This is a genomic window from Haliea sp. E17, from assembly GCF_048323675.1.
Classification (GTDB): Bacteria; Pseudomonadota; Gammaproteobacteria; order Pseudomonadales; family Halieaceae; genus Mangrovimicrobium.
Genome location: NZ_JBLWFK010000007.1, coordinates 57,672 through 173,014 on the forward strand (window position 1 = coordinate 57,672; position 115,343 = coordinate 173,014).

The window sequence follows — 115,343 nt, forward strand, 5'->3', positions numbered from 1 at the left end:
GCCGCTGCGCGGCGCCACCCCCGAGGACGTGGAACTCGGCGTCGCCACCCGCATCGAGGAAGCGGTGCAGGACATCGAGGGCATCGACCGCATGACCAGCACCTCGGTGGAGGGCTCCACCTCGGTGCAGCTGGAGCTGGACAGCGACTACGACCCGCGCAACGTCCTCGATGACGTCAAGGCGCGGGTCGACGCCATCAACACCTTTCCCGCCGACACCGAGAAGCCGGTGATCAGCCTCGCCGTGCGCAAGCGCGCGGTGATTGACGTGGTGGTGGCCGGCGACCTCGCGGAAGACGAGTTGCTGGGTTTTGCCGAGCAGGTGCGCGACGACCTGCTGCGGCTGGAGGGCGTCACCCAGGTGGAGCTGTCCTCGGTGCGCAACTACGAGATCGCCATCGAGGCCTCCCAGGACCGACTGCGCGAGTACGGCCTGACCCTGGACCAGCTCTCCCAGGCCATCAACAACAGCTCCGTGGACCTCTCCGCCGGCAACATGCGCGCCGCTGGCGGCGATATCCTGCTGCGCTCCAAGGGCCAGGCCTACCGCCGCTCGGAGTTCGAGCGGATTCCGGTGAAGACCAATACCGACGGCACCATCGTTACCCTGGGCGATGTCGCCAGTGTCACCGACGGCTTCGAGGAAGAGGCCATGACCACCACCTTCAACGGCATGCCGGCGGCCTTCGTCAAGGTCTACCGGGTGGGCGACCAGAGTGCGCTGGATGTCGCCGGCCAGGTGAAGACCTACATCGAGCAGCGCCAGGACAGCCTGCCGGTGGGTATCGCGCTGGACTACTGGGACGACGACTCCTCGATTCTCCGCAGCCGCCTCGGCACCATGCTCAACAGTGCATTGGAGGGGGCCGTGCTGGTGATCCTGCTGCTGGCGCTGTTCCTGCGCCCGGCGATCGGTTTCTGGGTGTTCGTGGGCATCCCGGTGGCCTTCCTCGGCGGCGTTATCGCCATGGGCCTGACCGGCACAACCCTCAACGTGATGAGCGCCTACGGCTTTATTATCGCCCTGGGCCTGGTGGTGGACGACGCCATCGTCACCGGCGAGAATGTCTACACCCACATGCGCAGCAGTGAATCCAGCCTGCACGCGGCGATCCGCGGCACCGAGGAAGTGGCCCTGCCAGTGACCTTCGGGGTGCTGACGACCATCGCCGCCTTCCTGCCCATCGCCTTTATCGAGGGCCACATGGGCGCCATGTTCAGCGCCGTGCCGGCGGTGGTGATCCCGGTGCTGCTGTTCTCCCTGGTGGAATCCAAGTTTGTGCTGCCGGCCCACCTGGCGCACATCCGGCTCAACGGCGATCGCCAGTCGGACAGCGGCTGGGCGCGCTGGCAGAACCGTTTCGCCAGCGGCTTTGAAAACGCCATCCTCAGGCATTACCAGCCCCTGCTGCGGGTGGCGACGGCGCACCGCTACACCACCCTGGCGGCCTTTGTCGGGCTGCTGCTCCTGATCCTGGCGCTGATTACCAGCGGCTGGACGCGCTTCGTGTTCTTTCCCAATATCGAGGGCGAAACCGGCACCGCCACCCTGACCATGCCGGTGGGCACGCCCTTCGACGTCACCAACAGCTATATCAGCCGCATCGACGCGGCGGCCCGGGAACTGCAGGAGCGCTATCGCGATCCGGAAACCGGGGAGAGCGCCATTCGCAATATCCTCTCCGCCGCCGGTTCCGGCAGCGGCCGCGGCGCCAGCGCCAACCAGGGCCGGGTCACATTTGAGACGGTGCCGGTCCAGGATCGCCCCGAAAACCTTTCCGTGGCGGGGCTGGTGGACGAATGGCGCGAATTGGTGGGCGCCATGCCCGGCGCGGAATCGCTGACCTTCCGCTTCAGCATGTTCCGCCCCGGCGACCCGATCGATGTGCAGCTCAGCGGCAAGTCCATGGAAACCCTGTCGAGGGTGGCCGACGAGGTGAAGGCGCAGCTGGCCACCTACGACGGTGTGTTCGACATCGCCGACAGCCTTTCCGACGGCAAGGAAGAGCTCTACATCGAACTCACCGAGCAGGGCAAGGTGCTCGGGCTGACCCGCAGCGACGTGGTCGGGCAGGTCGGCAACGCCTACAAGGGCGCCCAGGCCCAGCGCATCCAGCGCGGCCGGGACGATGTCCGGGTGCTGGTGCGGCTGCCGCTGGGCGAGCGCAGTACCCTGGATACCCTCAACAACATGCTGATCGAAACGCCCGCTGGCGGCAGTGTGCCGCTCGGCCACGTGGCGCGGCTGATTCCCGGCAAGGGGCCCTCGCGCATCACCCGGGTGGACGGTTTCCGGGTGCTCAACATTACCGCCGACGTGGAAAAGGGCGCGGTGAACATGACCGCGCTGCAGTCGGACCTGACCACCTACCTCGACCAGCTGGTGCAGCAGTTCCCCGGTGTCGCCTACTCGCTGGAGGGCGAGGCCCGCCAGCAGCGTGAATCCTTCGACAGCATGGAGGCGGGCCTGCTGGCGGTGCTGTTCGGCATCTACTGCCTGCTGGCCCTGCCGCTGCGCTCCTACTTCCAGCCGCTGGTGGTGATGTCGGTGATGCCCTTCGGCCTGATCGGCGCGGTGCTCGGTCACTGGCTGCTGGGACAGCCGCTGTCCCTGCAGAGCCTGCTGGGATTGATGGCCCTGGTCGGCGTACTGGTCAACGACAGCCTGGTGCTGGTGGACTACTGCAACCAGCGCCGACGCGCCGGGGAGCAACTCCAGGTCGCGGTGATCAATGCCGGTGTCGCGCGTTTCCGGCCGGTGTTCCTGACCTCCATGACCACCTTCCTCGGCCTGCTGCCGCTGCTGCTGGAGCGCTCGATGGATGCCCAGTTCCTGGTCCCTATGGCCATATCCCTCGGCTTCGGCATTCTTTTCGCGACGGTTATTACGCTGTTCCTGATACCCACCAACCTGCTGATCGCCGAGGACATTCGCCGCTTGATCAAAGGGCAGCGGGCGGTGGAAACGGTGCCGGCGGAGGCTTCTGTTCCGCACTGAGGTCAAACCGAACGCAGTGTGGTTTTAGCGGGCTTGAACCCTGCTCCACAGGTAGAGCGTGAGACGGAACCTGCCTGCTGGAACCGTGTGGCGACATGGATGTCGCCACCCGAGCCTGCACATGGATGTGCGCTTTTTGGCGTGTTCCAGCAGGCAGGTTCCGTTTCGCGCTCGGCGACAAAGCCTGTTCACTAGCGGCCCAATCAGTCCCCTCATACAACTTTATTAACGTGATCACGTGCAAATGATAATGATTACGATTACTATAAATATCAATGCAATCTGGAATCCCGTGCGCTGAACGCAATCGTTCGCGTATGAAAATTCCCTCCCCGCTGGAACAGGAAGTTCGCGGGGTGCTATCGGGTTACGACAAGACTATGACTTCCTTCCGCGTGCCTGGCCTGTGGCTGGGCTCAGTCCGCCAGTGGCACTGGATCAGCTCCGCTCTCTGCCTGGTGGGCATGCTGCTGTTCGCAGTGACCGGCATCACCCTCAATCACGCGGGTGAGATCGAGGCGCGGCCGGTAACCCGTGCGTTCGAGCAGGCGCTGCCCGTTGAACTGGCGGCGCAACTGCGGGACTTCGCCGGCACTCCGGACGCCGCCGCTGCGCGCCTGCCGCCGGCACTGCGGCACTGGCTGGCGGAACGGGCGATACCCGTGGGCGGCCGCAAAGGGGAGTGGAGCGAGGACGAACTTTATGTCGCCATGCCCCGTCCCGGTGGCGACGCCTGGCTGGCCATTGACCTGGCGACGGGCGAATTGCTTTACGAGGATACCGACCGCGGTCTCGTGTCCTGGCTCAACGACCTGCACAAGGGGCGCAATACCGGCGTCGCCTGGCGCTGGTTTATCGATGTCTTTTCCGTCGCCTGCCTGGTGTTCTGTGCGACTGGCCTGTGGCTGCTGGCGCGGCACAGCACATCGCGGCCCGCGACCTGGCCGGTGGTCGGGCTGGGGCTGGTGTTGCCGTTGCTGTTGATCATTCTGTTTGTTCACCGTTGATTGAGGTTTACATGAACTTTCCGCTGAAACGGGCAATGGCGCTGCTGCTTGCGGGCGCCGCGAGTGGGGCGCAGGCCCAGTCCCTGGAGGTCGATCTCGGAATTCCGCGCCTGCAGGTGGCCGAGTACCACCGCCCCTATGTCGCCCTGTGGCTGGCGCGGCCGGACAACTCCGTGGCCGCGCACCTCGCGGTGCTCTACGACGTGGACATGGAAAACGACGAGGGCGAAAAGTGGTTAAAGGACCTGCGCCAGTGGTGGCGCCGCGGCGGTCGCACACTCGATATGCCGGTGGATGGTGTCAGCGCGGCGACCCGCGGGCCTGGCAGCCACCAACTGGCGTTTGCCGACACACTGGCGGACCTGCCGCCGGGAGATTACCGCCTGCTGGTGGAAGCTGCCCGTGAAGTCGGCGGGCGGGAAATGCTGGAAATTCCCTTCAGCTGGCCGGTGGCCGAACCGGTGACTGCGACAGCCGCCGGTGCCAGCGAACTGGGCACCGTCACTATCAGCCTGAAACCCTGAGTGCCGCGCACGGCAATCCGCCGGGCAATACCTGCAACCGACCAGAGGACTGACCATGAAAAAAATGACCGCGGCTTTTGCCACCGCACTGGTACTGGCTGGACTGGGCTCCGCCGCCCAGGCCCACCGGGCCTGGATACTTCCCGCCGCCACGGTGTTGTCCAGCGAGGACCCCTGGGTGACCTTCGACGCGGCGATCTCCAACGACCTGTTCCACCCGGACCATCACGCCCTGCGCCTCGACGGGGTGCAGGCCATCGGCCCGGACGGCAAGGCGGTGGAACTGCAGAACAGCAGCAGCGGCAAGTACCGCAGCACCTTTGACATCAATCTCGCCCTGCCCGGCACTTACAAGGTATACACCGCCAGCAGCGGTCTCACCGCCCGCTGGGAAACCGATGACGGTCAGCGCCGCTTCTGGCCCGGCCGCGGCGAGGCGCCGGACCCGGCGCGCTTTGCCGAGGAAGTGCCGACACAGGCCAAGAACCTGTCGATTACCCAGAGTTCCCGGCGTATCGAGACCTTCGTATCCGCCGGTGAACCCGATGGTGGGGCCATGGCGCCCAGTAACGTGGGCCTGGAGCTGGCGCCGGTGACGCACCCCAACGACCTCTACGTGGGTGAGACAGCGACCTTCCGCTTCCTGGTCGACGGCGAGCCCGCCGCCGGCGCCGAGGTCTCGATACTGCCCGGCGGCATGCGCTACCGCGACGATCCTGAGGAGATCAGCCTGGTCGCGGATGAGCAGGGCCTGGTGACAGTCGACTGGCCGCGCGCCGGCATGTACTTCATGGAGGTCAGTTACAGCGATAGCAGGGCTCCGGCTCCCGCCACCGAGCGGCGGGGCAGCTACGTGGCCACCTTCGAAGTGCTGCCGCTCTAGCTACAATTGCGTCCGCCGTGACGGCACTACCGCTACTGCAGGCCGCCGCGCTGGTCCTGGCCTACCTCGCACTGTGCTGGAGGTGCCTGGGCCGCAGGGGCGCGGCGTCGGAAGGCGCCTCCGGGGCCACCCTGCTGGTCGCCTACGCCAGCCAGGGCGGCGAGGCCGAGGCGATAGCCCGTCGCCACGGGGAAATGCTCGGCCGCACCCGGCCGGTGCGGGTGCTGCCCCTCAACCAGGTCGATGCGGCGCTGCTGCGGCAGGTGCACACCGGGCTGTTCGTCGCCAGCACCTATGGCGAGGGTGAGTCGCCGGACAACGCCCTGCGTTTCGCCCGCCAGTGGCTGCGCGCCCGGCCCGCGGCGGACCTGTCCCACCTGCACTATGCCGTGCTCGCCCTCGGCGACAGCGCCTACCGCCAGTTCTGCGCCTTTGGTGACCACCTTGACCGGGGCTTGTCGGCGCACGGAGGCCGGCAGTTATTTCCGGCGATCAAGGTGGACCGGATGGACGCCGCCGCCCTGCAGCAATGGCGACGGGAGTTACAGGCCTGCGGACTGCTGGAGGCAACTGGCGACCCGATATCGGCCACTGGCCGCGAACTGCCCCGTCTGCCCTGCAGGCTGCTGCAGCGCCGCCAGCTGAATCCCGGCTCCGCAGGCGGCCCGGTGTTCCACCTGCGCTTCGAGGCCCGCGCAGGCAATCCCTGGCAGGCGGGCGACATCGCTGTGTTCGATGTGCCCGGGCCTGCCGGGAGCAGCGAAAAGCGCGAATACTCGATCGCCTCGATTGCGGAGCACGGCTCCCTGGACCTGCTGGTGCGCCAGGTGCGCAAGGACGACGGCAGCCTGGGGCTCGGTTCCGGCTGGCTTGGCGCCACCCTGCCCCTCGGCGGGGAGGTGCTCATCGGCCTGCGTGACAACCCGGCATTCCAGCCACCGCCGGACGCGGCGCCGTTGATCCTGGTGGGCAACGGCACCGGGATCGCGGGCCTGCGCGCCCACCTGCAGGCCCGGGAGCTGGCCGGCCAGCCGCGCAACTGGCTGGTGTTTGGCGAGCGGGCAAGGGCCCACGACAGTTTCTTCGATGACGAATTGCGCGCCTGGGTAAGCGGCGGCCACCTGCAGCGTCTGGATCGCGTATTTTCCCGGGAGGGCGAGCCGCTGCGCTATGTGCAGGATCTCCTGGTGCGGCAATCCGCGCTGCTGGCCGACTGGCTGGCGCAGGGTGCCTGCATCTATGTCTGCGGCAGCGCCCGGGGCATGGCTCCCGCGGTTCACCGGGTACTGCTCGATGTTCTCGGCGAGGCAGCCCTGGAAGGCCTGCTGCTGGCGGGCCGTTACCGGCGCGACGTTTACTGACACGCGGCCTCACGCTGCGGGGTGGACGTCGGGGTTTGTGCGGCGCTACGGCGCCGGTTGCGGCCTGGCCTCAGTGAAAGATCATCGCCAGCAGCTGGTCCAGCGCCTCGCGGCTGCCGCTGCGCTGGGTGACGTAGTCCACGTGCGCTTCCTCGCCGCGTTCCGGCGACAGCTGGATACCCCACAGGGCCTGGATCTGCTGGGGCAGCAGGGAATAGCGCATGTCCACCACCCGCCAGGCGTGCTGTTCATCCAGGGCCAGGTAGCCATCGGAGAAGTGGGCGAAGCGCTGGATATCCCGCCACTGCTGGCTGTTGTCCTGCAACCAGGGCAAGTGCCGGGGCGCGTCCAGTTTCACCACCGAATCGCCGGGCCAGATCGTCTCCTGTCCCAGCCCGGGTTTCACCGCGTCGACATGGAAGGCGTCGGCGGTTTCGTAAATCACTTTCCACACCACCAGGTTGCCGAAACTCGGCTTGGCCTCCAGGCGCAGCGGCTGATCCCCGCGGCTGGCGGCAATGGCCTCGCCCATGGCGATGGCCCGCTCGTGCTGGATAAAACCGAGTCCGAGGTAGCAGGCCGACCAGGCGATGCCGGCCAGCAGCCAGGGGCGGGAACGGCGGCGGATGGCGAAACCCAGCGCCAGCAACAGCGGCAGGGTAAACAGCGGGTCGATCACCGAGATGCTGTCCCAGGCAAAGCGCCGGTCGCTCAGCGGCCACAGCAGCTGCGTGCCGTAGGAGGTGCAGCCGTCGAGCAGGCCGTGGGTGGCGTAGCCGAGGATGCTCCAGAGCACGCACTGGCGCCAGTCCAGTTGCCAGCGCCGTCCCAGCAGGCCGTACAGGGCCAGGCCGACGATGCCGCCCAGCAGCGGGATCATCAGCAGGGAGTGGGTAAACTGGCGGTGGTACTCCAGGGCGAGCAGCGGGTCGGTGCCCGAGCGGATGAAGATATCCAGGTCCGGCGCCATCCCGCCCAGCGCCCCGACCAGCGCGACTTTGGCGAAGTCGCGCGGCCTGGCTGCCAGTTGCGCGGCGGCGGCGCCCACGGCGCCCTGGGTGATCGGGTCCATATTGCTGATACTTTACATTGTCGGCAGCGGGCTGCCGAGCCGCTCAGCCGGGTCCCGCGGGACCCGCAGCAGCGGAATGCAGGCGGTCATCAGCAGCAGGAACACCGCCAGTCCCAGCAACAGGATCCGGTAGCTGCCGGTGGTGTCATAGAGCCAGCCGGCCAGCAGCGGCGCATTGGCGGCGAGCATGGAGTTGGCGAGGGTGGAGGCGCCGAGCACCTGGCCGTAGACCCGGGTATCGTAGATTTGCGCCACCATCGACGCGAATATCGGGAACACCCCGCCGCCGCCAACCCCCATGAACGCGGCGGCCAACAGCAGTACGGTGTAGGTTTCCGCACTCATGAACAGCAGGCAGGCGGCGCCCTGGCAGAGGGTCATGATCGCCACCACCAGCTTGAGGTTGATGGCATCGCAAAGCCAGCCGAGGAAGGGGCTGGCGAATACCCCGATAAAGGCCACCAGTGAAACCAGGAAGGCGCCGCGCACCACCGGCTCGCCGAGGTCGACGGCGAACAGGGACAGGTTGGCCAGCAGGGAGGTGTTGGTTGCCATACCGGCGCCGGCGATAAACACGATCAGCCAGAAATTGCGGTCCCCCAGCAATTGCCCCCAACCCAGTTTTGGCGTGGCGGGCGCGGACTCGCCGGTGGCCGTTTGCGCCGCGGGATCGGCGCTTTCGCCCAGGGGGCGCAGGCCCTTCAACGCGGGCCGGTCCACCACGAACAGCACCGTCAGCAGGGGGCCGGCGATCATGATCAGCACACCCATGCCGCCGATGGCCACCCGCCAGTCATGGGATTCCATGGTCGCGGCGAAGATCGGCGGGTAAAAGAAGCCGCCGAACTGGGTGCCCAGCGCCGCGATACCGATGGCCAGGCCCCGGTAGCGCACGAACCAGCGGGTCAGCAGGGTGGCGGCGGTGAGCAGGCTGAGGGCTGCGGCGCCGATACTGATAAACAGGATGTAGCTGGCGATCACCATCCACACGTGGCTGCTCATGGCGACCCAGAGAAAACCCGCCCCCATGACCAGTGAGCTGACGATCAGCAGGCCGCGGCTGGAAGTGCGGTCGAGCAGGCTGCCGACACTGGGCGACAGCAGGCCCATAACCAGCAACATGCCGGTGGAGCCCGCCATCAGTGCGAGGCGGCTGGCGCCGAATTCCTGCCCTACGGCGCCCGCCACCAGGCTGTACATGTACATGGTGGTGCCCATGCCGATGCTGACCAGCAGCAGTAACACTGCCACCAGAATCCAGCCGTAGAAAAAACCGGAAGTTGCCTGGGAAGCCCGGGAGATTTGCATAGTGATCGCTGCCTGTCTTGTTATTGGAATTGCGCACCCCGTCCCTGGGCACAGGCATTGTAGCGTGACCCGGGCCCCCTGCCTGCGGTGTTTTTGCAAAAAACCGCCGGGAGGACCCGTATGAATTGCCGGTGCAGGCTAGCGGGCGAAGACCTGCGTCCAGTAATTGACGTAGGTACTGCCCTGTTTGGTGTAGCGCGCCGCGCCAAGGTCGCGGAAGTTGGGGTTCATCAGGTTGGCGCAGTGGCCGTCGCTGTTGATCCAGGAGTCCATCGCGGACTGCACGGTGCTGCGATAGGTCCCCGCGCTGATGTTTTCACCGTAGGTCGACCAGTTGTAACCGGCACTGGAAATGCGCTGGCCGGGGTTGCTGCCATTCAGCCCGATGTGCGAGAAGTAGTTGTTTTCGGCCATATCCATGGAGTGGTAGTAGGCCGCGGTTTCCAACTGGCAGTTCCAGGCCAGGGGCGCGGCGGCGGGGAAGTTGCCCTCATTGCCGCATCCCTGTGGTTCGGCGCGGAAGGCGTTGACCGCGTCGAGCATGGCCTGGTCTTCCGCGGTCATGGTGCAGAGGTTGGTGCCGGCCGTGGAACCCCCGCTGCTGCCGCCGCTCCCCGCGTTGTTGTCGACGCTGTCGCAGCTGTCGCCGATACCGTCGCCGTCGCTGTCGGCCTGGCTGGGGTTGTAGACCGTGGGACAGTTGTCGGCGCTGTCCGCGATACCGTCGCGGTCGCTGTCGGTGAGGGCGTCGCAGGCGTCGCCGTAGCCATCGCGGTCGCTGTCCCGCTGGTCGGGGTTGGCGACATCGACGCAGTTGTCCGAGGCATTGCGCACATAGCCTTCCGGCGCTTCGGCGGCCTGGATAACCTGGGCGCGGTCGCCGTAGCCGTCGCCGTCGGCATCGAGGTAGTAATTGAGCAGGCGGAAACCCTCGTCGACAGTGCCATCGCAGTTGTTGTCGACGCTGTCCAGCTGCTCTTCAGCCCCGGGGTAGATGGCGCTGTTGTTGTCGTCGCAGTCGGTATCCCGGGTGACAAAACCCGCCGGCGCCTCCAGGGCTTCCATGCGCCAGTCGTGGACGCCAAAGCCGTCGCCGTCGACGTCGCGGAAGAAAATCGAGACGGCCTCGTCGATGATGCCGTCACAGTCGTTGTCGAGGCTGTCGAGCACTTCGATCGCCGCGGGATTGACCGCGGCGAGGGTGTCGTCGCAGTCGAAATTGTTGCGCACATAGTCGCGTGAGGCGTCGGCGGCAGCCACGCTGATCGCGGGGTCGCCGAAGCCGTCACCGTCGTGGTCGAGGTAGAGAAGGGCATCCCGGAAGCCCTCGTCGACCAGGCCATTGCAGTTGTTGTCCTGGCCGTCCTTACGCTCCCTGGCCCAGGGATAGGTCTCCGCGTCGCTGTCGTCGCAGTCCGTATCCAGGGCCACGAACCCTGCGGGTTGCTCGACCGATACAATGGATTCGCTGGCGCTGCCGTAGAAATCGCCGTCTTCGTCTCGGTACCAGGTACGCGTCGCGCTGAGTGGCTCAAATTCTGCCGATACCTCGATGTCCTGGGCGAAGGGCGCCCATTTTGGCGGTAGCGGGGCAAGGGTCAGCTCACAGCGCGGAATGGGAAAGCGCGCGCAGATGCCTTCCCAGCGCACGAAACGGTAGCCCTCGGCGGGTTCGGCGGTGAAGGTGTCGCTGGTGCGCTGGTCAATCTCGAAACTGCAGGTGGTTCCCGGGCAGCTGTACAGGCCGGACGCGGAGAGAATCGTGCCGCTTGCGTCATGGCTGACCACCAGGCGGCAACTGGCGACGGCCAGACAGGCGGCTGCCAGGCAGGCGGCCCTCAGTAATCGGCGGGTATACCGGGTGTGTCCCAAGATCAACCTCCGCGGAACGACAGCGTTTTCGGGCTATTGGAGTCCGCTTATTGAAGGAGATGGTCGGGGCCCGCTCAACCAAATAGTGCAGGAAACTCGAGATAGTTCCCGGCGGGGGCGTATTTCTGTGAACTGAGTCAAAGTTGCCCACAAAAGGGCGGGAAGGGGATGGCGAGGCTGGGCCGGCGCCGGGTGGATGGGGCAGGTCGCGAAGTCACGGCTCCGCGATCCTGCCACTGGGGGAAGAGCCGGCCGGGAAAGCCGGCGCAGGGCCTCAGGCCGCTTCTTCTGAACTTTCCTCGACCGGGGTTTCGCCATCGGCGAGTTTGGCCTCGAGTTCCTCGACCTTGCGCTGCAGTTCGCTGTTTTCCGCCTTGGTCTTGTTCAGGTTGCGCTGCAGGAGGTCGGCAGCCTTGGTCTTCTCGGCCAGTTTCTTCTTGCCGGCGTCGAGGTTCTTCTTCATCCGCGCGGGGTCGAACTGCTTCAGGGTTTTCAGTTCTTCGCGCTCGCTGGCCAGGTCCTTTTGCAGGCTTTTTACTCGCTGCTTGAGGGTAGTGACTTCAGCTTGCAGTTTGTCGGCGCGATTGGTGAGCTCGCGATTCAGCTGCTCGGTACGCTGGTTTGACTCGGACTTGCTGGACAGCTCGGCGATGGTTTCCAGCTGCTTGTCGATGGTGGCCTGCAGCTCTTGGCGCTGCTGCGCCATGTCCTGCTTGCACTGCTCGAGTTCAGCGGCAGCGGCATCCAGTTTGGACTGGTATTCCTTGCGCAGGGTGTCTTCGAGTTCGATGATCTTTTCGAGTTTGTTGGCTGTAAGCATGGTTTCCTTTTCGTCAGTTCGTTCGGGCACTGCTTCCTCATCCGACAGGAAGACAGAAATCCTATTAATATCAATAAGATGCCTCACCCCGCGAAAAGGCCAGGGCCATTGCGGTGCGGGATGCGGATGCCACGGTAGGGGGTGGGGCGTCGTAAGGGCGCGGATTGTAGCAGATTTTTTAGCCAGCTTGAGCAAAAAAGCGCCAGAAATTTCCCGGCTTTTTTAAGGCGCCGTTTTTCGCTCAGGGGCCGGGGTAGGCGTAGCTGGCCTGCAGGCCCAGTGGAATGCCCAGCGACCAGTAGAGCAGGAGGTAGATCGTCCACAGTAGCAGGAAGGTCAGGGCGTAGGGCAGCATCAGGGCGGTGACGGTGCCGATGCCGGTGTTTTTCAGGTAGCGCTGGCAGTAGACCACCACCAGCGGGAAGTAGGGCATCAGCGGTGTGATGATATTGGTGGTCGAGTCACCCACCCGGTAGGCCGCCTGGGTGAGGTCCGGGGAGATACCCAGTTGCATCAGCATGGGCACGAGTATTGGCGCCAGCAGCGCCCACTTGGCCGAGGCCGAGCCGACAAACAGGTTGAGCAGCCCGGTGAGCAGGATGATACCGATCACCGTCATGGCGCTGGGCAGTCCGGCCGCCTGCAGCATGGCGGCGCCTTTCAGCGCCAGCAGGATGCCGAGGTTGGACTGGGTGAAGGCGTAGATGAACTGGGCGATGAAAAACATGATCACCAGGTAGTAGGCCATGGTCTCCATGGACTTGCTCATGCCAGTGATGACGTCCTTGCTGCTCCTGACGCTGCCGGTGCAAACGCCGTAGACCACACCGGGTACCAGGAAGAAGATGAAAATCAGCGGCACGATGGAGGCCATCAGCGGCGCGCCGCGTTCGGTCAGGGAGCCGCCCGCGCCGCGCCAGGCGGAGGATTCAGGCCAGGCGGAGATCGCCAGCAGCAGGGCGGTCGCCAGCATGGCGCCAAGGGCGATGCGCAGGCCGCGCCGCTCCCCGGGGTCGAGGTCGTGTAGCTGCGGCAGGTCCTCGGCGTCGCTGTCCACCGGTTCACCGGCCAGGCGCGGCTCCACGATGCGGTCGGTGATGAACCAGCCGGCGAGGATGATCAGCACTGCCGAGGAGGCGGTGAAGTAGAAATTGTTCAGGGGGTTCAGGCTGACGCCCGGGTCGATGACCTGGGCGCCGGACTGGGTGATGCCCTGCAGCATCGGGTCGATGGCCGAGGGAATAAAGCCCGCCGAAAAACCGCCGGACACCCCGGCAAAGGCCGCCGCGATACCCGCCAGCGGATGCCGCCCGGCGGCGTAGAACATGATGCCGCCCAGCGGGATCACCAGCACGTACCCGGCGTCCGCCGCGGCGTGGCTGGCAATACCCACGGCGACCAGCAGTGGCGTGAGCAGCCAGCGGGCCGTCGCCGCGAGCATCGCGCGCAGGGCGGCGTTGATAAAACCGGTGTGTTCCGCGACGCCGATGCCCAGCATGGCCACCAGGACCACGCCGATCGGGTGGAAGTGGGCGAAGGTGCCGACCATGTCCGAGGTGAACTGGACCAATGCAGTGCCGGAGAGCTGGTTGATGATCACCAGCGGTTCGCCGTTGCGCGGGTCGATGACGCCCCAGTCGCCGTAGGAGAGCAGCCAGGAAAGCAGCCAGACGGCGACCAGCAGGCCGACAAACAGCAGGGCGGGGTCAGGCAGGCGGTTGCCGACGCGTTCCACGGTCGCGAGCGCTCTCTGCGCCAGTGTCACTGGCGCCGCTGATTCCCCGGTTGCCATTGTTCCCCCTATGATCCCGGCGCCAGTACGTCCAGCAGCGGTTGCAGTTCCGCGCGCAGCGGCCTCCAGCGCGAAATCGATTCGCTATGAATCGGCTGGCGCGCCTGCCACATGCTCGCTGTCAGCATTTCCCCCTGTCCCTGGGTGGAAGTCAAGCGGTCCAGGGGCAACTGCAGCCCCAGTTGCCTGCCGAGTCTGGCGCAGATGTTTTCCGTGTCGGTAACCAGCGCCTCGTATTCGAGTTCGATCAGGTGCTCGCCAAACAGCGTGCGCCAGTGTTGCAGCAGGTTCCGGTAGGCGTGGTAGTGGGCGCCGAGGGATTTGAGATCGTTGGCCCAGGGCCGCGCCGTGGCAAAATCCTGCTCGTAGATCGACAGGCAGGTGTCGATGGGGTGGCGGGAGAGGTGGATGATCCTGGCATTCGGCAGCATCGCGCGAATGGCACCCAGCCACATGTAGTTTTCCGGCATCTTGTCGGTAAAGTGGGGGGCGTCACCCACCAGCCGCCGGGCCCGGCGCAGGTATTCTTCCCCGGCCTGTTTCCACATGTCCGGGGGAATCCGCGGTACCGACCCGATGTCGTTCTGGTTGTCCCCGTAGTGCGCGCACAGCTCCTGTACCACCTGGTTGACCGCCTGCAGCTCACCGCCGGGGACGACGTCGGGGTGGCTGCATACGACCCTTTCCAGCAGTGTGGTGCCCGACCGCGGCATCCCGACGATGAAAATAGGCGCGTCGGAGGCGGCGCCGTGGCCATCCGCCGCATGGACAAGGTTGCAGCTGAAGGTCTGCCTGATTTCCTCGTAGAGGCGGGACACCTGTTCCGGTTGTTGCGGGAACTGGCGTTTGCGCAGCAGCTTGGCCTGTCGCAGGTAGTTGAAAGCGACCGCCGGGTGGCCGCAGTCGGATTCCGCCTTGAACAGCGCCATGTAGGCGTGCACCTGGTCCTCGGCATTGCTGAAGTCGTGGACCAGCTTGCCGCGCCCGTTGCCGAGGGCGCGGATCAGGGCGGTATCCGGGCTGTCCTCCCGCAGTTTTCCGGTACGCGACAGCAGCAGGTACAGCAGTGCGCCGTCGGGATGGCTTTCCAGTAGTTGCCGGATCAGGAGCCGGGCGGTTTCGAATTTCCCGATCCGGATCAGGGCGTCCGCATGGGTGATGCCGATATGCAGGTCGTCGGGGAGTTCCCGGCGCAGCGCCTCGAAGATGGCCAGCGCCTGGTCGATGTCGTCCCTCGCAATGGCGATTGCCGCCAGTGCGAGGCGCGAGTTTACCAGCCGGGCGTCCCGCTGCAGGGCGAAATGGGCGTGTTTCTCTGCACTGGAGTAATCGCCGGACTGCCGGTAGAGGTGAGCGAGCCGGTCGTGCGCCACGATGTGATCGGGCACCAGCGCCAGCAGTTTGCGGAAGATGATAATCGCGTCGTCAGGGCGGCGCAGGGCTATCGCGAGATGTCCATACTCGAGATTGGCTTCGATATTGCGGGGTTGCTGCTTCAGCAGTGCCAGGCATTCGCTGGCGGCTTCGGCGTGCTTCCCCTGGCTCGCCTTGCGGCGTATCACCTCAAGAGTGTTCCTAGAGCTCAATCAAGTGCTCCTGAAATGCGGGTGCGTTCAGGATGATTCTATCCCGTTGTAGCTGCAGTTCTACACTAATTCGGTGATTTGCACATTCTGTCCTGGGTGCGCTGTGCCCGGAAGGGGTCCAGGGTTGCGGGGAACAGGGGGGGCGACAAGCCCCGGCGCCTCGCGGCGCCGGCCGGGCAGGTGGCGTGAGGAAGTCTGTCAGGGACCGCCCGCTGCGCTAGCGCCGGAGTGCGGATTGGCGTTCCCAGGCGCGGTAGACGTCGTTCTGCTTGTAGGCATCCTCGGAGATCTCCTCGATACCCGATGCCGCCGCGTTGAACTGGCCGAAGGACTGCGTGGTCGTTTCCGCCGGCAGTTCGCCCGGAGTCGATGGTTGCAACTGCTGTTCACTGCTCATGACGAACGCTCCAGATGATAAACGTTTGCGGGAATTTTCAATTGCCTGGGCCCAGTATGCCCAGTGACATGGGGCAGCAGCCAGAATTGGGAAGTGAGGGAGGTCACAGTTTTACGGGAATCGCGGAATTTGCTGGTGAAAGTGTGAACCAATAGGACATTCCGGGCAGGACCGCCACTGGCCGGGGGTGTCCATGGGCTGGTCGATGCCCCGCACCCCGGCGACTCGCTGCAGCGGCGGGCAGTGCGGGATCAGGGAAGGGGCAGCGGGCTGTCAGCGGTCCTGTTGCCGGCCGAACAGCAGGATATCCGCGGTGCCGCGGTTGGCCAGGTAGATATCCGCGACCCCGTCGCGATTGAAATCGGCGAAGGCGATGTCGAAGCCGCGCCCGCTGGCACTGGCCGGCAGGATGGCCGCGCTGCGCTCCGCAAACCGCGCCCGCCCGTCGTTGAGGTAAACCCGGAACCGGGTCTGGCCGGCGAAACCGGGGCCGTTGGCGTTGCCGGTGAGGATGTCGAGATCGCCGTCGTGATCGATATCGAACAGGGTGCCGGTGAAGGAGCGGTCACTGTCCGGCGGCAGGTTGGCCGTGGCGTCGCTGAATTGACCCTTGCCGTCGTTGAGCAGCAGGCGGTTCTGGCGCAAGGCGCCCGCTACGAAGGCTTCCACGTTGGCGAAGAAGATGTCCAGGTCGCCATCGCCGTCGACATCGCCCAGCGCCACCTCGCGGGATTCCTCGGGTTCTGCCCGCAGCGGCAGGGTTGCGGGGGGCGCGTCGCGGAACCTGCCGCCGCCGTCGTTGAGCAGAATGCGGTTGGCGTCCTCGTTGGCGAATACCAGGTCGCTGTAGCCGTCGCCGTTCAGGTCGCCAGCAGCCACGCCCTGTGTGGTATCGGCGCGGGCGGGCAGCCTGGAGGCCGTCTCGTCCCTGAACATGCCACTGCCGTCATTGATGAGCAGGGTGTTCTGGCCGTTGTTGCCGATGACCATGTCGGCATCTCCGTCGCCATCCAGGTCGAGCACCAGCACGGCGTTGGATACGCCCGCCACCGGCAGGCGTTCCCCGGCGGCGTGAAAGTTGCCCCGGCCGTCATTGAGATACAACTCGTTGGTGCGGTCATCCTCGGAGACGATGACGACATCCAGGTCGCCGTCGCCGTCAAGGTCCGCCACGCCGATGTCCTCGCTGTCGTGTGCCGATCGCGGTATCCGCCCGCTCTGGTTGCTGAAATGTCCGCTGCCGTCGTTGACCAGGTAGATGTTGGGCCGGAATTCACTGGCGACCAGCAGGTCGGGATCGCCATCCCCGTCAAAGTCCGCCGCTGCGACGTCCATGCTGAGTTGCTGCAGGTCGCGCCAGGGCAGGTGTGTACGTGAAACATCCTCGTAGAGGGGCGCGACGCCGAACAGGCTGAGCCAGAAGGCGGCTGTCAGAATTTCCATCGTTTAAGCCGGAGTCTCACTGGGGGCGGGTTGCGGCAAACGCAGGATACAGGTGCCGGATACACGCGAGTATATGGCATACAGCACTGCGCAGGAGATGCTCAAGCACTCATACCTGAACCGCTGGCGGTGGTCCCCCGGGTTCTGGCCTACACTTTGTGTCAGGCGCATCGAGTATCCCCGGAGCGCTGGCCTGTTGCAAAGAAGGAATAACAACCATGACCCTTATCGAAGTGATACGCAAACACGGCAAGTCGGCCAGGTTGACCGGCATACTGCTCATCGTCGTGGGAATACTCGCGCTGCTGGCACCGCTGGCGGCCGGCTTGTCCATTACCCTGTTGATTGGCGGCCTGTTGCTGTTCGCAGGGCTTGTCCAGCTCTCCCTGGTATTCAGGACAGGTTCCTTCGGGCAGGGTCTTGTACTGGTGATCCTCGGCCTGCTGAGCCTGTTTGCCGGATTGTTTTCGATTATGCAGCCCGCCGAGGCGCTCGCCGCACTGACCCTGGTACTGGCGGCCTTCTTTGCAGCCTCCGGTGTGATCGAGGTCGCTACCGCATTCGCCGCCCGCCCGAGCCAGGGCTGGGGCTGGTTGCTGTTCAACGGTATCGTGTCACTGCTGCTCGGCTTCATCATATGGCAGCAGTTCCCGCTATCCGGTGTCTGGGCCGTCGGTGTCCTGGTGGGCGTGCGCCTGCTGACCACCGGGTGGTTGCTTGTCGCGATAGGCGGTGCCGCCGCGAATGTGGCCGATACACTGGATTCCGGCGGCGGTAATTGACAAGCGGGCACAGCTGCTGATCGCGCTGCGCAGTACCACGGCAGGCGAAATCCCGGCTCCGCTATCGGTATTTTCCCCGCTACGGCGCTTGTAGTGCGGAAGCGCTGCCAATCTGCGCGTGGCGGACTGTGGGGTATTGCCTGGGGGCTGTAGCCGGTTCCCCGTGAGTGAGTAATACACCAGGATGACTGGACAGAGAGCGTTGATGGGGGGCAGGGTGTCGGGGTGGCGAGCTGCGCTCGTGGAAAGGTTTCCTGCCTCTTTTTTGGATAATCGCGACTACCTGTTGTGGCACTCGCACCGGCCTGCTGCTGGCTGGCGGGATTCGATTGAAATAAATAGCCCGACCTGAAAAGGAGAGGAGCCATGTTGCGGAAGAACCCTTGTGCCGTAAGTGCGGCCTTCGCACCGTGTTTGCTGGCGTGGCCTTGCGCAGTCCCCAACGGTGTCATCATCAGTCCGCTGGCGCTGGCGCTGATGGACAAGGCTAATCCTGTACTCGCTCGCGCAAGCTACGGGGAGGATAACTTTCCCCGCTGGGGTGCCCGGAACCAATACGTGTAAAATTGTGTATAAATTGAGCAGGCAACCAGTTATACTGCTTCAGTACTTGCTCGATTTCTTATTTGTGTACCAAGTTTAGTGATCAGTCCCTGTGACATTCCTTCCTGGACAACATAAATAGTATTTCCTTTAAGTATCCCTTCATCAGCAAGGGTTCATTATTTTTTAGAGTTACAGGTATACAGGTATGTCCAGAGTCACTGGAAAAGTAAAGTGGTTTAACGAGACCAAAGGTTTCGGTTTCATCGAGCAGACCTCCGGTCCGGATGCGTTTGTTCATTTCAGCGCTATTCAGGGCTCCGGCTTCAAGACCCTCGCAGAGGGCCAGGAAGTCGAGTTCACCATCACCCAGGGCCAGAAAGGTCCCCAGGCTGAAAACGTCACTGTAATCTCCTGATTCGGTGCACCCGGCAGCGGCCCACGGGCTGCTGCCTTCCCCATTTCGAAGACGCGCGCAACGCGCGTTTTCTATTTAACCTGAGCGGGAAAAAGCATGGCAAAAATGCCTGAACGCAAGAGTTCTGCCAAAAAATCGGCAGCTGCTACCGAGACATCGCAGTCCATCGCGGAACAAACGCGGCAATTCCTGCAATCCGGGAAAAAGATCGAGGTGATTGCCTCGGGTATCGGTAGCCAAACCCCTAGCGGGTTAAAAAAGAAGTAGGTTTGGCCTGGGTGAGCCCCGGGCAGGGTGGTTAGGTCCATCCCGTTAAATCGGCGTTTTATACCTATTGGCCAATCGGGGTCCTTTTGGTATAGTTGCGCGCCTCAAATTTCGGTGTGTAGCGCAGCCTGGTAGCGCACTTCCTTCGGGAGGAAGGGGTCGGAGGTTCGAATCCTCTCACACCGACCATTTCACAAAGGGTGTATTCCGGAAACACCGGTCACACTCTGGCAGCATCCCCCCCATTGTTGCAGCGCAGGTCTCCATCCGGCCCCGCTTCACACCCCGCGCGGGTCTGAAATCCTGAGAAAATAGATGCATCGAGCAGGGTGTTGGACGTGCCATCCCCCGTAGCCGCAGTGCCTGCCGAGTGCACCGGCACCGGAGGTAGCGGCGTTCGCACGCTACGCCACCACCAGTTTTCCTGTCCGTCCCCTAGCCCAGTCTGGATGCCAGCCAGGCGTGTCCGGCCACCATGCGCTGGACTTCTTCCTGCCGCGGCGCCAGGTCCCAGTCGCCCTTGTCCACCGAACCGCCGAGCAGGATGCCGGTCTTGCGCGGGAACGAGTACAGCAGGCCGCGGTCCGGTGCGACGCCGGCGTAGCCGTAGTCGATATCGTTCTGCGGCAGCAGGAAGCTCAGCTGGCCGCGGGCGGGAATGATGCTTTCGTCGCCGAACACCTTGCCGGAACCCAGGCCCATGCAATTGACGATAGTCACCTGGGACAGGGCCTCGAGATCGGACTCCGTGTCGAAGGTGGCTTCCACCAGCCTGCCGCCGGCGTTCATGAAATCCCTGACCAGGGCGCGAAGGTAGATGTCGGGGTCGATCATCAGTGTGTAGTAGGCATCGTAATAGGCGAAGCCGAAGGGGCCGCCGGGCTGGTTGCGCAGCAGGCCGGGGTAGAGGTCGTCGCCCCCCGTGTAGGGGTAGGTGGTGTCCAGCGGCTTGTCGCTGAAGGAATGCTGGCGGATCCAGTAGACGCCGTAAGCGGGGTCATTGGCATAGCGAATAAAGCGGTTGAAGGCGATACGCGATGCCTGGTCGAGCATGGCGAGAGTGGCGTCGCTCACCTGGTCGCGCTCAAACAGCGTCACCGGGTGCCACATGGCGCCGGCGACATTCGACGTGGTGTAGGGCGGGAAGTCCTTCGCGTAAATTGCCACCTGTGCGCCGGAGCGCTGCAGCAGGATGGCGGTCGACAGGCCGATGACGCCGGAGCCGAGCACCGCGATGTTACTGCGACCAAAGCCTTTGGCCAGCGGCGCGGCCAACTCGGCGACGCCCCAGGAGAGCGAAACCCCACCACCGCCGTGGCCGTAGTTGTGGACCACATCCTTTGAACCCACTTTGACCGCTTCCAGGCGCGGCCCCGGTTTGCGGAAGGGGCGAAGGCCGACGATGGTGCGGGTAACCCGGTCCATGGACGACTGGATCGGCCGCATGGGTGCACCAATGGGTTGCACCAGGGCGTCGCCGGTTGCCCCGGGCAGGGGCGCCCTGGATAGCCTGCTGCCGCTTGAAGTGGCACAGCCCGCCAGGGAGGCGACTCCCAGTCCGGCTGCCGCTGTCAGAAAATGCCTGCGTTTCATTCCCGCGTATTCCTTGGTCTGGTTCAGGTTGGTAGGAGGTTTCAGTGGTATTGATAAGCTTTGTTGGAATGTCTGCGGCGCGGCCCTGCACGGGCGGTGTATCCCAATTGGGCGCCGGCGTCCGTCAGTTGCCAGGCTGCGCTATGCTTTGCTGCAAGAGCCAAAAGCAAGAATTGGGCCGTGAGGGAATCCCTGCCCCCGGCGTGGCCCCGGCCTCGCTGTCCACCGCATGAAGTAGTATTCTGCTCCGGGGCTATCGGGCCCTGAAACGCATTGGCGAGGAGGCCGTGTGCAGGAAACCAAACGAATCGCGCTGTTGATTGATTGCGACAATGTCAGCCACAAGGCCATCGAAGGTGTGCTCGAGGAACTCGCGAAGCACGGCACGGTTAACGTGCGCCACGCCCACGGTGACTGGAACAACCCCTCCTTGTCCGGCTGGGCCGAGAAACTCCACCCGCACGCGATCCGGCCCATGCAGCAGTTCGCCTATACCAAGAGCAAGAATGCCACCGATTCGGCCATGATCATCGATGCCATGGACCTCCTCTACAGCGGCAATGTGACCGCCTTCGCGCTGATGACCAGTGATTGTGACTTCACCCCGCTGGTGCTGCGTATCCTGGAAAGCGGTTTCCCCGTCTACGGCTTTGGTGAGAGAAAAACTCCGCAGCCCTTTGTCGACAGCTGTTCGCCGTTCATTTATATCGAAAACCTCATGTCAGGCGAGGGCGCGGATTCAGAAACGCCCGCCCCGGTGAAGAAGACCTCCAAGGCGAAGCTGCGGCAGGACAGCGCGCTGGTGAAACTGTTGCGCACCGCTGTCGACCAGACCGCCGGCGACGACGGCTGGGCCAATATGGGCCAGGTGGGCAGTTATATCGCCAACAACAACAGTTCCTTTTCTTCGATCAACTACGGTTACCGGAAGATCAGCGACCTGATCAAGGCGACGGAGCTGTTCAAGAGCGAGTTGCGCAACGGTACCGCGATGTACATCAGGGATCCGAAGAGCTGAGCGCCGGGAAGCCCGGCCGGTTCGGGCTGGAGCCCGGGCAATGCCGCGGGTTCTTGTAACGGTGTGGGGTTTTAGGGCTTGCTGCCGCGCGGGCCGCCCGGTCTGCTAGTCGGGCTGATCCGCATCCCGCAGGCGCTCCTGCCTGGCCTCTTCTTCGGCCAGCGCCGCCTTGATCTCGAGCAGGACCGCATCGACATCCGCCGTGTGGCTGTCGAGTTCGAACTGGCCGCTCAGGGGCTGGTCCGGGTGCAGGTTGCCCTCTTCGTAGAGGGCCCAGATCTCCTGGGCATAGTGGCTGTCGAGCAGCTCCGGGGCGAACTGGCCGTAGTACTCGGTCATGTTGTTGACGTCGCGCTCCAGCATGGCCCGGGCATTGTTGTTGGATGCGGCGTAGACCGCCTGGGGTAGGTCGATGATCACCGGTCCATCCTCGTTGACCAGCACGTTGAACTCGGACAGGTCGCCGTGGATGAGTCCCGCGCAGAGCATGCGCAGGATATAGCGCATGACCAGCGCGTGGTCCTCCCGGGCCTGCTCCGCTGGCATCGTCACATCGTTCAGCCGCGGGGCCACGTCGCCGCTGTCATCGACGATCAGCTCCATCAGCAGGACGCCGTCAAAGCATCCGTAGGGTTGCGGCACCCTGACCCCGGCCCCGGCGAGGCGATAGAGCGCGTCTACTTCGGCGTTCTGCCAGGTCTCCTCCTGTTGCCTGCGGCCAAAGCGGGAGCCCTTTTCCATGGCCCTGGCGCGCCGCGAATTGCGCACCTTGCGGCCCTCGGTGTACTGGGCCGCTTTCTTGAAACTGCGCTTGAAGGCCTCCTTGTAGATCTTCGCGCAGCGCTGCCGGGAGCCGCAGCGCACCACGAAGACATCGGCCTCCTTGCCGCTCATCAGCGGCCGCAGCACTTCATCGATAATGCCGTCGTCGATCAGGGGTTGCAGGCGTTTGGGTGTTTTCATGTCCGTAAGGGCTTCCTTGCCTGGCGTTCTCAGTTCGGCCGGGGGTGATCCAGCAGCCAGTCGACAAAGTTGTCGATGGCGGCGGGAACCCAGGGAAGGGGGATGTGCGGCCCGTCGACGATGGTCCACAGTTCGACATCGATTCCCGGCTGGCAATCGGTATAGCCAATGATCGAGGTTTCCTCCCCGGGCAGACTGTTGACGACATCGGCGGTGCCGAGTTGGGCGGGGTTGCTGTCATCGCAGCCCCCCAGCCCGGCGAAGCGCATGGCGGTTTCCTGGGCCCCGGGGAAGGCCTCGCCGAGAATTTCATCGCCGGCATAGGCGATGGTCTCGTCGAGGGTGCCGTGCAGGAGCAGCACGCTGACGGGCAGGCTGGCGGGCGCGCAGCTGGCGGCATCGGCAAAGGTCGACCCCGCCAGGCTGATGACCGCGGTGACGTAGTCGGCGGCCTCGCAAACCATGCGCAGGGCCAGGAAGCCGCCATTGGAGTGCCCGAACAGGGTGATCCGGCCGGTGTCGATGCTATAGGTGGCGGCAGCTTCCTCGATGAGGCCGCGAAGGTAGGCCACGTCGTCGATCTGCGTGTAATCCTCTCCCGAATTGTCCTCGGCGGCGGCCACCTTCGCGCAACACGCCGGCGTGGCGTTCCAGAAGCGGGTTCCGGCCAGGTTGGGGGTGCCGTCGGGCTTGACCAGCACGACCTGCTTGTCGTCCACGCGCGAATCGAGGCCAAGATAGAGGGATTCGATGCTGCCCGTTACCCCGTAACCGTGCAGTACGATCACCAGCGGGTAGCGTGTATTGAGGTCGTAGTTCGAGGGTATCTCCACCTGGGCGGGCCGTTCGCCGCCGATTTCCAGCGGTGGATTGGAGGCGCAACTGGCGGTATCCGCGCAACTGACGAGGCCCGGCTCAGGTACCGGTTCCGGGTTGTTGTCGCCGTTGTTGTTGTCGTTGTTGCTGCCACAGGCGCCCAGGCTGAGTACGAGCACAGCCACCTGGCTGTAAAGCGCGTAACCAGACTTCCTGTGCGGCGTATGTACGGCCATGATTATTGTGTGTTCCTGGTCCCGTTTGACGGGCCGCCTCGTGGGAGTAAGCAGGGTGCTGTAGCAGACCCCGCCGGCCTCGGGGCGCTTGCGGCGGAGCGCCCACTCACGCTAATCATACTGTCGGCGATGGCCGGGAAGAAAGTAGTACGGCGGGCACTATTGCCGCTTCAGCGGAGCGCTGATGCCCGTGCAGTTTGCGGTGCCCGGTATCCGTGAGGCTCGAATTTCCCGGCGCGACCTATCCCCGGCTGCGCCGGCGCCAGAAAGCGGCGGCCAGCAGTCCACTGGCGAACATTGCCAGGCCGGGCCTGTCGGATCGGCAAGGCGATTGGTCACTATCTCGACAAAATGCTTTAGAATCCATCCCTTCGGCCTGGAACGAGGGGCATCACCAACAACTGTAATCCGGTAGCTTTAGCCTGTACCCCCCGCTGTAATCCCATTGACCAATAGTGATTCACCCACCATGACAAGTCTCAAAACCGCCAATACCTTCAGGAAATACCATCGCCTGCTGGGCTTCTTCCTCGCCGGCATCATGATGATTTACGCCTGCAGCGGCGTACTCATGATCTTTCGCACCACGGATTTCCTGAAATACGAGCAGCTTGAAGAGAAACAGCTCGACCCGGCACTGACCGCCGAGGAGCTGGGGCAGGCCCTGAGAATCAAGGACTTTGCGGTACAGGAAGACACCGCGGAAGCGCTGCTGTTCAAACAGGGCAGCTACGACAAGCGCAGCGGCCTGGCCAGCGTCACCAAAAAGCAGTACCCCTGGGTCCTGCAGAAGATGGTCGGCCTGCACAAGGCGACGGTCAACAGCCCGCTGTTTTTCATGAATATCTTCTTCGGCGCTGGCCTGCTGTTCTTTGCCGTGTCGGGGTTTTTCATGTTCATACCGAAGGCGCCGGCATTCCGGTCCGGCCTCAAGTTCGCCGCGGCGGGATTTACAGTGGCGCTGGCGGTGCTTCTGCTGGGCTAGCCTCCACCTCGCGGAACTGGAGCTGGTAAAGGCGCTGGTAGAGTTCCGAGCTTTGCAGCAGCTCTTCATGCGTACCGGTGGCGACAACCCGGCCGTGATCCAGGACCGCGATGCGGTCAGCGTGCTGAATCGTGGACAGGCGGTGCGCGATGATTACCGTCGTGCGGTTGTGCATCAGTTCCGCCAGGGCCAGCTGGACCTTCTGTTCGCTCTCTGAATCCAGGGCGCTGGTGGCTTCGTCCAGGAGCAGCAGGCGGGGGTTGTTGAGTATCGCCCGGGCAATCGCGATTCGCTGGCGCTGCCCGCCGGACAAGCGCACGCCTTTCTCGCCGAGATGGCTCTGGTACTGCTGTGGCAATCGCTCGATAAACTCGTGCGCGTAGGCGGCCCTGGCCGCCGCGATGACCTCCTCGTCGCTGGCGTCGAGGCGGCCATAGCGAATGTTGTAGGCCACATCGGCGGTGAACAGGGCGGGCTGTTGCGGCACCAGGGCGATTGCCGAGCGCAGGTCCCGCAGGCGGAACTGGCGAATGTCCCTGCCGCCAAACAGGATCGCCCCTTCCTGTGGGTCATAAAAACGCAGCAGCAGTTCGAATACCGTGGACTTTCCCGCCCCGGAGGGGCCGACCAGCGCCAGGCTCTTGCCCTCTTCGATATGCAGGTTGATGGCGTGGAGTGCCGCCGTGTCCGGGCGCGAGGGGTAGTGGAAAGTGAGGTTCTGCAGGGCCATGGTAGCCGGCAGGCTGGCGACATCCGCAATGGGCTGCGCCGGCTCGGCGATGTGGGATTGCACTGCCAGCAACTCCATCAGCCGTTCGGTGGCGCCACCGGCCCGCTGCAGTTCGCCGAATACCTCGGAGAGGGTGCCGACGCCGGCCGCGACGATAATGGCGTAGAACACGAACGCACCCAGTTCACCGGCGGTCATCGTGCCCTGCAACACGTCGCTGCCGCCCACCCAGAGCATGCCGGTAATGGACGCATAGACCAGCAGGATCGCCGTCAGCATCAGCAGGGCGCGCTGCCGGATGCGCCGCCGGGCAATGTGGAAGGCCCGCTCGACATCGGCGGCAAAGGCCTGGCGCTCGGCGTCCTCGCGGGTATAGCTCTGTACGGTCTTGATGTGCTGGATGGTCTCCCCGGCGTGGCTGCCGACATCCGCCACGGAATCCTGGCTCTGCCGGGAAAGCTTGCGCACCCGGCGGCCAAACAGGATGACCGGCAGTACGATCAACGGCACACAGGTGATGACGATCAGGCTGAGCTTCAGGTTGGTTATCACCAGCATCGCCAGGCCGCCGATGGTGGTCAGGGTGCTGCGCAGCGCCATGGACGCCGTGGAGCCGATGATGTTCTGCAGCAGCGTGGTGTCGGTGGTGAGTCGCGACATGATTTCGCCGCTGCGGTTGGTTTCGAAGTAGTCCGGGTGCAGCGCGACAATATGATCGAACACCGCCTTGCGCAGGTCGGCGGTCACCCGCTCGCCGATCCAGGAAACCAGGTAGAAGCGAATAAAGGTACCTGCGGACATCAGGATGATCAGGCCGATCATCACCAGGGTGATCCTGTTGAGGTTTCCCATCGAGCCCGCGACGAAGCCCTGGTCGATGAGCGCCTTTACGCCCTGGCCCAGGGTGAGGGTGATGGCCGCGGTAAACACCAGTGCGGCGGCTGCGCCTGTGGCCTGCCGTCGATAGGGCAGTATGAAAGGCATCAGCTTCTTCAAGGATGAAAGTTTTCGGGGTTTACCGCTTGCACTCATAAGCAGGCTACTTCTCAGTTGATAGTTGTATCAGCCGGCGTGTCAAATCCAGATAACCTCGTGCTTCACTGTGCGCCGATATAATTCTGTCGGGATTGCGTCACGCGAGGATGGACTTCAAGTAATTACACGTTGTCCATGATGCCAGTACCAGTGAATAATGCACGGGTAAGTCGTCAGCGAATTGGTTATTGGCGCGCCAAAAACAGAAGGTAGTTCCAGTATATTTCTCTGAAGCATATATGGTGAGCCGCTCAATAGAGAAGCGAAGAGCCGAAAGTCTTAACTCGCAGAGTATCAACACGAATAAGATTTGAGCGGATCAGTAGGAAGAGCTGCGGGGTGCGGGTGACGCGATTTGGTTGGCCGGTTTCCCGGATATGGTCCAGTTTCCCATGAAGAGGATTATGGCGAGATGAGTCCTTGCCAGGTACGCATTGACGGAAAGAGGGTAAGCGTCGCCTCCGGTCCTGATCTTTTCAGGACTTCTTCGGTACGGACTCAGGTCTATTTCTTGACCCTGCTTATATTGCATCCAGTACGAAGCCAGGTGTCTATTGGCAGTTGTCGCTATTAAATTTTACGCTTATTCCAAAGAATCTGCCGCCGTCCGCTCCGACCCCGGATTCAGCTCCGTATCCAATTCTTTCTGTAAAGCTGTCAATAAGGGGTCTCGATCAGAAATTCTCAATCCCCGATCAAGCAGTAGTTGCGCATTGTCAAAATCCTTGCGCTTAATCGCGTCCATCACCAGCCAACCATAACGGCTCACGATATCTTTTATTCCCTGCTCGGCCGCTGCATTACCTGGGTCGATTTGCATGACTTGTTGATAGTATTTCCAAGCGCTGACCTCAAAAGGAGTCAACAAATGGTCGCGATCGAGCGAGGCATTGCCAGCGGCGAGAAGTAGATCAATACGCTGTTTCAATTCCTGACTTTTTTTTGATTCATCAGCTTCAGGGAGGTTGGTTGAGGCAGCATTCGTTTCAGGTATTACAGTAGACACCGACCTTCCCGCGACGATATTCTCTGTTGATTCAACCGCGCTAGAATCGTCAGTCTCATTTAAATTGGCGCTCGCCAGATTATCTGCATGAGACGAATTTTTTGCAGTAGAGGCGGTAGAGCCGGGAGGGGCTGCAGTTCCCTTAAGGATATCTATTGATACGTTCGGTGGGAGGGAAGGTGTGGTCAGACCAGTATTTCCAGCGGGATGATCCAACTCGAGCACAGGAGATTCCTTCACTGCACTCCCCCCGAATTGCTTTCCGGCCCAGAAAGCGACGAGCATTACTATTGGGAGAGCAAACCAAAACACAGGGGTGCGCCAGTGGAGTAAGGATGCTGGTAGGTTGTTGGTTAAAGCATTAAGCCGTCTTTTCGCGCCTTTAAAAGAAGAATCCAGCTGCGTACGTTCACTACTGGAATTTTCGTCTGAAACTCCGGGGTTGGAAGAGGATCTCTTTAGCTCAAGAAAATAGGAGTCTTGGAGTATTTTCGGTGGCAAATACGTCGCGTGCTTATCTGCGTTCTCAACTAGGTCATTTTGGCCAGCAGGATCTGATGTAGATGAATTGTCAGGTAAAGGCACGTTTTTTTTTGTGGGTTTGTGGTCGTTAACCTGCTCCTCCTGCGCAGATTCAAGATTATTCTGTGCACAGTCCACGCTATCATGGTGTTTCAATGATCCGATTGAACGGGAGGCGGATAGATTCAGATTGTATTGCGATATGCGCCATAGATGGTTCTTGGACATGGGGCATTCCGCTATCTTTTGTGGCAGCGTGTCGTCGCCTAATAGAATGAATTGTAACCTGGGCCCTTGGCCCGTACGCAGATATGAGAGGGTTTTCAAGTCGTAAAGTGAAGCCGTATCCAGCTCCTCCGCGTTCTCTATTATCAAAAATGCACGTTCATAAGAACTTAAAATACTTCCCAGTAGTTTAAGCTTGGCGTCGAAGTTGCTTGGGCATTCGGCAGCATCAAAGGCTTGAAATGTACGCTGGAACAGACTCGTCTCTGAGAGATCCATGGCATCCAGGATTACCACAGGTGCAGATTGAGCTATCTGCTGGAGTAATTGCTGAAGTTGCCCCTTGCTGGCTATGTCTGCAGGCCTGATTAATAGGAATACTTCCTCGTGGCCGAGAAAAAACCCCTTCAAATGGCGCTTCAGTTCTGTGAAATCACCGTCATCGCCTCGGTCTGCTAGACTAACCGCCGGAGGATTAGCTCCTTCGGTAGATAGAGGCTTTTGTAAGTCTTTCATCCGGAATTGTGCCGTATTGGTCAGTTGGTTGAGTGTTTACTTACGCTGGCCGCTGTGCTTGGACCAAAGTAATATCGTACACTCTATCTGGATTCACCCAAATATTTAATCATAGCCTGGTTTGAGGTTTCCTTTCTCGACTTCTCAATTGTTCGAGTTGCCAGAATCTAGCGACCAGGTTGTATTCCTCATGTCGCACTGTGCTTGTATTCCCCTCTTGCTCCAAGTTTTCTGCCAGTTGTTGAATCGGGCAAAGTAGAAGTGCCTGATATTTTGTGGCGCTTGTGAAGTTTGTTTGTACAATCGCACGATCTGGTAGAACCCTTCGGCACCAGTGGTATTGGTGGCGCTGGAACAACTGGGCTTCGATCCCTGCTATCACATGGTGGAGTGTTTCCCGCGCGGTCCGGCGCACTGGCATCAGTGGGTGGATGCGCTCGCCGGCAAACCTGACTGGGACGCCCTGTTCGAAGGCTTCGCAGGGACGGTCGACTTTCCCGCCTGTACCAGTTTCTCGGGGTGCCGATACCGGATGGGCCGTTCCCCGCAAATAACGATACCGCAGCCACCCAGGAAATCATTCGCGAGATCATTGCCAGGGGGTTCGGCGACGTATTTGGCTTTTAAGGCGCCTTTTTACCGTAGTTCATGAGGCCGGAAGTTCTGGTCCCGGGCTTTTTGCGGCATGATCGATGCATTGCTGTCAGGGGAGCGGAATAGTGAAAACAATACAAAAGCTCCTTGCTTCAGGGGTGGCCCTGTTTTCGGCCAGTTCCGCGGTAGCACAAACCAGCGCCGGCTCGCTGACCTATACGCCCTCACTGGTGGGGCTGCCGGGTGGCGCTGCAGTTGAGGCAGTACCTCTCCCGGGTATCCTGCTGGTCATTATCGGGGCGTCATTGTTGCTGCTCGGTGTTCGTGCCCTGCGCAAGTACGGGCGCCGGCATTGCCTCGGTCTCCTGCTGGCGGTCTGTGGAACCGCTACGGTTTTCGCCAGCGGCACCTATATTCAGCGCGCTGTTGCCGTCGCCGCTATCATCAACCTGGGCAATTCGGCGGGGGATACCATTGAACTCCCCACTGGCGGCTTCGAATTGCTCAACACCAGCGGCGCTGAGCTGGTGATCGATTCCATCAACGTGGCCAGTGATTGTTCCTCCAACGCCCCCGCCGGTGAATGCCTGGCGGGCACGGTACTTGCCCCGCTGGAAAGCTGCTTTACCGATTTCCAATGTACACCGGCAGTCGTCGACTCGGATGGCGACGGCTTCCTGGACAATGTCGATGCCTGCCCGGCCCAGGGCGACCAGGGTTTTGGGGTGGATGGCTTCGGTTGCCCCAATCCTCCCTGAGTGCCAAGCCTTAAAGTCAATTGGGCTTCAGTGAATAGCGGCTGAAGCCTGACTGCCGGAGTTAGCCCCCGACCTTTGGGGTAATTGGCGGACCATCTCTTCAGGCAGGGGTCCAGCCGCCCCCGTTTTCCCGGTGTAGAAACCCGGACCGCTTGAGTTCGGCCATCACCCTGCTCACTGACTCCACCCGCGCGGAGACCAGCGCCGCACAATCCGGGTTGGAGGGAAGCACGAAGGCAGTCCCCCCCTTTTTGCACAGTGCGTCGATCATAAGCAGCAATTTTCGGACGCGCTCAGCCAATTGTCCTGTAGCAAGTTCCAGAAGGTGTGTGTCGGCCTGGGCCAGTTGTTCCTGCCATTGGGTCATCAGCTGCTTGCACAGAAGCGGTTGTTCGATCGCCAGCTGGTTGACCGACCGGACCGGGATCCGGCAGATATCGGCAGGCGTCAACGCCTCGGCTGTATGCTGGTAGCGGGTTTGTGTCAGCGCCTCGAGCCCTATCGTGGTGCCCGGGCCGGCGAGGCGCACACTGCGCAATTCGCCATCGGCCGTCATCAGTGAAAGCTTCACCACGCCGCGCCGAATGGAATACACATACTGGGGATTGTCTCCCAGCAAATACAGGGCAGCTCCGGCCTGGTGCCAGGAGTGGACGACCGACTGCAGCAGGTGGGTAGCCGCATCCAGGTCAACGCCCGCGAAAAGCATCCGCTGGCGCACCACGCAACTGCCACAGTCGGCATGTCGCCAGGTGTCGGCATCACAGTGCCTTGGGGTTTCCTTGCCTTTGGAAGGCCGGTTCATGGGGTCACCCGCGGTTGACTTGCATCGGTGTTGATTCTGCCATAACGCCGTTGATCTGGATCAACGAAATCGCGAATCCCGCTCAAAAAATGATCGCCGTCATTTTCCTCCAGAGAATAAATGATAGTTTCTTATCTATTGCAAATAAATTGCATTAAAAGCCATCAGTGCTTTTTTCGATCTACCGGGGATAAGGAACCTTTCGATGAATTCTTCAGTTAAGAAGCTGGCGCGCTGCGTCAAATTGGCGGTGGCGGGCTCGGCGTGTGCGCTGGTCGTCGCCTCGCCGGTCATGGCGGGCAAGATTACTTCTGTTACCACCAATGCCAAGGGTACGGGCGGCGCGGATGCCGGTATCGCCTACGGGTTTGGCGGCTGGAATCTCGACAATGTCGAAATCTATATGAGTGACGGGGAGGGCGGTTACACGACATCCACGTTCGATGAGTCATCCGGTTCCTACGATTTCGCGCCCGGCAGCGACCATACCTATTACGCAGCAGTCTCCAACGGGAGCTCTGTGGTCGGTCGTGTGATGGCGAAGGACTGGCCCATTGGGGAGCCCTCGACTATCAAGGTGATCAACGATGACCTGGAGGTCAAAAACGGACGCCCTGCCAATTGCATTATGTCCACCGCCTATATTGATGGCGCCTATCTCGACAGCACCGAAGAACCCGACCCGGTGATCTGCAGCAGTGATTACCAGACCCATAAGCGCTTCAAGGTCGCCATGCTGCCCGAGATTCTGGAAGAGGGGAACGGCAGCGTCGACCTGGTGTTCAATGTCGAGGATGAGCCCGATGCCGCGGCGCGCCAGTACGAGGTCTTCCAGAAAATCAACAACTGGACCAATCGCCGGCTGACAGGATTCACTATCGAGGTTGGTTTTGGGGTAGGCGGTGGGTTCATTTCTGCCGGAGACGCGGACCTTCGCCTCTCGGTGCCCGACACCCTGTGGGACGCCACCCAGCTGGCGAATTTCTCCGCGGGGTTGTTCGGCCCCCTGGACAATCACGGGCAGGTCGGCTTCTACGATGACAAGACCCGTGCAGGTTTCTTCATCGATGAATATGGCACCGATGCCGGCAACTTCGGTACCACCAGCCTTAACGCAACCCGGCGTCTGGGCAGTAACTATGATGAACTGCCGCGGGGCGTAGAGGCGATGAACCAGTTTGGCTACTGGCTGCCGAATAACGCGCTGCCCTACGGCATTTTCTTCGACGACGACGGCAACCCGGACACCGACGCGGTGCTGGTGGCCTGGTACGGTTACAACCCGGCGACTGAAGACCTCGGCTGGATGCGCGGCGTCGCCGACAAGTTTGTCGCCGTCGACGACGCGGTGATCGAGGGCTACGCCAACAGCCTGCTTTACACTGTGGCTGTGATCGACGACCTGGTCAACGTGGGCCTCAACTACATCGTGACTGTAGGCGATATCGAAACATTCCCCGGCGAGGCATTTACCATCCGCATATCACCCACAGCCTTGCCTGAGGACGATCCGGAGGCGGCTTTCCCGCCCTACGTAGTTGAAGATCCGGCAGGCTCCGGGGTGTACACCCAGGTGACTCCCGAGCCCTGGTTGGCCTACGGTGCGGAAGCATCTGTCATGCTGCAACCCGGCCCGGTCTTCGAAATCGGGGAGATGCTCACAGCAAGGGTGGGTGACGCCGCTGCCGACCTCGACCCCACGGCTATCGATGAAGTGAATGTCGACATATCCGTTGGTGGGGAATTTGCGGAGACGGTAACCCTGTACGAACTGGGTGAGGATCGCGGTGTGTTTGCGGCCCTCCTGCCCTCCAGTTACGGAGAAGACGCCGAACCAGGTACAGTGATCTCCATGGCCTACACTACCTCGGACGAAGATTTGCTGACGGCGACTACGACAGCGGTAGAACCCGCAGATCCCCCGGTCTCCTACGACCTGTCAGTGCTCAGCGTTGACGCGCCGGAGTCGGTCCTCAACGGGCTGTCCAGGACCATCAAGGTACGGATCGAGAACGATCACCAGACCCTGGAATCTGCTTCCGGTGTGGTCCGCCTGACCGGACTCGCCAGTGACGGTACCGAGTACAGCTTCGCCGACGTTGCGTTCACCCTTGACCCCGGCAGCAAGGACCTGGCGACCTTCCGCTGGACCGCCAGTCTGGCCGATCCCGCGGTAGCGCAAACTGTTGAGTGGACCGCAGGCATTTACGTGGCGCCGGAACTGAATGACGGTATCCTGGTCGACGCAATGACTGCTACATCGACGGTAACACCGAAACTGCCGAAAAAAGCTGCCAAGTAGATCTACCTGGTTGAAGCCTGCGGGTCATAGCGATGGCCCGCAGGTCTTTTTCCACGGCGACTGAACTCACCCGACAGTGGTCCACTTACGATTTATGGAACCCTCACCATCACCACGCTGCCCTTGACGCCGTTGGCGCTGACCCGGTACCTGCCCGCGGCGGTGCCGCGATCCTGGGAGAATTGCACCGGGAGCTCGATACTGAAACCCTCTACTACCAGTTCTCCCTCCGCGAAACAATTCGCGGCGGTTTTGATCTGGCCGGAATCGGGTGTGGTGCTCCCGCGATCGGGGTCGTAACAGGTACTCACGCCGGCATTGATCGTGCCGTTGCTGTTCAGCTTCAGGCGGCAGGAATTGCCGTCGGAAAAGGCCAGCTCCCAGAAGCCGGTCATCTGCGGCGCTGTACAGGCGGCGTAGCCGCTCGGGCTCAGGCCCAGTGCCAGGCCAAAGAGTGATGCCAGGGTTGCTCTCTTGCAAATCATGTTCAGTACTCCTCTCGCCGTGGTTTGCGTGATAACGCCAGGTCCCTGGCGGCCAGTTCGCATTGCCGATCCCTGTCGATAGATACGATAGTGGCTTCCAGCAGCGCCCGCCTGATGGATTCAATATGTTGTCTTACGCAACCTTACGGACTATGTTTACTATAAATAACAGCAAGTTAAGGTCATTCAGGATTGCCTGACCCGATCTGCGCTGCCGCCAAAGCTTGATCAGGACAGTTGATCGATGCCCTCATCAACCGATACAAGCATTGCTTCGAGCCACGCCGCGTCCACTTTCGGTCTCGGATGCTGGCGGGTGGACCCGAATCGCAATGTGATCAGCCGGGAGGGTAGTGAAAAGCGTCTCGAGAACCGCCTGATGCAAACCCTGGTATTTCTCTGTGAGCGCCAGGGCCAGGTGATCCAGCGCGGGGATTTTTTCAATGTGGTCTGGCGGGGCCGGGTGGTCAACGACGAGGCCCTGTCGCGCGCGATATCGCTGCTGCGCACGGCGCTGGAAGACGATGCCGCCAGGCCGGAATATATCAAGACGGTACCCGGCATCGGCTACATGCTGATAGCGCCGGTGGCGGCATCCGCAAGCGCCAGCATCGCTCCCGGTTTGCCCCCTGCCGAGCCCGGCGAAGACAGTTCCATTGCTGTGCTGCCTTTCGTCAACCTCAGCAACGATCCCGGCAACGAGTATCTGTCCGATGGAATCTCCGAGGAGATTATCAACTCACTGGTGCAGATACCGGATTTCAGGGTCGTTGGCCGGACATCGTCTTTCGCATTCAAGGGCGTCAACGATGACCTGCGCAAGGTCGGGCATGCACTGGGCGTGTCGCATGTGCTGGAGGGGTCACTGCGACTGTCCGGTGACCTTATCCGGGTGACCGCACAGCTGATCAAGGCCGACGACGGTTTCCACCTGTGGTCGAAAAACTTCCAGTGCGAGCTGCAGGATATTTTCGCCATACAGGACGCAATAGCCGCCGGCGTGGCGGAGGAAATGAAGCGCAGCCTGTTGGGTGTGGCTGGCAGGGTGCGGGAAACCAGCGTCGATGCCTACTCACTGTATCTGCAGGGCGTCTACCTGCTGCGGTCGGGCGAGGTGGACAAACTGCCCAGGGCACTGGCCGTATTTCGCGAGGTCACGCAGCTGGACCCCGACTATGCGCCGGCGTGGGTCAGCCTTGCAGATACCTACTGGTACCTGACCAGCTACGGCATGGTGCCGCGGGCCGAGGCCATGGTCCTGGCGGACGCTGCCTGCGAGCGGGCGCTCTCGCTCGACGAGTCACTGGCGGAGGCGCACACCTGCAAGGCCAACCTGTGCATTGCCTTCAGCTGCGACTGGGCGCGGGCCGGGGTGGCCATCGAGCGGGCGTTGCAGCTGGCGCCGGGCCATTCCGGGGCCGCGCTGAATGCGGGCAACCTGGCGCGGACCCTGGGAGATTTCCCGAAGGCGGTGGCCTACTTCAAGCAGGCTGTCGCCAGCGACCCGCTGAACATGACCGGTCACATCTGGTTGGCCAATACTTACCTGGCCCTGGGTTCATACGCTGAGGCCAGCGCAATCATTCACAAGGCGCTGGACCTGAATCCCCGGCGCGTCGTATTGAATACGATTCTGGTGAACATCCTGCTGTGCCAGCAGCAATATGGCGCTGCCTACGAGAGAGCCCTGCTGGAACCCGAGGGGTTCTGGCACGACTTCTCCATGGTGATGTGTCTCTACCACCTGCAACGCACCGCGGAGGCCGACGCCCGCTTTGCCGCGCTGGTCGAGGCCAATGAAGATGAGGCGCCCTTCCAGATCGCCGAGATCCATTGCGTGCGAGGAGACTACGACAGGGCATTTGTTTACCTGGACCTTGCCTGCAAACTGCACGACAACGGTCTCGTGCAGATACTCGCGAGCACGTGGTTGCGGCCGTTGCACGGGGATTCCCGGTGGCCGGCGGTTCTGCGGCGCTTGAACATCCCGTGGAAGGATGGGTGCGGCAGTTAAATCTTCTTGCTTCGCGGTTCTGGTATGCTCAGGCCGCCAGTGTTGCCGAATTGAATAGCGTGTAGCCAGCCCGGTTCCGGACAGTTCGGCAACCCGTCGTCCACGACACAACGCGCATGGAGATTCGGTTCAGATGCTGAGAATTGCCCGCAAAGTCCACCGCTGGCTGTCCTACATCGTATTTATTCAGGTTTCCCTGTGGATACTGGGCGGCCTGGTCTTCGCTGCGCTCCCCTTCGACTCGCTGGTGAAAGGCGGCGCGCTGGTGTCGCCGCCGGGGAAGACTGCGCTGCCCGCGAATTGGCCTGGCCTTCTCGAACAGCCCGCAGCCGCAGCCGCTGGACCGGTATTGCGGGTGGAGGCCACCTCAAGCGCCCAGGGTGATCTCGTGATGGTTGAGGGCGAAGAGAAAACCCTATGGCTGTCCGCCGCGGATGGCCGGGAGGCGCCCGGCCCATCAGCTGAGCAGATTACCGCCTACGCTTCCTCGATTTACACTGGACACGGCCACCACAGCACAACGCAGTATGTCGACGATACCCGCTACCGGGTCCTGGGACTGGTCGATGAGCTCTATGGCCGCACCGGCGTCTGGCAGGCCAACTTCGACGACGCCTTCAATACCCGGCTCTACTTCGATGGCGCGACCGGGCGCTACCTCACCGTGCGCAACGACCTGTGGGTGCTGTACGACGCCATGTGGCGGCTGCACATCATGGATTACCGCGGCGGGGAGGACTTCAATAACAAACTGTTGCTGGTCTTCGCTGTGCTGGGTGCCGCTTTTGCGATCTCCGGGGTGGTGCTGACCTGGCAGGCATTGCGGCGCAGTACGCTACGCCGGTTACGCCCGGCCCGTTAGCCGCACAGTTGCCGGGGAGAGCAACGGAGACTCGACTGATTTCAGCCCTTTTGGACAGAAGGTTGTTATTGAATGTAAGGAGACTTAAGCAGGATTGCCCAGTAATTTTTCAAAGTCGGTTCTCCAGATCATCCCAGTGCACCTGAGCAAGGCGTAAAAAAACAGGAGTGGGATCGCAACTGATTTCAGCAGAACTGAAATCAGCAATAGCCACGCGTTCTCGGTGAAATCATCCAGTTTGCTATCCAGGCCATTGAGCTTGCTCTGGATTACACCGATATCGGGTGCGTCCGGGATGCGGTCCCACACAGTGCAAGCCTCACCCCGGGTACGCTTGTTGATACACTCAAGATTGGCGCGTTGGTCTTCCAGTTTTTCCTGATAACCAGTTATGCGCTCCTCAATATCCACCTTTTCCTGCTCCCGCATCCTCAGTTCCTGAAAATGGCTTTTGGTAGTGTCAGAACAGGTCGGAGATGCGACGGGCGCCTTCACAGAGAAGCGGCATACCGTGTCCTCACCTTCGAGTTGCTGCGCGAGTCGAGCGCGGGCATCGGAAATTTCCAGTTCCTTATCGCTGAGTTTCCCGGCGCCGGTTTCGATAAGCGCATTTAGCGCGTCTATTTGCCCTTGAGTACGTTTAGCCAGTTCAGAAAAGTCTGATTGGTTTGTGGCGATATCCTTGACCGTTCGCAAATCGCTTTCAAAGGTCTGCATCGATTCATGGCGTTGCTTGTCGATGGGGTCAAGGAGTGCAGCGTCAACCCAGCTATTGGCAATAACGACAAGGCCGAGTGCGAATCGTACAAACGCGACGATCAGGAAGGTTTTCAGTAGAGGCGCGAATGTGCGGGCTTGCAGGGTGACTATTCCAAGGCCGGTCAGGACGGCTATGCCGCTAAACACGTAGTTAAAGATGCTGCTGGAAACCAGTAGTAGCAGCACCTTCTGGGCGGCGATTGCACCAAGTGCGAATAGCACGACCGTTGAAAAGCGTTCGATCAGGTCATTGACCGGGTCGAGAACCTCGCCAATCGCGAAAGTAACGAAAGGGAGGTCGAGTTCGGTTCCCTGGAGAACAGAGACCAGGGCATTGATGCCTCTGGCGGTTGCGTAGATCGCACCGGTTGTCGCCAGTGCCCCGTCGAGATTCCCGTTTGCCAGCTTGTCGACGCCGCCAGTCAGGGCAAGGGCGGAGAGCGCAAGCAAAACAAGGATACAAAATATTTTCAGCGGTGTGAGGGAAAGCTTCATCAAGTTCCTTCTCCGGATATCACAGCGGAAGCAGTAATTTCGGTGGAGTGTTCGTAGCTAACCATAGTTCATTGGCCGGAAACCAGGTTGCCCGAAGGGGATGTGCTTCCTGTATTCGCCAGAGTGTGGTCGATAAATCTGTGGGACCCGGGTAACAAGTGACAAGTGGCTATTTTATGTTGTGGCCTGTCTTATCGGGTTGCCGGGCCTGCTTCGGGGAATCCCCTATCGCACACTGTAGTCCTTGCCTTCCAGGCAGGCTCGCATGGCGCGCTGGTAGTCATCACGCTTCTGGCTGGCCTCGGCCGCGCTGAGGTTAGTGGGCGGCTGCGTGGGGTCGTATTGGGTCTGATTGCGGCTCCAGACGTGGCACTGGTAGCGGTCCTCGGTGATCTGCTCTTCGCTCTGGCCTTTTTTCGGGTAGACGAACAATTCGTCGCTCACCGTCGGCAGTTGCTGTGACTCGGCCCCGGCGGGCGCTTGCACCACCTGGTACCCGTTACTCTGGGGCCGCCAGACATAGTAGACGTCGTTAGCGTAATAGTAGGTAGCGCCACCCAGCCAGATAGTCGTGTAGTAGGGTGGGAGGATCGGCACGAAGATGCCGATGGGCGGTGCGATGACCTGGAACTGGGCGCCGGCAGAGCGATACCAGATGCCACTGAGATAGAAATAGGGGACATCGTGGTAAACGATGCGCTGGTAGTGACCGGGGATGTATGGAGCGACATACCCGGGACGTGGATAATAACGATTGTGGTGAAAACGATCGTCGTAGCGGTAGAAATCGCCGGGTGGCTTCTGGCGCGTCTGGGCCGGGGGTGGCCTGTTGTGAACTGCACCCGGATTGTTGTTTTTCCCCGGGGACGCGCCGCCGGGATCAGCCTGGTTGTACGGGGTGTAAAGGAGCAATGCGGCAGTCAATGCTGCTACCGCGGTCCTTCCTGAGATAAACAACTGTTTCATGGCATCTATCCGATATTCTGAAACCATTGGCCGATCATCATCGGACGACGTAACCCTTGCCTTCGAGGCAGGCCGTCATGGCCCGACGATAATCCCTCGCCAGCATATCGACACGGGCGTATTTCTCGTAGTTCACCTGCTCGGTCATTTTCTCTGCCTGCGCCTGCCGGCTGGCGTCCGCGGCAGTACCGATCATGGCTCCCGCAATGGCACCCAGGATGGCGCCTTCCTCGCGGCTGCCGTGACCGGCCAGAATGGAGCCGGCTATGGCGCCGGTAACCGCTCCCGCGGCTGTGCCGGTTCCCGGCGGCGGCTCCGGCACTACCTCGACGCGCTGGTGCGGGGCCAGTTGGGCAACCGACGGATCAAACCCCGACTGCTTTACGGCCCACAGGTAACACTCGTACCGGTCCTTGTCCTGCTGTTCCTCGCTCTGGCCCCGGGTGGGGTAAAAATAGATCTTTGTGGCTTCCAGCTGGGTGGGTGCAGGCGCGGGTGCTGGTACCGTCCGGGCCGGGTAGGTGGGGGACGTGCAGCTGATCACCAGCAGGCAGGCCAGCAATGAGAGCGCCAGGCGCGTATAGATCACGTTGCGACAGCCACAGGTCGGGAGCATGGGTTCGTCCTTCAAAGCAAAGCCTAATTTGGCCTTTTTGACGTAATGGCGAAATGATCTGCGTCAATAGTTGCTCAATCAGGATAGAACAGTTCGGGATTGTCTACATAGAACCGGCACGGACAGGGGCAAGCTGAACTGAGTCGTCAAGCCGCCCCGCGCGTCTTCGGTGCCTCGCTCAGGCGCGAACTCGGCGCCGCACAACCCCCAGAAGTCCCAGCCAGGTCAGGAAGAGCCCGGCGAGTGGCGTGCTGCGCATGCTGGTAATGCGCGGGCGATTCCCCGGCTACGCCAGCCACGAGGAAATGCGCAAAATGTCCTGTTTACGCGCCCGGTACCTGCCGGTCTAGAATGGGCGGTATCTTTCCGTTTTCACGGTGCCGACCCTGCATGGGCCTCTTCTCGAAAGCCAAGCCCGCTCCCCGCCGCCGTCGTGAGGTGGTCGAGATCGGCGAATTCCCCGTGCTGGAGCCGATCAGGACGCCCCGCGCGGTAGAGTCTCCTCCAGGGGGTGTTCCCCGGAAGCCGCGCCGACGGATCAGCCTGCTGCGCATTTTTTCCACCGTGCTGGGCCTGTGCCTGCTGGTATTCGCCGCTTTTATCGTCGACGAGCTGTCTTCCAACCGCGGTATCGCCCACTGGCTGGCCGAGTTCGCCCGGAGCATCGAGTTCAAGGTCAGGGAGGGTCCTGCGCAGGAACCCCTGGTGGCGGATCAGGGCCCCTACGACCAGCGGCTCGGCTATACCGCCCTGCCGGCCTTCCGCGAAAAGCTGGAGCAGGCGGGCTACGCAGTGTCGAGCCAGGCGCGAAACTCGCCACGTATGAAGGCCCTGAAGGAACAGGGCCTGTACACAATCTACGACGAGAAGAGCCAGGCCGGGTTGCAATTGCGCGATATGCAGGACGTCGTCATCTACGAAAAACGCTATCCGACCCGTGTCTATACGGACTTCACCCAGGTGCCGTCGCTGGTGCTGACGGCGTTGCAGTACGTGGAGGATCGCCAGCTGCTGCAGCCGGACCAGCCCTTCCAGAACCCGGTGGTCGACTGGGACCGCCTGTTCAAGGCCGTGGGTGTGCAGGTGCTGAAGAAGGCGAAGCAGGACGACCGGCGCTCGATCGGCGCCAGCACCGTGGCGACCCAGCTCGAGAAGATCCGCCACTCACCGGACGGAATGACCTCGGACAGCACTGAAAAACTGCGCCAGATGCTCTCGGCGACCTTGCGAGTGTACGCACAGGGGGCCGATACCACCGGGGCGCGCGAACGCCTGGCAGTCGATTACCTCAACGCGCTGCCCCTTTCCGCCCAGGCGGGTTTCGGCGAGGTAAACGGGCTCGGCGACGGGCTGGCGGCCTGGTACGGCAGCGATTTTGCCGAGGTCAACCGCGTGTTGAGCGATCCGTCCGAGCCGACGGAAACGCGCGGGATCTACTTCAAGCAGGTCCTGAGCCTGATCCTCTCGGTGCGCCGGCCATCGTACTACCTCGGCTCCAACCAGGCCGCGCTGGAGGACTTCAGCAACAGTTACCTGCGGCGCATGGCCGCGGAGGGGGTGATCCCGGCAGCCCTGCGCGACGCGGCTATCGTCGCGCCTTTGACCAGGAACATGCGGGCAGCGCCGGCGCCCCGACAAGATTTCGTGAACCGCAAGGGCGTCAACCTGGGCCGCAACCGGCTGCGCTCGATGCTGGGGCTGAACAGCCTGTACGAACTCGATCGCCTCGACCTTTCGGCACATACCGCGCTGCACGCACAGGTGCAGGAGGCGGTTACCGGCTTTCTCGGCGAACTCGGTTCGCGCGAGCGCGTCGAGGAACTCGGGCTCACCGGTGAGCGCTTGCTGAGCGGCGCTGATCCCTCGCGAGTTATCTACAGCATGGTACTTTACGAGCAGACCCCGGTCGGCCAATTCCTGCGGGTGAATGCCGACAATCTCAACGAACCGCTCGATATCAACGCAGGCGCCCGGCTCGACCTCGGCTCGACAGCGAAACTGCGCACGCTGATCACCTGGCTGGAACTCATCGCCGACGCACGCGACAGTGCGCTTGCCGAAAGGGGAACCCCCGATGGGGATGCTGCGATTCATCCGAAGGACAGGTTGTCGCAATGGGTGGCGGACTTCCTGCGGGCGAACCCGTCCGCCGATCTGGACACAACCCTGGCCGCGGCCATGCAGAGAAAGTATTCCGCCAGTCCGGCGGCGTCTTTCTACACCGGGGGTGGGCTGCACCAGTTCGCCAATTTCGACGCGACCGACAACAACAAGGTGTTGAGTGTCGAGGAGGCTCTGCGGCGGTCCGTCAACCTGGTGTTTATCCGGATGATGCGGGAAATCGTCGACCACCTGCTGTACCGCGCGCCGGATACCAAGGCGCGGCTGCTCGAGGAGGCCGATAACCCGCAACGCGCGGACTACCTGCGCCGCTTTGCGGAGAAGGAGGGCAGGGTGTTTCTCTCGCGTTTCTACTCCCGCTATAAAGGAAAGACTGCCGAAGAGGCCGTGCGCATCAAGCTCGAAGGCATGCGTGTCTCACCGCGGGCGCTGACGGTCATCCTGCGTTCGACGGGCGTGATTTATTCCCCGGAGCAACTGGCGCAGTGGCTCGCGGTGTACGCGCCCGAACCGGCCCTGACCAGCGCGGAAACAGAAAGCCTTTACGAGCGCTACGGCCCCGAGGACTTCAACCTCAACGACCGCGGCTACCTGGCCCGCACACATCCGCTGGAGTTGTGGCTGATCGGCTATCTGGGCGTGCATCCCGACGCCAGCCTCGGAGAGGTGCAGGACGCGGGCGCGGAAGTGCGCCAGGAAGTCTACAACTGGCTGCTGAAGTCGAAGCGGCGCCAGGCGCAGAACCGCCGGATACTCGATCTGCTGGAAATCGAGGCGTTCCAGCAAATCCAGCAGGCCTGGTCGCGGTTGGGTTACCCCTTCGCCTCATTGACTCCGTCGCTCGCCAGCTCGATCGGCAGTTCTGGTGATCGGCCGGCGGCGCTGGCGCAACTGATGGGGATAATTATTGCGGGTGGGACGCAGCATCGATTGCGGCTGATCGACTATCTGAAGTTTGCCGAGGGTACGCCTTACGAGACCTCCTACGATCTGCCCGCGGATGCGCCGATACAGGTCATGCGGCCGGAGGTGGCGCGCACGGCTCGGGCGGCGCTGATCGATGTGGTCGATAATGGGACGGCGCGCTCGCTGGTCGGCAAGCTCGAACGACCGGATGGGTCGCGCCGGATAATCGGTGGCAAGACGGGAACGGGCGATCACCGGTTTGAGGTATATGCAGGCCGCGGGCAGTTGATCGAGTCGCGGGTGGTCAACCGTGTGGCGACCTTTGTGTTCCAGATCGATGACCGGTTCTTCGGGACAATAACGGCGTTTGTGCCAGGGCAGGAGGCAGCCAGCTACCGGTTTACCAGTGGCTTGCCGGTGAGGTTGCTCGGTGCGCTACTGCCGGTGCTGGGCCCGTTGATCGATACACCGGCAAGCGGTGGGCAGGCGGTTGTCGGTGAGCACGCCGCCATAGAATACGTGAGATAATCCTGGAGGATGCGCCTGGTGCGGGGTGCGGCAAATTGCGATGGCGAGCGCTGCGCTTGGCAGGGCCATTGCCGGGACTGGGGATAATCGCCAATGAGCGTAGAAGAAAACACCACGGGCATTCGTATGGACGACGTCTTGCGTGTGCTCGACATGACCCGCCTGCTCGCGGCGAACTTCGATCTCGACAGACTGCTTGAACAAGTGCTGCAGACAGGCATGCAACTCCTCGATGCGGAGATGGGGGCATTGTGGCTCTACGAGCCGGATACCCGGGAACTGGTCAGCGCGCTGCCGGTGCTGGAACCGCCCCTGCGCGTGCCTGAAGGCCTGGGACTGTGTGGCCTGTGCGCGGCCGAACGCAGGATCATCAACGTGCTGGATGCCGCCTTGGACCCGCGGTTCCGCGGCTCCATCGATAACGCGGTGGGTTTTACCACCCGATCCATGCTCAATGTACCCCTGATCGCCCGGGACGGTGCGCTGATTGGGGTGCTGCAGTTTCTTGACGAGCAACTCGCTGGCTACGACGACAAGTCCGAAACTCTGGCGACCATTCTGGCCGCACAGTGTGCACTTGCGCTGCAGCATGTGCGGCTCGCCGACAGGGTGGAGCGCAGCGAGCGGCTGGAGCGGGAGGTGGAAGTGGCCAGGGAAATCCAGCGCAGTACCCTGCCGACGCAGATGCCCGAACTGGCGGGTTATGAGGCCCACGGCCATTTCCTGCCGGCAAGCTACGCGGGTGGAGACCTGTTCGATCTGGTGGTGCTGGACGACAGGCTGTTCGTGCTACTGGGCGATGCTACCGGCCACGGCTTCGGCCCGGCGCTGTCCGCCACACAGATGCAGGCGATGATGCGCGTGGCCTTCCGCTGCGGCGCCGGTCTCGGCGAGGCCTACCGCCACGTCAACAACCAGCTGGCGGAGGACCTCCCCGCCGATCGTTTCATCACCGCATTCATGGGTTTTCTCGATCCGGGCAGCCATGAACTGCATTACCTGTCAGCCGGCCAGGGTCCCATACTGCATTATCATGCCGGCGAACAGCGCGCCGAGTGGCATCAGCCGACGACTTTCCCGGTGGGTATCCTGGACATCGACGAGGTTGGGCCGACGGATCTGCTGGCGCTATCGCCGGGGGATATCGTCGCCCTGATTTCGGATGGCCTTTATGAATACGCCAATTCCGAGGGACAGCTTTTCGGCGAGGCGCGTGTTGCCGACATTCTGGCGCGGTGTCAGAATCTGCCGATGTCGGAATTGTGCGAGGTTCTGCTGGAGGAGGCGCAAGCCTTCGGCAACGGCGCGGCACAGGCGGACGACATTACCCTGGTGTTGTTAAAGCGGCTGGTGCAGTAATTTCTGTGTGGAGCGGTGAAGAATGACGACGTCCTACCCCAGGAGTCTCGATTCGCTGGAAAGTATCGTGGCGGATACCGCCCGCAGTTTTACCGAGAATGGCATTGACGCCTCGCTGCTGCACACCGTGGACCTCGTGATCGAAGAACTGTTCGTCAACATGGTCAAGTACAACCGCGGTGCAACCCGCGATATCGCCCTGGACATCCGCCAGATCGACAGTGGTGTCGAGGTGAGCCTGACCGACTTCGACGTCGAGCGCTTCGACCCCTCGCAGCCGGTGGAGGTGGACATTTACGCGCCCGCTACCGAACGCGATGCCGGCGGGCTGGGGCTGTACCTGATCCACAAGATGGTCGATTCCATCAAGTACGAGTACTACGACCGCCAGAGCAAGGTGACCATCACCAAGAGAGTGTGCCCCGCCGATGTTTGATATTGAGACCAACGATCTGGGCCAGGTGGCTGTCGCCGGGCGCCTCGATGCAGCGCAAGCGGAGCGGGCGCAGGCCTTCCTCGATGAGGTGGGCGGTGAGTGCGTGATCGATATGAAGGCACTCGAGTATATTTCCAGTGCCGGCCTGGGCGTGCTCCTTAAAACCCATAAGCGGCTGATGGCTGGCGGCAGCGGTATCCGTCTGGTCAATGTCAGCCCCCACATCAACGACATCTTCCGTTATTCCGGATTCGACCGGCTGTTCAGCATCGAGCCCGCAGGGGGCTGACCCGGCTCCGGCATCGTTCCCGTGAAAAAATATTTTCCACAGGCACCAACTTTTGCCGGCGCCGGCGGTATTCGGTAATGAATGCTGAAGACGCTGCACTGGTCGAGCGTTGTCGCTGCGGTGACAGGCACGCGGTGCAGGCGCTGGTAGATCGCTATCAACGCCCGGTCTTCAATGCGGCTTACCGCATACTCGGCAATCGCGAGGATGCGGCGGATGCGACCCAGACCGCCTTCATGAAGGTGTTCGAAAACCTGGAGAGCTACGATGCGCAGTACAAGCTTTTCAGCTGGATTTACCGGATCGTCGTCAACGAGTCGATCAGCCAGTTCCAGCGGAACGGCGCGAGTCGGGCGCTCACCTACAACGAGGAGAGCTGGGGCGGCGATGACGAACTGGAACGGCAGGTGGACTCCGCCGTGCTGAGCCGGCGAACGCAGGCCAGCCTGATGGCCCTGCCCGAGGAATACCGGGTGGTACTGGTATTGCGGCACTTCTCGGAATGCAGTTACGAACAGATAGGCGAGATTCTAGAATTGCCGGAAAAGACAATTAAATCAAGGATATATATAGCCCGACAGCAGTTGAAAAAACTGCTGGTCGCCAATGGGGTTAACTGGGAATGAATGTCGATCGTGCCACCTGGCTGCTCAACGCCGAGCTCGACAACGAGCTCGCACCCAACGATCGGGCGGAGCTGGAGACATTGCTTGCGGCGCAGCCGCAGTTGCAGGTGCAGCGCCTTGAACTGCGACAGCTCGCGCAGGGCCTGGCCAGCGTCCCGGACATCGATCCGCCGCCGGGGCTGGCCGAGCGCATTACCAGCGAAGTCAGGCTGGTGCGCCGGCGCCGCTTCCGCTGGACCTTGCCGCGCTGGTGCCGACCGGTGAATGCCCTGCCTTTTGCAAGCTGCGCCGCCGCCATCATGCTGGCGGCGGGGGCGTTCTGGATTCTGCAGCACGAGCCGCTGCCGGACGATGTCAGCGACATGGTCGGCAGTCTCCTCCACGACCCGAAACAGTCGCCCCTGCCGGCGGGGGAGCGGTTGCGGCTGAACCAGTCCGGAGTCAGCGCAGACGTGGCGCTGCTGTCTCATGCCGGCAGTAGTCTCCGCACCCTCGAGTTTGCACTGGACTCCAGCGGGCCGGTCGATATCAGTATCGACCTCGCGGCCAGCGGCCTGGAATTTGCCGGTTTCGCCCGGGACGAGGCGGGGGTGGAGCTGCTTTCCGGCAACGCGGGGCGGGTCACGTTGCGCAGCCAGGGAGAACACCGTTTCACCCTGTCACTGAGAGCCCCGAGTGCCGACGAGCGCCCCGAGGCCAATATCGGGCTCAGTATTTCCGACGGACCGGAGCAGATCTTCCAGGGGACGATCGAGGCGCCGTAAATTTTTTTCGCTGCCCCGCCAACTTTTTTGCGGCGCGGGCGTAATAACTGGAAAGACAAGTCGGGGTTCACCCGTTTGCCATCAGGGAGCAGGTCACATGGCGATACAAGCAGGTAGCAAGAAAGGTTGGGGACTGATTGCAGGGCTGGCAGTCGTGGCGGGTGCTGCCCTGTATGTGGGCGATAAGTATCCTGTTGATAGCGGTGACGATATTACCGGCACCATCGCTCCGGCGCAGCGTTACCAGGAGAATCAACTCACTGCGGATGATGTGGTGCTCGGCGATGAGGGTATCGCCCAGTTCATGCAGACCGACGCCTTCCAGCTGCTGGTCGAAAACCAGGATGTGGCGAAGCTTATCGCCGACGAGGGCTTCCTGAAGCTGGTGTCCGACGAGCGCTTCCGCACGTTGATGGCAGATGATCGCCTGGCCCTGGCCCTGGCAGCCGACGAGCGCTTCATCAAACTGAGCGCGGACGACCGCTTCCGCGCGCTGTCAGCTGATGAGCGCTTGGTTCGACTGGCCAGTGACGAACGCTTCAAGGCGTTGGCCACGGACGAGCGTTTGATGAAGCTCGCCACGGATGAGCGTTTCAACAAGCTGGCTGGCGACGAACGCTTCCGTATGCTGGCCGCCGACGAGCGCTTCCGCCTGCTCATCAGTGACGAGCGCTTCGCCAGGCTGGTGGGCGATGAGCGTTTTATCCGGCTCGCCAGCGATGAGCGCTTCCGCAGCCTGGCGGCGGACGAGCGCTTCAAGGCGCTGACCACGGACGCAAGAATGATCAAGCGCTAAGCCTCCGGGGCGCAGCGAAAACACAAGCCGCCTGCCCTGTGCAGGCGGTTTTTTTTGTGTAGGATGGGCAATTGTGCGCAGGGGGTGCACATCCACTGGGCCGTCGACTGCGCCCGGAGAGCGCGGAAGCCGAGAATGCCCAACGCCAGTGTGTGCCAGGGGTCGCAGGGGAGCGGCGATCGTAGCCGGTCGCTGGTCCTTGTCGCGTCCATGCTGCTGGCACTCGCGGGGCGTGGCGCGGTGGCGGAAGATCTGGTGCTCAACACACTGGAAACCCGCGACCTGCAGTTACTGTACTTCGATCCACAGCAGACCTACCTCGTGCCGCACGTGGCACGCAGTTTTCACAATTCCCTGGCGTTCCAGGAAAAGATCTTCGACTGGGCTCCCTGGAACCCGCAGACTTTCATCCTGCTGAAAGACTTCGCCGATTACGGCAACGCCGCCGCCACCGCCTCGCCGGTGAATATCGTGCTGCTCGACGTGGCCCCGCCCAGCCACGCATTCGAAACCCTCCCCGGCAGCGACCGCTTCTACTCGGCGATGAATCACGAACTGGTCCACGTGGTGCAGGGCGATGTCTGGAATTCCACGGACGCGTTCTGGCGGCGCTTGTTCGGCGGTAAGGTGGCGGTCAACAGCGCCCATCCGGAGTCGCTCATCTACCACTACCTGACCACCCCGCGCGCAGTGTCGCCGCGCTGGCTGTCCGAGGGGGTGGCGGTGTTCCAGGAGACCTGGATGTCCGGCGGCATCGGCCGCGCCCAGGGCGCCTATGACGAGATGGTGTTCCGCGCCATGGTGCGCGACAACGCGCATTTCTACAGCAACCTCGGCCTGGTGGCCGAGGGAACGCACGTGGACTTCCAGGTCGGCGCCAACGCCTATCTCTACGGAACGCGGTTTGTCAGCTACCTCGCCTATACCTACAGCCCGCAGCATGTGATCGACTGGATCAAGCGCGACGAGGGCAGCGAGCGCTACTACGCGAAGCAGTTCAGGCGGGTCTTCGGCAAGGACATGGAAACCGCCTGGAACGAGTGGGTTGCCTGGGAGCACCAGTTCCAGCGGGCGAATCTCGAAAAGGTACGCGCCCATCCGCTGACACCGGCCCAGCCTGTCACCCGACACACACTGGGCTCGATCTCGCGCTCGTTTGTCGACCAGGAACAAAACGCCATGGTCGGCGGTTTCCGCTATCCCGGTGTGGTTGCCCACGTGGGGGCGGTGTCGCTGGACGATGGCAGCCTGCAGCGCTATGTCGATATCAGTGGGCCCATGCTCTACCAGGTGACCTCGGCGGCATTCGACCCGCAGCGCCGCCAGTTTTTTTACACCGGCGACAATACGAAAATCCGCGACCTCATGGTGCTCGACCTTGCAACGGGCAAGGCGCGCATGCTGATCCGGGATGCCCGTATCGGCGACCTTGCCTTCAACCGCAATGACAGCAGCCTCTGGGGCCTGCGCCACCTCAATGGCTACGTAACCCTGGTGCGCCTGGAGCCCCCTTATACCGAGTGGCGGCAGGTGCATACCTGGCCTTACGGCGAGGTGCCCTTCGAGCTGGACGTCTCCGCCGACGGCAGCCGAATTTCCATGTCGATGGAAAAACTGGACGGCAGCCAGCGCCTGCAGGTCTACGCGACCCGTGAGCTGCTCGACGGCAAGTCGGAGCCGCTGGCCAGCGTCAGCTTTGGCAGTGCAATTCCCGAGGGTTTCGTGTTCACGGCGGACGGTCGCTACCTGTATGGAAGTTCCTACTACACCGGCATTTCCAACATCTTTCGCTACGAACTGGCGACGGGCGACCTCGAGGTTGTCAGCAACGCCGAAACCGGCTTCTTCCGGCCGATACCCCTGGCCGATGGCAGGCTGCTGGTCTACGAGTTCACCGGCACCGGCTTCGTGCCGTCGATCATCAACCCCGAACCGCTGCAGGATGTCAGTGCGATTACCTTCCTCGGTACCGAAGTGGTGGAAAAGCACCCGGAGGTGAAGCAGTGGGCAGTGGGCTCGCCGGCCAGGGTTCCGCTGCAGAGCCTGGTCACCCACGAGGGGACCTACCACCCCCTCAAGGAAATGAACCTGAGCAGTTACCCGATTATCCAGGGCTACCGGGGTGGCACGGTGTTGGGCTGGAACTGGGAACTGGCGGACCCGATTCTGTTCAACAGGCTGTCGGCGAATATTGGCGCTGGCCTGGACGGTGAGGATGACGGCAACCAGTGGTTCCACGCCAACCTCGAATACCAGATGCTCGACTGGCGGGTGCAGTACTGGCACAACTACGCCGATTTCTACGACCTGTTCGGTCCCACCGAGCGCAGCCTGAAAGGCGACGGCTACCTCCTCGGTTACGGCAAGCGCTTCCCCGGCAAGATCGATCTGGACGCTACTGTGGAGTGGTACAATGGCCTGGATACGGTGCCCGGTAACCAGAATGTCGACGCGGACTTCAAGAAACTGTTCTCCGCGAACCTGGACCTGGAATCGCAGCACACGTCCAAGTCCCTGGGCGCGGTCGACCACGAAAAGGGCTACATCTGGAACCTCGGCCTGACCAGGGACGACGCCTCCGTCGGCGCCGCGTCGAAATTTCACGCCGGCTTTGATTTCGGCTTTGCGTTGCCGATCCACAACTCTTCCATATGGCTCTACAATGCCGCCGGCGCAATCGATGGCGACCGCGACAATACGCTGGCCAACTGGTATTTCGGCGCCTTCGGCAACAACTATGTCGACGACCGCGAGGTGAAGCGCTACCGCGATTACGAGCGCATGCCCGGTTTCGACATCGACGAGATCGCCGGGCAGACCTTTGGCAGGAGCATGCTGGAATGGAATATCACGCCGCTGTATTTCGAGGAGGTAGGCAAACCCGGCTTCTATCTCTCCTGGATGCGCTCGGCGGTCTTCGCCGGCGCACTGGTGACCGACATCGGCAACGATCGCTATGAGCAGACCTACAGCAGCGTCGGCTTGCAGGTCGATTTCGGCTTCACCTTTGCCCATCGCATGCCGCTGGTACTGTCGCTGGGCTTCGGCCAGGGCTTCGTGGACTCCGACAAGGCCGGCAACGAGTGGTTGTTCTCGCTGAAGATTCTCTGATCGCCGCCGGCTTGAGTACCGGGTGACAACTCGGGCATGATGGCGCTTCGCCGGGCAAGGTGGTGGAGACGCATCGTTGGTCGCGCTCGATCTCATTTACCGGGCCGGGATAGGACTGCTGCCAGTATTGTTGTTCCTCCTGGTCCTGGTCTATATGGACAGCTACAAATTGATCCGTCTGCGTACGGTGGTCTGGGTGATCGCCTTCGGCGCGCTGGCGGCAATCGCCGGCTATTTCATCAACGCCTGGCTGCAACCAGCCCTGGGCCTCGGTTTTCTTGGCTACGCGCGTTATGTCGCCCCGGTTACCGAGGAAGCCCTCAAGGCGCTGGTGGTGATTTACCTGTTTCGCACTCACCGCATCGGTTTTCTGGTGGATTCCGCGATCCTCGGCTTCGCAGTGGGCGCCGGTTTCGCCCTGGTTGAAAACCTCTATTACCTGCAGCGGGGCACCGGCCCGAGCCTGGCGGTGTGGGTCATCCGGGGTTTCGGCACGGCGGTGATGCACGGCGGCACGGCGGCCCTGTTCGGCCTGCTCGGGCAGGTGCTGACCGAGCGCCGCATGCGGATCAACCCGCTTCTGTTCCTGCCCGGATTCTTTCTTGCCGTCGGGTTTCACTCGCTGTTCAACCACTTCCCGGGTACGCCCATCCTGGCCACGCTGGGCACGCTGGTGCTGATCCCCCTGGCCCTGCTTGTCGCATTTCGCCAGGGCGAGGCTTCCATGAGCCGCTGGTTGCGCAAGGACTTTGACGCGGACGCCGAACTCATCGCGCAAATCGATTCAGCGGAGTTTTCCGATTCCCACATCGGGCGATTCCTGCACGAATTGCGTGAAAAATTCGACGGACTGATGGTGGTGGATATGCTTTGCTACCTGCGGGTGTACACCGAGCTGGCGATAAGGGCCAAGGGCGTGCTGATGGCGCGCGAGGCCGGGCTCGACATTCCCCTGGATGACGAGACTCGCAACAAGATGCAGGAGTTGCGCTATCTCGAGCAGAGCATCGGCTCGACGGGCCTGCTCGTGATGCGGCCATTCCTGTTGATGGAGCGCAAGGACCTGTGGCAGATGAGTGTGCTGCAGAAATAGCAGCGGGGTTCCCTGCTGGCCGACGATATCATGCAAATTGCGCAGGTAATGGAGCCCCGCTGTTGCCCATCGCCCCGCAACTCGTCGGATGGTCCGCCCCATTTGCGCCATTCCAATTTCTGGCGGGTCATGAAGCTGTATATAATCCAGCTTACTTTGTCTGCAAATATAAAGAAAAACGCAATGAGCAAATATGACCACCTCATTGACCAGGAGATGGTCAACGGTTACTGGAGCTGGGACTCTGATCGCGCTTTACTCTATGCTGTCGGTGTTGGCGCCGGTCTCGACGATCCACTCAAGGAACTGCAATTTACTACCGAGAACACGCCGGGCCTCCCACAACAGGTGATACCCTCTTTTGCCACCGTCATGGGCCTGCAGAGCAACTGGATGGAGTTATTGGGGTGGCAAAAAGTCGGGCTCAGCCCGATCGGTATGGTGCATGGCGAACAGAGTGTCACTCTCGCCAGACCGCTTCCGGTGAGCGGCAAGGCGCATCTTTCCACAATACTGCGCCAGGTATACGACAAGGGTTCCGGCGCCCTGGTGGTCCAGGAGACCCGTATTACCCTGGCCGACACCAACGAGTATCTCGGCTCAACCTGTTCGGGAATCTTTGCCCAGGGGAAGGGTAATTTCGGTGGCCCCCGGGGACCGTCGGGAGCGACGGGCTGGAGCAAGCCGGACCGCGAGCCGGATGTACAAATCACCCTTCCCGTTGGGCTGAACCAGTCGCTGATCTACCGCCTCTCCGGCGATCGTCACCCCCATGGCACCGAACCAACCCGCGCCCGTGCCGATGGGTTCGAAAAACCCATTCTTTATGGTCTTGGTACATACGGCTTTGCCTGCCGCGCGCTGCTCCGAGGGCTTTGTGAGGGAGATGTCACCCGATTCGGTCATATGGAAGGCCGCTTCTCCAGGCCGGTCTATCCCGGTGACAGTCTCGATACCTTTATCTGGCGCACTGACGAGGGAGCAGTGTTCCAGATGGTGGCGAATGGGGAGCGGGTCGTGCTCGAAAGGGGTGTTTTTCTCTACCACAAATAATTCCAGGGCTCTTTATTTACTCAGACGGAATGTCGTTGATCACCACCGTTTACCGCCTGGTGAAACCGCTGTCGAAAGTCCTGGGGTCCCCGTTCAGTTTGATCGTTCCGGTTAACTCATACACCATGGTTCTCTTGTTTTTCGCTGTAATTGGTAGCTCGAGACCGGGGTAACAAGGTAACCCATGCGCCCGGAATGGTCGGGAGGTGTGGGGGGGTTAACTTATTGAAATTTATGAAAAATGGTGGGCCCAGAAGGAGGTGAATCTATCTCATAACTAACTGTTTAATAGACCATTTTGTTTTTAAAGTAACATGCTGTACCCCCATAAATACCCCCTTTTTGCTTTTTCACCCTGAATATCACCCTAGTTTCGATCCTGAAAAAATCTTACGGGCAATCCACGAATTTAGCCGCTCCCCCTTTGTGGGCCAGCTACTACCACACGTCGAACCACCCCCCCCATATGGACAAAAAACTCTCGATTTCTGCGCTACCAGTCCCCCGTGCGCCTGGTGGCTCAGGAGGACCCATGCAAAATGCTACTTGCAAGCAGGCTTACGGGACTGGGTTTTTCTTGTTCGTTCGATTCCGGGTCACATTTCAAAAATTTGAAGGGCTCTTTTACTCAATATAAATAGCGATTTCAAGAGATTGCCCAAACCTATAATGATGAACAACCACACCCCGGAGAATCCGAACAAGTAGAGAGCTTTTGCGGAGCCCGCCAGCCGTTACTAGAAGTGGGCTTACTAGGCCCCTAAAGGGGGTATGATAGAAAGCGGACAAACCGTCCGCCTCCACCTCCACCTCATTTGAGACTTCTATGGATGTAACCACTGCAACTGTTCGGTGCTGGCAGTAAAGCCAGAGCTGAGGCACAAATCGTGGAGATATTAGCCAAGGCCAAAGAGGCGGGGGTTAATCCCGACGATGCGTTAAAGCTAGCGAACCGGGGTCAGAAACAGATCTAAAGCTGGTGGGTAAGACATCAGAGTAAGAGTTCGGTACATCAAGGGTTGTCATTGTGGTTATTAGGAGGTTTCTTTAACCAGTCAATTGCATTGGCTATAAAGAGTCCTACTCCTAGAAACATTACCCCCACAGACAACCAATTAGGGGCACCTGAATCTTCCAGTAGAATCCCAAGTGCCACGCTTCCAAATACCAAAATGTAGTTCGTAGCCTGAAATCTAAAATATGACATCGGCATATCTCTATCTATAGATGAAACTGAGATGTGAACTACTTCAAAATAATTACTTATCCAATTTCATGGTTCGATCCATTATCGAAGCCGGGGGCAGGAACTACCCTAATCTTTCTTGTGGCAGTGCACTTCTCCGGTCTTTGTTTCCATGTGACAACACTGGCCTGGAGGTGAGCTTTTGCGGCACCCCCCGCCGTGGGCAATTGCGAGATTACAGGTAAACAATATCACCAAAGAAAGAATTAAGATTCGCATACTTCGCCCTCCATGGTTTCCATCTGAGATTTTATCGCTATTGAGTATAGATGATACTCATAATCTGAACAGGCGCTGAAGCACTGGTCTACACTGTCTGGGGTGTCAATGGATATGCAACCACAAGGAGCGGGACATGAAGCATCTTCTCTCATTTATTGCCCTACTAACTTTCAGCCTGCCAAACGCTGCAAACCAATTAAGTGATATTCTCGAATCAAAGCCCCCATCAGAACAAGAACAAATCTTTTTAAACGTGTTGATTCAGAGCGGGAAGCCCTGCGGTAAGGTCACTCGCACATTCCTACAGGGCAGCGACAAAGATGATGCAGCTTACTGGAACGTAGCTTGTGATAATGGCCAGTCCTACGTTGTGCAGATTCCGGCAGACCCCACTTCAAAAACAAGAGTTTTGGACTGTAGCCTCATGAAGGCAATGGGTTCTGAGTGCTTCACAAAATTTAGCAGCTAACACACAATCCCCTTGTATGGGCTGTTGTATGGGCCATCACAACTCGCAAATGAAAAAGCCCGAACAAACTAACTACATGGGCATTATAATTTGCGGTGAAAGAGGAATTTATACCATTGCTCCACCGCCCGCTTGTGGGCGAAAGTGGCCGTTTTACTTCTACCAAACATAAACAACAAACAGCAATCCGGCTTTCTGTCTCTAGCGAAAAACCGCGCCTCTGCGCCCCCGCATGGTGAAAGCCTGGGAAGGACCCGCTACCACTCAGCCCCGCCGTGAATGTAGCCCGCTATTTGCGGCCCGCCTGCCCGCGTTCTCTTTCCTGTGTGCCACCGGCTCGATTTCCATTCCCTTGCGCCAAGCGTCCAGATATTGCCGTATTGCTTCATTGCGGGCTGTAGTGCCTTTCGGCAGGTGCCAGCGGAGAAATGCTAAATCCTCTGGCAGAAGTACCGCCCCCTGAGAGGCGAAGTATTCCCGTGTCACTGGTAGCGGAATTTCTGCTTTTGAATTGAGGGGTGGCGGATTTGGCGGAGTTGGCGGAAACGTAGTAGTGGCCTGGGTTTCGCTCTCCGCCAGTGGTGGCGGATTCTGGCGGATTACTGGTGCTGGCATAGGTTTTCCGCCACTTTCCGCCACCAGTGGCGGATTTCGTAGCCCTTGCCGCTGCTGGTTATCCGCCACTTCCGCCACTTCCGCCACCCCCTGTTGTGGTTTCAGGATTTTAGGTGCCAGCAGGTCTACCAGATTCACGGCACCATTTCCCACCCGGCAGGCTCGCCGCGATTATTGTTCGCTGTAATCCGCACCCGCCCAACCTCCACCAGCAGGGCCAGCAGAGTGCGGATATGGGCAACAGATTTCCGATGGGGCCGGGGTAGCAGCTTGCCCATTTCCTCGATAGTCGCCCGGCCACCCTCGCGGCCTTTCAGCCAGTCCAGCACTTCATGGGCCGCATTCTCGGTGGCATTGTGCTCTGCCAGTTGTGCCGCCCTTAGTGTGCCGTTCAAGTAATACTGGGCCAGCCTCCATGCCCTGGTTATCTGCTCTGGTGTCACCGCTTGAGTGCCTTCCAGTACAGCAAACACCCCCGCTAGCCGTAGCGCGTTCTCTGCCGCTTTGCTGGCGGATGGTTTCACCAGTTCCAGAATTGCGCCAGGGGCCTGTGCCTGTTCAGTGCGGTTATAGGTTTCGATCCATAGCGCGGCGGCCTCCTTGGTCAGGCGCATTTCCGGCAGAATCAGCCCGCCCCCTTCATCCATATCGGGGCTATGCGCTATCAGTGATTCAATGCACTGGTGAAATTGTTGCACCTCCCGGCTTTCATAGGGGTTAACCTGCCGGTAAAGGCGTGTCCCTGCCAGTGTGCGGGCCTCTGCCACCAGAAACCGGGCCAGTATGCCCTGCTCCTGCATCATCCTGTCAGCCAGTACAGCGGCAGCTACACGGGGTTGCGCTTGCAGGTGAATAGACAGGCGGCGGTCATACATGGCGGCGCTCTCGCCTTTCGCTGCCCGTGTCCTGACTATCGGGGAAGCGTCCCAATAGCGGGATAGCGCGGCAATAGTCTTTAAGGCGTTTTCCGGGTTCATGGCATACCCGCCAAAGAATTGCCCGCCCTCATCATTAAACAGGGCCTGACTGGGCCAGCCATGCCGGAATGAGCGTTGCAGCCCTTCTAGCGTGGGTTCCTGACAGATAACCATAGGCTCCGGGGGCGGCTCTGGTGCTTGAAGTGCGTCCAGGGCGGCGGCTTTCTCGGGGGCGCTTTTCTTTTTCAGTGCCTCCCGCCGTTGTACTTCGTAAACGTCCGCCTCATCCTTGTACTGATTCAGCGCCTGCCGGTGTGTTTCCGTCCGTTCCCGCTGCCAGCGTTCCAGCGGTTGACTAGCGACTCTATCGCAAGCGGTTTTGCGGTCGCCGGATTCCGCCACGGTTAACAGAAACAGAGAAAGCGGGCTTTTCCGTCCATCCAAAACAATGTTGCCCTTGTCCTGTGCAGCAAAAGCGGCTACGGCCAATACAGAGTGCGCTGCTATCTCTGGCGGGGCCTGTACGGTGTCCGCAATGGCGCTTGCAGCTTCGCCCAGCAGCGGGCCTAACATTTCAAGCGGATAATTCAGGCGTTCCGCTACTTCCGGCAGGCGCGGCGGTGTCAGTTCCTCGGGAATTACCTTTGGGGCCATATCGTGGGCGGCTGTCATTGTGGAGCCCTCCCGCAGTTCGCCGTGTCGTTGAAGTCAGTGCAACAACAGTCCACCTCCCGGCAGGTGGTGGGCCAAGTTAATTCCCCCTGCACCTTGCGGGCCGCTTCCGTCCCTTTGGTCAAGCCTGGGTTGCCTGGTGTCCGGTGGTCATTGTCGGCGGCTATCACAATTGCCACTTTGGGGAAGTTCTCGCGGATAGTTTCAGCTACTGGAATCAGATTGCCAGCATTCATAGCTGCGATTACCGGCTGGCGAAGTGTCGCCCCGATGGTGGCGGCGGTTGCCATTCCCTCGGCAATGTAGAGTTTTCCGGTTTTGGGTATCGCTTCCCCCATTAACCAAAATGTGCCAGTAATCCGTCCGCCCAGTAAAAAGCGTTTCGCTCCATCCGGGTATATGCGCTGCAGGTTCACCAGTTCGCCGGATACAGTGCGAAGCGGCACCAGTAACTGCCCCTGGTGCTGGCGCAGTCCCAGCGCGGAAATTTGTTTTACTGCCAAATACGGATGCGGCACGGTCGCCGGTTGTGAGTTCTCCCAAAGGAATTGGGCGCGTTCAGCGGCGGATTGTTGGGCCAGTGCCTTTTCCCGCTGCCTCTGCTCTCGGGCCTGCCGCAATACCGCCTGGGCGCGTTCGCGTTCCTCTGGTGTGGTAGGCCGCTCAGTTTGCCCGTTCCAGCGTGATTGGAAGCCCGTCCGCCAGTTGCCATAGGCTCCAGCGGGGAAACCGTCTGCATGGAATACATACCAGCAGGCGCGGTTATGACGTTTCCCTTCCGGGTCATCAAAGCGGTGCAGCTTACCGTCCGCTACTGGTTCAACAACTGCGCCGGTATCTTGAAAAATGGCGTCTGCAAATTGGCGGTAGTGGTCAAACATGGGTCACCCCCTTACCCGCCAGCAATTCGCGCAGTTTCAGACGGTCATTGCTCGATAGGCTGTAAACCCCATGCTTGCCTTTCAGCCCATCCCGGTCAGTGTGGGCTACGAGTTGGCAGGGAATATCCCAGCCCTGTTCCCGTAACTGGCGCACCACCTCGGGGCCATTACTGGAACCAGATACCCGGTCGATTTCCTCCCGACTATGCGGCCTTTGGTAGAGTGCGATTACCACTCTGTACTGTCGGGCCGTGGTGAATTTGATAAACTTCTGTTGCCAACTCTGGGATGCCGCCCTTGCCGGGGCGGTGTCTTTCTTTTCCATACCTCACCCCCTTAAGCCGCATTGTCGGCGGTGCAGGTCTGTTCCTTAAACTGCGCCAACCACTCATCCAGGGCGGCACGTTCATAGAACACACGACTTCCAATTTTCCGGTATCGGGGGGCAGTCACTCCCGCCAGCTTGCCAGTATGGCGAGCGTTACGGAGTGTGTCGGGCTGGACGCCAATGTATGGCGCGGCGGTTTTGGTGTCGTATTGTTCGTTAATCGGCTGCATGGAATCACCCTCAAATTTCGGTCAATTACGCCAAGGTATTGCGGCGTATGGGTGATGATGTTGCCGGGGTTTAGGTATGGCCGGTCTACTGTGCCCCTGTGGCCTAGCTTGGGCCATACCCCTCGGGGCAGGGTTAGGCGTCCTGTATTTCTCCGCTGTCTCTCAGCGCCTGCCAGGCTTTTCTGAATTTACTTGACGTTACATCGGTTCGGATTGTTCCCAAGTACTGAGATACCCGTGATTTAACTCCCGGCAGGCCGGAAGGATTCCTCGGAATTGCTTTTGGGTCAATCCCCAGTTCGGAAATTGCGTTCAATATAGCGGCTTGCATTGCCTGGGATCGCTGCACAGGTTCCGCGCCACAAACTGAGCTTGGCGTTTCGGTTAGGACGCCACTAATTTCCTCGCAACTTTTTTCAGGCACTTCTTCCCAAAGCCGATAAACAATGTAATGCCCGCCACCCTTTGGTTTTGTCAGCGCCCTGACTGCGGTAGTTTCTACCAGCCTTTTCCCTGTGTGCTTTGCAATGTATTGAATTGCGTCACCATCGAGAAAGCGCAAATCGCAAATTGTGGCAATAAACGGGGCAGGAAAATTTACGATCTCTTTTTTGTAGCGCTTCACGGCGGGGCTGCGGATACCGTCAACATATATCGGGTATTCGGCGCGTGAAAGTGATACTTCCCCATCGTTAAACAAGACTCCAGCCTCGATAGCAGTAATCCATACCACCCGCGCATGTGCTATTAGAAACGGGAGAGTGTCCTCATCTGTTCGGGATAGCATTTCCCGTTTGATATGGTCGTCAGCATCAATCGCACGAACAAGAACACTAGCGTTCAGGGTTCCTCGCTGTATATCGTCAAATATCTCTGTTGTGGTTCTCCCAGAAAATTCCGTCAAATGCTCAAGCGTATAAATACTCAAGTTGTCAACGGGGTTTTTCAGTACAGTAGTAGATGAGATATTGGGGGTTGCCTCAATCTCAATCATGTTTTCTAGGTGCTGGTAAATTTGCTTCCAAGCATCAACAAAAGCAATACTCTCTTTGGTAAGCTGCGAGCCGTCAAAATCAAAATTGCCCGCACACCTCGCTTTAATTTCTGTGTAAGTGCTGCGAAGCCTTTCACCCCTTTCGCTGCTGGACTCCATTAACCTCACAAAAGCACTCAGCGATTCAGGTTCATGCTCTAATTTGACTTTGGCTATAGCTAACAGCTTATAGTCAATCTCAAGTGACTCTGACACGCGCGCCCCCTCGGTGCTCCCTAATGAGGATGCAGCGCCAGGCCGTTAGGGTTACGGCTTTTCGGGGGCCATCCTAGGCGCTGCAATACTGGTAATTTAAAATCCCGCCTGTTTAATCCAAGTTTCTTCGGTGATTATTGCAATTGGCAGTCCTGATTCACGGTAGCTCATCGCCTTTTCGATTTTGCGACCGTAGGTTTCATGCGCCCAGCTATCCGTGACGTAAGTTCCGATCACTAAGTAATTTAGAGACTTTGTTACATTGCTTGCGTTTAATCCTCCTAACTGCATTACAGCGGCCTGACACTCTTTTCGTGTTCCGAACACACAGGTTCCAGTAAAAAGAAATATTTTGTCGGAAAAGACAATTTCAGGTGCCGGGTTATCTACCGGAAGCGTGGTAGGTTTTGCTAGCTCTCCGATTTCGGATTTTTCTCCCGAAATTGACTGCAAAACTCCAAGCAGCTCGGTGGACTCATCTTCATCGAGGAAGTCGTCTTGCAGCATTTGGGAAACTTTTTGCAAGAGATTTTCTATAATTGGATGCTCTCCGTACTGCTGGTTTTGAATAAGCCAAGTAAGTAAAAACTCCGCCTCACCTTGGTCAATTTTCCCATCCGAAACCAATCCCTTGCTAATTCCTATGAGGGTATCTATCTGACGATCGAGTATGTTCCGTTTGTTGAATTTAGTGTAAAGATCCATTTTTCCCCCTTCGGTTGCCAGCTCATTCCATTCGGCGTATAGCGATAAAATTATTAGCCTAGCTATCTGCCCTGAATTTTCCAGTAATTACGTTACTAGAGTTGGCTAGCAGTTTGAGATTGTCTAAGTAATCCGCCCAGCCCTGCATCATTTTCGCCCTGTCAGCCAAGTGGCTAGTGCGGTTATATGCCCTGCCGTTGGTGTCCCTCACAGCGTGGGCTAACTGGTGCTCTATCCAGTCTGGCCGATAGCCCAGCACCTCATCCAGCAGAGTGCGGGCTGTGGCGCGAAAACCGTGCGGGGTCATGGTGTCGTTATCAAATCCCATTGTCCTCAATGCCACCCGTACAGCATTTTCAGACAGGCAGCGGCTTGCACCCCGTTGGCCGGGGAATACGTATTTCCCACGGTGCCCGGTCATGGGTTGAAGCTCCCGCAGCAGAGCAAGTGCCTGTTTGCTCAACGGGACAATGTGCGGCTGACGCATTTTCATTTTCTCGGCAGGAATCTCCCAGCGGCTTTCCTCCCAGTTGATTTCCGCCCACTCCATAGCCCGGATTTCGCCAGGGCGCTGAAACAGCAAAGGGGACAAAAGCAGGGCCGTTTTAGTAACGGGTCCGCCTTGAAAACCATCCATCGCCACCAGTAAATGGCCCAGTTCAGAGGGATCGGTAATGGCCGCGTGGTGTTTGGTTTGGTGTGTCCCTAGTGCACCTTTCAGGCTAACGGATGGGTCGCTATATCCCCTGCCGGTGGCTACAGCAAAGCGAAATACCTGCCCGGCTGTCTGCTTGCCCCTGTGAGCCGATTCTATCGCGCCCCTTGCTTCTACCCGCCTCAAAGCGGCTAACAGTTCGGGAGCGGTTATGGCCGCTATGGGGCGGCCTCCCAGTACGGGGAAAAGGTCTTTCTCCAGCGTTCGCAATGTGCGGTCCTGGTGGCCCTGTGACTTGTCTTTCATCTTTGTGGCGAACCATTCGCGGGCTATGGCCTCGAAACTTTCGGCGCTGGCAATGTGCCGGGTAAGTTTCTCGACCTTCCGCACCTCACCTGGGTCGGAACCATCGGCCAGCCGGTCGCGGGCCTTCTGGTGGGCCTGCCGGGCGGCCTTTAGCGATACCTCGGGGTATACCCCCAGCGCCAATACTTTCTCTTTCCCGGCGTAGCGGTATTTGTAGCGCCAGTACTTCGCGCCATTGGGCTGAATGAGCAAATACAGCCCCCGCCCGTCCGCCAATTTGCGCGATTTGGACTCTGCTTTTGCTTCTTTCACCTGAGTCGCAGTCAGTGGCATGGCCCGCCTCCCGTGCAATGCTGGGGGTATCTGGTTTTCCGCGCCCTGAGATACCCCCAAAATAACCCCCCGTTTTGGGGGTATCTAGGTAAACGCAAAATGATTGCGTGTTAGGGATTATTACAAGTGAGCCGGTTCAAAGCCAGTGTTTTAGCGGTTCTAAAGGGTGTTTAGAGTATCTGAGATGATTCCAGATTATGCGGAATTAGGGGGGTATGGTGGGCCCAGAAGGACTTGAACCTTCGACCTGCCGATTATGAGTCGGATGCTCTAACCAACTGAGCTATAGGCCCCGGGATGTGGCGAACGCGATGAAGCGCGGATTATATCGGACTCGGCAGGGCTTGGCACAGGTTCAGGGCTGAATCTTTTGGTTTCGGCGCACTGGTCGGAAATCGCCGATTCAGGGTCAGTCCGGGCTGATACGGACCCCGCCCGGGTTCTTCCCCTCCGCATCTGGCCTGCACCCAGACTGAACCATCCTGCCGTCTCCCGCGTACCAAGGCTCGTCTTTCACATGGAGTGCTCCAGGCAGCCAAATGTACTTTCGCCAGTTTCTCGCAACCCTCGCGACGTGCTCCGCGGTCGCATTTATTGCCCAGCACTGCAATGCCGCGGAACCTGGTATCGATGCGCGCCTGGAAGTCGGGGCGGCGTTTCAGGAGCGCAACAAGGTACAGGTCCCGAACGACCGCGAGGGTACGCGCTTTTCCCTGAACGACATCGCGGGCAGTGGCCCCTGGCCGGCTGTCCGCGCTGAACTGGAGTGGAATGTCGACGAAAGGCACGGTTTGCGCATGGTGCTCGCCCCCTTTGCTTACAGCGAGCGGGGCCGGCTGGGCAAGACTGTGCAATTCGAGGGGGAGTCCTTCAGTCCCGATGCGCCAGTGCGCGCGAGCTACAAGTTCAATTCCTGGCGCCTTGGCTACCGTTACAACTTCTACGACCACCGCGACTGGCTGCTCTGGGCCGGCGCTACCCTGAAGGTGCGCGATGCCCAGATCGAGTTGCAGCAGGCGGGGGTGCGCAGCGAGAAAGACGACATCGGGCTGGTCCCGCTGTTGTATCTTGCGGCGCGCTACCGGATTGCGCCTGACTGGTATTTTGCCGCCGACTTTGACGGGCTCGCCGGCGGGCCGGGGCGCGCCATTGATTTCAGCGCACGGGTGGTGCGCCACGCGGGGGATCACTGGCGTTTTGGTGTGGGCTACCGCACGCTCGAGGGCGGTGCCGACACGGACGACGTCTACAACTTCGCCTGGTTTAACACCGCCTTCACATCCCTCGAATATCGTTTCTGAACCCCCGGGAGTGAAGGAATTCCCGCCTTGTCTATACTGTAGCGGGGCCGCGCATCTTCCGGGGGGCGCAGCCCGTTACATTACAAACTTGCCCGCGAGGAATAGCCATGACTCATTCACGTTGCGAAGCGCTGTTCAAAACCCTGATTGCCTTTGTCTTTGTCACCTTTGGTTCCCTGTCCATGGCGGAAACCGTGGAGCAGAAGGTGTGGATCAAGCCGGTGGTGGACGCCAACGGGCAGTGCACCACGACGGCCTATTTCAAGGGAGAGCAGGACAACTGCAGTAACCACGACGCGCATGGGCGCGCGGATTGCCCCAAGGACACCGGCTGCGTGTGCACCCGGCAGGAAAAGCACATTACCTGGGAGATGGATGGCGATAAGCCCTTCACTGTGGCCTTCGACCGGGGTGACGACAACCCCTTCGTGACCAATGGCAGCAATGAGTGCGATTTCAAGGGCAACAAGAAGGGCAAGCTGCGTTGCCGGGTCAAGGAAAAGGATACCCCGAAGGGACTTTACCGCTATACGGTGGGCGTGCCTGACTGTAAATCGGCGCAGGTACAGCTCAAGCTCTACTGAGATCCACCGGACCTGATCCATCGAGGATTCAACCCATGAAGACCCCACTTTGGATGAGCGTCGGTCTCGCACTGGTATTGGCAGGGATGGCCACTGCCCGTGCGGATACCACTGAAGCGCGCTGTGACATCTATCCCGCGGGCGAGGACAAGGCCAGCGCGATGCTGGCCTGCACCTTCAGCCAGCGCCAGGGGGCGGTGACGATCCGCCGTGACGACGGCGTAGATCACGAATTGTCACCGGTGGGCGATACCCCCGGTAATTATGTGGACGCCGCGGGGCGGGCGGTGTACCGCGAGAGCGGGCTCGGCGACCAGGGCCTGATCTTCCGCTTCCCGGATGAGAGCGTGTATGTTTACTGGAGCACCGCTGCCCTGGAGCCGGCCGACGCCGACAACCCCACCGCTCCCTTCAGTACCGCGGATTACGACGCCACCACGCTGCTGCGCTGCCGCCCGGTGACCGATACTGAATTTGGCACCTGCCCCGCCGGTATCCTGCGCATGGAGGGTGGCCAGGCTTCCATCGTGGTGCAAAGCCCGGCGGGAGAACAATTCACGATCAATTTTATGGCCGATTATGTGAACGCTACCAACCGGGAGGTCCAGGCTGAACTGAATGGCGATACCTGGACTGTGACAATCAACGGGAGCGAGGTCTACGAGGTGCCGCTGGCAGCCATAGAGGGCGGTTGAAGTGCGGCGTTCGGGGTGCAACCCATCCCGGTTTGCCAGGTCGGCGTAATGGTTTAACCGCCGGGTCCTGCAGGCACCAGTGGCGGCAACTCCGCGGTGGCCAGGATGCCGGGTTTGGCCGCACACACGAAGGGGATGGCATTCACCGGCGGATTGGCAGTGAGTGCGGGCGTATAGTCGCCCAGCTCTTCCAGCGCCACCGGGAACTTCAGGTCAATTTCCAGAGAAGCGTCGCCTTTGATCGACACCCGCCAGCCGGTGTCGCCGACATTCCAGTCGGGGTCGAGGTCGGTGGTGATGTACATCACCTGGGCAAAACGCATCCGCGCGACGCCCTTCTCATAGCCGGTCCTGACCAGCCGTCGCGCCCCCACGGTGCCCGCCTTGACCGTGCCGCACACGGTTTCCGCATCGGAGCGCGCCGCGGCGAACTCGGTCACGGTCTTCCACTCATCGATAGTCCAGCCGGCGGCGCGGGCGATCGGGGCGAAGGCGGTCGGGGCGCTGGTCAGGCGCGGGGTGGGGTAGGCATCCGGATCCATTGGCTTGCCGAAGCCGATCTGGTCGAACAACATCAGTGGAGAGTTGCGCCGGCTCATGTTGCCGAACTCCTCGATCTGGTAGAAGTCGACCCGTCGCTGCAGTGAGAGTACCGAGTAGGGAAACAGGTCGGTGATAAAGCCCGGGCTGCTGCCGGTGCCGTAGACCGAGGTGCCACCCTTTGCGCAGGCTGCCGCGAGCCGCTCCCGGTCATCCGGGGCCATGCCGCTACCGCCATCGTAGAGCTCCATGCAGATCGACACGATATTGGTGCCGGCCTCGGCGAAGGCAACCAGGTCTTCGATGTCGATCACCTGCGGCATGTACAGCACACAGTCCGCCTTGAGGGCGTGGATGGCACTACGGTCATTGGTTACCCGTATGCCGCAGGCGGCTTCGCCGCACAGTTCACCTGCGTCCATGCCGGCCTTGTCCGGGTTGTAGGCCAGCACGCCCACCAGCTCCATGTCCGGGTGGCTCAGGACTTCGCGCATGGCGCGCTTGCCGATATCCCCGGTGGCCCACTGGACTACACGCAGGGGTGCTGCTGCGTTGCTCATGGTCGTTCCTTATTTGAATGAACTCAGGAATGTACCTGACGCGGCAGGTTCAGGCTACTTACCGTAATGTCACGAAGAAGCCGGTATTACACAGGGTGGTACGCGATTACCGCTGCTTGTTTAGTGGTGCAGGCGATTTCCCGGACGCGGCCGCTTTCAGCCAGAGTTTCAGCCTGAGTCGCAGCTGCCACAGGTGGAACCAGAGGATGCGTTGCAGTTGGCGGGCTTGCGGCAGAGAGTCTTGCCGGCGAATCTCGGCAATCGCCGCCATGACCCGGGCGCAGTCGATCGCGCTGTGGCTGCTCTGCTGGAGTACGCGGCGAAATGGCAGGCCCAGCAGTTGCGCCAGTCGCAGGAAATGATTCTTGTAGCCACCGCCGGGGTTCAGGAGGTCGCGCGGGTAAATTTCAACCAGCGCGGCGTGGCTGTTACAGAAAACGGCGTTAACCAGGGCAGCGCCGTGTTGGCCTACGATGATATCGGCGCGCTGGAACAGGACAATTTGCTCCGCCAATGTATGGTCTTCCAGGTAGCAAACCCGTGTATTCGGGCAGGCGCCCTGGAGCGCATTTGCCAGCTCGGTGAAGTTGCCGATAGAGCGCCGTTGACTGCCCGAACTGGAGATCTCCGCATTGCCGGAAGTGTAGAAATCGTCTGGCGGTTTGCGGTCGATCAACAGTATTGCGGGCCCCGGTTGGTCTGGGCGCGGCAGGCGCGCAGCGGCCTCGTCGATACTGGGCGCCAGTCGCCGCAACAGCACTCTGGTCGCTCGCACCATCGGCCGGTAGTGGTAGTCAACCGGCCGGTCATAGCCAGGTTCCGTCATGCTTTTCACGGTGACGGAGCTCGCGAGCTGCGCGTGCTCGTCGCGTGGCAGGATACGCAGTTTATCGAGCCCCAGCGGCTCAAGGAGGGAATCCATTACCGCGCAACTGCGCACCAGGACCTGGGAAACTGCCGGCTCCTGTTCAAGCTTTTCGTAGGCCAGCAGGAGTGGATAGAGGTGGCCGAGAAAGAAATGGTAGTAGTGCTCTACCGACCCGGATTTGTTGGCGCAGGTGAGGTGTACATCGATGCCGGAGGAAGGGGTGGCCCCTTCCTCCGGTGATTGCACTGCAAATTGCTCCATCTACCGCGGGTTTGTGCTGCAGTGTCGGCCCGCCGGTTACTCGTCGAGGAAGCTGCGCAGGTAGTCGGAGCGGCTCGGGTGGCGCAGCTTGCGCAGTGCCTTGGCTTCGATCTGGCGGATACGCTCGCGGGTGACGTCGAACTGCTTGCCCACTTCTTCCAGGGTGTGGTCAGTGTTCATGTCGATACCGAAGCGCATGCGCAGCACCTTGGCCTCGCGGGCGGTGAGGCCGGCGAGCACTTCCTTGGTGGCTTCCTGCAGGCCCTGGCCGGTAGCGGCGTCGACCGGTGAGGAAATGGTGTTGTCCTCGATGAAGTCGCCCAGGTGGGAGTCTTCGTCGTCGCCGATGGGCGTCTCCATGGAGATCGGTTCCTTGGCGATTTTCAGCACCTTGCGTACCTTGTCTTCCGACATGTCCATGCGCTCGCCGAGCTCTTCCGGGGTGGGCTCGCGGCCCATCTCCTGCAGCATCTGGCGGGAGATGCGGTTGAGCTTGTTGATGGTCTCGATCATGTGCACCGGGATGCGGATGGTGCGTGCCTGGTCCGCGATGGAGCGGGTGATCGCCTGGCGAATCCACCAGGTGGCGTAGGTCGAGAACTTGTAGCCGCGACGGTACTCGAACTTGTCTACTGCCTTCATCAGGCCGATGTTGCCCTCCTGGATCAGGTCCAGGAACTGCAGGCCGCGGTTGGTGTACTTCTTGGCGATGGAAATCACCAGGCGCAGGTTGGCCTCGACCATTTCCTTTTTGGCGCGGCGGGCACGGGCTTCGCCCATGCTCATGCGGCGGTTGATCTCCTTGATCTCCGCGACGGTGAGGCCGGAATTCTCTTCAACCTGCAGGATACGGCGCTGCAGGCGCTGGATGTTGTCCTTCTCCGCGGCCAGCTTGGTGCCGCAATCCTTCTTGCGCAGCTGCCGGGAAACCCATTTCAGGTCGGATTCCGCGCCCTGGAAGGTGGTGATGAATTCCTTGCGTGGCATGCCGCACTGCTGCACGGCGATGCGCATGATCTCGCGTTCCTGGGTGCGCACGGCGGCCAGCAGGACTCGCGGCTCTTCGCAGATCGGGTCGAATACCCGAGGCGTGAGTTTGAGGAACTTGAACAGTTCGCCCAGCTTGTCCATTTCCTTGACCGACTCGGCGTCGTTACGGCCCTTGGCGGCAATGGCCTTGTCGGCCTTGTTGAGCTGGCGCTTGAGGGCGGTGAAGCGCTTTTTCGCCTCGACCGGGTCGGGACCGGATTCGTTCTCCTCGTCGTCTTCACCGCTGTCATTATTGGCCTGTTGCGCCATGTCGGCAGCGGAGGGGACGTCGTCGGTGGGGTCGAGATAACCGACGATGATATCGCCGAGGCGGCGCTCTTCCTTGGCGACGAGGTCGTACTCGTCAACGATCTGCTTGACCGCACCGGGGAACAGGGCCAGTGCGGCCATCAGTTCGCGAATACCTTCCTCGATGCGTTTGGCGATGACGATTTCGCCTTCGCGGGTCAGCAGTTCGACCGTGCCCATTTCGCGCATGTACATGCGCACCGGGTCGGTGGTGCGACCGGCTTCGGTTTCAACTGCGGCAAGAGCGGCTGCGGCTTCGGCGGCGGCGATGTCGTCGGCGGAGGAATCGCCTTCGGTCATCAGGAGCTCATCGGCATCCGGAGCACTTTCAAATACCTGAATGCCCATGTCGTTGATCATCTGGATGATGTCTTCGACCTGGTCCGGATCAGAGATATCTTCCGGGAGGTGGTCGTTCACCTCGGCGTAGGTCAGGTAGCTCTGTTCCTTGCCTTTGGCAATCAGGGCCTTGAGGCGGGACTGCTGCTGTACAACGTCGGACATTAAGCTGGTACCTTCGAAAAATGCAAAAAAAAATCAGCCGGCAATTGTACTCGCAATTCAAGGGTCTAACTAGGAAAAAGCCCTCAAATCTGATGAAAAATTGCGCAGAAACGGTGCCTGGGCTGCCGATATGGGGGCGCACAGGGCCGATTGCAAGCACTGGGGCGAAGCTTCCCTCGCCACTCCCCTGGCTACGACCTCTTATGACAGCGAAATGCAGCGTTCAGTTCATGTTTCACGCCGATTGCGCTGGGCGTCGCGCTGGCGTTTTTCCTGCAATAACTCACGCAGTCTCTGTTTCTCGATCTCGCTCACATCAGCGTAGTTGGTGCCCTTGAGTTTGTCGACTTGCCGGGCCAGCTGTGACTGGTGGGGGATGCGCCGCAACAGCACGTCGAGAATGTCGTGGAACTGGCTGTCGATACCCTCGGTGGGGATCAGTCGTTCCTGGCCGGCGAGGCGGTTGAGCAACTCTCCCTCGCCGGTTCCATACCAGTGCCCGAGCAGCATGCCGGTATTGGATTCCGGGCGGCGCTGGACCAGTTCGATCAACTCCCGCAGCAACTGGCTATCCTCGCCGTCCAGCACGCTCAGCATGTCCGGATCGACGCCGGCGGCGATGGCCGGTTTGTGCAGGATGAGCGCGATGGCGCCCTGGGCGAGACCGTCACCGCCAACGCGGTATTGCTGGCCGGCTGTGCGCTGGCGGGGGCGGGGAGGTATCTCCGCCGGACTCTGCTGTGCTGGGGGGGCGGGGTGGTCCTCCGTCAGCGGCGCCGGGGCAGCTTTTTCCGCGGGTTTCGGGGCCGCGGATTCCAGGCGCATGAGGCTCGCCAGTTCCAGCCCGGTGCGCCGCGCCAGTTCCTGCATCATCAATTCCCGCAGCACGCCCTCGGGGAGCTGGCGGACGTAGGGCAGCGCCTGCCGCGCCAGTCGCGCACGGCCGTCGAGGCTGTGGGTGTCGATACCCTCGCCGACGGCGTCAAACAGGAAGTCCTCCAGGGGCCGCGCGGTGCCGAGCAGTTCCTCGAAGGACTCCCGGCCGAGTGAGCGCACCAGGCTGTCGGGATCCTCGCCCTCGGGCAGGAACAGGAAGCGCGCCTGGCGCCCGTCCTCCAGCGCCGGCAGGGCGGATTCGAGGGCGCGGAACGCGGCCTTGCGGCCGGCTTCGTCGCCATCGAAACAGAAGATCACTTCCGGGCAGCGCCGGTAGATGCGCTGCAGGTGGTCGCTGCTGGTGGCGGTGCCGAGGGTGGCGACGGCGTAGCTGATGCCGTGCTGGGCGAGGGCGATGACGTCCATGTAGCCTTCGACCACCAGGATGCGCTCCAGCTTGCGGTTGGCCTGCAGCGCCTGGTAGAAACCGTAGAGCTCGCGGCCCTTGTGGAAAATCGGCGTTTCCGGTGAATTCAGGTACTTGGGCTTGTCGTCGCCCAGCACGCGGCCGCCAAATGCGATCACCCGGCCGCGCTGGTCGCGGATCGGGAAAATGATGCGGTCGCGGAAGCGGTCGTAGACCCGGCCCTGCTCGTTTTCCACCAGCATGCCGCCCTGCAGCAGGCGGGCGCTGGTTTCCTCGTCCTGGCCGAGGGCTTTGAGCAGGTTGTCCCAGCCCGGCGGAGCGAAGCCGAGGTCGAAGGCCCGGGCGATTTCCCCGGTGAGGCCGCGGCCCTTGAGGTAGTCCACCGCCCGCTGTTTCTGCGGATGCTGGCGCAGCTGCTGGCGGTAGTAGTCCGCGGCCTGCTCCAGCAGGCCGTAGAGGCTTTTTTGCTGTTGCTCGCGTCGGGCTGCTTCCGGGGTCTGGCTGCCCTGTTCCCGCGGCACCTGCAGGCCGAGACTGGCGGCGAGGGATTCGACCGCCTCCGGAAAGCCCAGGTTCTCGTAGTCCATGACGAAGCCGAGGGCGTTGCCGCCGGCGCCGCAGCCGAAGCAGTAGTAGAACTGCTTGTCCGGGCTCACCGAGAAAGAGGGGGTTTTTTCCTCGTGGAAGGGGCAGCGGGCGCTGTAATTCTTGCCGGTCTTCTTCAGCTTGACGCGGCGGTCGACCACCTCGACGATGTCGAGGCGTTCCAGCAGGTCGTCGATGAAGGATTGCGGGATGCGTCCGGCCATGCGCTATTGAACCACCGGTATGGTGTTTTGGGTAGGAGCGCTATGCGTGCCCCGGTGGAACAGCAACGGACTTGCGCTTGTACCGTTCAGCCTGCCAGCCGGGCCTTGACCAGGGCGCTGACGGCGCCCATGTCGGCGCGGCCCTGGACCTTGGGCTTGATCAGCCCCATGACGGCGCCCATGGCCTGCATGCCCTCGGCGCCCGAGGTGGCGATGGCCTCGTCGATCAGTGCGTTGATTTCGTCTTCGCTGAGCTGGCTGGGAAGGAATTCCTGCAGCACGGCGATCTCGGCGTTTTCGATATCGGCGAGTTCGGTGCGGCCGGCGTCGAGGTATTGCTGCGCCGAATCCCGGCGCTGCTTGACCATTTTATCGAGCACGGCGAGGGCACGGGCGTCTTCGATCTCGATGCGCTCGTCCACTTCGATGCGTTTGAACTCGGCCTGGATCAGCCGGAGTGCCGCCAGTCGCTCCTTGTCCCGCGACTTCATGGCCGATTTCACATCGGCCTTGATACGATCGGGCAGGGACAGGTCTGACATAAGCGGAGGGAACTGCTTCTATTACTTAATAGAGGCGTACGCGCTTGCGGTTTTCCCGGGCCAGCTTCTTGGCGTGGCGCTTGACGGCAGCGGCAGCAGCGCGCTTGCGCACTGTGGTGGGCTTCTCGTAGTGCTCACGCTTGCGCACTTCGGCCAGTACGCCAGCTTTTTCGCAGGAGCGCTTGAAACGGCGCAGGGCGACGTCGAAAGGCTCGTTTTCCTTGACCTTGATGTGTGGCATTCGGTTGTTACCTTACCTGTCTCGTTAATTCCACGGGATCACGGCCAGCGGGGCCGACAATCGCCAGAAAGGGCGCGCATTCTATACTCAAGCGGGTCGCTTTGCAAAGGGGGGAAAGGGCCGGATTGAGTGAAAAATGGCCGCTGCAACTGGCCTGCCCGGGGGGCAGACAGTATGATGCGCGGAAATTGCCTTCCGGAACCCGAAAATGCTCGTACTGGGCCTTGAAACCTCCTGTGATGAAACCGGCGTGGCGCTGTTCGATACCGAACGCGGCCTGCTGGCCGACGCGCTGTTCAGCCAGGTGGATATTCACGTCGAATACGGCGGGGTGGTGCCGGAACTCGCCTCCCGCGACCACGTGCGCAAGACCCTGCCCATGGTGCAGGAGGTGCTGGCCCGTGCCGGGGTATCCGCGGGCGACCTCGACGGGGTCGCCTACACCGCGGGGCCCGGCCTGGTGGGTGCCCTGATGGTGGGCGCGACCCTGGCCCGCGCCCTGGCCTGGGGCTGGGGTGTACCCGCGCTGGGGGTGCACCACATGGAGGGCCACCTGCTGGCGCCCATGCTGGAGGACGAGCGCCCCGAATTTCCCTTCGTGGCCCTGCTGGTATCCGGCGGCCACACCCAACTGGTCCGGGTCGACGGCATCGGCCGCTACCGCCTGCTGGGGGAGTCGCTCGACGACGCCGCCGGCGAGGCCTTCGACAAGACCGCCAAGCTGCTCGGCCTGCCCTATCCCGGTGGCCCGCATGTGGCCAGGCTGGCGCTCGAGGGCGACCCCGGGCGCTTCGATTTCCCGCGCCCGATGGTCAACCGCCCCGGGCTGGATTTCAGCTTCAGCGGCCTCAAGACCTACGCCCTCAACACGGTGGAGAAGTGCCGCGGCGATGGTGACCTGAGTGAGCAGGACCGCCGCGACATCGCCCGCGCCTTCGAGGACGCGGTGGTCGACACCCTGGTGATCAAGTGCCGCCGCGCGCTGCGCCAGGAGGGCCTGAAAACCCTGGTGATCGCAGGCGGAGTAAGTGCTAACTCAAACCTCAGGGCTTCCCTGACAAGGGCTCTGGCCAAAGAGCAGGCCAGGGTGTTCTACCCGGCGCCGCGCTTCTGCACCGACAACGGGGCGATGATCGCCTTCGCCGGCGCCCAGCGCCTGCTGGCGGGACAGCGCGATGACGACGCCAGCCAGGTGCGCCCGCGCTGGCCGATGGAGGAGCTCAAGCCACTGGAGGGGGCGGCCTGATGGACATGGTCTATATCCGCGGCCTGCGCGCCGATGCAGTGATCGGCGTCTATGACTGGGAGCGCAATATCCGCCAGCCGCTGGTACTGCACCTCGACCTCGCCAGTGACAACCGCGCCGCCGCGGCTACCGACGGCATCGCCGAGGCAGTGGATTACGACGCCATCTCGAAACGCATCCTGGCCTATGTTCGCGACAGCCGCTTCCAGCTGATCGAGACCCTGGCCGAGCGGGTGGCGGGGCTGGTGCTGGAAGAGTTCGGCATCCCCTGGCTGCGGCTCACCGTCAGCAAGCCCGGCGCGGTCGCCGAGGCCGAGGACGTGGGGGTGATCATCGAGCGGGGGCAGCGTCCCTGATGGCCCGCGTCTACCTGGGACTCGGCAGCAATATCGAGCGCGAGCGCTATATTACCGCCGGCCTCGACGCCCTGGCAGACCGCTTCGGGGAGCTGGCCCTGTCACCGGTCTACGACTGCCCGGCGGTCGGCTTTGCCGGCCAGCCCTTCCTCAATCTGGTGGTGGGCATCGACACCGATCTGGGGGTCGGCGCCCTGGCCCGGGAGCTGCGCCATGTCGAGATCGAGCACGGGCGCGCCGCGCAGGCGCCGCGCTACAGCCCCCGGCAGCTGGATATCGATATCCTGACTTACGACGACCTCAGCGGCCTGGTGGAGGGGGTGACCCTGCCCCGCGGTGAGCTGGTGGAAAACGCCTTTGTCCTGCGGCCGATGGCGGACCTGGCCCCGGAAGCGCTGCACCCGCTGCTCGGGCAGTCCTACCGGCAATTGTGGTCGGAGTTCGACGGCCCCCGCGAGGTGCGCCGGGTGGATTTCTACTGGCGGGGCCGCCCGGTGTCCGCCGCCGAGTAATCCGCCCGGTACTGTTCCAGTACCCGGATGCGCTCCTTTTCCATGGCCTGGCCGATGGCCTTGCCCTGCAAGCCCTGTGCGGTGAACGGTGCGGCGGTCACCTGTGTGGCTGCCGCCAGGGCGCCGCGCAGGTAATCCGCCTGGGGATAGGTTCGCTGCTCCAACCCGCTGCGGCCGCGGGCGTCCGCTTCACAGGCCAGCAGGAAGTCCTCGAAATTCTCCGCCTGGCGCAGCGCGCCGGTGCCGGAGAACAGCTTGAGCAAGGTAGTACCGCGCAGCTCCAGGGCGCGGTGGCAGTGCAGGTGGTACTCGCAGACCGCCAGCGCGAGGCTGCGGAACTGGTTGGGTGCCTTCAGTCGTTCACAGACCCGTTTCACCGGCTTGATACCACGCTGCTCATGGGCGATATGCCGCGGCAGTTCGTCCGCCGGGGTGAGGGCCTTGCCCAGGTCGTGGAGCAGGACCGCGAAGCGAACCGCCGTCGGCGCCTCCAGCAGCACTGCCTGCTGCAGGCACATCAGGGTGTGCAGGCCGGTATCGATCTCCGGGTGGTAGGCCGGGGTCTGGGGCACCCCGAACAGGGCGTCGACCTCGGGCAGCAGGGCTGCCAGCGCGCCGCACTCCTTCAGTACGCTGATGAACACGTCGGGATTCTGCTCGCCCAGCGCCCGTTCCAGTTCCCGCCATACCCGTTCGCTGCTTAAGTGGGCCAGTTCGCCCTGGGCGGTCAGCTCGCTCATCAGGGCCAGGGTTTCGCCGGCCACGGCAAAGCCCAGGTGGGCGTAGCGGGCGGCGAAGCGGGCGGTGCGCAGCACCCGCAGGGGATCTTCCACGAAGGCGTCCGAGACGTGGCGCAGGCGTTTTTCCGCGAGATCGCGCTGGCCGCCATAGGGATCGATGATAGTGCCGTCGGCGGCTTGCGCCAGGGCGTTGACGGTAAGGTCGCGGCGCAGCAGGTCCTGTTCAAGGGTGACATGGGGGGCGCAGTGTACGGTGAAGCCCTGGTGGCCGTGCCCCTGCTTGCGCTCGGTGCGGGCCAGGGCGTATTCCTCCCCGGTATCCGGGTGCAGGAACACCGGGAAGTCCCGGCCCACCTGGCGAAAGCCCGCGTCGAGCATCTCCTGTGGTGTCGAGCCTACGACCACCCAGTCCCGCTCGTAAACCGGGTAGCCGAGCAGGGCGTCGCGGACCGCGCCGCCAACCAGATAGGTTTCCATGGGGCCAGTTTAGCCGCTTGCGGGGGTCGGCAGGAAACGCCTGACCGCATCGGCCTCGTCGCGGGCGCGCCCGTCGCGGCAGCGGCAGCGGAGCATTTCGCCGGTGTCGAGGCAGTAGAGCGACAGCGCGCCGCCCCAGACGCAGCCGGAGTCGAGGCCGATGATGTTCGGGGTGTCGGTGCAGCCCTCCAGCGAGGCCCAGTGCCCGAAGAGGATTTTCTCCTCCGCCGCGGCGCGGTTGGGGTGGCTGAACCAGGGCGCGACATCGCCGGAACCCGGGTCCGGTATGGGGCCCTTGCTCTTCAGGTCCAGGTGGCCGTCGGCCGTGCAGTAGCGCATCCGCGTGAGGTAGTTGGTGATCACCCGCAAGCGGGTCATCCCGGCCAGCTCCTCAAACCAGATGTTGGGCTCGTTGCCATACATGGTGCGGAGAAACTCGGTGCAGTCCGGGCTCTGCAGCACGGTTTCCACTTCCCGCGCGCGGCCGATGGCGTAGGGGATGCTCCACTGGGGAGGGATGCCCGCGTGCACCAGGGTGTGGCCGTGCTCGCGGTGGATCAGCGGGCGCTGGACCAGCCAGCCGAGCAACTGATCGCGATCTGGCGCGCTGAGGATTTTTTCCAGGGTGTCGCTGCGCGAGGGTTTCCGGACACCCGCTGCCACCGCCAGCAGGTGCAGGTCGTGGTTGCCCAGGGTGAGGACCAGGCTGTCCTTCATTTCGAACAGGAAGCGCAGGGTCTTCAGGCAGCGCGGGCCCCGGTTGACGATATCCCCCACCGACCACAGCACATCCCGCGAAGGGTTGAAGTCCACCGCCCGCAAAAGGGTCTTGAGGGGCTGCAGGCAGCCCTGGATGTCGCCAACGGCGTAGGTTGCCATGGGTTAATCTCAGTTCAGCGCCGTGGGGGTGTGCAGGGTAAATGCGGGAATGGGTACCTGGAAGCGGTTCAGGCTTTCCGCGGGGGCCTCGCTATCGTGAACGACCATGTAATAGCTCCCTTCCATAAATCCCACGGGTGTATTCAGGGTGGCGCCGCTGGTGTAGCGATAGGACTCCCCGGGGGGGATGACCGGCTGTTCGCCCACCACGCCGTCGCCGCGCACTTCCTGCACGCTGCTGTCGGCATCGGTTATAACCCAGTGGCGTGACAGTAACTGCACGGGTTTGTTGCCGGCGTTATTGATGGTGATGGTATAGGCGAAGGTGTACTGGTTTTCATCCGGGGCGGAATGCCCCGGCAGGTAGGCCGTCGTAACGTTAACCTGGACTTTGGACGGATTGAATTCGGTATTAGCCATGGATTGCTTTGGTAATGTCGATAAATTGTGGCAATTCCAGCGTTTCCGCCCGCGCCGCGGGGTCAATGCCCATCGCCTCCAGGGTGGCCATATCTATAAGCCCTTTGAGGTTGTTGCGCAAGGTTTTACGACGCTGGGCAAAGGCGGACTGCACCACTTTGCGCAACCGGGCCGGGTCACAGGGCGGCCAGGGTGACTCCTGCCACGGGGTCAGGCGCACCACGGCGGACTGGACCTTGGGCGGCGGGAAGAAGGCTTCCGGGGGAACATCCAGCAGGTGCTCCACCCGGCAATAATACTGGGCCATGATGCCGAGGCGCCCCCAGTGCTTGCTGCCCGGTGTGGCGGCCAGGCGCTCCACCACCTCCAGTTGCAGCATGAAGTGCATGTCGCGGATGGCCGGCGCAAATTCCAGCAGGCGAAAAATCAGCGGCGTGGAAATGTTGTAGGGAAGATTACCGACCACCCGCAGTTGCTCGCCCCCGGTCGCCAGTGCCGCGTAGTCCACGTCCAGGGCGTCAGCGCTGTGCAGCTTGAAGCCGGGGTAGATACTGAAGGCGGCGAGCAGGCCGGCATGCAGGTCGCGATCCAGCTCGATGACGTCCAGCCGGCAGCCGGAGGGCGCCAGCGCCTCGGTGAGGGCGCCGCGGCCGGGGCCGATTTCCACCAGGTGTTCGTCGGGCTGGGGGTGGATTGCCCCGGCGATGGCGTCGATCACCCCGTGATCGGTGAGGAAGTTCTGGCCGAAGCGTTTGCGCGGGGCGATTTGGCGTGGTGTGTTTTTCATGATCGCATTGTACCCGTGAGAGCGGCGGGTTGCTTCCTTCGAATGACATTATCGGGGGTCGACTGGCGGTCAGGGCATCGCGGGTATTACGGTTATTGCCGGTACTTCTGGTACACTTGCGACCGCCCCGGGGGGGCGGAATGCAAAACAAAGCGGAACCCAGTTAACTCAATGACTCTCTCACAGTACTTCGGCCTGGTGGATGTGCAGGCCCGCATGTTGCTCAAGGCGGATGCAGCAAAGTTCAAACTGGGGTTTCTCTGGTGGTTCCTGGAACCGCTGATGTGGGTGTGCGTGTTCTATATCGTGTTTAACCTGATCCTGGATTCCGGGCGGCGCTCCGGGGATTTCATCCTCTTCCTGGCGACCGGCAAATTCGCCTTTATCTGGTTTTCCAAGACCGTAATCCAGGCCTCTGGCAGCATCGTGGCCAGCCAGGGACTGGTGGGTAAGATCGACATCCCGAAGTCCCTGTTCCCCATGGCAGCGATCCAGGAAAGCCTGTACCGGCAGTCAACCATTTACCTGTTGTTGCTGGTATTCCTGCTGGCGGGTGGTGTCACACCCGGTATGGCCTGGTTTTGGATGCTACCGCTGTTGCTGGTTTTCTACCTGCTGATCATCGCCTGTGGATTTATCGGCGCCTGCCTGGTTTGTATCATGCGGGACTTTATGAAATTTATCCCCCTGGGCATGACCTTCCTGCTGTTCACTTCGGGGATATTCTGGGACATACGCGAGATTGACGATCCGCAAAAAATCGATCTTTTGCTGACGGTCAACCCGCTGGCCTTCATCATTGACGCTCACCGCCAGATTCTCATGCATAACACCGCGCCAGACCTGTTCCACCTTGCATCAGCGGGCATTGGCGCAATGGTACTGATCTGGCTTGCACTGCTCTATATGCGGCGCTACAGCCAGTACCTGGCCCTGCAGGTGCTGACCTGATGATAAAAGACAAGCGCAACGTGATGCTGGAGCTTGAAGATGTGTCTATCAGCTTCCAGACCAGCAAAGGCACCTTCGACCACGGGGTACATCACGTCCTGAAATCGGTGTCCTTTTCGCTTTACGAAAACGAGACCCTCGGTATCATCGGTCGCAATGGTGTAGGCAAGACCACCATGCTGCGTATCATGGCCGGTATTCTGGCACCCACCAGCGGCAGGGTCAAAAAGTACCCCGGGAAGTCCGCCTCTTTGCTGACTATTGGCCTGGGGCACAAGCCGGACCTGAGTGGACGCGACAACGCCATGTTGTCTGCCATGCTGCAGGGCGCCAGTAAACGCAAGGCGCTAGCCTACCTTGAAGAGATCAAGGCCTTTTCCGAGCTGGGAGATTCATTCGAGGAGCCAGTGAAAACCTACTCTGCAGGGATGAAATCCCGACTCGGGTTTACTACGGCGCTGCTTACCCATGTCGACATCCTGCTGGTGGACGAGATCCTCAGTGTAGGGGACGCAGAGTTCAAGGTGAAAGCCGAGCAGGCCATGAAAGAGCGTATCTGTGGCGACCAGACGGTTGTGTTTGTCTCGCACTCTGACAAACAGGTCAGCGAGTTGTGTGACCGGGTGCTGTGGGTGGAAGAGGGCTACATTGCCGCAGAAGGTGACCCGGAAGAAGTTTTGGAACGCTACCGCGAGAGCATCAAGAACAAAGCCAGAGTTGCGCTTAAGTAGGTTCCTGGAGCGCGCTTAATGCCTGCACCTCTGAATGACTCTTCCGGTAATTCCTGCGTAAACCATCCCACACAGCTCTCGCAGTGACTTTTAAGAAGGTGCTGCGCTCATATTTTTCGTAAAAGCGGAATGTCAGGAAGAAACTGGGAATCTTGATCAACAGGATCAGGGGATAGAACCAGCCGGAAGCAATCCGGTAAACCTCCAGGCGATTGCGAAAGGTGTAATAGACCTTCCACATCGGCCGGTAGACATCCTGCTGGTCGACCAGGGTCTGGCAGTCGTGGGCAAAGTGCAGGCCGGGAACAAACCAGTGCCGCAATCCCGCCCGGCGTAACTCCAACAGGTAGATGATGTCGTCCGCGTAGATAAAAAGTTCCGTGCGCGGAAGGCCAATTTTCCCGTTCCTGATCGACGCTACCCGTATGAAACAGCCGACAAATGATGAGGCATCGGCCTCGACGGGTGTTGACGATAGGTAGTCGGCGTCACTGACATGGAAACCGTGACGCCCCTTGCTCGCCGCACCGACAAACGCCTTCAGATGCCAGAAAGGGTTACGGCTGGGTCGGTTCATTTCGCTGATACCTCCCGCGGGCAGGTATACGGCCGCGGCTAGGCTTCCCACATCCCCGGGTATTTCAAGCCTGGAAAAAATGGCCGGAACGTCATTTGCTGGCCAGGCGTCATCGTCGTAACAGACCAGCCAGTCGGCCTCGGGCAATTCATTGGCCACATAGTCGAAGCCACGGTGGAACCCACCTGCGCCGCCTAGGTTCGCGGCATTGCGAAGCACCGACAGTTTTGGATCGTCGATGCCGTTGAGCCACTTTGCCGTGCCGTCGGTTGAGCAGTTGTCCACCACCACCACCCGGTAAAAATCCTTGTCCAGGCTGTGGGCAACCGTGACTTTCAGCTTGTCGAGGCGATTGAAGGTGACAATGACGGCGACGAGGTTCTGTTGCATCGGAATCAGACAGGTGAAACAAAGAAAGCGGGAATTTGCCGGTTTGCCGCCCGGAGGTCAATAAAGGCTTCCGCCGCGGCGAGGGCCTCTGCAATGGTGACATCCATGTCGAGATAGCGGTAAGTGCCCAGGCGCCCAACAAAGGAAACGCCATCTTCCTTTTCTGCCAGCGCAATATAGTCCCGCAGCATGGCCTGTTCGTTGGCCAGTCGGATGGGGTAGTAGGGAATGTCATCCTCCCCACAGGCACGGCTGTACTCCTCGAAGCACACAGTTTTGGCGTGCTCTTCCCAGGGAGAGAAATGCTTGTGTTCGGCGATGCGGGTATAGGGCACGGATTCGTCGCCGTAGTTCATCACGGCGCAGCCCTGGTAATCTCCCTCGGCGCGAATCTCCTTGAAATCCAGTGTGCGGTAACCCAGCCGGCCCAGTTCGTAGTCGAAAAAGCCGTCGAGCGGGCCGCTGTAGAACACATGCTCGTAATCACTGGTCTGTTGCCGGCTGAAGCGCGTGTTTAGTGCAAGGGTAATGTTCGGGTGATCAAGGATCTGATCTACGATCGCAGTATAGCCTTCTCTCGGCATACCCTGGTACTTGTGAAAGAAGTAATTATCGTCGTAGTTGAAGCGCACCGGCAGCCGCTTGAGGATGCTCGCCGGTAATTCGGTCGGTGAGCAGCCCCACTGCTTTTGCGTGTAACCCTTGAAAAACGCCTCGTACAGGTCGCGACCGACAAAGCGCAGGGCCTGGTCCTCGAAGGTTATCGGGTCCTCAATACTCAAGTCAGCCTGTGACTCGATAAATTCACGCGCCTCTGATGGGGAAAAGGTCTTGCCGAAAAACTGGTTGATCGTGAGCAGGTTCACGGGAAGGGAGAATACCCGGCCTCCACTGGTGGTCTTGACCCGGTTGGTGTAGGGCATGAATTCGGTGTGGCGCTTGAGGTAACTCCAGACCCGTTCACTGTCCGTGTGGAAGATATGTGGGCCGTAGCGGTGAATCATCACGCCGGAATCGACGTCCCGCTCCGTATGGCAATTCCCTGCCGTGTGCGACCGGTCGTCAAAGACGTCCACGGTGTGCCCGGCATCGGCCAGCTCGCGTGCAATCACTGCGCCCGAAAACCCGGCGCCCACTGTACAAAAATCAGCCATTTGCCAGCCTTTGGATTGGTTCAGTATGCGTTCTTGTGGATGAAACCCTTGAACAGGGTCATGACAATGATCTTGAGGTCCAGCCACAGGGACCAATTCTCAATGTAATAGAGGTCGTGCTCAATACGCTGGTGCAGATCCGTGTCGCCCCGCCAGCCGTTGATTTGCGCCCAGCCGGTAATGCCTGCCTTCACCAGGTGCTTCTGCATATAGCTGGGAATCTCGTCCTTGAATTGCTCGACGAACACGGGGCGCTCGGGCCGCGGGCCGACGATTGACATGTCGCCCTGCAAGACATTCAAGAACTGGGGTAGTTCGTCCAGGGAGGTTCGGCGCAGGAAGGCACCGACCCTGGTCGCCCTGCTCTCATTGGGGGTAGCCCATTTGGGGCCGGAGTTGGCCTCGGAGTCTACCGGCATGCTGCGGAACTTGAGCATTTGGAATTTGCGCCCATTCCAGCTAAGCCGCTCCTGGCGGTAGAACACCGGACCCGGGCTGCTCAGTTTTACCGCGATGGCGATGGCGGCAAACAGGGGGCTGATCAGCAGGAGAATCAGTGCGGCGAAGATCTTGTCCTCGAATGCCTTGACCCAGCGGTTGACGCCGTCCATGGGAGTGATAGATAGGTTGATCACTGACATGTTGGCAATGTTGCTGATGGAATGGTTGATCAAGCGATAGCCGAACAGGTCCGGGACCAGGCGAATATCCGCCGTGGTATCACGCAGTTGCCTGACGATGTGCTCGATCTCAGCTTCATCTTTGAGAGACATCGCGATCCAGATCTGGTCGGCGTTGGAGGTCCGGGTGTAATCGATTCCCTCCTCGATACTTCCGCGATGCACCACATCAGGAAGCCCGGAGGGGAGGGAGGATGAAAAGTAGGCGCGGATATTCAGGCCGGTTTCCGGTGCATGGCACAGGGTTTCGTAAACCCGCCAGCCGGTGTCTCCCTCGGCGAACAGGATGATGTGCCTGAGGTTATATCCCCTGGCGCGTAAGCGTTTCAGCAGGTTGCGAAGCAGGAAACGCGTGGTGAGGATACCCATGCCGCCGCCGAGGAACCAGGTCACCAGCCACGCCCGGGAAAAATTCTCGGAGGTCTTGGTGATGACCGTAAGGAAGGCCAGTATTGCGAAGATAACGGTCCATGCCATAAGCACCGCCACGAACTCCTGCAGGTAGTCTTCGCCGCGCCAGGGTTGATAGACGCTGAACGACTGGAACAGGAGAATCTGCAGCGGGACAGAAAACAGCACCGCAATCTGGTACAGGAGAACACTTGGCGGAGAATGCGGGCCGGCGAATACGATGGCGTAACCAAGACCGCAGAACAGCAGTGAGACTGCCACGTCGGTCAGGCGCATAATCCACAGCAGCAAGCTGGAGTGTTCGCGGAGGTGGCCTTTGGGGCTCAATTAATTTCCCGATGAAAAACAGTTATTTAGGTGGTTTTTGCGCAGAAATTCTATCATCTCGTGAGTCCCAGCACTAGTTTTCCCGGCAGCCGGAGCCTACCCGGTTTCTCGTAGGCGTTGGAAACGCGGAGCGCTCACGGGCGGTCAGGCACTTCAATCCGGCCTCTTTGATTCCAATGAAATTGTTACGTGTGTATCATCGTGGCACTTTTCTCCTGCATAAGAAGTGGCGTTTTATGGGTATCATGCGAAGGATTGCCGGGAAGATCAAAAGAACCATCTTCCCCTCTCCCGAGGTGCAGGTGCGAATCCAGCCGGGTTTGCCGAGCTGCGAAGACCGGCTCAAGCACGCCGCCAGCCTCGGTTACAGTCCCGGCGTCGTGTTTGATTGCGGTGCATTCATTGGCCGCTGGGCCCGGGAAGTGCACCAGATATTTCCTGGCGCAAATCTGGTGTTGATTGAGCCGAATAGTGAACTCTATGCACGAATTGCCGAAAACACTCAACCCTTTTCCTCTCAGGTCCAGTTGATCGAAGCCGCTGTCGGTGAGCAGGATGGCCGTATGCAGTTGAATATCTGGGAAAATCCGAAGCACGGGAATGAGACCACAGCCCTGGCTGCGTCCTCCCTCCTGGATCACGTTCAGGGGCAGGCCACGCGCAGCCTGGACGTGGCGGTTAAGCGGATTGACGATATCGCCCAGCAGGCTGGTTGCTGGCCTGATTTGCTGAAGCTGGATTTGCAGGGGGCAGAACTCCCCGCTCTGAAGGGTGCCGTGAAAGCACTGGAAAACTGTGAGCTTTGCATTATCGAATTCGGCTGCCTGGAAGCCTACAAGGAGCGTACGACACCGGCTGAGTTGATGTCGTTCATGGATGAAATGGGGTTTGCGCTCTATGACATCGTCGATGTCCGCTATCGCCCCTATGACAAGGCGCTGGTTGGCGGGGATTTCTTCTTTGTGAAGCGCAACTCCGCACTCAAGTCGCACAAGGACTATTTCTGATCTCCGGCCTCGATAATCATAACGACAACGAATCCGTAGCAGTTCGCCCATGGCCAGGTTAAGTATCATTATCGTCACACTCAACGCGGCCAGCGCACTTGAGAAAACGCTGGACAGTGTCTTCAGCCAGACCTTTGACGACTATGAGCTGGTGATCATCGACGGGCAGTCTACTGACAGGACCGTTGACATTATCCGGAATTGCGAGGAGCGTCTCGGTTATTGGGTGAGCGAGCCAGATGACGGCATCTATGCCGCCATGAACAAGGGATTACAGGCCGCGTCCGGCGAATATGTCCAGTTCCTGAACGCCGGTGACTGTTTTGTCGACAGCGCCGTTCTGGAGCAGGTTTTTTGCACTGACGACAGGCCCGACCTGTTCTATGGGGACATATACCGGGTGGGTGTGGATGGTTCCCTGAAAGTCGTGTCAGCCGAAGATTTCACGGAGAAGAATCTGTTGCGTCACGGGACCGGTGTAATCTGTCACCAGGCCATGTTCGTGCGCAGGGCCGTGACACCTGTTTACGACACCAGGTACCGTTTCAAGGGTGAGCTCAACTGGTATTTCGACCTGGTACAGGCGCCGGGTTTCCGCTATGTCAAATGTGAACACGCCATCGTCAATTATGAGTTGGGCGGCTGGGGCTACCAGAACTTTTTGCGCAATCGTCTGGACTGGATTCGCGTTGCCATCGATCGATTTGGCTGGCCTTCTGTATGGAAGAGCGGCCTGCTGGGTTACCTATGGATAAACAGTTTCTTCCGCTACCCTGTGCTGAAAAAGGTTGATCATGTGCTGAAGCTTCCCGGCAAACTGATCCGCAAGTGCCGACGATTGTTTTCGGCGTAGCCAAATAGACCGTATGCTGCAAATAGAGACAGTCACGTAAAATGGATTTCGTGGACTGGAGAAGATGAGTTGAAAAATATAGTTGTAGTCGATCCATTTCCTACGGGTCATCACCTGACCTACCTTTGCACATTTACACTGTGTTTCCTGCGGCAGGGCAATAGGGTGCTGGCGCTTTGTCCGCAGCCAGACCTGGTACGTGAGTACGTTCGCCAGCAGGCACCCGAGCTGGAGGGGCAGCTCGAAGCAGTCCTGTTTGCCGACGGAAATACCAGCTACGACGGCGTTGCAGTTGGAAATGTACGGGCGTTTGTCCGGGTCCTGAAGCGCTGGCTGAAAATCACCCGGCTGCTTTTGTCCAAACCCTACCGGGGCCTGAAGCCGAAAGTATTTTTACCCTGGATTGACAGCTACCTGAACAAGTTCCTGGGCCCGGTCCTGCATCGTATTATTTTTCCCTTTGACTGGAGTTGCCTGTACTTCCAGCCGAAAATTGGTAGGTTCATCGTGCAGCCGCAAAAGTTGCACCACCGGTTTTTCGATCGAGAACGCATTTTTCGATCCCGCCGCTGTAAAAGTGTGGGTGTACTGGTGGAGGACGAAATTCCTGAACTGAGCCGGCGCATCGGTGGCAAAGAAGTGTTGCTTTATCCAGACTTTGCCCACGTGGAGCATGTTGACCTGGTGGCGACGAAGTTTGCGTTTTTGCGGGACCAGATTGCCGGTAAATTTTCAGTCGGGCTGTTTGGCTCGCTTGCGTCACGGAAGGGAATTCACACGCTGCTTGACGTCGCTTTCTCGCTCAGGGATGACCCGCGGTTTTTCTTCCTCTTTACCGGTGAAATGATCGAAAGCACCTTCTCGGCGGATGAATTGAAGCGGCTAGCATTCATCCGGCAGAAGTGCGAGGGGAAAAATGCCTACTTCTTCACCGAGAGGATAGAAACTGAAGAAGAGCTGAACACAATAATGAAGTCCGTGAACCTGATCTTCGCGGTATACGAACGGTTTCCGTTCAGCTCCAACATGCTGACCAAGGCCGCAAACCTGGCAGTGCCTGTAATTGCAAGTGAAACCAGCTATATCGGCCGTCTGACGAAAGAATTCGGGCTGGGAACCGTGATTCCGCCGGGTGACAGGCTCGCACTGGAAGAGGAGTTGCTGCGGCTGCAAGGTGAGCGGAAGGACACCCTGCCAGAAGGCTGGGATGGCGAATCATTTATAAACAGAAACAGCGTAAAACGCCTGGAAGTAGTGCTGGAAAACGCGCTTTAGTTAAACTTACCGGGGGAGATATGTCCTGCAGTCAACGATTGAACCAGCTCGAAATTCTGGATAATCACTGCTTGCCGATCAGCTTCTTAACGCCTCGCTTGATGCGTCGCAGAAGGGGTAATCGGAGTTTCTTTTCCAGTGCGAGATAGCGATTTTTGTAATCTCCGTGTTCTCTAAGCAGTACATCGTCATAGCTTCTGTGGATGTCAAAGTAGTACCTGCTTTGCTCCACGAAGGCTATTGAATTTTGCTTGAGGCAGTCTTCTCTCAAGCCAACACAAAATTCCCCGCCGGGATTGTTCATCACAACGTTCACTTCGTGGGGTTTAAGTTCCATCCCAAACGAGAGGACCGGCCTGGTGCAGACCTTGCTGGTAAGCAAGTGGGACCGTTTTATCTTCTCGGAGGGTTTCACGCCATACAGGTCGACTTCCAGGTCGAACTGCTTGAGGGTCGGTTGCAACTCCTGCAGTGTCTGGGGGGATAGTTCGCAGAAGGCGTCGTATTTTTCCCTGATTTGTTCAAAAGGCAGGAGCCGCAGTTCCTGGTCCTGCATCTGCAAAGGTACCTGGAGTACGCTGTGTTTTTCCTTGTGATGGATTCCAACGTCTGAAAAATTCGTGGAATACGATTTCTTGGGATAAAGAAAGTAAAGATCGTTCGCGATAAGGTATCTGATGAAATATTTCTTCCAGGAGGTCTCCGGCCATTGGCTGACGTTGTGAGGAATCATCTCCTCGTCAGCCCAGACGCTGTTCTGCTCATACCATGTACGAAAGCCTGTCCATTGCTCCGCGGTCCAGCACTGGCCCCAGGATGATGCAATCTGCAGGAGGTAACAGCTGCTGGAGGTCAGGTCGAGGGCTGAAAATTTCTGTCGCGCAGTCTCATTCCACTGGTGGTTGTATAGCGATACACCGGCAATTTTCGCTTCGGATTCATAAAAGGCCAGAGCAGTCTTCGCGTAGCTATAGAAATGAGGCGAAATGTACAGATCGTCCTCGAGGAGAATGGCAGACCCATATTCAACGGCGAAATCCCCGCAGCTGAGGACGTGTTTGCGAAGTCCCAGATTCTCCTGGTGGACGATGACGCGCTTTTCCCCTTGGGGCCAGGAAAAGTCCTCTGCCAAAGTGGGGACTTCGTCATTGCCGCTAAAATCAACGCTGATGACCAGGGGTGTGCCGGTGGGGATCGCGGCATGGCTCATGGAATTCAGCAATCGCTTCAGGGAGTCTGGCCTGTTGTATGCAATTATGACGATAACTGGGGCCATGTAGAATGAAACCTTGGTTTTATTTGTGGTGGAGTTCAGCGCAGCATGCAGAAATTTACAGGTGTTGCGACCTTCATTCTAATGCCGACGATGAAACTCTCAACAATCCTCGCGACTTATTGCTGAAAAGCCCGAAAACCACCCGGTCAGGCATGCCACGACCAGGCTGAGTTTTACCGGCGCCCCCATGCTGATCTGGTTATCAGCGCCGTGTAAAGATTACTGAGTTATACAGTATGGAGTACATCGTATAGCCGTGGCGGACAAGGTACTGGTATAGTTCGTGCTCGACAATATCGCTGTACAAATCCCGCTTGATCTCGACAATCATGACGGCCGGTTGGTACCTCTCAAGGTCCAGGCCCTCCAATACCGCCAGCTCAAACCCTTCAACGTCAATAGAGAGTAAGTCTATATTCTCGACAGACTCGGCCTCCAGGATAGAGTTCAGGGTCCTTACAGGTACAGTTACCTCTTCCTCGCAGCGGATGTTCTTGGCTTTTTCAAGGCGAACTTTTTCCTGCTGGTCAAAGGTGTTGTAGGCGCCTTCTTTGAACATATAAAGCGTCAATTCTCCCGGGCTGTTTGATACACCGCAGGGGTAGAATTTGTCTTCGGGCCGAGCAACCAGAAAGGCCCTTTCCAGGCCTGGAGTGGGGTCTATGTTGATGCCTCGCCAGCCGCGTCTGTAAAGCAGGTGAGTGTTAGAGAAACGCACCGGGCTGTGCGCACCGACATCTACATAGAAACCACTGGCTTTTGTAAAGATCCGATTCAGGATTAGTTCCTCTCCTTCCTGTGAGTAGCACAATTGTGGAACATCGTTTCCATAGCCCAGTTCAACCAGGTTCTTGTGAATCAAGTGAATAGAAGTCGAGGGTGCACAATTCGTGCTATTGATCGCCGCTTCCGTCCGACGCCATATTCTGCTATCGCCAGTGCAGGCGAGTTCTGCAATTTTTGTGAGTACTCGAGGAGACCCAGTCGTAGACGAACTGAGTCTCAGGAGCGGCTCGATCGAGTCAATGAGTTCCTGCCGCTTCGCGGGCGGGGCTTTGATCAGCCTGAGCAGGAATTTGGCCACGACATCAAGATTTGGAATGAGCAAGCGAAACCCTTTTCCTGGTCGCGTTGTACGTTGCTTTGGCTGCGGCATAGACTGGAAGTTTTGCAATTTTGTAGCGTGCGCCGTGCAGCATACTAGAAACGCCAATATAAGTGTACGCGGATAGATTTGGCCGGTGCCCTGAAGATTTGCGAGCGGGATAAATCAATACGCTGGATCACCGGTACAACTCATCCGTTCTGTTTGTGAAACTGGCTGGGAAGTTGGTGTTACCTGCGATAGTGTCACCGCAGACCTGGATAGGCTTGAGGGGTGTTAATAATCTCTATAATTATCAATTGGTTAGATGGCTAAAGGAGGGCGGGTGGTTTTCGGGTTTCTGGAAGTTCGGGCTCGGACAAGCTAGCTTGAACCCGGTTCTTCATTCAGGCGGGAACAGATAATCATTCTGTTTATGGAGTTATTCCCCTCTGGTCGCGCTGCCATGTGCACAGGGTTGGGCCTGTCCGGTCGTTCAGGAACTGGAGCCCTCACTGGAATCCAGGTAGCCATATTCCGACAGCTGGCTGCTTATTGTGTTGAAGATGATATGCTGTTGCTCTGCTGGCAATGTCCTCCATTGCCCTCTTCCGTCAAATAGCGGCTGATTTATCTGCCAATTTCTGAACTGAAGGTGGTTTGCCTCTGTCTGGTCGGGCGGCCGGGAGATTTCGTTGCTGTAAAAATAACGGTTTTCACGGTCAAAGCGAGCCATTTGGTATTCATAGTCCTCGCTGATGAAGCCGAGTATTTCCACCATTGTCCCCTTGAAATCTGTTACGATATCCTCGTATCGAAACCTGTGGACGCGGGGATGTTCAATAAATCTGTCCCCGCTACGATTGTCAGCAACCCACCGCTGAATTCCTCCTTCCAGGTCACCGGTTCGCTTGAATAGTGATGTCGCCACATCGCGTCCGTCCCGGAGCATTATAATTACCTTTGCCCGGGGATGAACGGCAAGCAGCTCGTCTATATGGCGGATATGCCGGGGCGTTTTCTCCACCCACCTGGTTTTGCCTGTGGCGACAGTCAGCAAGTCAAAGGTGTGGAGATAGGCTCTCCTGTTCGGCTGTTGTATCAGGTAGCTCTCAAACGGCACCGGATACAGGTTGGAATGGGTGCCGAGGATGGCCAGTAGCAACGATGTACCGCTGTGACCGCAGCCTACGATAAACACTGGTGGCGCTTTCACGCTGATTCCTCGAGCAAAGCGGTTGAGCAAGTAGGTGCGTGTGGACCAGTCCCGAACCCGGTGTTTCGAGATAATGTCCAGATCGGCTTGCGTGGGGAAAACTCCACTATACCTTACAAATAAATTACCAAGTGTTGATTTACGGCTGACCATGTTGCTGCTACCTGTCAGTTGACGCGTTCAATATGTCGAATACAGGACTGTACCGTTTTGAATGTGGCGGAAATTTCGTATGATTGCGTTCAGCATTCTACCTGGCAAGTGACGTTTGTGAAGGCAGTAATCCGGGCAAATGGTATCGAGATGGCTCAATTTTCGAATATAGGGTTCTAATAATCTGTGTTCAAAATTGGCGACCTTCAAGGCTTTGACTTTGATGGCAGCGTACTATTGAACGATGAAGGGCGAACTCTTGGCTTTCTTAATACAAGCGATGTGTTGTCTTGAAGTCCTTGAATGTCTCTTGGTTGCTATAAGTCCTGTGGTGTGGTCAGGAGTAGTACTTGATTTTTAGGCTTCTCAAGCTGAATCAGTCGACTGAAGCATGTATGGCCAGAGGGCCAAATCAGTTGCAGTCGTGTGGACAGGGTAGGCTTGGCGGCTACTTTCTATAACATTGGATTTTCTATTCCTTTGACACACAAACCAAGATGGTCTTGTTGCGCAATATTCGATCTCTATTGAGACGCTACAAAGCGTTGTCCGGTGATCCTCTATCCTTGTCTTCGGGGAGTTCGCTGGGCGCGTTTTTGGCTATTCTTCCGGTATTCCCGTTTCGTTCAATGCTGATCGTCCTGATATGTCCATTGGTAAGAGGGAATGTCATCGCTTGTTTCCTGGTTGCGACCGTGTTGGCTAATCCACTGTTGCTTCCACTCTGGTACTATTTGTGCCTTCTACTCGGCAATTGGCTCACACCCATGCAAGTGGATATACCGAGGGTGTTACAGGTAATTGATGCCAGTTTGAAACTGGGAGGTCTTGAGCAAAAAGTACAATCTATAGTTGAGCTTGGGTTGGATACTGTCGTGGTTTTAATGGTGGGCGGCCTGGTTTTAGCAACTCCGATTGCGGTTACAGTATTTGTTGGCAGCTATAAAATTTTTACAAAAAGCGAAGAATTGAAACGTAACAAACCCTCTGTCTAAAAAATTCAGTCAATCAGAGAAATCGAGTATATATGAGTACCGAAAGGAGTAACCAGAAAATACCGGATCTACTGGATGCATTAGCCGCTGGTTGGCGAAGTATCGACGGAAAATATAAAACGGCGTTTTTTATCTGTCTGGTAGTGAACGTTTTTGTCTACCTGATATTCATCACCCAGCAGCCTATGCATAATCACGGGATTCTTGAGCGCCTGCTCCGCATGAATCCGATGGAACAATGGCCGGCTGGCAGGTGGTTTTCGCCTGTTGTGTTGGGCATGTTCAATTTCGATAGTCTGATGGTTGTATTGCCAGTTGTGGTTATCTGCCTTCATGTAGTTGGTGGGATGCTGGTAGTAAGGCTCTGGACAGGTTCGCTGTCTACTTTTTATTTAACTGCAGGCGGCCTGTTTATGTCGCTTTACCCTGCGGTTATGACTTCCTTTAATTTTTTCTTTGTGGGGCCGCTGTTTTCCCTGCCACACTTGATTGCTCCCGCGATATTCCTGGTGGTTTCGCGATTTTCTGTGGGCCGAATATTGTTAGGATCGATTCTGACATGCTTGATGATGGCCAGTTATCAGCCGGGCCTGAGTTTCGTGGCTACTCTTTTCACAACCTATGCAGCAGTTCTCTGTTTAGAAACCAAAGGTAGCCTGAGTCACGCATCCAGGACTCTGGTTAGCAAGCTACTGCCGATTGCTATTGCGATTGTAGTGGGCGTTGTGGCCTATCGAATAAGTCTGGTCGTGTTGAATATAAAAATAACAGAAACAACAAAAACCATTGAGTTTTCCAATTTTCTCCAGCGATTGCTTTTTGTGTCCAAGGCCGGCGTTAAATCGCTATTTATGACCCAGCCGGAGTTTTTGGCTCCAGTCAAATACCTGTTGTTCGGTGTGCTCGTCGCTGGTGCTGGCTCTGCGTCGATACACGTCCTGCGTAGCAATCTTGAGGCTCGATGGATTCGAGTGGTATCGTTTGCTACTGCTGTATTGGCTTCAATTCTCGCAACCAAGGCAATGTACCTTGTGTCGAGCAATAATCAATTATTCATTTATCGCTACAATCACGCTCTTGGCTACCTCTACCTGTTCGGCTTCTGGCTCTGGTTTCGGTATACAGAGCACAATCAAATCTCGCGCAATTTCGCCTATGTTATTTTTGCGTTCTGCCTGGTGAAGTTCGCTTATGCGGATATCGGGCGCCAGCAGGTGCTCCTGCGTGCAGAAACACATTATCTGGCTACAGCAAACAGGATTCTGTACAGGATTGAGTCCTTGCCCGGGATTGACTTGGACAAAAGCTACAAAATTGTCCGATTAGGCGGGTTCTCAAAATTCAAGCTGGATCAGCTGTCCCGCAGAGGGCACGAGTCTGACTATATTGGGAGCACTCACTTTGACGCTGAACTTAGTCCTGTATGGGGGCCTGGAGATATTTTTTTGTTTCTGGGAACGAGACTCAAGTTGCAGGGTTACATGAATCCAAACTTTGTTCAGGATATGAATCTAGCCACACAGTTGGCGAGAGGGCGTGGGAAGTGGCCTGCTGCAGACTCCATTTTCATACACGAAGATATGATAATTGTTAACATGTGAGCACTCTCGCAATACTCCAGGAATGAAAAATTGAAAAAGCTACTCGTCTTTATTGTCGCCTACAATGCAGAGAATACCATTGAGGAGGTTTGTGAGAGAATTCCGGACGAAATTTTCAGCATTGCAGATACTTCCATACTTATTATAGACGACTGCTCCAATGACGATACTGTAAGCCGGGCCTCAAAAATAAGTATTGAGACCTGCGCGGGTCTTAAAAGGCCGTTAGTGTTGAAAAATCCGGTAAACCTCGGATACGGAGGAAACCAGAAAGTCGGATACAAGTACGCGATAGACAACGGCTTCGATTACGTGGCGCTGCTTCATGGGGACGGTCAGTATGCGCCCGAGATGTTGCCAGAACTGTACCGCGGTTTTCTGGAGAATGACGCAGACGTAGTCTTTGGTTCGCGTATGCTGGTAAAAGGGGATGCGCTGCGTGGGAACATGCCTCGATACAAATATATCGGCAACAAGATACTAACCGGTTTCCAGAACCTCGTTCTGGGGTTGAATCTTAGTGAGTATCATACGGGGTACCGACTTTACTCCACCAAAGCACTCCGCCAGATTCCTTTCTATTTGAATACCAATGATTTTCACTTCGACACTGAGATCATTATCCAACTTTCACTCTCGGGACAAACTATCGTGGAAAAACCCATTCCCACTCACTATGGGGATGAAGTTTGTCATGTCAATGGGATCAGGTATGCGCTTGATGTGGTTCGGGTATCGTTTAGCGCCTTCCTGATGGAATTGTCGTTGATGTACGACCTGAAGTATGACTGTAAGCCAGAGAGTTCAGAACACTATATCGATAAGTTGACGTTTGATAGTACGCATGCGCGTGTAATGGAGGCCGTCGAGGATTGCCAACATGTGCTTGATCTGGGCTGTGGTCCAGGACACGTCGGTTCAGAACTGAAAAAAAGGGGGAAAAATGTTGTCGGAGTCGATCAGTTCGCGCCGACCGAAGTTCTTGATGGGTTTATTCAGGCAAATTTGGATGAGGGACTCCCTGAAAAGCTCGAATACCCTTCCTATGACGCTATATTGCTATTGGACATAATTGAGCATCTCAAAAACCCTGAACAATTTATGCTTCAGTTACATGATTCGGGGGTAAAGCCAGGAACCAGGATTATTCTTACAACAGGCAATATTGGTTTTCTTTTATCACGAATTACACACTTATTTGGTGCTTTCAATTATGGCAAGCGGGGAATTCTGGATATTACTCACCACCGCCTGTTTACAATCCGTTCGCTAAAAAACCTCGTTAGTCAAACCAATTTTGACGTCAAAGAGGTTCAGGGCATTCCTGTGCCTTTCCCCCTGGTTTTTGGTACCAACATATTTTCCAGGTCACTTACGGCTGCCAATAATTTTTTAATTCGCCTGCATAAAGGACTTTTTTCCTTTCAATTTATGCTGGTTGTGGAGTGTCGACCATCCTTGAAGTCACTACTCTCCGACGCTCTTGCAAGTCAAGCTGGATCAGTGGAGCCTGACGTTAGCAATGTCAGTGTGACTTGAAAACAAGCGGGTTGCCGTTGGGGTTGATGAGATAAATTCTCCAGGGTTATTCTTTCCAAGCTAAGATTGGTGGCAGTTTCAGTATACACTCCCGGGCAGTTATCACATGCAATCTGAAGGCTCGCCAGAGTCAAGTTGGCGCCTGGAGTTAAAGATTCGAGATGAGCGACAATAATAAGGAGATTCTGGCAGAGGCGAGCCTGCTGTTGGGCCATGGTCGGGAATATGAAGCGTATAAATTGTTGCGTGTGGCCAAGCAAGGCAAAATTGCCGATGAAAGTGTCGAGAATACAATCGCTTTCCTGGAAAAGAAGGTATCAAGGAACACAATCGTAGCTTGGCGTCACGACGGGCTCGGTGAGCGCCTCATTACGATTATCATCGGCCTGCATACAGCCCAGGTATTGGGCCTCAAGTTTCTCTTTGTCTGGCCGCATGAGAAGGCAATGTACGAGCTGTTCTCGATCAGTGGCCGGGGCACGCATTCGGTTGCGGCAGATCCACGAGACGTCCTGTCTGGGGAACTGGTGGAAGGACACCTGGTCTCCGAAGAAGACCTTTTACACCCGGAGGGTAATTTTTATTTCGATAGCCCGGATTACCTCAATCTGGTTGTGAACTGCTTCGATAAGGTGAAGCGGAAAGCCGTCGATCCTATTCCCTCATGGTTGGCCTCGAACCGAATATTTCCCGACCTTGAACAGGCATTCAGCCAGAGCGATTTTAAACGTTTCTACTTCGAAAAGTTGTTCACACGTGAAATAAGGCAACAACTTGACGCTGTTAGCCGGCTCGCCCTTCCGGAAAAGCGGGTTGCCGTTCACATCCGTGGCGGTGATATCGTATATGGCGACACCCGGTTGGTGGCCACCTTTGGCAGGCTGAAATCTATCAGCCTGCCTGTGGCAGACGAGGTGTGCAGGCGTTTTACGGAGCGCGGTTATACTGTTCTGGCATTTGGTGCGACGTTACATGACCTCAAGGCCCTGAGCGAAAAATATGCAGCCGTTTTGACGGTGGAGGATTTACCGCTTGAACCCTGTGACCTTCACACTCAGGTGATTCGAGAGATCGCCCTGATGGGCGATTGTGAATATCTCATTTCGAGCAAAGATACAGCGGTGACAAAGCTGGCAGTATTGATCGGCGGAACGGAACTGCTTCCACTGCCTGGCTGGATAAGCGTAGAGGACGAGCACCGGATTCTCAGGACAGCGAGAGGCAGTGAGGAATATGAATGCTATCACCCGCTGCAGAAGGCCTTCGTCAACTACTCGCTCTATGCTACGGCTCCGGCGGACGAGGTATTTGAAACGCTTTTTGACTTTGTCATGACTGCTCACAAAAGTGATCCTGATAATCCAAGTTACCTGGTTCTGGTTTTTTTCTGTGCGAAGGTATGTGGAAAGGTTGAGATTGCTGAATCCGCAAAAGTGCAGTTGGAGGGTAGAACTGGGAAGGAATTCCACATCTTTTTGCGCAATGCGAGGGTCGAAAATCGATTCATGCGCTTCGATGAGGCGGCGACAATCCGGTTGTTTCGCTCCGTGGTCAATGACGCAAAGTATGACGCGGATACACGAGAGACCGCGGGGCAGTTACTGGCGACATACTGTGTGTCCTCATCGCGCAGTTTTGTTGGGAGGGTGAAGTCCTATTTGATGCGTAAAATGAGACGTGCGAAGAGTTAGTTCACAAAAAATCCGGCTCGTGCGCGACGCCGGGCAAAGGCACTATTGCGGGTTAAACAAATGAGAATACTGATTCGGAATTTGCAAGCATGTTGAAATATCTGCAATTCGAATATCACAGCTGGCAGGACCGAGTTCGGGTTATTTCCTTGGTCTTAAGGGGAGGTAACTTTGCATGGTTATAAAACGTCTAATGCGAATGCTGCGCAGGAAAATGTCGTCCTTGAGTTCCGGGGGAGAGCCTGATTCGGCCAGCCTGCAATCGCAGAAATCAGAACAGTACCGTGGCATGGCAAGCGAGATAAATGATTTCTGCGGATCACTTGACGGGCTGCGAATACTCGAAGTGGGCCCCGGTGGTGCTGACAATAATCTATCAAGCTATATCGCCGAAAATTTCAACGTCAGAAAAGTTGTAGCTATCGATCCTGTTGCAAATCCGCTCAAAAAAGGTAATCGGCTGGAGATTATCAGGGGAGATATCAGGAAAACAGACTTTGCCGATGATGAATTTGACCTGATTACATCGATTGCTGCATTCGAGCATATTCCCGATCTCAACCTTGCGCTGGAGGAAATGTACCGGATTCTAAGGCCGGGGGGGCTTCTGTACACAAAGTTCGGACCGATCTGGTCGGGTCCATGGGGCCACCACCTCTGGGTGAGAGGTAACAACTCACTGTATACCTATAGCAATACGGCACTTCCTTCCTACTGCCACCTACTGATGAGTGAGCAGGAAATCCTGGCGCACTGCACCGAAGTGATGAATATTCCTACGGAAGATGCCCGGTTGATTGCCCGATTTGCCTGCGAGAATAGCGGGCAGAACCGGCTGTTTTATAGCGACTATGAACAGATTGTTCGGGATTCGCCGTTTCAGACGCTGTTTTTCTATGGAATCAACAAGTTTCCATTGACCGGCAGTTATGCTGTCGGGGATTACAGAAAACTGCTGCTTGACCTGAACAGCCGCTTTCCCGGCAAGAGTGGGTGGAACCATAATTCGATTTTTATGCTTTTGTGCAAGCATGAGAAGTGAATCAATGACTCAAGTAGCCGGGTTCAATGAGCGCATTGATATCGGAATGATATTGTTGAAAAGGGCGAAAACTTTTTCATGAATATACAGAACACGCTGAAACATTCAGTTCGTGACTGCATTGGTTATATGGCATCCCTGATCGGTCCCAAATTCACGGCCAAGATTATTAAAGCGTTGGCACGTGGAATGACCGACGACGATTTTGAATGCGGCTTTGGTTATTCCAGGCAGTCGCTGGGGACCAGGCCCGGGCACTTCTACTCGGTTATACCCGACATGGCCGCGGTCCGTGAGCGATACGAAGAGCTTTTAATGAAGCCGCGAAGGGAAATACTCGGAGTCGAATTCAATCTTGAAGGCCAGTTTGCTCTTTCATCCGATCTTGGGCCGCTGTTTGCGGACTTCCCCTACGCATTTGATGAGAAAAGCCAGTCAGTTCGCGGCAATTTGAACGGCCATGTAGCCCGTTACATGTCGGATACGCGAAACCGGACTTTTCATCTGGACGCGGTTGTATTGCAGGCGATGTTACGCCATTTCAGGCCTCGGCGTGTAATTGAGGTAGGCAGTGGTTATTCATCCGCGGTCATGCTGGACACGCGGGAGCGCTTTGGCTGGCAGGATCAGAAACTGACCTTCATCGAGCCCTATTCCCAGGAATATTTTTTCCCCTTGCTGCGTGGAGACGACCGGGACTTTGTGCGGCTGATAGAAAAGCCACTGTGGGAGGTGGATGATGAGGTATTCCAGGAATTGCAGTCTGGCGATCTTTTATTTATCGATTCAAGTCACGTAGCCAAGATCGGAAGCGATGTCTATCACTATCTGTTCGATATACTTCCGAGGCTCAATTCCGGTGTCATTATTCATATTCACGATGTTACAACCTATTTTGAAATGGCACCGGAATGGTTCGAGTGCGGCTGGTTTTGGAACGAAGGCCAGTTCTTGCGCGCATTCCTGATGTATAACAATGCGTTTGAGGTGCTGTTTCATTCGAGCGCGATGTGCTGGTTGTACCGTGACGCGCCAGGTATGGCGGAACTTCGCGCGCATAGAACGGAGACTTTCAAATTGCCCAGTACGCAGTGGTCGAATTCTTTCTATTTCAGGAAAAAATAGTGGATGAAAGAATTCGGTGAGGCGGGTCTCAGGTCTCGCTGTACGTGCTACGCCAGAAGTTTTCTGATGCGTAGCCGGGAAATTCCTCCAGGTAAGTCTTCTGAAGTCGGGCGTAGGTAACGGCCAGGCGCATTGCGCACAGGGCAAAACTGCAAAGTAATCTGGTTGCGCGCCACTGATCGAGCGAAACCAGCTCGCCCGGCGAGTCAGGAGTCACAGCGTAGTAAATGTGCTTGTGGCAGAACACCTGTCCGAGTCGGGCCTTGATGCCCGGCGCCTGGTACACGGGAGTTTTCCTGTGAAGAAATCCGGGGATCAGCAGGCCGTTGAGGGTCAGTATCATGGCGATCTTTTTCGCTGTGCTGTCTGCTTCCAGTTGTTTGACGACTGTCCCGGGCGGTCGCCTTTCGAGAGGAACTCCCCTGTCAGTTTCCGAAAATTTCCTGAGTAACGGAAACCGGCTTGACATGTCCAGGTTCTGCCGGAAGAACGAGGGCCCTTGCATGACATCCAGGGCCGCCTGAATACTGGCGTCGGCGCTTCCATACCGGCATGACAGGAGCGACTTCAGGAAAAGCGCGCCGAGTCCTTTAAGGGTCCTTATACGCCCGTGGCCCAGAACGGCAATTTGCTGCACCAGGTGGCTACGGGAATCGAGATAGCTGGTGGTAGCGTTGTGCTTGGCTTCGAAGGTATCCCCGTAGGCTGAAATGCCGTTGATCGTCAGGACGTTGAACCTGTTGGTTAGAGAAAATGCTACGTCGTCACCACGTACAAAAAACGGGAACGGAAAGAAAGCCAGATCCTTCATGCAAAAGCCAAAAAACCACCAGCCGCCGTAGTTGGGCTTGAAGACCTCGCGCTCGGCCAGCAACAGGTGGTACGGCGAGCGGGTGTCCAGGTTGCGATGGATACGGTGACAAATGCCGTCGAAATAGCCACCGACTTCATAGATCGTGCTCGCATCCGCCAACTGGATCAGTGAACCGGCTATTGCCAGCCTCTCGGTAGTGGCGTACGCAAACAAAGACATCATCCGCTGGATAGAGCCGATTTCGCAGGTCGCGTCATCGTCCATGAAAAGGCAGTGGGTAATGTTTCCTTCATCAACAAGCTGCAGTAATCCCCGGCTGAAGCCACCTGCTCCCCCGTAATTCCTGTTGGGGATCACCCGTATGTTTCCCTCGGTCTGAATCCCGCAGTTGTCTGAATTGTCCACAATGATCAGTTGAACCTCTGCCTGGTTTGGATCAATGTGCAATAGTTCGTTCTTCAGCCTGTCTACAGCTGACTGGATGGCAGAAACCCTGTTGAAGTGCGTGATGACGATTCCCAGCTTGACGCTATTGACTGGCGGTCTGCTGGTGACGAAGTCGATCGAGTCGAGCACTAGGTCTTCCTGTGCGTGAATACGCAGGAAAAGTAGCCCGCTTGTGGAGTCTGCCAGCTTTACAGCGTCGAGTGGGAATTCTTCGTCTTCCGTAAGTGCCAGTTGCCTGCTGCTTAACAACTGCTCTACCACTGGGCCCTCGGCCATCGGTACTGTCATTTCTGGAACGCCAGGTGGAGGTGAGGGAATGGTTGCCAGCCGCAGTTCGAGCGTGCATTTTCCAACGCCCTTTAACCTCAGAGATATCGCATCGATGTTGGTGTTGTTGCGCCATTTGGCTATCGAAAAAGCGTTGTAGAACGTCAATGTACTAAATACGCTTCCCTGGCTGATCTGCAGCTTGCCGTTTCTCGCTTGATACTCACCCTCGTCAAGTCGGAAATAATTTTCTCTTGGCCTGTGTTTTTGTTCGCCGGGAAAAATGAGCTCCTGTAAAAGGTGATATTGCTTCCCATCAGGGTAGTGAGATTTCACCGTTTCATGCATTGGCAGGCCACTGGTCATGTGTGTTCACATATTCGGCAGCAATAACGCCATTCTGTAAAGCTCTCACCGGACTCGCCATGACTTGATAATGTTCTTCAGACTCTGGGCCGAGGCCCGGTTCAAGGCAGCGTATTTCAATTTTTTGTACAGAGATGGCGGAGGCGCGTCCCTTCTATTGATAAGTTCCTCGTGTGCAATGACCGATTCCAGCGTGAGCACTGAGCGCAGATCTTCAATAAGCTCCTGCTGGCAAAAATTATCGAATGCGATATTGATGGCCTCGATTTTTTCTTTGAATGCCTGAATATTCTGGGGAGATCGCAGGGCATTGCCGCGCATAAATACCAGACGACGCTCATCTGGCTTCATCGACCAGACTTTGGCCAACCGGTCTGTCTCCAGGGTTCGTTCGTCGCGTCCGGGATTGGCTTTGCGGTTGTTGTCAGGCAGCTGGCATTCCATCTCAATGCCAACCGCTTGCCAAAAGGAACGCAAGTGATTTTCCGGGTTGGATGTGTAGGGTCGGATGATCAGCGAATCCGATCCGAAAAGTTCGCGCCAGAATTGAGCGTTAAAACGAGGGTCAACCAGTGCTGGCGCGAGATAGAAGACAAAGTCCGAAAACCTCCCGCAGGGCAGTGGCGACTTATTTACCTGGTTGTACCAGGATTTGCAGAAACTCATTGGCTCCCTTACATACATGATCACACGTATGTTGTATCCCTTGAACAGGTTTGAAATTTCTTCTCGTACCAGCACCTTTTTGGGTTCGGAAAGAGAAGGAAAGCGGAAGAATTCTTCTGAAGATATCAGTATCTTGTCCACCTTGCTTCGTGATATCTCGTCGCGAATATCCAGGCACAGTTCATTGAAGGACCTGTCCTGTGTGTACCACAGGGGTGTGAACTCGTCGTGCTTTTTCAACAGGCTTAGCGGCAAGGCACTGTGGCTCACCCCGGCACCGACCGGTCGCGCGCTGAGTAAGTATCGAACGCCTTTTTGCTCCAGCTTTTCCCTGTTGGTGTGACAAAAGCGTTGAATCGCGGTTGTCCCGGTCTTGAAGTTGCCGATGTGCAAATATACGGTCTTCATCTCAGTTGGTCCGCCTATTGCGTGGTATCAGGCCCGCAGAAATAATTTCACAGATTGCGGTCCGACCGGCGACTACTGTCGGGATTGTGACCGGGTGAGGCTGCACTGTTATGCCCAGTAGAAGGCCTGCATGTACTGTCCAATCGGTGGGTCGGCCGGATCTGGCCCCAGCTCCCTTGCCGCTGCCGAATTCTGTCAATTCTCACACGATTTTCCGGTGGCTTGACCAGCGTATGTTGAAGGTGAATGTGTTCCGGCTTCACCCCGGCTGCACACGTTGGCCAGGATTTTTACCACCAGGAATATAAGCAATGGAGTGGAGTAGATAACCGCTCGATTGACCTGGGTAAAATCCTCGGCGAATTGATAGCGATCCGTAAAGTAATAGACAAAAGCAGTAAAGCCCAGCGAGGTCAGCAATGCCACCGAGGGCAGGAAGTTGTCGGCGATCAATCTCGGCTTGAGCAGTATGATGATAGCCATAGGCAGGAGCAGATACCACAGGATATTCCAGTTGATCATCAGGAAAAGTGTTTTCGCCATCGCCTCGTGGACCGGATGGTATTCCAGCGAATAGGAGCCGAAGTAAGGCACTTGGATCGCGTCCGGGGATAGCGTTAATTGCCCGATTCCCGGCAAGGTTACATCAAGGCCAACATACCAAATCGCCGATACCAGAAACACGACTGCACTGAATATGACGGCGAGCCAGCGCTTTTCGATCCTGGGTAGTGAAATTACCAGGGCCGCCAGGGCGATCGCCGCCATGATCAAGCCCGGTACCTTGAGCTGTGCGAGGAAAATCGTCAGTAGAATCGCAATCACGGCGAATTGCCATTGCCTTGTTTCGTCCCAGGCTATAACCGCCAGCACTGAGCAACTGAATGTCACCGTGACCCACAGGTCAGCGTAGCCAGCGAGCGCAGAGTGGACGTTCACGAAGGGCATGCTCAGCAGTAAATAAACACCTGTCATGGCGCCTGTGCGCGGTATCCCGGCCAGTCGCAAATGCCCGTAAAGTGCACAACCCATAGCGATAGCTACAATCACCCAGGGCAGATAGATGACTGAGGCATCAGATGTGTCGATGGCCAGCATGCTCCATAGTTGGATCAGCGGTACGCCATTCGGGTATTCCCACGCATTATAGGCTCCCAGGGTGTAGTCACGTGCATTGGCCGGGGCGCTAAGCCAGGTATCCGGATCTACGTAGTTCACGAATTGCTTGAAGTGGAACCAGACGATCGCTTTTGGCGCCCAGTTCATCCAGGCATCCCACGGGAACAGAGGGAGAACCAATACCTCCTGTAATATGGTCGCATATCGCCAGACCAGTAAAATCAGCAGGAAACCGCAAAACAGCCATCCGCCACCGCCGATCGGGTGTCTGGCCGTCCCCTGAGTCCTGCCATCATCAAGTTTCCAGGCGGCGCATGCCCCCAAAACTGCCAATAGCGACAAGGTAATCGCCACACCTGCGAAACCAAGAGTAATTCCGGCCGTAGCCCAGCCCCTGAGCACCAGGGTCGTGACAAATAGTCCAAGTAGGTACCCGTGTCCGATTACCAGCCACCAGTTCCAGGCTTGTGTTCGCTTGAGGAGGCAGTAAACCCAGACGCAGCCCAAAAGCCAGGGAAGCAGGATCGAGATAATGGCACCCGACATGTTGATTTCGCTGCTCATGGCGTGATCGTGTAAAGGTAGAGTGCGCCGGGGCTCTGGTCATCGATGCGTTCCACCGGGATGGAGCGGGAATTCCAGCGAAGAACATTACTTTGTTCATCGTAATCCAGGCCCGGAACCTGATCGAGTACCAGCAGGTAATCACCTTCGCGCAGTTTGGCAGGTATTGGCAAGTGTCCAAAATTGAAAATATTGTGTGGAAGCAGGTAGTACTGCATCTTCAGGCGCCGATAGTCCCGCCGGGGTGAGTTGTGCAGTAGATAGATTTTGACTCCAGGCTCGGGCAGCACCTCCTTGAGATGTAGCGCGTACTGGTACAGGTCGCTATCCAGCTCCGCCAGATGTTTTTCATGTTGGGTTTTGCCACCAAATAGGAATTCGGATTCTTCCAATTGCGCCGAGAGGTTGCGTTGCCAAAGCATATCGATAACCAGCCACGGCCCCAGGACCGCGCAAACCACAGCAAGCCGAATGTCGATACGCCACAGCAGGCCTGCCAGGAACAACACCACCAGCGCGCCGCCAGCCCAGCACGCCATGGCCAGCGGCCGGGGAAGAATCTGGTCATAGGGACCGCCCATCAGGTGATGCGCCGAGCGCTGGTTCCAGGTTTCCAATCCCGTCCACTCACTCCAGATTGAACGTATTAAATTCCATGCTGAAGTCGGCAGAAAATCCAGACTTTCGACGACCTGAGCCACCTCCCGTAGTTCGCCATAGACGTCGACACCTATTTCAGTGATAGTGCCTTCCCATGCGGGATTATCTGCCAACATACTGACGTGGGCGGAGTCGTTGATGCGGGGTAGGATGATGTGGCTGGTTTCATCGGGCTTTTCAGCGGTACGCCAGATAAAGTAGTAGAAGCTCCCGGGGTTCTGGCCAGTAATTCTGAACTGCAGATAAGGGTAGTCGTCCGCTTTGAAGCCCACCCTTGTCGTGTAAATGCTTCGCGTATCTTTCGGACCCACTTCCAACGCGGTAATCCGCATTCCTCCGCTTTCTGTTTCTTCACCAGCTCCGCGTCGTGCTATCAAACTTTTACCGCTAATGCGCCAGGGTCGTGCGGATTCGTGTTCTGTACCCGCATGCTGTCGAATCAGTTCCGGCGTGAGCAACAGATAGGTAGAACTCAGAACACCGCCGCTGACGAGGAGCGCAAGAAGCGCATAAACCAACCCGAGACCGAGATCCCGAAGTTGGGGGTAGTGCCCGTCTGATGTCCTTTCTCCAGAATGGGCCATATCACTCTTGCTCAGTCCTTGATCAGGCGGCTCTGGCCTGCTATGGAATGCTTACCGTCGTGGCCGCGTTGCGAATAGCTTGCCAGCACCCGAGGGAACCGGCAAACCCGGCAAGATTACTGCGAAAGAGCTCGATAATTTCGCTCACGTCCAGCCCCTCGGGAATACTGGCCAAATCCCCGAGGGCAGCCGGCACCTGCATCGCGTCGCCCACCTGCCGGACGCTCTGTTCCAGCCAGTCCTGCCAACCCGGCGGCCGAATCATGCCATCCTGCAGTAATCTGTTGAGTCGACTATATTCATCGCTCTGGGCTTCCGCCACCTCCTTGCGGAACTCCATCTCCAGTCCTTTATCGCTGGTCTCCGAGAGCTGCCGCATTAATGCAGCCAGCGAATTCAACCGGCTTTGCGGTGTAATGCCTTCGTCGTAAACCGTTCGGTCGGTGACATACTTGTTGATGTTGAGTTTGCCCTTGCCATCGCTGGGGGCGGGATTCGGGTCGCCCTGGCGCTGCTCGATCGGGATATGCGGCACGCTCCAGGCGTATTCCAGCACGGCCGAATGCGGGTGCAGGTATTCGGTTATTGCGCCAAACAGGTAGTCCTCGCCGCGGAAGACGGGGAAATAGGGCGGCAGCAAAGCTGTGTTGTCGAGACCGCTCACCTGCGAGATTACCGCCAGCTTGCTGAACAGAGGCTGGGTCTGGCCGAGCCAGTAACAGCGACTTTGCAGCGCGCCTCCGACACCGCCATTAAAATCCAGCAGGCGTTTGCTGGAGCGGGCGTCCAGGGTATAGAGCCACTCCGTGCCGGGCGTCCCGGGATCGCCAACGGTGCCGGACTGGGTGATCAGCACCGGAGAGTCGGCGCTCCACTGGCTGAGGTAGGCATTGTTGGCGCCCGCGAGGTCTGTAGCCTGCAGCGGCTGGCCGGTGAGCTGCTTCAGGGCCTGGCCCATGGTGAGACCGAGGCAGGAGGCATGGCCGTTGAGGGGGTCGAATTCGGTCCTCGTCGTGCGGGCTTCCATTTCCTGGGTATTCGAGTAGAAGTCCACCTCCCGTTCGCGCTGTCCGAAGCCAACACCGTGTTCCTTGTGGGGCGACTCCACCGCGAGGCAGAGGACGTCATCGTCCATTACGATGGCGCGGCGGCCCACGGAGAGCAGCAGGCAGAGGTTGCGGGCAAGGCCGTAGGTCTTCTCGCCGGCCCAGCGCTCGCGGTCGACCAGGAAGCGGATGGCTTCCTCCTGCTGGGGTAATTCGGCGATCAGGTCGTCCATCAGCTGGCGGGCTTCCGCGGCGCCGAAGTAGCGCATGTTGCGCGGCGATGTCAGGTTGAACTGCTCCACCGCCTCGCGGTTGCGTTCGGCATTGCCGCTGTCGCGGGAATCGTCGATGAGGAAGATGGCCTCGTGGCGGCTGAGGTTGCTCGAGCGCAGCATGGTCTCCAGCAGTCGCTCTACTGCCGCCGGGCGGTCGCAGGTGATGATGAAGGCGCGGGTGGCGGGGCGGTCCACCGCCGGTGGTACTGCGGTGTTCAGTCGCGCGCAGGCGGCCTCGGCACTCACCATCAGTCCGGCGTCACGAACCATGCCGAGCACGTTCATTACATCGGCTTGCTGGCCGGCGAGTTCGGGAATGCTACTGACAAGAACCGCGGCGTGGCCTGGCAGGGTGCGGAAAACCCGGCACATCTGCAAGCTTTGCGCGACCGGTGGCGCCACCAGGAACTGGGCGCCGCTTTCGCGGTTGATCAGCAGTACCCCGCCATTGCTCATGTTGACCGCCTCGCACTCGGCGAAGGCGAAAAGACCCGACGGGGCGGGGCTGTTGGTGGCGGTGGTGCTGTCTGTCATGGGGGTGCAAATGGGCTGGAAAATAAGCCGCCCATTCTAGGGGGGCACTGTAGGGCTGTAAACCGCCGCGGCTCAGCTCGCTGCGGCGTTGTGCGCCAGCCGGACGGCCAGTTCGAGCGCCGCCAGCATGCTGCCCATATCGGCCCGCCCGCTGCCGGCCAGGTCCAGCGCGGTACCGTGATCGACAGAGGTGCGGATGATCGGCAGGCCGAGGGTGATATTTACCGCATTGCCAAAGCCGGCATACTTGAGCACCGGGAGGCCCTGGTCGTGGAACATGGCGAAGACCGCATCGCTGGCGTCCAGCAGCTTGGGGTTGAACGCGGTATCGGCAGGGTGCGGGCCGCTCAGCTGCAGGCCCTGTGCCCGCAACTGCTTCAGTGCGGGGATGATCACATCCAGTTCCTCGCGCCCCAGGTGGCCGCTTTCCCCGGCATGGGGGTTGAGGCCGAGCACGGCAATACGCGGCTGCGGGATGGCAAATTTCCGCTGCAGGTCGCGGTGCAGGATGTGCAGGGTCTGCGCCAGCAGGTCCCCGGTAATTGCATCGGGCACCTCGCGCAGCGGCAGGTGGGTGGTCGCCAGGGCCACCCGCAGGGTATCCGCCACCAGCATCATGACCACGCGGGGCGTTGCGGTGCGTTCGGCCAGCAGTTCGGTATGGCCGGAGAAGGGGATGCCGGCATCATTGATGATCGACTTTTGTACCGGCGCGGTGACCATGGCGGCAAAGGTGCCGTCGAGGCAGGCATCCACCGCCCGCTCGAGAGTTTCCACGACATAAGGCGCGTTCGCGGCGCTCAACCTGCCCGCTGTGCAGGGTTCTGCCAGCCCTATGGGCAGCACCGGCAATGTCCCGGGCCGGTGGGCGGTCGAAGGCGCGGAGGGGTCGAAGGTGCTGAGGGTGACGTCGAGGCCGAGCAGTGTTGCCCGCTGCTGCAGCAGGCCGGGGTCGCCAATGGCGACCAGCTGTGCTGCCCAGGGCTTGCCGGCAGCAGCCAGGGTGACATCGGGGCCGATGCCGGCGGGTTCACCGCAGGTGATGGCGATACGGGGTATCGTTGCCATGCTCAGCCAGCCGGGGCGCTGCGCGCCCCGTCCTCACTTGATATCGACAAATGCCTCATCGCGAATCTGCTGCAGCCAGGCGTCCAGTTCTTCCTGGTATTTGCGCTGGTGAAGGTAGTTCATGGCCATGTTCTGGCGGGCGCGCTCGGTCATGTCCTGCTCCCGGCGATCCTCCACCTCCAGGATGTGCCAGCCGAACTGGGTGCGAATCGGCTGGGAGATATCGCCGATGGGGGTGTCGTTCATGGCCTTCTCGAACTCCGGCACCATCTGTCCCGGCATGGTCCAGCCCAGCTCGCCGCCCTCCTGGGCGGAGCCGATGTCCTCGGAATACTGGCGGGCGAGGGTGGCGAAATCCTCGCCCTCCTCGATCCGGGTGCGCAGGTCGGCGACTTTCTGCCGGGCCTGCTCATCGCTGAGGATTTCCGAGGGCTTGAGCAGGATGTGCCGGACCTTGGTCTGTTTGACCAGCATCTGGCCGCCGCCGCGCTGCTCGGCGAGGTTGATCAGGTGGAAGCCGCTGTCGGACTGGATCACGTCGGAGGTGTCGCCGACCTGCAGGCTGGGTACCACATCGGCGAACAGCGAGGGAATGTCGTCGGCCTTGCGCCAGCCGAGGCTACCGCCGGTAAAGGTATAGGACCCCGGGGTGCTCACGGCCTTGTCGAAGGGCTTGCCGGCGCGAATTTCCCCGAGCACCTCTTCGGCGTAGGCTCGGGTGCGCTGCACCTGGTCTTCGGTGGCATCGGGTGAGACCGGCAGCAGGGCGTGCAGGATGAGGTACTCCGGCTGGGTCAGTTTCTGGCCGTCCGCGGTGGCCAGGAAGTTGTCGACTTCCTGTTCGGTAATCTCGATGCGCTGGTTGACGTTGCCCTGCTGCACCCGCTGGATGATCATTTCCTTGCGGATGTTGGCCCGGGCCTCGTTGTACGACTGGCCCTGTTGCTCGAGCGCGGCGCGGAATTGCTCGAGGTCCATGCCGTTCTGGGCGGCAATCCGGCCCATGGCCTCGTTGAGCTGGGCGTCGCTGATGCGCACGCCGACCCGCTGGCCCATCTGCAGCTGGATGCTTTCGAGGATCAGGCGATCGAGGGTCTCGCGGATGATTTCGTCTTCCGGGGGCATCTCCACGCCGGCTGATTCCAGGTTGCCCTTGACGGTTGCGACCCGCTCGCGCAGCTCGCTGGCCATCACCACGTCGTCCTCGACGATGGCGACAACCTGGTCGAGCATCACTGTTTCAGCCTGTGTTGTTCCCGCCAGCAGCGTGCCAAACAGGCAGGCGCTGAGCAGGTAGCGTTTAATATTCACTGTCGACGAACCCTCGAATCATGTCTCTCATCAGGCTGCTGGCGCGGTTGCCAAAGCCGCCCATGCCCTTGAGTACGATCTGGATCTGGATGGATTTTTCCCGCTCGAGCTGCGGATCGTTGAAGTCCGTCAGCGGGCCGGTGGTGTCATTGTCGTAGTAGCGCAGGTGCAGCAGGCGAACTTTCCAGCAGCAGCTATCATATTCCACGCCGAACATATCTTCCACGCTGGTATTGGCTTCCATCGAGTAGTTGATGGCGCCGAACACCCGCCAGTTGCGGCTCAGCGGCAGGTAGGTGGAGAAGTGCGCCTGTTCGGTGTCGTTCTGGTTCTCGTTGATCGTGGTCAGCGGGCGGCGGTAGTTATAGCCGACGTTGACGATGGTGTTGCCCCCGGGGGTGTAGCTGGCGATGACGTTGCTGGAGTTCATCTGGTCGCTGTAGGGGTCCCACACCGCGCTGCCGCGGATACTGAAATTCTCCATCGGGAAGAAGCCGATCTCGCCGGCCAGCTCCGAATCGCCGTTGTCCAGCGGGGGCTGGGCCCGGCCGAGGCGGACTTCGCGGTCGCGGAAATAGAAGATCTGGCCGATGCTGGCGTAGAACTCCTCGCGGCCGTCCTCGGCGTCGATGAAGCGGCTGGTCAGGCCCACCGAGAGCTGGTTGGCGTCATCGATCCGGTCGTGGCCGGAGAAACGCGTCTCCCGGAACAGCTGGTTGTAGGTGAAGGTCAGTTCCGCGCTGTCGAAGTCCGGCTGGTCGGTCTGTTCCTCGTAGCCGCTGTACAGGTAGTACAGGCGCGGTTCCACCGTCTGCAGCATGTTCTTGCCCACCAGTGTCGTCATGCGGTCGAAGAACAGCCCGCCGTCCACGCTGGCCATCGGCGACCCGGTGTCCGGGTTGTTGTCCGGGAAGCTCGCGTGGTCGTTGAGGTCGTAGGTGACGTAGCGGTATTTCGCGGTGGGTCGCAGGAAGCCGTAACTCCACTGCATGGGATAGGCCGCACCGGCCTCGGAGTAGAGGCGGGCGCCGGTGACGCGATTGTCGTCGCTGTCGAAATTCGAGTACTGGGCGAACACGATCGGGCTGAATTCGAAGGGAGTCCCGTCGGGGCGGTAGTTTGCCGACAGCTGGGGCAGCTTCTTGTAGTCGTTGCTGATGTCGTCCGCCAGGCTCTGGAACTGTTGCGCCTCGAGGTTGACCAGCCAGCGGTCGCCCAGGTAGTCGAGGCTGCCCAGCTGCAGCAGTGCGGTGCGGCGCCGGGAGTCGAGGCTGGAACTGTCCAGGTCCTTCATGTAATTGACGTCGCTGGCCTTGCTGTAGTCGATGGTTGAGCGCAGGCGGTTGTCCGCAAACAGGCCCTTCTGCCGCACCAGCATCAGCCAGCGGTCGTGGCTGTCGTCGGGAAAGTCGTCGGCGTAGCTCTTGTCGTCCGAGATCCAGGCACCGCCGACTTCCCAGCTGCCGACCAGCGGGTGCAGGTAGCGTGCGGTGGCCTCGTGGCTGAAGCCGCGCTCCTCGATATAGCGCGGGGCATAGAGCAGATCGTAGTTGGGTGCCAGGTTGAAATACACCGGCACCGAAATGTCCACGCCGCCCTTGGTGTCCGAGCCGAAGTCCGGCCACAGGAAGCCGGTGCGGCGGCGGTCATCCATCGGGAACTGCAGCCAGGGCGAATAGAACACCGGGATGTCGGCGACTTCGATCCGCGCGTGGTAGGCGGTGGCGAGCCCTTCCTCGGTGTCCAGTTCCAGTTCGCTGGCGCGAATCATCCAGTCGTTGTCCTCCGGTGCACAGTAGGTGATACGACCGTTGTGCACGTGGAGAATTCCCTCGCTGTCGCGTTCCAGCAGGTCTGCCGTGCCGCGCATGTGCTGGGCGTGCAATACGAACTGGCTGTTGGTCAGGCTCGCTTCGCCGCTCTCCGATTCGATGTGGGCGGAGTCGCCCTGCAGTAGCAGGCCCGGTTCGCGCAGGACGATATTGCCTTCCATGTCGCCGGAACGCTGGTCCCGGTCGAGGGTGGCACGGTCCGCGCTCAGCCGGCGATAGCCCTGGGTGACTTCGACGCCGCCGGTGAATTCGGCGGTGCCTTCGCGAATCTCGGAGCTGGTGGAGCGGGCGTCGATATCGGACCGCTCCGGGGACTTGCTGCGGTCCTCGTTGCGCAGGGGGTCGAGGTAGGTGCCGCCGCACTTGATGCAGCGGGCATCGCGCAGGGCTTCGGGCACGTCCCCGGTGGATGCCCAGTCCCGGGTCGCGGCCCCGGTGTCCGGGTTGCTATCCTGTGCCAGCCCCGGAAGAGACTGTGTCGCCAGGGTGACTGCCAGGCAAAGAGTCTTCAATTTTCGTGTTGCCGTGCTAGGGGCAGTACTGCGACTCATCTTCTGTCGGGTATTATTTGCAAAAACAAGTGGCGGATTCTAAAGCATCCCCCGTCCCTTGTCCGGAAAAAATGGTCCTTTGGGCCCTGACAGTGAAGGAGACCGGATTGCCCCCGAGTACGCCCCCAGTAAACCTGCAAGCCTGGGCCTGTTCCGTAGTCGGAAAGACCGGCGGAACGCTGGAAACCGTGGCGGGGGACGCCAGTAACCGGCGCTATTTCCGCCTGCGCGTTGCCGGCGCGAGCTATATCGCCGTCCACGCCCCGCCCGCGACGGAAAAGAATGCCGAGTTCCTGGCGGTCCGCCATCACCTGGAGCGCGGTGGTATCCGGGTGCCCGCGCTGCTCGGGGCGGACCTGGACCAGGGCTTCCTGCTGCTCGGGGACCTGGGCGACCGGCTCCTGTTGCCAGCACTGGCTCCCGCTACAGTGGACGGCTGGTATCGCAAGGGTTGCTCCCTGCTGCTCCAGTTCGCCGCGCTGGGCGATATGCCGGCGGACTGGCCGCGTTATGACAGTGCGCTGCTCGGGGAGGAACTGGGCCGCTTCCCCGAGTGGTTCGCCGGGCGACTGCTCGGGCACCCGCTGGGGGAGCAGGGCCTGCGATGCTGGCAGGCACTGTGCGAGGAGTTGCTCAACAGCGCCCTGGAACAGCCCCGGGTGCTGGTGCACCGCGACTTCCACAGCCGCAACCTGATGATCCTGGCGGACGGCGAACTGGGGGTGATCGATTTCCAGGACGCGGTGGTCGGGCCGATCACCTACGACCTGGTCTCCCTGTTGCGCGACTGCTATGTGCGCTGGCCCGCCGGGCAGGTCGAAAACTGGGCCCGCGAATACCACGGGCTGTTGCGCCAGGAGGGCTGGCTGGCAGGTGTCGATGCGGCGCAGTTCCTGCGCTGGTTCGACCTGATGGGCCTGCAGCGCCACCTCAAGGTGCTGGGGACCTTTGCCCGTCTCTACCTGCGCGACGGCAAGTCCGCTTACCTCGACGACCTGCCGCTGGTGATCGCCTACGTCGAGGAGATCCTGCGCAAGTATCGCGGCGACTGGCCGGCCGCAGCGGCCTTTGCCGACTGGTTCGAGGCGGAACTGGGGCCGCTGATCCGGCGCCAGCCCTGGAGTGCGGTGCAATGAAGGCGATGATCCTGGCGGCCGGTTTCGGCGAGCGCATGCGACCGCTGACCGAACACACCCCGAAACCCCTGTTGCCGGTGGCGGGGATGCCGCTGATCGAGTTCCATCTCCGCGGGCTCGCGGCGGCGGGGTTCCGGCAACTGGTGATCAATACCTCCCACCTTGGCCAGCAGATTGTCGACTACTGCGGTGACGGTGCGCGCTGGGAGGTCGAGATCACGTATTCTCGGGAGGACAGCCCCCTCGAGACTGCCGGCGGTATTCGCGAAGCCCTGCACCTGTTGGGGGAGGCGCCTTTCGCGGTGGTGAACGGCGACGTCTGGTGTGAATTCCCCTTCGCCCGCCTGCGTGAGTACCGGCTGGCGAGCTGGGAGACAGCGCACCTGGTGATGGTCGACAGCCCGCCCCAGCATCCGCTGGGCGATTTTACCCTCGACGACAGCGCCAGGCTGAGGTCCCGCGAGGGCGATAGCGCCGGTTACACCTATGCGGGTATCGCCCTGTTCAGCCCCGAATTTTTTGCCGGGATACCGAGGGGGCGGCTGGCGTTGCGGCCGCTGCTCGACGCGGCGATCGAAGGTGGCAGCCTCGGGGGTGAGTACTTCGCCGGCGCCTGGGAGGATGTGGGGACGCCGGAACGGCTCGCCGCCCTGGATGCGCGCCTGCGCTCAGCCCAATCCGGCGGGTGAAGTCAGCTGCCCGGCGCAGTAGAATACGCCCTTTTCCCGACCTGCCGCTGGAGCCGCCCATGGCCGACTACCTGATCGCCCCCTCCATTCTCTCCGCCGACTTTGCCCGTCTCGGCGAGGAAGTGGATAACGTTCTCGCCGCTGGCGCGGACATCGTCCACTTCGACGTGATGGATAATCATTACGTCCCCAACCTGACCATCGGCCCGATGGTCTGCAAGGCCCTGCGCAAGCACGGGGTGACCGCGCCGATCGACGTGCACCTGATGGTCTCCCCGGTGGACCGCCTGATCGGCGATTTCGCCGAGGCCGGCGCCACCTATATCACCTTCCACCCGGACGCCTCCACCCACGTGGACCGTTCGCTGCAGATGATCCGCGACGCGGGTTGCAAGAGCGGCCTGGTGTTCAACCCGGCGGCGGGGCTGGAGCCGCTGAAGTACGTGATGGACAAGGTCGACATGGTACTGCTGATGTCGGTCAACCCGGGTTTTGGCGGCCAGTCCTTTATTCCCGCCACGCTGGACAAGCTGCGCGAGGCGCGGGCCCTGATCGACGCCTCTGGCTTCGATATCCGGCTGGAGATCGATGGCGGGGTGTCGGCGAAGAATATCGCCGAGATTGCGGCGGCGGGGGCGGATACTTTCGTAGCTGGTTCGGCAATTTTTAACCAGCCGGATTATGCGGCGGTGATTGCGGAGATGAGGGCTGAGTTGGCCAAGGTCGGCTGATATTTGAGTGTTGTAGTGGCGGTGCTGGTAGATTCTAGCGGGGCGGAGTCCGGGCTCTCCCTGTTCGGGACCGCCAAAAAGCGCACATCCATGTGCAGGCTCGGCCTCGGCCATCCATGGCCTCGGACGCCCCGTACAGGGAGAGCCCGGACTCCACCCCTCGCCCAGTGCCAATCGACGGCTATTATTGGCATTTGCGGGTAAGCCTTGAAACTGCATGTAGCTTATCGGAATCGGGTGTTTTTACTGTTTGGGATAACCAGCAATTATTGAGTTACGCGCCGCAAGAGGACCGGATTTTGCATCAGGCGTGACGGGAACGTCGACGGCCAGGGACGGCCGTCGCCGAGCTGCCATGGATGGCGCTTTTGCGTTTCCAGGCACGCCTGATGCGGAATCCGGGCCGTGGCCGATGGGCCATGGCTAAAACCTGTGCCAGAAGCGAAGTCGCAACCCCCGTTGCCATCCGAAAACCGGTATGTACAATAGACCCTCCCCCAACCCGGAGACCGCTGTGAAAACAGCCCTGCGTAATGGCATCGACCTCCTCTCGATGCGAGAAGTGACCTGCTGGCGATGGTAGCCAGGGCCTCGTCACGCACCCATTACGCCAATTCTATCTCCGAGGAACACCCATGAATCCGCAGGACTATGCCGCCCTGGCGGCACAAGATTACAACCGCATACCTGTCAGCCTGGAAGTCCTGGCTGACCTGGAAACCCCCATCAGCGCCTATCGCAAGCTCGCCGAGGGGCCGTATTCCTATCTCTTCGAGTCGGTACAGGGCGGCGAGAAGTGGGGCCGCTACTCTATCATTGGGCTGCCCTGCCGTACCCTGATCAAGGTTTTTGGCCACCGCGTGGTGACCTATCGCGATGGCGACCTGGTGGAAAGCCTCGAAGTCGAGGACCCGCTGGCCTATGTCGAGCAGATGCAGGCCGACTTCAACACGGCACCGCGGGATGACCTGCCGGTGTTCCATGGCGGCCTGGTGGGCTACTTTGGCTATGACACCGTGCGCTACGTGGAGCCGCGGCTGGCGAAGAGCGTGCCGCCCGATGAGCTGGGCAACCCGGACATCCTGCTGATGGTGTCGGAAGAGGTGCTGGTGTTCGATAACCTCGCCGGCACGATTCGCCTGGTGGTCAACGCGGATACGGCGCAGCCCGATGCGCTGGAACATGCCCAGGCCCGCTTGCGGGCGCTGGCGGCGAAACTGCGCGAGCCGATGCCGCCGCTGCCGGATGTTAACCTGGGGGCTTCCGACAGTGCCGAGCTGGAGCAGTCCGCCAGTTCCCACTTCACCGAAGAGGCCTATTACGCGGCGGTAGAGAAGGTGAAGGAGTACGTGCTGGCGGGCGACGTCATGCAGGTGGTGCCTTCCCAGCGCCTGAGTGTTCCCTTTGCTGCACCGCCGCTGAATCTCTACCGCGCACTGCGCAACCTGAATCCCTCGCCCTATATGTATTTCCTCGACCTTGAGGATTTCCACATCGTCGGTTCTTCGCCGGAGATTCTCGCCCGGCTGGAAAAAGGCCTGGTGACGGTGCGCCCGATTGCCGGCACCCGGCGCCGCGGTTACACCGAGGAGGAGGACGCGGCGCTGGAAGCGGAATTGCTCGCCGATCCCAAGGAAATTGCCGAGCACCTGATGCTGATCGACCTGGGGCGCAACGATGTCGGCCGCATTGCCGAAACCGGTTCGGTGGAGCTGACCGACAAGATGGTGGTGGAGCGCTACTCCCACGTCATGCACATCGTGTCCAATGTCAGCGGTACCCTGAAGGCGGGCAAATCCGCGATCGACGTGCTGCGCGCGACCCTGCCGGCCGGGACCCTGAGCGGCGCGCCGAAGATTCGCGCCATGGAGATCATCGACGAACTCGAGCCGGTCAAGCGCGGTGTCTACGGCGGTGCGGTGGGCTATCTCTCCTGGGCGGGGGATATGGATACGGCTATTGCCATTCGCACCGCGGTCATCAAGGGCGGGCAACTCTATGTCCAGGCCGGGGGCGGCGTCGTCGCCGACTCGGTGCCGCGGCTGGAGTGGAAGGAAACCCACAACAAGGCCCGGGCGATGTTCCGTGCCGCCGCCATGGCGCAAGGGGAGGGCTGAAACATGTTGCTGATGATCGACAACTACGACTCCTTCACCTACAACGTGGTGCAGTATCTCGGTGAGCTGGGTGCCGACGTGCACGTGGTGCGCAACGACGAAATCGGCGTGGCGGATATCGCCGCGCTTAACCCGGAGCGCATCGTGATTTCCCCCGGTCCCTGTACTCCCAACGAGGCGGGCATCTCCATGGCGGTGATCCGCGAATACGCGGGCAAGCTGCCTATCCTCGGCATCTGCCTTGGCCACCAGAGCATCGGCCAGGTATTTGGCGGCGAGGTGGTGCGAGCCCGGCAGGTGATGCACGGCAAGACCTCGCCGATCCACCACCGCGGCGAAGGGGTGTTCCGCGGCCTCAGCCAGCCCTTCGAGGCCACCCGCTACCACAGCCTGGTGGTGGCGAAGGAGAGCCTGCCGGATTGCCTGGAAATCACCGCCTGGACGGAAACCGACAATGGCGAGGTGGACGAGATCATGGGCCTGCGCCATCGCGAACTGGCGGTCGAGGGCGTGCAGTTCCACCCGGAGTCGATCCTGACCGCCCACGGTCACGACCTGCTGCGCAATTTCCTGGAGAGTTAGGGGCCCCTATATGGATATTCAGAAGGCAATCAAGCTGCTGGTGGAAACCCGCAGCCTTGACCGTGAGGAAATGGCCGCGGTGATGCGCCAGGTGATGTCGGGCGACGCCACCGATGCGCAGATCGGCGGTTTGCTGGTGGCCCTGCGCATGCGCGGCGAGACCATCGACGAGATTGCCGGCGCCGCGCAGGTGATGCGCGAGCTGGCCACCCCGGTCAAGGTTGACTGTCCGCACCTGGTGGACCTCGTCGGCACCGGCGGCGACGGCGCCAACCTGTTCAACGTGTCCACCGGTTCTTCCTTCGTGGTGGCCGCGGCGGGGGCCCACGTCGCCAAGCACGGCAACCGCGGCGTCTCCAGTTCCAGCGGCAGTTCCGATGTACTGGAAACCCTGGGTATGCCGCTGGACCTGGATCCCGGGCAGGTGGGGCGGGCCATCGAGCAGGTCGGAGTCGGCTTCATGTTCGCGCCCATGCACCACAGCGCCATGCGCTACGCAGTGGGGCCGCGCCGCGAGCTGGGCCTGCGCACCATTTTCAACGTGCTCGGCCCGCTCACCAACCCGGCGGGGGTCAGGCGGCAGGTGGTCGGTGTCTACGATGCCGCGCTGTGTGAGCCGCTGGCCGAAGTGCTCGGCCTGCTCGGCGCGGAACACGCCATGGTTGTCCACGCCGAGGATGGCCTCGATGAAATTTCCATCGCCGCGCCCACCCGCGTGGCCGAGTGGCGCGACGGCGCCGTCAGCAGCTTTGTCATCGCGCCGGAAGATTTCGCCATCGAGCGCCAGAATCTCAGCGGTTTGTCCGTCGCCAATGCCCGGGCATCGGCGCGCCTTATTCGCAGTGCGCTGGCCGGAGCCAATGAGCCGGAGGCGAAAAAGGCCGCAGCCATGCTGGCCCTGAATGCGGGTGTCACCATCTATGTGGCCGGTGTCACCGCGACCATGGCCCAGGGGGTGGCGATGGCCGAGGACCTCATCGCCACCGGGCAGGCGGCGGAGAAGTTGAATGAATTTGTGGCCTTTACCCAGGCGATGCGTGGCGAGGCGGGTGAGCGATGAATACTGATGCACCGACAGTCCTGCGCAGGATCCTGGAACGCAAGGCGGAAGAAGTCGCCGAGCGCCGCGCGCAGCGCACGCTGGCCAGCCTTGAATCCGCCATCCCCGGTCAGTCTGCACCCCGGGGATTCGCCGCGCGCCTGGTGGCGCGGGCGAGCGCCGGCGAGCCTGCAGTGATCGCCGAGGTCAAG

Annotated in this window: 100 protein-coding genes and 2 tRNA genes (2 of these 102 cut by a window edge); 51 read left to right on the forward strand and 51 right to left on the reverse strand. The window is 59.6% G+C overall.

Features of this window, described 5'->3' with window-relative positions; all coding sequences use genetic code 11:
• From ACNKU3_RS17980 to ACNKU3_RS18000, 5 genes are all read left to right on the forward strand, one after another.
• A protein-coding gene (locus ACNKU3_RS17980; RefSeq protein ID WP_418260941.1) for an efflux RND transporter permease subunit crosses the window boundary here: on the forward strand, positions 1-2,998 show its 3' portion. It extends 143 nt beyond the left edge of the window; only the last 2,998 of its 3,141 coding nucleotides appear in the window; its start codon lies beyond the left edge, outside the window; its stop codon occupies positions 2,996-2,998.
• 317 nt (positions 2,999-3,315) lie between these two features.
• Positions 3,316-4,005 carry a PepSY-associated TM helix domain-containing protein gene (locus ACNKU3_RS17985; RefSeq protein ID WP_418260942.1) on the forward strand — a complete coding sequence of 230 codons (690 nt, stop codon included), beginning with the start codon at positions 3,316-3,318 and terminating at the stop codon, positions 4,003-4,005.
• Between the two features lie 11 nt (positions 4,006-4,016).
• Positions 4,017-4,529: a DUF2271 domain-containing protein gene (locus ACNKU3_RS17990; protein ID WP_418260943.1), complete on the forward strand. Its 513-nt coding sequence runs from the start codon at positions 4,017-4,019 to the stop codon at positions 4,527-4,529.
• 55 nt (positions 4,530-4,584) lie between these two features.
• A complete protein-coding gene (locus tag ACNKU3_RS17995) occupies positions 4,585-5,412 on the forward strand; it encodes a DUF4198 domain-containing protein (RefSeq protein WP_418260944.1) in 828 nt (275 codons plus the stop codon).
• A 17-nt stretch (positions 5,413-5,429) separates the two neighbouring features.
• Complete coding sequence (locus ACNKU3_RS18000) at positions 5,430-6,773, forward strand: sulfite reductase subunit alpha (RefSeq protein WP_418260945.1); 1,344 nt, start codon at positions 5,430-5,432, stop codon at positions 6,771-6,773.
• Between the two features lie 70 nt (positions 6,774-6,843).
• Here the strand turns inward: ACNKU3_RS18000 and ACNKU3_RS18005 are convergent, their stop codons facing one another.
• The 8 genes from ACNKU3_RS18005 to ACNKU3_RS18040 all read right to left on the reverse strand — a co-directional run bounded on the left by ACNKU3_RS18005 (position 6,844) and on the right by ACNKU3_RS18040 (position 17,063).
• Positions 6,844-7,845 (reverse strand): metal-dependent hydrolase, encoded by a 1,002-nt coding sequence (locus ACNKU3_RS18005; RefSeq protein WP_418260946.1) that lies wholly within the window; start codon positions 7,843-7,845, stop codon positions 6,844-6,846.
• A gap of 12 nt (positions 7,846-7,857) precedes the next feature.
• The gene (locus ACNKU3_RS18010; protein ID WP_418260947.1) at positions 7,858-9,153 is read right to left on the reverse strand and encodes an MFS transporter; all 1,296 of its coding nucleotides are present in this window, start codon (positions 9,151-9,153) and stop codon (positions 7,858-7,860) included.
• 138 nt (positions 9,154-9,291) lie between these two features.
• A complete protein-coding gene (locus tag ACNKU3_RS18015) occupies positions 9,292-11,025 on the reverse strand; it encodes a MopE-related protein (RefSeq protein ID WP_418260948.1) in 1,734 nt (577 codons plus the stop codon).
• A 274-nt stretch (positions 11,026-11,299) separates the two neighbouring features.
• Complete coding sequence (locus ACNKU3_RS18020) at positions 11,300-11,875, reverse strand: hypothetical protein (protein WP_418260949.1); 576 nt, start codon at positions 11,873-11,875, stop codon at positions 11,300-11,302.
• 211 nt (positions 11,876-12,086) lie between these two features.
• Complete coding sequence (locus ACNKU3_RS18025) at positions 12,087-13,637, reverse strand: AbgT family transporter (RefSeq protein WP_418260950.1); 1,551 nt, start codon at positions 13,635-13,637, stop codon at positions 12,087-12,089.
• Positions 13,638-13,645: 8 nt separating this feature from the next.
• Positions 13,646-15,223 (reverse strand): tetratricopeptide repeat-containing sulfotransferase family protein, encoded by a 1,578-nt coding sequence (locus ACNKU3_RS18030; protein WP_418260951.1) that lies wholly within the window; start codon positions 15,221-15,223, stop codon positions 13,646-13,648.
• A gap of 217 nt (positions 15,224-15,440) precedes the next feature.
• Positions 15,441-15,620, reverse strand: a complete 180-nt coding sequence (locus ACNKU3_RS18035; protein ID WP_418260952.1) for a hypothetical protein — start codon at positions 15,618-15,620, stop codon at positions 15,441-15,443.
• A 273-nt stretch (positions 15,621-15,893) separates the two neighbouring features.
• Positions 15,894-17,063 carry an FG-GAP repeat domain-containing protein gene (locus ACNKU3_RS18040; protein ID WP_418260953.1) on the reverse strand — a complete coding sequence of 390 codons (1,170 nt, stop codon included), beginning with the start codon at positions 17,061-17,063 and terminating at the stop codon, positions 15,894-15,896.
• Between the two features lie 218 nt (positions 17,064-17,281).
• Here ACNKU3_RS18040 and ACNKU3_RS18045 point away from each other — a divergent pair, with 218 nt between their 5' ends.
• The 4 genes from ACNKU3_RS18045 to ACNKU3_RS18060 all read left to right on the forward strand — a co-directional run bounded on the left by ACNKU3_RS18045 (position 17,282) and on the right by ACNKU3_RS18060 (position 19,262).
• Positions 17,282-17,845 carry an HdeD family acid-resistance protein gene (locus ACNKU3_RS18045; RefSeq protein ID WP_418260954.1) on the forward strand — a complete coding sequence of 188 codons (564 nt, stop codon included), beginning with the start codon at positions 17,282-17,284 and terminating at the stop codon, positions 17,843-17,845.
• A gap of 751 nt (positions 17,846-18,596) precedes the next feature.
• Positions 18,597-18,806: a cold-shock protein gene (locus tag ACNKU3_RS18050; protein ID WP_418260955.1), complete on the forward strand. Its 210-nt coding sequence runs from the start codon at positions 18,597-18,599 to the stop codon at positions 18,804-18,806.
• A 96-nt stretch (positions 18,807-18,902) separates the two neighbouring features.
• Positions 18,903-19,073 (forward strand): hypothetical protein, encoded by a 171-nt coding sequence (locus ACNKU3_RS18055; protein WP_418260956.1) that lies wholly within the window; start codon positions 18,903-18,905, stop codon positions 19,071-19,073.
• Positions 19,074-19,185: 112 nt separating this feature from the next.
• Positions 19,186-19,262, forward strand: a tRNA-Pro gene (locus ACNKU3_RS18060).
• A 246-nt stretch (positions 19,263-19,508) separates the two neighbouring features.
• Here the strand turns inward: ACNKU3_RS18060 and ACNKU3_RS18065 are convergent.
• A complete protein-coding gene (locus ACNKU3_RS18065; RefSeq protein ID WP_418260957.1) occupies positions 19,509-20,666 on the reverse strand; it encodes an FAD-dependent oxidoreductase in 1,158 nt (385 codons plus the stop codon).
• Between the two features lie 289 nt (positions 20,667-20,955).
• On the opposite strand from ACNKU3_RS18065, the gene ACNKU3_RS18070 reads away from it, so the two are divergent.
• On the forward strand, positions 20,956-21,684 hold the full coding sequence (locus ACNKU3_RS18070; protein WP_418260958.1) for an NYN domain-containing protein: 729 nt from the start codon (positions 20,956-20,958) through the stop codon (positions 21,682-21,684).
• A gap of 105 nt (positions 21,685-21,789) precedes the next feature.
• Here the strand turns inward: ACNKU3_RS18070 and ACNKU3_RS18075 are convergent, their stop codons facing one another.
• A complete protein-coding gene (locus ACNKU3_RS18075; RefSeq protein WP_418260959.1) occupies positions 21,790-22,647 on the reverse strand; it encodes a PA4780 family RIO1-like protein kinase in 858 nt (285 codons plus the stop codon).
• Positions 22,648-22,676: 29 nt separating this feature from the next.
• Entirely contained in the window at positions 22,677-23,699 is a 1,023-nt protein-coding gene (locus tag ACNKU3_RS18080; protein ID WP_418260960.1) for an alpha/beta hydrolase family esterase, read from the reverse strand.
• A gap of 469 nt (positions 23,700-24,168) precedes the next feature.
• On the opposite strand from ACNKU3_RS18080, the gene ACNKU3_RS18085 reads away from it, so the two are divergent.
• Positions 24,169-24,684 carry a PepSY domain-containing protein gene (locus ACNKU3_RS18085; protein ID WP_418260961.1) on the forward strand — a complete coding sequence of 172 codons (516 nt, stop codon included), beginning with the start codon at positions 24,169-24,171 and terminating at the stop codon, positions 24,682-24,684.
• On the opposite strand, the gene ACNKU3_RS18090 is transcribed toward ACNKU3_RS18085, so the two are convergent.
• Positions 24,650-26,446 (reverse strand): ABC transporter transmembrane domain-containing protein, encoded by a 1,797-nt coding sequence (locus ACNKU3_RS18090; RefSeq protein ID WP_418260962.1) that lies wholly within the window; start codon positions 26,444-26,446, stop codon positions 24,650-24,652. The two genes, ACNKU3_RS18085 and ACNKU3_RS18090, sit on opposite strands and share 35 nt — an antisense overlap.
• A 586-nt stretch (positions 26,447-27,032) precedes the next feature.
• On the reverse strand, positions 27,033-28,718 hold the full coding sequence (locus ACNKU3_RS18095; protein ID WP_418260963.1) for a hypothetical protein: 1,686 nt from the start codon (positions 28,716-28,718) through the stop codon (positions 27,033-27,035).
• A 343-nt stretch (positions 28,719-29,061) separates the two neighbouring features.
• Here ACNKU3_RS18095 and ACNKU3_RS18100 point away from each other — a divergent pair, with 343 nt between their 5' ends.
• A complete protein-coding gene (locus ACNKU3_RS18100) occupies positions 29,062-29,370 on the forward strand; it encodes a sulfotransferase (RefSeq protein WP_418260964.1) in 309 nt (102 codons plus the stop codon).
• 67 nt (positions 29,371-29,437) lie between these two features.
• Entirely contained in the window at positions 29,438-30,070 is a 633-nt protein-coding gene (locus ACNKU3_RS18105; protein ID WP_418260965.1) for a midcut-by-XrtH protein, read from the forward strand.
• Positions 30,071-30,170: 100 nt separating this feature from the next.
• Here ACNKU3_RS18105 and ACNKU3_RS18110 read toward each other — a convergent pair whose 3' ends face one another.
• On the reverse strand, positions 30,171-30,875 hold the full coding sequence (locus tag ACNKU3_RS18110) for a Crp/Fnr family transcriptional regulator (protein ID WP_418260966.1): 705 nt from the start codon (positions 30,873-30,875) through the stop codon (positions 30,171-30,173).
• A 205-nt stretch (positions 30,876-31,080) separates the two neighbouring features.
• Between ACNKU3_RS18110 and ACNKU3_RS18115 the strand changes: the two genes are divergently transcribed.
• Positions 31,081-33,177 carry a choice-of-anchor F family protein gene (locus tag ACNKU3_RS18115; RefSeq protein ID WP_418260967.1) on the forward strand — a complete coding sequence of 699 codons (2,097 nt, stop codon included), beginning with the start codon at positions 31,081-31,083 and terminating at the stop codon, positions 33,175-33,177.
• A 92-nt stretch (positions 33,178-33,269) separates the two neighbouring features.
• On the opposite strand, the gene ACNKU3_RS18120 is transcribed toward ACNKU3_RS18115, so the two are convergent.
• Positions 33,270-33,662, reverse strand: a complete 393-nt coding sequence (locus ACNKU3_RS18120; protein ID WP_418260968.1) for a hypothetical protein — start codon at positions 33,660-33,662, stop codon at positions 33,270-33,272.
• Between the two features lie 244 nt (positions 33,663-33,906).
• Here ACNKU3_RS18120 and ACNKU3_RS18125 point away from each other — a divergent pair, with 244 nt between their 5' ends.
• Positions 33,907-35,676 (forward strand): tetratricopeptide repeat protein, encoded by a 1,770-nt coding sequence (locus ACNKU3_RS18125; protein ID WP_418260969.1) that lies wholly within the window; start codon positions 33,907-33,909, stop codon positions 35,674-35,676.
• 133 nt (positions 35,677-35,809) lie between these two features.
• Positions 35,810-36,538 carry a hypothetical protein gene (locus ACNKU3_RS18130; RefSeq protein ID WP_418260970.1) on the forward strand — a complete coding sequence of 243 codons (729 nt, stop codon included), beginning with the start codon at positions 35,810-35,812 and terminating at the stop codon, positions 36,536-36,538.
• Positions 36,539-36,622: 84 nt separating this feature from the next.
• Here the strand turns inward: ACNKU3_RS18130 and ACNKU3_RS18135 are convergent, their stop codons facing one another.
• The 3 genes from ACNKU3_RS18135 to ACNKU3_RS18145 all read right to left on the reverse strand — a co-directional run bounded on the left by ACNKU3_RS18135 (position 36,623) and on the right by ACNKU3_RS18145 (position 39,374).
• Positions 36,623-37,792 carry a hypothetical protein gene (locus ACNKU3_RS18135; RefSeq protein ID WP_418260971.1) on the reverse strand — a complete coding sequence of 390 codons (1,170 nt, stop codon included), beginning with the start codon at positions 37,790-37,792 and terminating at the stop codon, positions 36,623-36,625.
• 225 nt (positions 37,793-38,017) lie between these two features.
• Complete coding sequence (locus ACNKU3_RS18140; protein WP_418260972.1) at positions 38,018-38,716, reverse strand: DUF6515 family protein; 699 nt, start codon at positions 38,714-38,716, stop codon at positions 38,018-38,020.
• Between the two features lie 79 nt (positions 38,717-38,795).
• Entirely contained in the window at positions 38,796-39,374 is a 579-nt protein-coding gene (locus ACNKU3_RS18145; protein ID WP_418260973.1) for a glycine zipper 2TM domain-containing protein, read from the reverse strand.
• A 390-nt stretch (positions 39,375-39,764) separates the two neighbouring features.
• Here ACNKU3_RS18145 and ACNKU3_RS18150 point away from each other — a divergent pair, with 390 nt between their 5' ends.
• The 11 genes from ACNKU3_RS18150 to ACNKU3_RS18200 all read left to right on the forward strand — a co-directional run bounded on the left by ACNKU3_RS18150 (position 39,765) and on the right by ACNKU3_RS18200 (position 54,393).
• Positions 39,765-42,929 (forward strand): transglycosylase domain-containing protein, encoded by a 3,165-nt coding sequence (locus ACNKU3_RS18150; protein WP_418260974.1) that lies wholly within the window; start codon positions 39,765-39,767, stop codon positions 42,927-42,929.
• A 93-nt stretch (positions 42,930-43,022) separates the two neighbouring features.
• On the forward strand, positions 43,023-44,288 hold the full coding sequence (locus tag ACNKU3_RS18155) for a PP2C family protein-serine/threonine phosphatase (RefSeq protein WP_418260975.1): 1,266 nt from the start codon (positions 43,023-43,025) through the stop codon (positions 44,286-44,288).
• 22 nt (positions 44,289-44,310) lie between these two features.
• Entirely contained in the window at positions 44,311-44,724 is a 414-nt protein-coding gene (locus ACNKU3_RS18160; protein WP_418260976.1) for an ATP-binding protein, read from the forward strand.
• A complete protein-coding gene (locus ACNKU3_RS18165) occupies positions 44,717-45,013 on the forward strand; it encodes an STAS domain-containing protein (protein ID WP_418260977.1) in 297 nt (98 codons plus the stop codon). Before ACNKU3_RS18160 ends, ACNKU3_RS18165 begins: the two co-directional genes overlap by 8 nt.
• Positions 45,014-45,090: 77 nt before the next feature.
• Complete coding sequence (locus ACNKU3_RS18170) at positions 45,091-45,639, forward strand: RNA polymerase sigma factor (RefSeq protein WP_418260978.1); 549 nt, start codon at positions 45,091-45,093, stop codon at positions 45,637-45,639.
• Positions 45,636-46,403: an anti-sigma factor family protein gene (locus ACNKU3_RS18175; protein ID WP_418260979.1), complete on the forward strand. Its 768-nt coding sequence runs from the start codon at positions 45,636-45,638 to the stop codon at positions 46,401-46,403. The genes ACNKU3_RS18170 and ACNKU3_RS18175 overlap by 4 nt, the downstream gene beginning before the upstream one ends.
• A gap of 97 nt (positions 46,404-46,500) precedes the next feature.
• Positions 46,501-47,199 (forward strand): hypothetical protein, encoded by a 699-nt coding sequence (locus ACNKU3_RS18180; RefSeq protein ID WP_418260980.1) that lies wholly within the window; start codon positions 46,501-46,503, stop codon positions 47,197-47,199.
• 135 nt (positions 47,200-47,334) lie between these two features.
• Positions 47,335-50,310, forward strand: a complete 2,976-nt coding sequence (locus ACNKU3_RS18185) for a YncE family protein (protein ID WP_418260981.1) — start codon at positions 47,335-47,337, stop codon at positions 50,308-50,310.
• A gap of 76 nt (positions 50,311-50,386) precedes the next feature.
• Entirely contained in the window at positions 50,387-51,403 is a 1,017-nt protein-coding gene (locus ACNKU3_RS18190; protein WP_418260982.1) for a PrsW family intramembrane metalloprotease, read from the forward strand.
• 183 nt (positions 51,404-51,586) lie between these two features.
• Positions 51,587-52,456 carry a MaoC/PaaZ C-terminal domain-containing protein gene (locus ACNKU3_RS18195; RefSeq protein ID WP_418260983.1) on the forward strand — a complete coding sequence of 290 codons (870 nt, stop codon included), beginning with the start codon at positions 51,587-51,589 and terminating at the stop codon, positions 52,454-52,456.
• A gap of 1,601 nt (positions 52,457-54,057) precedes the next feature.
• Entirely contained in the window at positions 54,058-54,393 is a 336-nt protein-coding gene (locus tag ACNKU3_RS18200; protein WP_418260984.1) for a hypothetical protein, read from the forward strand.
• Positions 54,394-54,657: 264 nt separating this feature from the next.
• On the opposite strand, the gene ACNKU3_RS18205 is transcribed toward ACNKU3_RS18200, so the two are convergent.
• The 9 genes from ACNKU3_RS18205 to ACNKU3_RS18245 form a co-directional block, all read right to left on the reverse strand.
• Entirely contained in the window at positions 54,658-55,146 is a 489-nt protein-coding gene (locus ACNKU3_RS18205; protein WP_418260985.1) for a hypothetical protein, read from the reverse strand.
• Complete coding sequence (locus tag ACNKU3_RS18210; RefSeq protein ID WP_418260986.1) at positions 55,143-56,597, reverse strand: YfjI family protein; 1,455 nt, start codon at positions 56,595-56,597, stop codon at positions 55,143-55,145. The genes ACNKU3_RS18205 and ACNKU3_RS18210 overlap by 4 nt, the downstream gene beginning before the upstream one ends.
• Entirely contained in the window at positions 56,594-57,478 is an 885-nt protein-coding gene (locus ACNKU3_RS18215) for a toprim domain-containing protein (protein WP_418260987.1), read from the reverse strand. Before ACNKU3_RS18215 ends, ACNKU3_RS18210 begins: the two co-directional genes overlap by 4 nt.
• Positions 57,471-57,803: a hypothetical protein gene (locus ACNKU3_RS18220; RefSeq protein ID WP_418260988.1), complete on the reverse strand. Its 333-nt coding sequence runs from the start codon at positions 57,801-57,803 to the stop codon at positions 57,471-57,473. The genes ACNKU3_RS18215 and ACNKU3_RS18220 overlap by 8 nt, the downstream gene beginning before the upstream one ends.
• An 11-nt stretch (positions 57,804-57,814) precedes the next feature.
• Positions 57,815-58,036, reverse strand: coding sequence for a helix-turn-helix domain-containing protein (locus ACNKU3_RS18225; protein WP_418260989.1), 222 nt, complete (start codon positions 58,034-58,036; stop codon positions 57,815-57,817).
• A gap of 133 nt (positions 58,037-58,169) precedes the next feature.
• Positions 58,170-59,285: a hypothetical protein gene (locus ACNKU3_RS18230; protein ID WP_418260990.1), complete on the reverse strand. Its 1,116-nt coding sequence runs from the start codon at positions 59,283-59,285 to the stop codon at positions 58,170-58,172.
• A gap of 96 nt (positions 59,286-59,381) precedes the next feature.
• A complete protein-coding gene (locus tag ACNKU3_RS18235; protein WP_418260991.1) occupies positions 59,382-59,990 on the reverse strand; it encodes a BRCT domain-containing protein in 609 nt (202 codons plus the stop codon).
• Positions 59,991-60,048: 58 nt separating this feature from the next.
• Positions 60,049-61,284: a tyrosine-type recombinase/integrase gene (locus ACNKU3_RS18240; RefSeq protein ID WP_418260992.1), complete on the reverse strand. Its 1,236-nt coding sequence runs from the start codon at positions 61,282-61,284 to the stop codon at positions 60,049-60,051.
• Positions 61,285-61,500: 216 nt separating this feature from the next.
• A tRNA-Ile gene (locus ACNKU3_RS18245) sits at positions 61,501-61,577 on the reverse strand.
• A 246-nt stretch (positions 61,578-61,823) separates the two neighbouring features.
• On the opposite strand from ACNKU3_RS18245, the gene ACNKU3_RS18250 reads away from it, so the two are divergent.
• The 3 genes from ACNKU3_RS18250 (at position 61,824) to ACNKU3_RS18260 (ending at position 63,864) form a co-directional block, all read left to right on the forward strand.
• Complete coding sequence (locus ACNKU3_RS18250) at positions 61,824-62,585, forward strand: hypothetical protein (protein ID WP_418260993.1); 762 nt, start codon at positions 61,824-61,826, stop codon at positions 62,583-62,585.
• A gap of 107 nt (positions 62,586-62,692) precedes the next feature.
• Positions 62,693-63,169 carry a hypothetical protein gene (locus tag ACNKU3_RS18255; protein WP_418260994.1) on the forward strand — a complete coding sequence of 159 codons (477 nt, stop codon included), beginning with the start codon at positions 62,693-62,695 and terminating at the stop codon, positions 63,167-63,169.
• A 35-nt stretch (positions 63,170-63,204) separates the two neighbouring features.
• Positions 63,205-63,864: a hypothetical protein gene (locus ACNKU3_RS18260; protein ID WP_418260995.1), complete on the forward strand. Its 660-nt coding sequence runs from the start codon at positions 63,205-63,207 to the stop codon at positions 63,862-63,864.
• Positions 63,865-63,917: 53 nt separating this feature from the next.
• Here the strand turns inward: ACNKU3_RS18260 and ACNKU3_RS18265 are convergent, their stop codons facing one another.
• The 6 genes from ACNKU3_RS18265 to rpsU all read right to left on the reverse strand — a co-directional run bounded on the left by ACNKU3_RS18265 (position 63,918) and on the right by rpsU (position 70,830).
• A complete protein-coding gene (locus ACNKU3_RS18265; RefSeq protein WP_418260996.1) occupies positions 63,918-64,964 on the reverse strand; it encodes a hypothetical protein in 1,047 nt (348 codons plus the stop codon).
• Positions 64,965-65,070: 106 nt separating this feature from the next.
• Positions 65,071-66,078, reverse strand: coding sequence for a glycosyltransferase family 61 protein (locus ACNKU3_RS18270; RefSeq protein WP_418260997.1), 1,008 nt, complete (start codon positions 66,076-66,078; stop codon positions 65,071-65,073).
• A 51-nt stretch (positions 66,079-66,129) separates the two neighbouring features.
• A complete protein-coding gene (gene rpoD / locus ACNKU3_RS18275; protein ID WP_418260998.1) occupies positions 66,130-67,935 on the reverse strand; it encodes an RNA polymerase sigma factor RpoD in 1,806 nt (601 codons plus the stop codon).
• 228 nt (positions 67,936-68,163) lie between these two features.
• Positions 68,164-70,047 (reverse strand): DNA primase, encoded by a 1,884-nt coding sequence (dnaG, locus tag ACNKU3_RS18280; RefSeq protein ID WP_418260999.1) that lies wholly within the window; start codon positions 70,045-70,047, stop codon positions 68,164-68,166.
• Positions 70,048-70,133: 86 nt separating this feature from the next.
• The gene (locus tag ACNKU3_RS18285) at positions 70,134-70,589 is read right to left on the reverse strand and encodes a GatB/YqeY domain-containing protein (protein WP_418261000.1); all 456 of its coding nucleotides are present in this window, start codon (positions 70,587-70,589) and stop codon (positions 70,134-70,136) included.
• A gap of 25 nt (positions 70,590-70,614) precedes the next feature.
• Entirely contained in the window at positions 70,615-70,830 is a 216-nt protein-coding gene (gene rpsU / locus ACNKU3_RS18290; protein WP_418261001.1) for a 30S ribosomal protein S21, read from the reverse strand.
• Positions 70,831-71,038: 208 nt separating this feature from the next.
• Here rpsU and tsaD point away from each other — a divergent pair, with 208 nt between their 5' ends.
• The 3 genes from tsaD to folK are packed head-to-tail and all read left to right on the forward strand — an operon-like array spanning position 71,039 to position 72,944.
• The gene (gene tsaD, locus ACNKU3_RS18295) at positions 71,039-72,076 is read left to right on the forward strand and encodes a tRNA (adenosine(37)-N6)-threonylcarbamoyltransferase complex transferase subunit TsaD (RefSeq protein ID WP_418261002.1); all 1,038 of its coding nucleotides are present in this window, start codon (positions 71,039-71,041) and stop codon (positions 72,074-72,076) included.
• The gene (gene folB / locus ACNKU3_RS18300) at positions 72,076-72,432 is read left to right on the forward strand and encodes a dihydroneopterin aldolase (protein ID WP_418261003.1); all 357 of its coding nucleotides are present in this window, start codon (positions 72,076-72,078) and stop codon (positions 72,430-72,432) included. Before tsaD ends, folB begins: the two co-directional genes overlap by 1 nt.
• A complete protein-coding gene (gene folK, locus ACNKU3_RS18305) occupies positions 72,432-72,944 on the forward strand; it encodes a 2-amino-4-hydroxy-6-hydroxymethyldihydropteridine diphosphokinase (RefSeq protein ID WP_418261004.1) in 513 nt (170 codons plus the stop codon). The genes folB and folK overlap by 1 nt, the downstream gene beginning before the upstream one ends.
• Here the strand turns inward: folK and ACNKU3_RS18310 are convergent.
• The 4 genes from ACNKU3_RS18310 to rsmA are packed head-to-tail and all read right to left on the reverse strand — an operon-like array spanning position 72,908 to position 76,247.
• On the reverse strand, positions 72,908-74,161 hold the full coding sequence (locus ACNKU3_RS18310) for a multifunctional CCA addition/repair protein (protein WP_418261005.1): 1,254 nt from the start codon (positions 74,159-74,161) through the stop codon (positions 72,908-72,910). The genes folK and ACNKU3_RS18310 overlap by 37 nt on opposite strands.
• A gap of 9 nt (positions 74,162-74,170) precedes the next feature.
• Complete coding sequence (locus ACNKU3_RS18315) at positions 74,171-75,040, reverse strand: symmetrical bis(5'-nucleosyl)-tetraphosphatase (RefSeq protein WP_418261006.1); 870 nt, start codon at positions 75,038-75,040, stop codon at positions 74,171-74,173.
• A 9-nt stretch (positions 75,041-75,049) separates the two neighbouring features.
• The gene (gene apaG / locus ACNKU3_RS18320; RefSeq protein ID WP_418261007.1) at positions 75,050-75,460 is read right to left on the reverse strand and encodes a Co2+/Mg2+ efflux protein ApaG; all 411 of its coding nucleotides are present in this window, start codon (positions 75,458-75,460) and stop codon (positions 75,050-75,052) included.
• On the reverse strand, positions 75,453-76,247 hold the full coding sequence (gene rsmA / locus ACNKU3_RS18325; protein ID WP_418261008.1) for a 16S rRNA (adenine(1518)-N(6)/adenine(1519)-N(6))-dimethyltransferase RsmA: 795 nt from the start codon (positions 76,245-76,247) through the stop codon (positions 75,453-75,455). Before rsmA ends, apaG begins: the two co-directional genes overlap by 8 nt.
• A gap of 171 nt (positions 76,248-76,418) precedes the next feature.
• On the opposite strand from rsmA, the gene ACNKU3_RS18330 reads away from it, so the two are divergent.
• A complete protein-coding gene (locus ACNKU3_RS18330) occupies positions 76,419-77,198 on the forward strand; it encodes an ABC transporter permease (protein WP_418261009.1) in 780 nt (259 codons plus the stop codon).
• Positions 77,198-77,929, forward strand: coding sequence for an ABC transporter ATP-binding protein (locus tag ACNKU3_RS18335; RefSeq protein WP_418261010.1), 732 nt, complete (start codon positions 77,198-77,200; stop codon positions 77,927-77,929). The genes ACNKU3_RS18330 and ACNKU3_RS18335 overlap by 1 nt, the downstream gene beginning before the upstream one ends.
• Here the strand turns inward: ACNKU3_RS18335 and ACNKU3_RS18340 are convergent.
• From ACNKU3_RS18340 to ACNKU3_RS18350, 3 genes are read right to left on the reverse strand one after another with little or no spacing between them, the layout of a single operon-like run.
• Positions 77,922-78,896 carry a glycosyltransferase gene (locus tag ACNKU3_RS18340; RefSeq protein ID WP_418261011.1) on the reverse strand — a complete coding sequence of 325 codons (975 nt, stop codon included), beginning with the start codon at positions 78,894-78,896 and terminating at the stop codon, positions 77,922-77,924. The two genes, ACNKU3_RS18335 and ACNKU3_RS18340, sit on opposite strands and share 8 nt — an antisense overlap.
• Before the next feature lie 5 nt (positions 78,897-78,901).
• Complete coding sequence (gene glf / locus ACNKU3_RS18345) at positions 78,902-80,050, reverse strand: UDP-galactopyranose mutase (RefSeq protein WP_418261012.1); 1,149 nt, start codon at positions 80,048-80,050, stop codon at positions 78,902-78,904.
• A 20-nt stretch (positions 80,051-80,070) separates the two neighbouring features.
• Entirely contained in the window at positions 80,071-81,468 is a 1,398-nt protein-coding gene (locus tag ACNKU3_RS18350; protein ID WP_418261013.1) for an undecaprenyl-phosphate glucose phosphotransferase, read from the reverse strand.
• 236 nt (positions 81,469-81,704) lie between these two features.
• Between ACNKU3_RS18350 and ACNKU3_RS18355 the strand changes: the two genes are divergently transcribed.
• The 3 genes from ACNKU3_RS18355 (at position 81,705) to ACNKU3_RS18365 (ending at position 84,603) form a co-directional block, all read left to right on the forward strand.
• On the forward strand, positions 81,705-82,475 hold the full coding sequence (locus ACNKU3_RS18355) for an FkbM family methyltransferase (RefSeq protein ID WP_418261014.1): 771 nt from the start codon (positions 81,705-81,707) through the stop codon (positions 82,473-82,475).
• A 49-nt stretch (positions 82,476-82,524) separates the two neighbouring features.
• On the forward strand, positions 82,525-83,328 hold the full coding sequence (locus ACNKU3_RS18360; protein ID WP_418261015.1) for a glycosyltransferase family 2 protein: 804 nt from the start codon (positions 82,525-82,527) through the stop codon (positions 83,326-83,328).
• Between the two features lie 69 nt (positions 83,329-83,397).
• Complete coding sequence (locus tag ACNKU3_RS18365) at positions 83,398-84,603, forward strand: glycosyltransferase (RefSeq protein WP_418261016.1); 1,206 nt, start codon at positions 83,398-83,400, stop codon at positions 84,601-84,603.
• Positions 84,604-84,667: 64 nt separating this feature from the next.
• Here the strand turns inward: ACNKU3_RS18365 and ACNKU3_RS18370 are convergent, their stop codons facing one another.
• From ACNKU3_RS18370 to ACNKU3_RS18380, 3 genes are all read right to left on the reverse strand, one after another.
• Entirely contained in the window at positions 84,668-85,879 is a 1,212-nt protein-coding gene (locus ACNKU3_RS18370; protein WP_418261017.1) for a glycosyltransferase, read from the reverse strand.
• A gap of 202 nt (positions 85,880-86,081) precedes the next feature.
• Entirely contained in the window at positions 86,082-86,987 is a 906-nt protein-coding gene (locus ACNKU3_RS18375; protein WP_418261018.1) for an FkbM family methyltransferase, read from the reverse strand.
• Between the two features lie 472 nt (positions 86,988-87,459).
• Positions 87,460-88,332: a sulfotransferase family protein gene (locus ACNKU3_RS18380; protein WP_418261019.1), complete on the reverse strand. Its 873-nt coding sequence runs from the start codon at positions 88,330-88,332 to the stop codon at positions 87,460-87,462.
• A 506-nt stretch (positions 88,333-88,838) separates the two neighbouring features.
• On the opposite strand from ACNKU3_RS18380, the gene ACNKU3_RS18385 reads away from it, so the two are divergent.
• The 6 genes from ACNKU3_RS18385 (at position 88,839) to ACNKU3_RS18410 (ending at position 96,325) form a co-directional block, all read left to right on the forward strand.
• Positions 88,839-89,327 (forward strand): DUF2062 domain-containing protein, encoded by a 489-nt coding sequence (locus ACNKU3_RS18385; RefSeq protein WP_418261020.1) that lies wholly within the window; start codon positions 88,839-88,841, stop codon positions 89,325-89,327.
• Positions 89,328-89,359: 32 nt separating this feature from the next.
• Positions 89,360-90,928 (forward strand): glucosyltransferase domain-containing protein, encoded by a 1,569-nt coding sequence (locus ACNKU3_RS18390; protein ID WP_418261021.1) that lies wholly within the window; start codon positions 89,360-89,362, stop codon positions 90,926-90,928.
• A 30-nt stretch (positions 90,929-90,958) separates the two neighbouring features.
• Positions 90,959-92,467: a glycosyltransferase gene (locus tag ACNKU3_RS18395; RefSeq protein ID WP_418261022.1), complete on the forward strand. Its 1,509-nt coding sequence runs from the start codon at positions 90,959-90,961 to the stop codon at positions 92,465-92,467.
• A 161-nt stretch (positions 92,468-92,628) separates the two neighbouring features.
• A complete protein-coding gene (locus ACNKU3_RS18400; protein WP_418261023.1) occupies positions 92,629-94,158 on the forward strand; it encodes a hypothetical protein in 1,530 nt (509 codons plus the stop codon).
• Between the two features lie 175 nt (positions 94,159-94,333).
• Entirely contained in the window at positions 94,334-95,200 is an 867-nt protein-coding gene (locus ACNKU3_RS18405) for a class I SAM-dependent methyltransferase (RefSeq protein WP_418261024.1), read from the forward strand.
• A 78-nt stretch (positions 95,201-95,278) separates the two neighbouring features.
• Entirely contained in the window at positions 95,279-96,325 is a 1,047-nt protein-coding gene (locus ACNKU3_RS18410; protein WP_418261025.1) for a class I SAM-dependent methyltransferase, read from the forward strand.
• A 28-nt stretch (positions 96,326-96,353) separates the two neighbouring features.
• Here the strand turns inward: ACNKU3_RS18410 and ACNKU3_RS18415 are convergent, their stop codons facing one another.
• The 8 genes from ACNKU3_RS18415 to ACNKU3_RS18450 all read right to left on the reverse strand — a co-directional run bounded on the left by ACNKU3_RS18415 (position 96,354) and on the right by ACNKU3_RS18450 (position 108,798).
• Positions 96,354-98,219, reverse strand: a complete 1,866-nt coding sequence (locus ACNKU3_RS18415) for a glycosyltransferase (protein WP_418261026.1) — start codon at positions 98,217-98,219, stop codon at positions 96,354-96,356.
• 45 nt (positions 98,220-98,264) lie between these two features.
• Complete coding sequence (locus ACNKU3_RS18420) at positions 98,265-99,293, reverse strand: hypothetical protein (RefSeq protein WP_418261027.1); 1,029 nt, start codon at positions 99,291-99,293, stop codon at positions 98,265-98,267.
• 195 nt (positions 99,294-99,488) lie between these two features.
• On the reverse strand, positions 99,489-100,976 hold the full coding sequence (locus ACNKU3_RS18425) for a hypothetical protein (RefSeq protein WP_418261028.1): 1,488 nt from the start codon (positions 100,974-100,976) through the stop codon (positions 99,489-99,491).
• Positions 100,973-102,220, reverse strand: coding sequence for a hypothetical protein (locus ACNKU3_RS18430; RefSeq protein ID WP_418261029.1), 1,248 nt, complete (start codon positions 102,218-102,220; stop codon positions 100,973-100,975). Before ACNKU3_RS18430 ends, ACNKU3_RS18425 begins: the two co-directional genes overlap by 4 nt.
• A gap of 40 nt (positions 102,221-102,260) precedes the next feature.
• Entirely contained in the window at positions 102,261-104,075 is a 1,815-nt protein-coding gene (locus ACNKU3_RS18435; protein WP_418261030.1) for a hypothetical protein, read from the reverse strand.
• Between the two features lie 72 nt (positions 104,076-104,147).
• Positions 104,148-105,143 (reverse strand): 4-hydroxythreonine-4-phosphate dehydrogenase PdxA, encoded by a 996-nt coding sequence (gene pdxA / locus ACNKU3_RS18440; RefSeq protein ID WP_418261031.1) that lies wholly within the window; start codon positions 105,141-105,143, stop codon positions 104,148-104,150.
• 33 nt (positions 105,144-105,176) lie between these two features.
• Positions 105,177-106,454 carry a peptidylprolyl isomerase gene (locus ACNKU3_RS18445; RefSeq protein ID WP_418261032.1) on the reverse strand — a complete coding sequence of 426 codons (1,278 nt, stop codon included), beginning with the start codon at positions 106,452-106,454 and terminating at the stop codon, positions 105,177-105,179.
• A complete protein-coding gene (locus ACNKU3_RS18450) occupies positions 106,444-108,798 on the reverse strand; it encodes an LPS-assembly protein LptD (RefSeq protein ID WP_418261033.1) in 2,355 nt (784 codons plus the stop codon). The genes ACNKU3_RS18445 and ACNKU3_RS18450 overlap by 11 nt, the downstream gene beginning before the upstream one ends.
• A 146-nt stretch (positions 108,799-108,944) precedes the next feature.
• On the opposite strand from ACNKU3_RS18450, the gene ACNKU3_RS18455 reads away from it, so the two are divergent.
• From ACNKU3_RS18455 to trpC, 7 genes are all read left to right on the forward strand, one after another.
• Positions 108,945-109,973, forward strand: coding sequence for an aminoglycoside phosphotransferase family protein (locus ACNKU3_RS18455; RefSeq protein WP_418261034.1), 1,029 nt, complete (start codon positions 108,945-108,947; stop codon positions 109,971-109,973).
• Positions 109,970-110,662 (forward strand): N-acetylmuramate alpha-1-phosphate uridylyltransferase MurU, encoded by a 693-nt coding sequence (murU, locus tag ACNKU3_RS18460; RefSeq protein WP_418261035.1) that lies wholly within the window; start codon positions 109,970-109,972, stop codon positions 110,660-110,662. Before ACNKU3_RS18455 ends, murU begins: the two co-directional genes overlap by 4 nt.
• 59 nt (positions 110,663-110,721) lie before the next feature.
• Positions 110,722-111,393: a ribulose-phosphate 3-epimerase gene (gene rpe / locus ACNKU3_RS18465; RefSeq protein ID WP_418261036.1), complete on the forward strand. Its 672-nt coding sequence runs from the start codon at positions 110,722-110,724 to the stop codon at positions 111,391-111,393.
• A 635-nt stretch (positions 111,394-112,028) separates the two neighbouring features.
• Entirely contained in the window at positions 112,029-113,510 is a 1,482-nt protein-coding gene (trpE, locus tag ACNKU3_RS18470; RefSeq protein WP_418261037.1) for an anthranilate synthase component I, read from the forward strand.
• A gap of 3 nt (positions 113,511-113,513) precedes the next feature.
• Positions 113,514-114,092: an anthranilate synthase component II gene (locus ACNKU3_RS18475; protein ID WP_418261038.1), complete on the forward strand. Its 579-nt coding sequence runs from the start codon at positions 113,514-113,516 to the stop codon at positions 114,090-114,092.
• Positions 114,093-114,102: 10 nt separating this feature from the next.
• Positions 114,103-115,152, forward strand: coding sequence for an anthranilate phosphoribosyltransferase (gene trpD / locus ACNKU3_RS18480; protein ID WP_418261039.1), 1,050 nt, complete (start codon positions 114,103-114,105; stop codon positions 115,150-115,152).
• Positions 115,149-115,343, forward strand: partial view of an indole-3-glycerol phosphate synthase TrpC gene (gene trpC, locus ACNKU3_RS18485; RefSeq protein WP_418261040.1) — the beginning only. 606 nt of this gene lie beyond the right edge of the window; the window shows 195 of its 801 coding nt (coding positions 1-195); it begins with the start codon at positions 115,149-115,151; its stop codon lies beyond the right edge, outside the window. The genes trpD and trpC overlap by 4 nt, the downstream gene beginning before the upstream one ends.

What these genes read in the sequence shown, in the direction of transcription:
- ACNKU3_RS18340 (WP_418261011.1), bottom strand. Translation starts at nt 78,896, where the DNA reads ATGCAACAGAACCTCGTCGCCGTCATTGTCACCTTCAATCGCCTCGAC.
- ACNKU3_RS18080 (WP_418260960.1), bottom strand. Translation starts at nt 23,699, where the DNA reads ATGGCCGTACATACGCCGCACAGGAAGTCTGGTTACGCGCTTTACAGC.
- ACNKU3_RS18220 (WP_418260988.1), bottom strand. Translation starts at nt 57,803, where the DNA reads ATGGAAAAGAAAGACACCGCCCCGGCAAGGGCGGCATCCCAGAGTTGG.
- ACNKU3_RS18050 (WP_418260955.1), top strand. Translation starts at nt 18,597, where the DNA reads ATGTCCAGAGTCACTGGAAAAGTAAAGTGGTTTAACGAGACCAAAGGT.
- ACNKU3_RS18425 (WP_418261028.1), bottom strand. Translation starts at nt 100,976, where the DNA reads ATGAGCAGCGAAATCAACATGTCGGGTGCCATTATCTCGATCCTGCTT.
- ACNKU3_RS18265 (WP_418260996.1), bottom strand. Translation starts at nt 64,964, where the DNA reads ATGAGCAACGCAGCAGCACCCCTGCGTGTAGTCCAGTGGGCCACCGGG.
- ACNKU3_RS18035 (WP_418260952.1), bottom strand. Translation starts at nt 15,620, where the DNA reads ATGAGCAGTGAACAGCAGTTGCAACCATCGACTCCGGGCGAACTGCCG.
- ACNKU3_RS18145 (WP_418260973.1), bottom strand. Translation starts at nt 39,374, where the DNA reads ATGCTCCCGACCTGTGGCTGTCGCAACGTGATCTATACGCGCCTGGCG.
- ACNKU3_RS18400 (WP_418261023.1), top strand. Translation starts at nt 92,629, where the DNA reads ATGAGCGACAATAATAAGGAGATTCTGGCAGAGGCGAGCCTGCTGTTG.
- ACNKU3_RS18170 (WP_418260978.1), top strand. Translation starts at nt 45,091, where the DNA reads ATGAATGCTGAAGACGCTGCACTGGTCGAGCGTTGTCGCTGCGGTGAC.
- folB (WP_418261003.1), top strand. Translation starts at nt 72,076, where the DNA reads ATGGACATGGTCTATATCCGCGGCCTGCGCGCCGATGCAGTGATCGGC.
- apaG (WP_418261007.1), bottom strand. Translation starts at nt 75,460, where the DNA reads ATGGCTAATACCGAATTCAATCCGTCCAAAGTCCAGGTTAACGTTACG.
- ACNKU3_RS18255 (WP_418260994.1), top strand. Translation starts at nt 62,693, where the DNA reads ATGACTCATTCACGTTGCGAAGCGCTGTTCAAAACCCTGATTGCCTTT.
- ACNKU3_RS18195 (WP_418260983.1), top strand. Translation starts at nt 51,587, where the DNA reads ATGAGCAAATATGACCACCTCATTGACCAGGAGATGGTCAACGGTTAC.
- ACNKU3_RS18310 (WP_418261005.1), bottom strand. Translation starts at nt 74,161, where the DNA reads ATGGAAACCTATCTGGTTGGCGGCGCGGTCCGCGACGCCCTGCTCGGC.
- ACNKU3_RS18475 (WP_418261038.1), top strand. Translation starts at nt 113,514, where the DNA reads ATGTTGCTGATGATCGACAACTACGACTCCTTCACCTACAACGTGGTG.
- glf (WP_418261012.1), bottom strand. Translation starts at nt 80,050, where the DNA reads ATGGCTGATTTTTGTACAGTGGGCGCCGGGTTTTCGGGCGCAGTGATT.
- ACNKU3_RS18335 (WP_418261010.1), top strand. Translation starts at nt 77,198, where the DNA reads ATGATAAAAGACAAGCGCAACGTGATGCTGGAGCTTGAAGATGTGTCT.
- ACNKU3_RS17990 (WP_418260943.1), top strand. Translation starts at nt 4,017, where the DNA reads ATGAACTTTCCGCTGAAACGGGCAATGGCGCTGCTGCTTGCGGGCGCC.
- ACNKU3_RS18390 (WP_418261021.1), top strand. Translation starts at nt 89,360, where the DNA reads ATGAGTACCGAAAGGAGTAACCAGAAAATACCGGATCTACTGGATGCA.
- rpoD (WP_418260998.1), bottom strand. Translation starts at nt 67,935, where the DNA reads ATGTCCGACGTTGTACAGCAGCAGTCCCGCCTCAAGGCCCTGATTGCC.
- ACNKU3_RS18410 (WP_418261025.1), top strand. Translation starts at nt 95,279, where the DNA reads ATGAATATACAGAACACGCTGAAACATTCAGTTCGTGACTGCATTGGT.
- ACNKU3_RS18380 (WP_418261019.1), bottom strand. Translation starts at nt 88,332, where the DNA reads ATGGTCAGCCGTAAATCAACACTTGGTAATTTATTTGTAAGGTATAGT.
- ACNKU3_RS18095 (WP_418260963.1), bottom strand. Translation starts at nt 28,718, where the DNA reads ATGAAAGACTTACAAAAGCCTCTATCTACCGAAGGAGCTAATCCTCCG.
- ACNKU3_RS18025 (WP_418260950.1), bottom strand. Translation starts at nt 13,637, where the DNA reads ATGGCAACCGGGGAATCAGCGGCGCCAGTGACACTGGCGCAGAGAGCG.
- ACNKU3_RS18075 (WP_418260959.1), bottom strand. Translation starts at nt 22,647, where the DNA reads ATGAAAACACCCAAACGCCTGCAACCCCTGATCGACGACGGCATTATC.
- ACNKU3_RS18210 (WP_418260986.1), bottom strand. Translation starts at nt 56,597, where the DNA reads ATGACAGCCGCCCACGATATGGCCCCAAAGGTAATTCCCGAGGAACTG.
- ACNKU3_RS18055 (WP_418260956.1), top strand. Translation starts at nt 18,903, where the DNA reads ATGGCAAAAATGCCTGAACGCAAGAGTTCTGCCAAAAAATCGGCAGCT.
- ACNKU3_RS18370 (WP_418261017.1), bottom strand. Translation starts at nt 85,879, where the DNA reads ATGGCCCCAGTTATCGTCATAATTGCATACAACAGGCCAGACTCCCTG.
- ACNKU3_RS18330 (WP_418261009.1), top strand. Translation starts at nt 76,419, where the DNA reads ATGACTCTCTCACAGTACTTCGGCCTGGTGGATGTGCAGGCCCGCATG.
- ACNKU3_RS18240 (WP_418260992.1), bottom strand. Translation starts at nt 61,284, where the DNA reads ATGCCACTGACTGCGACTCAGGTGAAAGAAGCAAAAGCAGAGTCCAAA.
- ACNKU3_RS18065 (WP_418260957.1), bottom strand. Translation starts at nt 20,666, where the DNA reads ATGAAACGCAGGCATTTTCTGACAGCGGCAGCCGGACTGGGAGTCGCC.
- ACNKU3_RS18420 (WP_418261027.1), bottom strand. Translation starts at nt 99,293, where the DNA reads ATGAAGACCGTATATTTGCACATCGGCAACTTCAAGACCGGGACAACC.
- ACNKU3_RS18010 (WP_418260947.1), bottom strand. Translation starts at nt 9,153, where the DNA reads ATGCAAATCTCCCGGGCTTCCCAGGCAACTTCCGGTTTTTTCTACGGC.
- ACNKU3_RS18175 (WP_418260979.1), top strand. Translation starts at nt 45,636, where the DNA reads ATGAATGTCGATCGTGCCACCTGGCTGCTCAACGCCGAGCTCGACAAC.
- ACNKU3_RS18200 (WP_418260984.1), top strand. Translation starts at nt 54,058, where the DNA reads ATGAAGCATCTTCTCTCATTTATTGCCCTACTAACTTTCAGCCTGCCA.
- ACNKU3_RS18355 (WP_418261014.1), top strand. Translation starts at nt 81,705, where the DNA reads ATGGGTATCATGCGAAGGATTGCCGGGAAGATCAAAAGAACCATCTTC.
- trpE (WP_418261037.1), top strand. Translation starts at nt 112,029, where the DNA reads ATGAATCCGCAGGACTATGCCGCCCTGGCGGCACAAGATTACAACCGC.
- ACNKU3_RS18115 (WP_418260967.1), top strand. Translation starts at nt 31,081, where the DNA reads ATGAATTCTTCAGTTAAGAAGCTGGCGCGCTGCGTCAAATTGGCGGTG.
- dnaG (WP_418260999.1), bottom strand. Translation starts at nt 70,047, where the DNA reads ATGGCCGGACGCATCCCGCAATCCTTCATCGACGACCTGCTGGAACGC.
- ACNKU3_RS18110 (WP_418260966.1), bottom strand. Translation starts at nt 30,875, where the DNA reads ATGAACCGGCCTTCCAAAGGCAAGGAAACCCCAAGGCACTGTGATGCC.
- ACNKU3_RS18085 (WP_418260961.1), top strand. Translation starts at nt 24,169, where the DNA reads ATGACAAGTCTCAAAACCGCCAATACCTTCAGGAAATACCATCGCCTG.
- ACNKU3_RS18430 (WP_418261029.1), bottom strand. Translation starts at nt 102,220, where the DNA reads ATGGCCCATTCTGGAGAAAGGACATCAGACGGGCACTACCCCCAACTT.
- ACNKU3_RS18415 (WP_418261026.1), bottom strand. Translation starts at nt 98,219, where the DNA reads ATGACCAGTGGCCTGCCAATGCATGAAACGGTGAAATCTCACTACCCT.
- ACNKU3_RS18235 (WP_418260991.1), bottom strand. Translation starts at nt 59,990, where the DNA reads ATGGATCTTTACACTAAATTCAACAAACGGAACATACTCGATCGTCAG.
- ACNKU3_RS18435 (WP_418261030.1), bottom strand. Translation starts at nt 104,075, where the DNA reads ATGACAGACAGCACCACCGCCACCAACAGCCCCGCCCCGTCGGGTCTT.
- rpe (WP_418261036.1), top strand. Translation starts at nt 110,722, where the DNA reads ATGGCCGACTACCTGATCGCCCCCTCCATTCTCTCCGCCGACTTTGCC.
- ACNKU3_RS18090 (WP_418260962.1), bottom strand. Translation starts at nt 26,446, where the DNA reads ATGAGTGCAAGCGGTAAACCCCGAAAACTTTCATCCTTGAAGAAGCTG.
- ACNKU3_RS18285 (WP_418261000.1), bottom strand. Translation starts at nt 70,589, where the DNA reads ATGTCAGACCTGTCCCTGCCCGATCGTATCAAGGCCGATGTGAAATCG.
- murU (WP_418261035.1), top strand. Translation starts at nt 109,970, where the DNA reads ATGAAGGCGATGATCCTGGCGGCCGGTTTCGGCGAGCGCATGCGACCG.
- ACNKU3_RS18360 (WP_418261015.1), top strand. Translation starts at nt 82,525, where the DNA reads ATGGCCAGGTTAAGTATCATTATCGTCACACTCAACGCGGCCAGCGCA.
- ACNKU3_RS18225 (WP_418260989.1), bottom strand. Translation starts at nt 58,036, where the DNA reads ATGCAGCCGATTAACGAACAATACGACACCAAAACCGCCGCGCCATAC.
- ACNKU3_RS18120 (WP_418260968.1), bottom strand. Translation starts at nt 33,662, where the DNA reads ATGATTTGCAAGAGAGCAACCCTGGCATCACTCTTTGGCCTGGCACTG.
- ACNKU3_RS18185 (WP_418260981.1), top strand. Translation starts at nt 47,335, where the DNA reads ATGCCCAACGCCAGTGTGTGCCAGGGGTCGCAGGGGAGCGGCGATCGT.
- ACNKU3_RS18405 (WP_418261024.1), top strand. Translation starts at nt 94,334, where the DNA reads ATGGTTATAAAACGTCTAATGCGAATGCTGCGCAGGAAAATGTCGTCC.
- folK (WP_418261004.1), top strand. Translation starts at nt 72,432, where the DNA reads ATGGCCCGCGTCTACCTGGGACTCGGCAGCAATATCGAGCGCGAGCGC.
- ACNKU3_RS18005 (WP_418260946.1), bottom strand. Translation starts at nt 7,845, where the DNA reads ATGGACCCGATCACCCAGGGCGCCGTGGGCGCCGCCGCCGCGCAACTG.
- pdxA (WP_418261031.1), bottom strand. Translation starts at nt 105,143, where the DNA reads ATGGCAACGATACCCCGTATCGCCATCACCTGCGGTGAACCCGCCGGC.
- ACNKU3_RS18155 (WP_418260975.1), top strand. Translation starts at nt 43,023, where the DNA reads ATGAGCGTAGAAGAAAACACCACGGGCATTCGTATGGACGACGTCTTG.
- ACNKU3_RS18180 (WP_418260980.1), top strand. Translation starts at nt 46,501, where the DNA reads ATGGCGATACAAGCAGGTAGCAAGAAAGGTTGGGGACTGATTGCAGGG.
- ACNKU3_RS18260 (WP_418260995.1), top strand. Translation starts at nt 63,205, where the DNA reads ATGAAGACCCCACTTTGGATGAGCGTCGGTCTCGCACTGGTATTGGCA.
- ACNKU3_RS18045 (WP_418260954.1), top strand. Translation starts at nt 17,282, where the DNA reads ATGACCCTTATCGAAGTGATACGCAAACACGGCAAGTCGGCCAGGTTG.
- ACNKU3_RS18135 (WP_418260971.1), bottom strand. Translation starts at nt 37,792, where the DNA reads ATGAAGCTTTCCCTCACACCGCTGAAAATATTTTGTATCCTTGTTTTG.
- rsmA (WP_418261008.1), bottom strand. Translation starts at nt 76,247, where the DNA reads ATGAAAAACACACCACGCCAAATCGCCCCGCGCAAACGCTTCGGCCAG.
- ACNKU3_RS18165 (WP_418260977.1), top strand. Translation starts at nt 44,717, where the DNA reads ATGTTTGATATTGAGACCAACGATCTGGGCCAGGTGGCTGTCGCCGGG.
- ACNKU3_RS18250 (WP_418260993.1), top strand. Translation starts at nt 61,824, where the DNA reads ATGTACTTTCGCCAGTTTCTCGCAACCCTCGCGACGTGCTCCGCGGTC.
- ACNKU3_RS17985 (WP_418260942.1), top strand. Translation starts at nt 3,316, where the DNA reads ATGAAAATTCCCTCCCCGCTGGAACAGGAAGTTCGCGGGGTGCTATCG.
- trpD (WP_418261039.1), top strand. Translation starts at nt 114,103, where the DNA reads ATGGATATTCAGAAGGCAATCAAGCTGCTGGTGGAAACCCGCAGCCTT.
- ACNKU3_RS18315 (WP_418261006.1), bottom strand. Translation starts at nt 75,040, where the DNA reads ATGGCAACCTACGCCGTTGGCGACATCCAGGGCTGCCTGCAGCCCCTC.
- ACNKU3_RS18215 (WP_418260987.1), bottom strand. Translation starts at nt 57,478, where the DNA reads ATGTTTGACCACTACCGCCAATTTGCAGACGCCATTTTTCAAGATACC.
- tsaD (WP_418261002.1), top strand. Translation starts at nt 71,039, where the DNA reads ATGCTCGTACTGGGCCTTGAAACCTCCTGTGATGAAACCGGCGTGGCG.
- ACNKU3_RS18150 (WP_418260974.1), top strand. Translation starts at nt 39,765, where the DNA reads ATGGGCCTCTTCTCGAAAGCCAAGCCCGCTCCCCGCCGCCGTCGTGAG.
- ACNKU3_RS18125 (WP_418260969.1), top strand. Translation starts at nt 33,907, where the DNA reads ATGCCCTCATCAACCGATACAAGCATTGCTTCGAGCCACGCCGCGTCC.
- ACNKU3_RS18130 (WP_418260970.1), top strand. Translation starts at nt 35,810, where the DNA reads ATGCTGAGAATTGCCCGCAAAGTCCACCGCTGGCTGTCCTACATCGTA.
- rpsU (WP_418261001.1), bottom strand. Translation starts at nt 70,830, where the DNA reads ATGCCACACATCAAGGTCAAGGAAAACGAGCCTTTCGACGTCGCCCTG.
- ACNKU3_RS18040 (WP_418260953.1), bottom strand. Translation starts at nt 17,063, where the DNA reads ATGGAAATTCTGACAGCCGCCTTCTGGCTCAGCCTGTTCGGCGTCGCG.
- ACNKU3_RS17995 (WP_418260944.1), top strand. Translation starts at nt 4,585, where the DNA reads ATGAAAAAAATGACCGCGGCTTTTGCCACCGCACTGGTACTGGCTGGA.
- ACNKU3_RS18160 (WP_418260976.1), top strand. Translation starts at nt 44,311, where the DNA reads ATGACGACGTCCTACCCCAGGAGTCTCGATTCGCTGGAAAGTATCGTG.